At 56.1% G+C, this 115,343-nt stretch carries 95 protein-coding genes, 2 tRNA genes and 1 rRNA gene (1 of these 98 running past the window's edge); 40 read left to right on the top strand and 58 right to left on the bottom strand.

What is annotated here, in order from left to right; translation table 11 throughout:
• On the top strand, positions 1-857 hold the 3' portion of the coding sequence (locus H7F20_RS09595; protein WP_255444054.1) for a glycosyltransferase family 2 protein. Its footprint begins 103 nt before the window's first position; only the last 857 of its 960 coding nucleotides appear in the window; its start codon lies off the left edge, out of view; the stop codon is at positions 855-857.
• Here H7F20_RS09595 and pafA read toward each other — a convergent pair.
• Positions 849-2,534: an alkaline phosphatase PafA gene (gene pafA, locus H7F20_RS09590; protein ID WP_255444053.1), complete on the bottom strand. Its 1,686-nt coding sequence runs from the start codon at positions 2,532-2,534 to the stop codon at positions 849-851. The genes H7F20_RS09595 and pafA overlap by 9 nt on opposite strands.
• 112 nt (positions 2,535-2,646) lie before the next feature.
• Between pafA and H7F20_RS09585 the strand changes: the two genes are divergently transcribed.
• Both H7F20_RS09585 and H7F20_RS09580 read left to right on the top strand, forming a co-directional pair.
• Positions 2,647-3,384 (top strand): ABC transporter permease, encoded by a 738-nt coding sequence (locus H7F20_RS09585; RefSeq protein WP_185785969.1) that lies wholly within the window; start codon positions 2,647-2,649, stop codon positions 3,382-3,384.
• Positions 3,384-4,151, top strand: coding sequence for an ABC transporter ATP-binding protein (locus tag H7F20_RS09580; RefSeq protein WP_185785968.1), 768 nt, complete (start codon positions 3,384-3,386; stop codon positions 4,149-4,151). The genes H7F20_RS09585 and H7F20_RS09580 overlap by 1 nt, the downstream gene beginning before the upstream one ends.
• 17 nt (positions 4,152-4,168) lie before the next feature.
• Here H7F20_RS09580 and H7F20_RS09575 read toward each other — a convergent pair whose 3' ends face one another.
• From H7F20_RS09575 to H7F20_RS09565, 3 genes are read right to left on the bottom strand one after another with little or no spacing between them, the layout of a single operon-like run.
• Complete coding sequence (locus tag H7F20_RS09575) at positions 4,169-5,632, bottom strand: DUF389 domain-containing protein (RefSeq protein WP_185785967.1); 1,464 nt, start codon at positions 5,630-5,632, stop codon at positions 4,169-4,171.
• 5 nt (positions 5,633-5,637) lie between these two features.
• Positions 5,638-6,726 carry a mannose-1-phosphate guanylyltransferase gene (locus H7F20_RS09570; RefSeq protein WP_185785966.1) on the bottom strand — a complete coding sequence of 363 codons (1,089 nt, stop codon included), beginning with the start codon at positions 6,724-6,726 and terminating at the stop codon, positions 5,638-5,640.
• A complete protein-coding gene (locus tag H7F20_RS09565; protein ID WP_185785965.1) occupies positions 6,726-7,331 on the bottom strand; it encodes a SprT-like domain-containing protein in 606 nt (201 codons plus the stop codon). The genes H7F20_RS09570 and H7F20_RS09565 overlap by 1 nt, the downstream gene beginning before the upstream one ends.
• A gap of 96 nt (positions 7,332-7,427) precedes the next feature.
• Here H7F20_RS09565 and H7F20_RS09560 point away from each other — a divergent pair, with 96 nt between their 5' ends.
• Positions 7,428-7,841, top strand: a complete 414-nt coding sequence (locus H7F20_RS09560) for a hypothetical protein (RefSeq protein ID WP_185785964.1) — start codon at positions 7,428-7,430, stop codon at positions 7,839-7,841.
• Here H7F20_RS09560 and H7F20_RS09555 read toward each other — a convergent pair.
• From H7F20_RS09555 to porV, 6 genes are all read right to left on the bottom strand, one after another.
• A complete protein-coding gene (locus H7F20_RS09555) occupies positions 7,831-8,511 on the bottom strand; it encodes an SDR family oxidoreductase (protein ID WP_185785963.1) in 681 nt (226 codons plus the stop codon). The genes H7F20_RS09560 and H7F20_RS09555 overlap by 11 nt on opposite strands.
• 1 nt (position 8,512) lies before the next feature.
• Positions 8,513-9,550 (bottom strand): M20/M25/M40 family metallo-hydrolase, encoded by a 1,038-nt coding sequence (locus H7F20_RS09550; RefSeq protein WP_370588501.1) that lies wholly within the window; start codon positions 9,548-9,550, stop codon positions 8,513-8,515.
• A complete protein-coding gene (locus H7F20_RS09545; protein WP_185785962.1) occupies positions 9,547-11,223 on the bottom strand; it encodes a pyruvate dehydrogenase complex dihydrolipoamide acetyltransferase in 1,677 nt (558 codons plus the stop codon). Before H7F20_RS09545 ends, H7F20_RS09550 begins: the two co-directional genes overlap by 4 nt.
• Positions 11,224-11,233: 10 nt before the next feature.
• Complete coding sequence (gene pdhA / locus H7F20_RS09540) at positions 11,234-12,232, bottom strand: pyruvate dehydrogenase (acetyl-transferring) E1 component subunit alpha (protein ID WP_185785961.1); 999 nt, start codon at positions 12,230-12,232, stop codon at positions 11,234-11,236.
• Between the two features lie 146 nt (positions 12,233-12,378).
• Entirely contained in the window at positions 12,379-12,861 is a 483-nt protein-coding gene (locus tag H7F20_RS09535) for a cytidine deaminase (protein WP_185785960.1), read from the bottom strand.
• Between the two features lie 86 nt (positions 12,862-12,947).
• The gene (gene porV, locus H7F20_RS09530) at positions 12,948-14,093 is read right to left on the bottom strand and encodes a type IX secretion system outer membrane channel protein PorV (protein WP_185785959.1); all 1,146 of its coding nucleotides are present in this window, start codon (positions 14,091-14,093) and stop codon (positions 12,948-12,950) included.
• A 416-nt stretch (positions 14,094-14,509) separates the two neighbouring features.
• Between porV and gldJ the strand changes: the two genes are divergently transcribed.
• The 7 genes from gldJ to H7F20_RS09495 all read left to right on the top strand — a co-directional run bounded on the left by gldJ (position 14,510) and on the right by H7F20_RS09495 (position 22,583).
• A complete protein-coding gene (gene gldJ, locus H7F20_RS09525) occupies positions 14,510-16,171 on the top strand; it encodes a gliding motility lipoprotein GldJ (RefSeq protein ID WP_185785958.1) in 1,662 nt (553 codons plus the stop codon).
• A gap of 69 nt (positions 16,172-16,240) precedes the next feature.
• Entirely contained in the window at positions 16,241-17,515 is a 1,275-nt protein-coding gene (gene murF, locus H7F20_RS09520; RefSeq protein ID WP_185785957.1) for a UDP-N-acetylmuramoyl-tripeptide--D-alanyl-D-alanine ligase, read from the top strand.
• A gap of 97 nt (positions 17,516-17,612) precedes the next feature.
• Complete coding sequence (locus tag H7F20_RS09515; protein WP_185785956.1) at positions 17,613-18,122, top strand: hypothetical protein; 510 nt, start codon at positions 17,613-17,615, stop codon at positions 18,120-18,122.
• A 49-nt stretch (positions 18,123-18,171) separates the two neighbouring features.
• A tRNA-Val gene (locus H7F20_RS09510) sits at positions 18,172-18,246 on the top strand.
• A gap of 270 nt (positions 18,247-18,516) precedes the next feature.
• Complete coding sequence (locus H7F20_RS09505) at positions 18,517-18,981, top strand: Hsp20/alpha crystallin family protein (RefSeq protein WP_185785955.1); 465 nt, start codon at positions 18,517-18,519, stop codon at positions 18,979-18,981.
• A 214-nt stretch (positions 18,982-19,195) separates the two neighbouring features.
• Complete coding sequence (locus tag H7F20_RS09500; RefSeq protein WP_185785954.1) at positions 19,196-21,532, top strand: ATP-binding protein; 2,337 nt, start codon at positions 19,196-19,198, stop codon at positions 21,530-21,532.
• Positions 21,510-22,583 carry a response regulator gene (locus H7F20_RS09495; protein ID WP_185785953.1) on the top strand — a complete coding sequence of 358 codons (1,074 nt, stop codon included), beginning with the start codon at positions 21,510-21,512 and terminating at the stop codon, positions 22,581-22,583. Before H7F20_RS09500 ends, H7F20_RS09495 begins: the two co-directional genes overlap by 23 nt.
• Before the next feature lie 2 nt (positions 22,584-22,585).
• On the opposite strand, the gene H7F20_RS09490 is transcribed toward H7F20_RS09495, so the two are convergent.
• Genes H7F20_RS09490 through H7F20_RS09480 form a run of 3 tightly spaced genes read right to left on the bottom strand, consistent with a single transcriptional unit; the run spans position 22,586 to position 23,486 of the window.
• Positions 22,586-22,807 (bottom strand): hypothetical protein, encoded by a 222-nt coding sequence (locus H7F20_RS09490; RefSeq protein WP_185785952.1) that lies wholly within the window; start codon positions 22,805-22,807, stop codon positions 22,586-22,588.
• Positions 22,804-23,151: a phage holin family protein gene (locus H7F20_RS09485; RefSeq protein ID WP_185785951.1), complete on the bottom strand. Its 348-nt coding sequence runs from the start codon at positions 23,149-23,151 to the stop codon at positions 22,804-22,806. Before H7F20_RS09485 ends, H7F20_RS09490 begins: the two co-directional genes overlap by 4 nt.
• A 5-nt stretch (positions 23,152-23,156) precedes the next feature.
• Complete coding sequence (locus H7F20_RS09480; RefSeq protein WP_185785950.1) at positions 23,157-23,486, bottom strand: YtxH domain-containing protein; 330 nt, start codon at positions 23,484-23,486, stop codon at positions 23,157-23,159.
• Positions 23,487-23,679: 193 nt separating this feature from the next.
• Here H7F20_RS09480 and H7F20_RS09475 point away from each other — a divergent pair, with 193 nt between their 5' ends.
• Positions 23,680-24,447 carry an RNA polymerase sigma factor gene (locus tag H7F20_RS09475; RefSeq protein WP_185785949.1) on the top strand — a complete coding sequence of 256 codons (768 nt, stop codon included), beginning with the start codon at positions 23,680-23,682 and terminating at the stop codon, positions 24,445-24,447.
• Positions 24,448-24,460: 13 nt separating this feature from the next.
• Positions 24,461-24,868 carry a hypothetical protein gene (locus H7F20_RS09470; protein ID WP_185785948.1) on the top strand — a complete coding sequence of 136 codons (408 nt, stop codon included), beginning with the start codon at positions 24,461-24,463 and terminating at the stop codon, positions 24,866-24,868.
• 5 nt (positions 24,869-24,873) lie between these two features.
• Here H7F20_RS09470 and H7F20_RS09465 read toward each other — a convergent pair whose 3' ends face one another.
• Both H7F20_RS09465 and pta read right to left on the bottom strand, forming a co-directional pair.
• Positions 24,874-26,064: an acetate/propionate family kinase gene (locus H7F20_RS09465; RefSeq protein WP_185785947.1), complete on the bottom strand. Its 1,191-nt coding sequence runs from the start codon at positions 26,062-26,064 to the stop codon at positions 24,874-24,876.
• A gap of 15 nt (positions 26,065-26,079) precedes the next feature.
• The gene (gene pta, locus H7F20_RS09460) at positions 26,080-28,170 is read right to left on the bottom strand and encodes a phosphate acetyltransferase (protein ID WP_185785946.1); all 2,091 of its coding nucleotides are present in this window, start codon (positions 28,168-28,170) and stop codon (positions 26,080-26,082) included.
• 186 nt (positions 28,171-28,356) lie between these two features.
• On the opposite strand from pta, the gene H7F20_RS09455 reads away from it, so the two are divergent.
• Positions 28,357-29,217, top strand: a complete 861-nt coding sequence (locus H7F20_RS09455) for a universal stress protein (RefSeq protein ID WP_185785945.1) — start codon at positions 28,357-28,359, stop codon at positions 29,215-29,217.
• A 6-nt stretch (positions 29,218-29,223) separates the two neighbouring features.
• Here the strand turns inward: H7F20_RS09455 and H7F20_RS09450 are convergent, their stop codons facing one another.
• Positions 29,224-30,072: a universal stress protein gene (locus tag H7F20_RS09450; protein WP_185785944.1), complete on the bottom strand. Its 849-nt coding sequence runs from the start codon at positions 30,070-30,072 to the stop codon at positions 29,224-29,226.
• A gap of 9 nt (positions 30,073-30,081) precedes the next feature.
• Positions 30,082-30,939, bottom strand: coding sequence for a universal stress protein (locus H7F20_RS09445; protein WP_185785943.1), 858 nt, complete (start codon positions 30,937-30,939; stop codon positions 30,082-30,084).
• Positions 30,940-31,194: 255 nt separating this feature from the next.
• On the opposite strand from H7F20_RS09445, the gene H7F20_RS09440 reads away from it, so the two are divergent.
• On the top strand, positions 31,195-31,863 hold the full coding sequence (locus H7F20_RS09440) for a WG repeat-containing protein (RefSeq protein ID WP_185785942.1): 669 nt from the start codon (positions 31,195-31,197) through the stop codon (positions 31,861-31,863).
• Positions 31,864-31,941: 78 nt separating this feature from the next.
• Here the strand turns inward: H7F20_RS09440 and H7F20_RS09435 are convergent, their stop codons facing one another.
• The 3 genes from H7F20_RS09435 to H7F20_RS09425 are packed head-to-tail and all read right to left on the bottom strand — an operon-like array spanning position 31,942 to position 34,749.
• Entirely contained in the window at positions 31,942-32,964 is a 1,023-nt protein-coding gene (locus H7F20_RS09435) for a hypothetical protein (protein ID WP_185785941.1), read from the bottom strand.
• A 4-nt stretch (positions 32,965-32,968) separates the two neighbouring features.
• Positions 32,969-34,141: a M20 family metallopeptidase gene (locus H7F20_RS09430; RefSeq protein ID WP_185785940.1), complete on the bottom strand. Its 1,173-nt coding sequence runs from the start codon at positions 34,139-34,141 to the stop codon at positions 32,969-32,971.
• Positions 34,138-34,749, bottom strand: coding sequence for a flavin reductase (locus H7F20_RS09425; RefSeq protein ID WP_185785939.1), 612 nt, complete (start codon positions 34,747-34,749; stop codon positions 34,138-34,140). The genes H7F20_RS09430 and H7F20_RS09425 overlap by 4 nt, the downstream gene beginning before the upstream one ends.
• Before the next feature lie 184 nt (positions 34,750-34,933).
• Here H7F20_RS09425 and H7F20_RS09420 point away from each other — a divergent pair, with 184 nt between their 5' ends.
• Complete coding sequence (locus H7F20_RS09420) at positions 34,934-35,443, top strand: nicotinate-nucleotide adenylyltransferase (protein ID WP_185785938.1); 510 nt, start codon at positions 34,934-34,936, stop codon at positions 35,441-35,443.
• A gap of 95 nt (positions 35,444-35,538) precedes the next feature.
• Here H7F20_RS09420 and H7F20_RS09415 read toward each other — a convergent pair whose 3' ends face one another.
• From H7F20_RS09415 to H7F20_RS09395, 5 genes are all read right to left on the bottom strand, one after another.
• Entirely contained in the window at positions 35,539-36,510 is a 972-nt protein-coding gene (locus H7F20_RS09415) for an MlaD family protein (RefSeq protein ID WP_185785937.1), read from the bottom strand.
• 4 nt (positions 36,511-36,514) lie between these two features.
• Positions 36,515-37,300, bottom strand: a complete 786-nt coding sequence (locus H7F20_RS09410; protein ID WP_185785936.1) for an ABC transporter ATP-binding protein — start codon at positions 37,298-37,300, stop codon at positions 36,515-36,517.
• A gap of 3 nt (positions 37,301-37,303) precedes the next feature.
• Positions 37,304-38,086 (bottom strand): ABC transporter permease, encoded by a 783-nt coding sequence (locus H7F20_RS09405; RefSeq protein WP_185785935.1) that lies wholly within the window; start codon positions 38,084-38,086, stop codon positions 37,304-37,306.
• A 72-nt stretch (positions 38,087-38,158) separates the two neighbouring features.
• Positions 38,159-39,754 (bottom strand): glycoside hydrolase family 32 protein, encoded by a 1,596-nt coding sequence (locus tag H7F20_RS09400; RefSeq protein ID WP_185785934.1) that lies wholly within the window; start codon positions 39,752-39,754, stop codon positions 38,159-38,161.
• A gap of 134 nt (positions 39,755-39,888) precedes the next feature.
• A complete protein-coding gene (locus tag H7F20_RS09395) occupies positions 39,889-45,714 on the bottom strand; it encodes a S8 family peptidase (protein ID WP_185785933.1) in 5,826 nt (1,941 codons plus the stop codon).
• 539 nt (positions 45,715-46,253) lie between these two features.
• On the opposite strand from H7F20_RS09395, the gene H7F20_RS09390 reads away from it, so the two are divergent.
• Positions 46,254-46,901 (top strand): Pycsar system effector family protein, encoded by a 648-nt coding sequence (locus tag H7F20_RS09390; RefSeq protein WP_185785932.1) that lies wholly within the window; start codon positions 46,254-46,256, stop codon positions 46,899-46,901.
• Positions 46,902-46,910: 9 nt separating this feature from the next.
• Here the strand turns inward: H7F20_RS09390 and H7F20_RS09385 are convergent, their stop codons facing one another.
• Positions 46,911-47,525: an HD domain-containing protein gene (locus H7F20_RS09385; protein WP_185785931.1), complete on the bottom strand. Its 615-nt coding sequence runs from the start codon at positions 47,523-47,525 to the stop codon at positions 46,911-46,913.
• A gap of 166 nt (positions 47,526-47,691) precedes the next feature.
• Entirely contained in the window at positions 47,692-49,497 is a 1,806-nt protein-coding gene (locus tag H7F20_RS09380; protein WP_185785930.1) for an adenylate/guanylate cyclase domain-containing protein, read from the bottom strand.
• A 394-nt stretch (positions 49,498-49,891) separates the two neighbouring features.
• Between H7F20_RS09380 and H7F20_RS09375 the strand changes: the two genes are divergently transcribed.
• The 3 genes from H7F20_RS09375 (at position 49,892) to H7F20_RS09365 (ending at position 52,652) form a co-directional block, all read left to right on the top strand.
• Positions 49,892-50,308: a DUF3052 domain-containing protein gene (locus H7F20_RS09375; RefSeq protein WP_185785929.1), complete on the top strand. Its 417-nt coding sequence runs from the start codon at positions 49,892-49,894 to the stop codon at positions 50,306-50,308.
• Positions 50,309-50,783: 475 nt separating this feature from the next.
• Positions 50,784-51,671, top strand: a complete 888-nt coding sequence (locus H7F20_RS09370; protein ID WP_185785928.1) for a dienelactone hydrolase family protein — start codon at positions 50,784-50,786, stop codon at positions 51,669-51,671.
• An 18-nt stretch (positions 51,672-51,689) separates the two neighbouring features.
• Positions 51,690-52,652, top strand: a complete 963-nt coding sequence (locus tag H7F20_RS09365; protein ID WP_185785927.1) for an amidohydrolase family protein — start codon at positions 51,690-51,692, stop codon at positions 52,650-52,652.
• Positions 52,653-52,656: 4 nt separating this feature from the next.
• On the opposite strand, the gene H7F20_RS09360 is transcribed toward H7F20_RS09365, so the two are convergent.
• The 3 genes from H7F20_RS09360 to H7F20_RS09350 all read right to left on the bottom strand — a co-directional run bounded on the left by H7F20_RS09360 (position 52,657) and on the right by H7F20_RS09350 (position 57,204).
• A complete protein-coding gene (locus tag H7F20_RS09360) occupies positions 52,657-53,391 on the bottom strand; it encodes a slipin family protein (protein WP_185785926.1) in 735 nt (244 codons plus the stop codon).
• A 286-nt stretch (positions 53,392-53,677) separates the two neighbouring features.
• A complete protein-coding gene (locus H7F20_RS09355) occupies positions 53,678-56,404 on the bottom strand; it encodes a glycoside hydrolase family 2 protein (RefSeq protein WP_185785925.1) in 2,727 nt (908 codons plus the stop codon).
• 104 nt (positions 56,405-56,508) lie between these two features.
• Positions 56,509-57,204 (bottom strand): NUDIX domain-containing protein, encoded by a 696-nt coding sequence (locus tag H7F20_RS09350; protein ID WP_185785924.1) that lies wholly within the window; start codon positions 57,202-57,204, stop codon positions 56,509-56,511.
• A 304-nt stretch (positions 57,205-57,508) separates the two neighbouring features.
• On the opposite strand from H7F20_RS09350, the gene H7F20_RS09345 reads away from it, so the two are divergent.
• The 6 genes from H7F20_RS09345 to H7F20_RS09320 all read left to right on the top strand — a co-directional run bounded on the left by H7F20_RS09345 (position 57,509) and on the right by H7F20_RS09320 (position 65,921).
• Positions 57,509-59,050, top strand: a complete 1,542-nt coding sequence (locus tag H7F20_RS09345; protein WP_185785923.1) for an alpha-N-arabinofuranosidase — start codon at positions 57,509-57,511, stop codon at positions 59,048-59,050.
• A gap of 19 nt (positions 59,051-59,069) precedes the next feature.
• A complete protein-coding gene (locus tag H7F20_RS09340) occupies positions 59,070-60,743 on the top strand; it encodes a ribulokinase (protein ID WP_185785922.1) in 1,674 nt (557 codons plus the stop codon).
• Between the two features lies 1 nt (position 60,744).
• The gene (locus H7F20_RS09335) at positions 60,745-61,446 is read left to right on the top strand and encodes an L-ribulose-5-phosphate 4-epimerase (RefSeq protein WP_185785921.1); all 702 of its coding nucleotides are present in this window, start codon (positions 60,745-60,747) and stop codon (positions 61,444-61,446) included.
• Positions 61,447-61,463: 17 nt separating this feature from the next.
• Entirely contained in the window at positions 61,464-62,969 is a 1,506-nt protein-coding gene (gene araA, locus H7F20_RS09330) for an L-arabinose isomerase (protein WP_185785920.1), read from the top strand.
• 132 nt (positions 62,970-63,101) lie between these two features.
• Positions 63,102-64,289, top strand: coding sequence for an aldose epimerase family protein (locus H7F20_RS09325; RefSeq protein ID WP_370588499.1), 1,188 nt, complete (start codon positions 63,102-63,104; stop codon positions 64,287-64,289).
• Positions 64,290-64,301: 12 nt separating this feature from the next.
• Entirely contained in the window at positions 64,302-65,921 is a 1,620-nt protein-coding gene (locus H7F20_RS09320; RefSeq protein WP_185785919.1) for a sodium:solute symporter, read from the top strand.
• Positions 65,922-66,002: 81 nt separating this feature from the next.
• Here H7F20_RS09320 and H7F20_RS09315 read toward each other — a convergent pair whose 3' ends face one another.
• The 3 genes from H7F20_RS09315 to H7F20_RS09305 all read right to left on the bottom strand — a co-directional run bounded on the left by H7F20_RS09315 (position 66,003) and on the right by H7F20_RS09305 (position 69,051).
• Positions 66,003-66,719, bottom strand: coding sequence for a gluconate 2-dehydrogenase subunit 3 family protein (locus H7F20_RS09315; protein WP_185785918.1), 717 nt, complete (start codon positions 66,717-66,719; stop codon positions 66,003-66,005).
• 4 nt (positions 66,720-66,723) lie between these two features.
• Positions 66,724-68,445, bottom strand: coding sequence for a GMC family oxidoreductase (locus H7F20_RS09310; RefSeq protein ID WP_185785917.1), 1,722 nt, complete (start codon positions 68,443-68,445; stop codon positions 66,724-66,726).
• Between the two features lie 144 nt (positions 68,446-68,589).
• Positions 68,590-69,051 (bottom strand): RpiB/LacA/LacB family sugar-phosphate isomerase, encoded by a 462-nt coding sequence (locus H7F20_RS09305; protein ID WP_185785916.1) that lies wholly within the window; start codon positions 69,049-69,051, stop codon positions 68,590-68,592.
• A 220-nt stretch (positions 69,052-69,271) separates the two neighbouring features.
• Here H7F20_RS09305 and H7F20_RS09300 point away from each other — a divergent pair, with 220 nt between their 5' ends.
• Entirely contained in the window at positions 69,272-70,201 is a 930-nt protein-coding gene (locus tag H7F20_RS09300; protein WP_185785915.1) for an NAD-dependent epimerase/dehydratase family protein, read from the top strand.
• 13 nt (positions 70,202-70,214) lie between these two features.
• Here H7F20_RS09300 and H7F20_RS09295 read toward each other — a convergent pair whose 3' ends face one another.
• Positions 70,215-70,565, bottom strand: a complete 351-nt coding sequence (locus H7F20_RS09295; protein WP_185785914.1) for a ribose-5-phosphate isomerase — start codon at positions 70,563-70,565, stop codon at positions 70,215-70,217.
• A gap of 236 nt (positions 70,566-70,801) precedes the next feature.
• On the opposite strand from H7F20_RS09295, the gene katG reads away from it, so the two are divergent.
• Positions 70,802-73,060 carry a catalase/peroxidase HPI gene (gene katG, locus H7F20_RS09290; protein ID WP_185785913.1) on the top strand — a complete coding sequence of 753 codons (2,259 nt, stop codon included), beginning with the start codon at positions 70,802-70,804 and terminating at the stop codon, positions 73,058-73,060.
• 167 nt (positions 73,061-73,227) lie between these two features.
• Positions 73,228-73,605, top strand: coding sequence for a hypothetical protein (locus H7F20_RS09285; RefSeq protein WP_185785912.1), 378 nt, complete (start codon positions 73,228-73,230; stop codon positions 73,603-73,605).
• A 41-nt stretch (positions 73,606-73,646) separates the two neighbouring features.
• Here the strand turns inward: H7F20_RS09285 and H7F20_RS09280 are convergent, their stop codons facing one another.
• From H7F20_RS09280 to H7F20_RS09215, 14 genes are all read right to left on the bottom strand, one after another.
• A complete protein-coding gene (locus H7F20_RS09280) occupies positions 73,647-74,795 on the bottom strand; it encodes a VOC family protein (RefSeq protein ID WP_185785911.1) in 1,149 nt (382 codons plus the stop codon).
• Between the two features lie 161 nt (positions 74,796-74,956).
• A complete protein-coding gene (locus H7F20_RS09275) occupies positions 74,957-76,636 on the bottom strand; it encodes a sulfatase (protein WP_185785910.1) in 1,680 nt (559 codons plus the stop codon).
• Between the two features lie 51 nt (positions 76,637-76,687).
• Complete coding sequence (locus H7F20_RS09270; protein ID WP_185785909.1) at positions 76,688-78,436, bottom strand: hypothetical protein; 1,749 nt, start codon at positions 78,434-78,436, stop codon at positions 76,688-76,690.
• Positions 78,426-80,687, bottom strand: coding sequence for a DUF4175 family protein (locus H7F20_RS09265; RefSeq protein ID WP_185785908.1), 2,262 nt, complete (start codon positions 80,685-80,687; stop codon positions 78,426-78,428). The genes H7F20_RS09270 and H7F20_RS09265 overlap by 11 nt, the downstream gene beginning before the upstream one ends.
• Positions 80,684-82,009 carry a BatA domain-containing protein gene (locus tag H7F20_RS09260; protein ID WP_185785907.1) on the bottom strand — a complete coding sequence of 442 codons (1,326 nt, stop codon included), beginning with the start codon at positions 82,007-82,009 and terminating at the stop codon, positions 80,684-80,686. Before H7F20_RS09260 ends, H7F20_RS09265 begins: the two co-directional genes overlap by 4 nt.
• A gap of 1 nt (position 82,010) precedes the next feature.
• Positions 82,011-82,910, bottom strand: coding sequence for a DUF58 domain-containing protein (locus H7F20_RS09255; protein WP_185785906.1), 900 nt, complete (start codon positions 82,908-82,910; stop codon positions 82,011-82,013).
• Positions 82,910-83,914, bottom strand: a complete 1,005-nt coding sequence (locus tag H7F20_RS09250) for a MoxR family ATPase (protein ID WP_185785905.1) — start codon at positions 83,912-83,914, stop codon at positions 82,910-82,912. The genes H7F20_RS09255 and H7F20_RS09250 overlap by 1 nt, the downstream gene beginning before the upstream one ends.
• A gap of 9 nt (positions 83,915-83,923) precedes the next feature.
• Positions 83,924-84,544, bottom strand: coding sequence for a DUF4159 domain-containing protein (locus H7F20_RS09245; RefSeq protein ID WP_185785904.1), 621 nt, complete (start codon positions 84,542-84,544; stop codon positions 83,924-83,926).
• A gap of 97 nt (positions 84,545-84,641) precedes the next feature.
• Positions 84,642-85,958, bottom strand: coding sequence for a TldD/PmbA family protein (locus H7F20_RS09240; protein WP_185785903.1), 1,317 nt, complete (start codon positions 85,956-85,958; stop codon positions 84,642-84,644).
• A gap of 26 nt (positions 85,959-85,984) precedes the next feature.
• Positions 85,985-87,625 carry a TldD/PmbA family protein gene (locus H7F20_RS09235; protein WP_185785902.1) on the bottom strand — a complete coding sequence of 547 codons (1,641 nt, stop codon included), beginning with the start codon at positions 87,623-87,625 and terminating at the stop codon, positions 85,985-85,987.
• Positions 87,626-87,857: 232 nt separating this feature from the next.
• Positions 87,858-89,159: an erythromycin esterase family protein gene (locus tag H7F20_RS09230; RefSeq protein WP_185785901.1), complete on the bottom strand. Its 1,302-nt coding sequence runs from the start codon at positions 89,157-89,159 to the stop codon at positions 87,858-87,860.
• Between the two features lie 21 nt (positions 89,160-89,180).
• On the bottom strand, positions 89,181-89,822 hold the full coding sequence (locus H7F20_RS09225; RefSeq protein WP_185785900.1) for a phosphoribosyltransferase family protein: 642 nt from the start codon (positions 89,820-89,822) through the stop codon (positions 89,181-89,183).
• The gene (locus H7F20_RS09220) at positions 89,815-90,477 is read right to left on the bottom strand and encodes a dienelactone hydrolase family protein (RefSeq protein WP_185785899.1); all 663 of its coding nucleotides are present in this window, start codon (positions 90,475-90,477) and stop codon (positions 89,815-89,817) included. Before H7F20_RS09220 ends, H7F20_RS09225 begins: the two co-directional genes overlap by 8 nt.
• Before the next feature lie 89 nt (positions 90,478-90,566).
• A complete protein-coding gene (locus H7F20_RS09215; protein WP_185785898.1) occupies positions 90,567-90,836 on the bottom strand; it encodes a hypothetical protein in 270 nt (89 codons plus the stop codon).
• Between the two features lie 269 nt (positions 90,837-91,105).
• On the opposite strand from H7F20_RS09215, the gene H7F20_RS09210 reads away from it, so the two are divergent.
• From H7F20_RS09210 to H7F20_RS09200, 3 genes are all read left to right on the top strand, one after another.
• The gene (locus H7F20_RS09210) at positions 91,106-91,306 is read left to right on the top strand and encodes a DUF2892 domain-containing protein (protein ID WP_185785897.1); all 201 of its coding nucleotides are present in this window, start codon (positions 91,106-91,108) and stop codon (positions 91,304-91,306) included.
• Between the two features lie 105 nt (positions 91,307-91,411).
• Complete coding sequence (locus H7F20_RS15970; protein ID WP_255444052.1) at positions 91,412-93,022, top strand: helix-turn-helix transcriptional regulator; 1,611 nt, start codon at positions 91,412-91,414, stop codon at positions 93,020-93,022.
• Positions 93,023-93,200: 178 nt separating this feature from the next.
• Complete coding sequence (locus tag H7F20_RS09200; RefSeq protein WP_370588498.1) at positions 93,201-94,151, top strand: amidohydrolase family protein; 951 nt, start codon at positions 93,201-93,203, stop codon at positions 94,149-94,151.
• 286 nt (positions 94,152-94,437) lie between these two features.
• Here the strand turns inward: H7F20_RS09200 and speB are convergent, their stop codons facing one another.
• The 9 genes from speB to H7F20_RS09155 all read right to left on the bottom strand — a co-directional run bounded on the left by speB (position 94,438) and on the right by H7F20_RS09155 (position 103,370).
• On the bottom strand, positions 94,438-95,217 hold the full coding sequence (gene speB / locus H7F20_RS09195; RefSeq protein ID WP_185785895.1) for an agmatinase: 780 nt from the start codon (positions 95,215-95,217) through the stop codon (positions 94,438-94,440).
• Positions 95,218-95,568: 351 nt separating this feature from the next.
• Positions 95,569-95,643 (bottom strand) — tRNA-Val (locus H7F20_RS09190).
• A gap of 94 nt (positions 95,644-95,737) precedes the next feature.
• On the bottom strand, positions 95,738-97,297 hold the full coding sequence (locus tag H7F20_RS09185) for an arylsulfatase (RefSeq protein WP_185785894.1): 1,560 nt from the start codon (positions 97,295-97,297) through the stop codon (positions 95,738-95,740).
• Between the two features lie 172 nt (positions 97,298-97,469).
• Positions 97,470-98,690 (bottom strand): folylpolyglutamate synthase/dihydrofolate synthase family protein, encoded by a 1,221-nt coding sequence (locus H7F20_RS09180; protein ID WP_185785893.1) that lies wholly within the window; start codon positions 98,688-98,690, stop codon positions 97,470-97,472.
• On the bottom strand, positions 98,691-99,644 hold the full coding sequence (locus H7F20_RS09175) for an energy transducer TonB (RefSeq protein ID WP_185785892.1): 954 nt from the start codon (positions 99,642-99,644) through the stop codon (positions 98,691-98,693).
• Positions 99,644-100,030, bottom strand: a complete 387-nt coding sequence (locus H7F20_RS09170) for a biopolymer transporter ExbD (RefSeq protein WP_185785891.1) — start codon at positions 100,028-100,030, stop codon at positions 99,644-99,646. The genes H7F20_RS09175 and H7F20_RS09170 overlap by 1 nt, the downstream gene beginning before the upstream one ends.
• A gap of 9 nt (positions 100,031-100,039) precedes the next feature.
• Positions 100,040-100,726 (bottom strand): MotA/TolQ/ExbB proton channel family protein, encoded by a 687-nt coding sequence (locus tag H7F20_RS09165; protein ID WP_185785890.1) that lies wholly within the window; start codon positions 100,724-100,726, stop codon positions 100,040-100,042.
• A gap of 67 nt (positions 100,727-100,793) precedes the next feature.
• Positions 100,794-102,131 (bottom strand): sodium:proton antiporter NhaD, encoded by a 1,338-nt coding sequence (nhaD, locus tag H7F20_RS09160; protein WP_185785889.1) that lies wholly within the window; start codon positions 102,129-102,131, stop codon positions 100,794-100,796.
• A 12-nt stretch (positions 102,132-102,143) separates the two neighbouring features.
• The gene (locus tag H7F20_RS09155; protein ID WP_185787129.1) at positions 102,144-103,370 is read right to left on the bottom strand and encodes a Glu/Leu/Phe/Val dehydrogenase; all 1,227 of its coding nucleotides are present in this window, start codon (positions 103,368-103,370) and stop codon (positions 102,144-102,146) included.
• A 274-nt stretch (positions 103,371-103,644) separates the two neighbouring features.
• Between H7F20_RS09155 and H7F20_RS09150 the strand changes: the two genes are divergently transcribed.
• From H7F20_RS09150 to H7F20_RS09115, 8 genes are all read left to right on the top strand, one after another.
• Positions 103,645-104,787: an acyl-CoA dehydrogenase gene (locus tag H7F20_RS09150; protein WP_185785888.1), complete on the top strand. Its 1,143-nt coding sequence runs from the start codon at positions 103,645-103,647 to the stop codon at positions 104,785-104,787.
• Positions 104,788-104,941: 154 nt separating this feature from the next.
• Positions 104,942-106,438, top strand: a complete 1,497-nt coding sequence (locus tag H7F20_RS09145; RefSeq protein ID WP_370588497.1) for a sulfatase — start codon at positions 104,942-104,944, stop codon at positions 106,436-106,438.
• Positions 106,439-106,845: 407 nt separating this feature from the next.
• Positions 106,846-111,348, top strand: a complete 4,503-nt coding sequence (gene gltB / locus H7F20_RS09140; RefSeq protein WP_185785887.1) for a glutamate synthase large subunit — start codon at positions 106,846-106,848, stop codon at positions 111,346-111,348.
• 1 nt (position 111,349) lies between these two features.
• Positions 111,350-112,816, top strand: coding sequence for a glutamate synthase subunit beta (locus H7F20_RS09135; RefSeq protein WP_185785886.1), 1,467 nt, complete (start codon positions 111,350-111,352; stop codon positions 112,814-112,816).
• A 295-nt stretch (positions 112,817-113,111) separates the two neighbouring features.
• On the top strand, positions 113,112-113,558 hold the full coding sequence (locus tag H7F20_RS09130; RefSeq protein ID WP_255444049.1) for an outer membrane protein: 447 nt from the start codon (positions 113,112-113,114) through the stop codon (positions 113,556-113,558).
• A 44-nt stretch (positions 113,559-113,602) separates the two neighbouring features.
• Complete coding sequence (locus H7F20_RS09125) at positions 113,603-113,896, top strand: Bor family protein (RefSeq protein ID WP_185785884.1); 294 nt, start codon at positions 113,603-113,605, stop codon at positions 113,894-113,896.
• A gap of 55 nt (positions 113,897-113,951) precedes the next feature.
• Positions 113,952-114,146 (top strand): hypothetical protein, encoded by a 195-nt coding sequence (locus H7F20_RS09120; RefSeq protein ID WP_185785883.1) that lies wholly within the window; start codon positions 113,952-113,954, stop codon positions 114,144-114,146.
• Complete coding sequence (locus H7F20_RS09115; protein ID WP_255444048.1) at positions 114,143-115,108, top strand: hypothetical protein; 966 nt, start codon at positions 114,143-114,145, stop codon at positions 115,106-115,108. Before H7F20_RS09120 ends, H7F20_RS09115 begins: the two co-directional genes overlap by 4 nt.
• 148 nt (positions 115,109-115,256) lie before the next feature.
• On the opposite strand, the gene rrf is transcribed toward H7F20_RS09115, so the two are convergent.
• Positions 115,257-115,343, bottom strand: a 5S ribosomal RNA gene (gene rrf, locus H7F20_RS09110); the annotation flags it as partial.

Here is a 115,343-nt window from a genome sequence, read left to right as displayed (position 1 = left end):
CGGATAAACGGCTTACAGTAATCATGCCCGCCCACAATGAAGCGGGGCAACTCGGTGCGTGCCTGGAATCCTTTGCCGAGCAGGAACGCCCCCCGGATATGCTGCTCATCGTGGATGACAACAGTACGGACCGGACCGGGGACATCGCTGCGGACTTCGCCTCCCGGTATCCCTGGATTCAGGCAATAAGGCGGGAATCGCCGGAGCAGGGGCACCAGCCCGGGGCCAAGGTGGTGGAATGCTTCAACTTTGGCCTGGAACAATTGCGTGAGCCCTATGATTATATCGGCAAATTCGATGCCGACATCCTCCTTCCCCCGGATTATTTCGAAAAAGTCCTGGAGGCCTTCGAACAGAACCCCGGCCTGGGGATTTGCGGCGGGCACCTGTACGTGGAAAGGAATGGGAAAATGGTCTATGAACCTATCTCAGGGCCCGAGCACGTAAGGGGCCCCATCAAACTCTACAGCGCGCCCTGCTTTCGCACCATTGGCGGCCTGCGCCCTTCCATTGGCTGGGATACAGCCGATACGCTCCTTGCCCGCTTCCACGGATATGGCGTAAAAACCCTCCCGGGCCTGCGGGTAAGGCACCTGCGGCCCACGGGTTTTGCTTACTCCGCCCGGAATGCCCGCCTCCAGGGCGAATCGCTCTACCAATTGCGTTATGGCATAGGCATCAGCCTGTTGTCTTCCCTGAAGATGGCCTGGAAACGAAGGAAACCCCTGCTCCCCTTTTACCACCTTGCCGGATACCTCCGCGCGGTTTTTTCCGGCAAAGGCCGGATGCTCACCCGGCAGGAAGGCGCCTTTGCCCGGCAGTGGAGGTGGCGGGAAATCCGCAGGAAACTACTTTAAGACTTCCGCAATCGGTTCCCCGGTGGTCCCGCTTGGAAAGGCAATCCCGAGCATGGCAGCAAGGGTGGGGGCAATATCCGGGATCTCGGTCCTGCGATAGAGCTGTCCGCGCGGGATCCCCTTCCCGTAAAAAATCAGGGGTACGTGGGTATCGTAGTTGTGGACCGTACCGTGGGTGGACCCCGTTGGGCTGTACTGGGCAAACCCGGGATCGTATACGATCAGCACGTCCCCGGACCGTTTCTGGTTGAAACCGTTTTGGAGGATAGCCGGGATCCCCTGTTTGTAGGATGCCCCACGCATCTGGGTGCCGGTGTACACCTGGTAAATACCCTCATAGCCCAATAATTCAGCAGCGAGTTGCGCCTCCACTTCCGAAGGGTCCAGTTCCAGGTTCCGGATCACATCCCGATCCAGGAATAACTGGGAGTTTGATGAGGCTTTGATGATCTCGGTGGTCCCGTAGGTATACCGGAGAAATTCCCCGAATTGCTTCTGTATCAAGGCATTGTCCGGGTATCCGGCACGGACACCGGCATCTGCCAGGTAGGCAGGTACGGGCACGGCCCCGTGATCGGAAGTCAGGAAGACGGTGTACTCCCCCTCCCCAACGCGGTCATCCAGTTCGTCCAGCAGGCGGGCCAGGTCGCGGTCCAGTCGGATATAGGTGTCCTGTACTTCCTTGGAATCCACCCCGAATTTATGGCCCACATAATCGGTGCTTGAAAAACTGATCGCCAAAAAATCCGTGATCAGGTCCGCACCCAGCTCTTCTTCTTTCAGGGCCTCCAGGGCAAAGTCCAGGGTCAGGCTGTTGCCAAAGGGCGTTATCCGCAACAGGTCGAATGCCCCGTTCCCGTCCCAGAGCGCAGGTAGGTCGTATGGGAATACCGGGGCCTCCTGCCCGGCAAAGGGGCTTTCGTAGGGCACATTGTCCAGGTTGCTTTCCACATAGGTCCGCAGGGGTTCTGCAGGTTCCCAGACCCGTTTGTAGGCTCCGGCGGCACCGGACGCGTTGAATTTGCGCACCCAATCGGGAAGCGCCTCCATATAGTACGAACTACTGATCCAGTTCCCGTCCTGCCCCCCTTCGAACCAATAGGCCGCATTGGCGGTAAAACCCCCGGGAAGCACGGCACCCCGGTCCTTCAGGGAAACTGCGACCACCTTGGAACGCATCTGGTGGTGCAGCCGGAGCTCGTCGGTAATGGTAGTCACCAGCAACCTGTGGGGCGAATTCATGCCGGCCCCGGATTCAGTCCCGACCGATTGCACCTGGCTGTCGCCCGCGCAATAGACATCTTCACCGGTTTCCTTGTCGTACCAGTTGTTCCCGATGATGCCGTGCACAGCAGGGGTTGCCCCGGTATACACCGAAGCGTGTCCCGGGCCGGTGCTGGTCGGGGCGTAGTTGAAGTGGTGGTTCCTGCAGAGGAAGCCGTCCCCGGCCAACCGCCGGAAACCATCCTCCCCGTAATGGTTCCAGAAGCGGGAAAGGTAGTCGAACCGCATCTGGTCTACCACGATACCCACGATGAGCTTCGGGGGCTGGTCAAAAACTTCTTCCCGTTGCTCCCCCCTGCGTTCCCGTATGGTAACCTGGGCAGCGAGATGACCGGCTGTCAACAGCAGTGCCAGCAGCATGAATCCCCTGCCCTTTATATAAAATGACTCCATTTGATCTGGTTTTACCGCCAAAAATAGGGATTACCTCCCTTTCTATTCCCGATCCGGATTCAAATCAACGTGAATATTGTTATTTTTACGACTCCTAAGCCCAGCGCTACCTATGAACTACCTGGCATCTATAGGGAGTTACGCAATCATGATTGTCGAGACTTTCAAAAAGCCCACCAAGTGGCCAATCATGCGATCCCTGATCCTGAAGGAAATCGATGAGCTGATCTATGGTTCCATGGGGATTATCATCTTTATTTCCTTTTTTATAGGTGGGGTGGTAGCCATACAGACGGCCCTGAATATCAGCAACCCGCTGATACCGAAAAACCTGATCGGCTTTGCGACACGACAGTCCGTAATCCTGGAGTTTGCCCCGACCTTTACTTCCATCATCATGGCGGGCAAGGTCGGATCCTATATTACCTCGAGCATCGGCACCATGCGGGTGACCGAGCAGATCGACGCCCTGGAGGTCATGGGGGTCAATGCCCTGAACTACCTGGTTTTCCCAAAGATCATCGCCATGTTCCTCTACCCCTTCGTGGTGGCTATCGCCATGTATATCGGTATCCTCGGCGGTTGGATTGCGGGGGTCTTCGGCGGCTTCAGCTCCAGTGCGGATTTCATCGAAGGCCTGCAGCTGGATTTCATACCGTTCCACGTGGTGTACTCCTTTGTCAAATCGGTGGTGTTTGCGTTTATCATCGCAACGATCCCGTCCTTCCACGGTTTCTATATGAAAGGGGGCGCCCTGGAGGTGGGCAAGGCTTCCACCGTTTCCTTTGTCTGGACCAGTGTGGTCATCATCGTGATGAATTATATCTTAACCCAATTACTCCTCGGCTGATGATCGAAGTTGAAAACCTGCGCAAAACGTTCGGAGACACCGAGGTGCTCAAGGGGATATCCACCACCTTCGAAAAGGGGAAGACCAACCTGATCATCGGCCAGAGCGGATCCGGGAAGACGGTATTCATGAAGTGCCTCCTCGGGCTGCTTACGCCTACGGATGGCACCATCCGCTATGAGGGCAAGGCCTATTCGGAAATGGCCCCGGAAGTCCGGCGCGACCTGAGGCAGGAGATGGGGATGGTGTTCCAGGGCAGTGCGCTCTTCGATTCCATGACCGTGGAAGGCAATGTCATGTTCCCCCTGGATATGTTTACGAAGAAATCCCGGGCCGAAATGCAGGAACGGGTGGATTTTGTGCTCCACCGCGTCAACCTGGTGGATGCGCATAAAAAATACCCCGCCGAGATTTCAGGGGGGATGCAGAAACGGGTCGCTATTGCCCGCGCCATCGTCATGAACCCCAAATACCTTTTTTGCGACGAGCCGAATTCCGGGCTGGACCCGAAGACCGCCATGCTCATCGACAACCTGATTCAGGAGATTACCGAGGAATACAACATCACCACGGTGATCAATACCCACGACATGAATTCGGTGATGGAGATCGGGGAAAAGATCGTATTCCTTAAAAACGGGATCAAGGAATGGGAGGGCACCAAAAAAGAGATTTTCCGCACGGATAACGAGGCCGTAACCAATTTTGTCTATTCCTCCGAACTCTTCAAGAAGGTACGGCAGATGTACCTGGAAGGAAAGAACTGATCCAGCCTTTCGGCCGATCAGCCCCCTGCTTCCCGCACCTGGATTTTCGGGTTCTTCAGCCGCGTCTGCAACCAGTTGGACAGGCGTCGCTGGTCTTCCTGCCGGACGGCCTGGGGCACATTGTCTTTCCACCGGGCCTCGAACAGCGGGATCGTATCCGTCTTGCTGAAATCGGTCTGCAGCGTATAGGCAAAACCAAGGCCTTTCAGGTTTTCGTAGCTGGCACGCGCCTCCGCGGATATTTCCTCAAACGGAACCATGCCCTTTGCCAGGCTCTGCATATTGGTGAGTTGTTCTTCCAGCAGCCGGATGCGCTCGTCCTTATTGAGTACCTCGGCCTTCTTGGCCTCGTACAGCTCATTGACATACCGGAACTTTTCCTGGTCATCGCTCTGCCCCCCCTGTACGATCTTCAGCTCGGCCTCCGAGAGCTTGGAATAGGAATTTTTACGGGCGCGCCACGTCTGAATGACATTATCCGGGATGGGATCATCCCCCATACAGACCAGTTCAATGACCGAGCCGCCATCCTCCTTATAGGAGATCTGGGTGAGGTTTTCCATATACCGGCCATTTCCCGGGAACTGGTAGATACCAATCGTCTCGCTGATAAACTGCCGGGCCTGCCCTTTGAAGCGGGACTCCTGGAAGACTTTATAAAACGTATACCCGGCAGGCACCATCACCAGGACCGCCACCAGGGAGGCCATCCGTGCCACAAACCGCCGGCGCTTGGAATTGGCATAGCGCACCATGGGAAACCGCAGGATTTTCAAGATCAGGAAGGTGGCAAGTGCAATAAAGATGGTATTGATCGTAAAGAGGTACATGGCCCCGGCAGCATAATCCCAGTTTCCGATGGCCAGGCCAAAGCCGACGGTACAAAGCGGCGGCATCAGGGCGGTAGCAATGGCCACACCAAAGATCACGCTGGCAATGGTTCCCTTCTTGGCCCTGGCAATGACCAGGGCAAGGCCGCCGAAAAAGGCGATGAGCACGTCGCGGATATCCGGTTCGGTCCTCGCAAGCAGCTCGGAAGATTCATCCCTCAGCGGGAAAAACTCGAAAAAGAGGTAGGCCGTCAGGACGCTCAGGACCACCATGATGGCGAAATTCTTCAGGGAGCGCCTGAGCGTATCGATATCGTTGATCGCTATGGACATCCCGATACCGAGGATGGGGCCCATCAGGGGGGAGATCAACATGGCGCCGATGACTACGGCCGTGGAGTTGGCATTCAGGCCCACCGAAGCGATAAAAATCGAGCAAACGAGGATCCACGCGGTATGTCCTTTGAAGGGGATATCGGCGATGATGGCCTCCTTGGCCGCATCCTGGTCTGTATTACTCCGGATGTTGAGCAATTCGGACAGAAATTTCCGGATACTGCCAACAAGTCCCTGAAAGTCCTTCTTTACTTCGTCCCCGCTATCCGGGCTTTCGGTAGGGGTCAGGTTATCCTGGTTCAGTTTTTCTTCCATAGGTTTCAGATATATTCGTCCCCACAGGTCCTGCGGACCTCGGCGACCCATTGTTTGATTTCCTGTTCCCGCTCCCGCGGGATGATCATCAGGACATCGGGCTTGTCGATGACTATAAAGTCCCGCATTCCCTCGAGGACGGCAACCTTTCCCTCCGGCAGGCGGACCATGTTCCCGCTGCTGTCCTTCAGGAGTACGTTGCCCTGGGCAATGGCATTCTGCCCCTCGTCCTTGTCCATCTTATCGTACAGCGACCCCCAGGTCCCCAGGTCGTTCCAGTCAAAACTGGCCGGCAGTACCTTCACGGCATCGGAACGTTCCATGATGGCATAGTCGATGGACACGTTCTCGGCCGTGGGGTAGTGCTGGTCGATAAAGGCCGATTCCGCTTCGGTGTTGTAGGTATCCAGGCCTTTCAGAAACATCCCGTACATCCCGGGCTGGTACTGTTCAAAGGCCGAAACAATGCCGGCGGCGCTCCAGGCAAATATCCCGGCGTTCCAGAGGAAATTGCCCTGAGACAGGAATTGCCTGGCCGTTTGGTAATCGGGTTTTTCCCGGAATTGCCGGACGGTCCTGAGCCCGGAGCCGACTGTTTCCCCGGCGTCGTATTCTATATAGCCAAACCCCGTGTTGGGGAAGGTAGGCTGAATGCCGAGCGTACACAATGTCCGGTAGTCCGCACATTGCGCAAAGCAAGCCTCCACGTCACGCTCAAAGGCGGCTTCGTCCTCGATCCAATGGTCGCTCGGGGCCACCAGCATCAATGCTTCCGGATTCATCTTCCGGATCTTCAGGGCGGCGTAGAGGATACAGGGGGCGGTATTCCGCATGGCGGGTTCCCCGATGATCTGTTCCTTTGATACCCCTGGCAACTGCTCCAGTACCTGGTCGCTGTACCGGGCGTTGGTCAGGATCAGGATGTGTTCCTCCGGTATGAACCGGGCCAGGCGCGAAAAGGTCTTCTGCAACAGGGACTGACCGGTACCCAGCATATCGTGGAACTGCTTGGGAAAGCGCTGGGTGCTGACCGGCCAGAAGCGGGAGCCCACCCCGCCGGCCATCAGGACGGCGTAATAGTTCGTGTTTTTCATCAGTTTCGTGTCAATAGTTCAACTTCCGCGTGCGGCTGGAAAAGATACAATTTTCCGGTGGCTACCTCCAGGCATTGATAGCGCTTAATTTTACGGGGGCCTTTCCGGAAGATCCGGCCGTTGTACAGGCGGAAGGTGGCCCCTTCGGGCAGCTGGAAAACATACTGCTGCTCCCCTGCATCCGGGTCATAGGATTTGAGTGCGAGTGCCAGGGCAGTATCCGTGCTGCTGCTGGCTTTTGGATTCCTGAAATGCCGGGCCAGGTGGGGCAGCAGCCGCTCGGGAAAGATATCCGGCCGCAGCAGCGGCAGCATCAGGTCCCGGAAGGTATACTTCCATTCCCTGCCATGGGGTTTGATCTGACGGCCATAACGCTCAAAAGCCACAAGGTGCGCCAATTCGTGGATGAGGGTAATCAGGAAGCGGTACCTGTTGTGGGAGGCATTGACGGTAATGAGATGCCCGCCTCCGGGCAGCCGCCGGTAATCCCCATGGCGCGTCTGCCTGCTCTTGACGATTTTCAGGTGTACGCCACAGGTACGGATCAGTTCCAGGCAGGGTTCCACACTGCGTTCTGGGAGGTAGCGTTTCAAAACGTCATCCATAGGTGCAAATGTAAAAATTAATCCCTGCTGGCGGGATATGGGCAATTAATTCCCCGCCAGCAGCCAACCTCTGCCGGTTTCCCGTATCTTATAGGCATGAAAAAGATATTTGTGCTTTTCCTGGGGTGCCTCCTGCTGGGTTGCCAGGAGGACAACGATGACGTGGTCCTGGCCGATGAACTGGAAGGAACCTGGCTGCTGACCGAGGTGCTGTTTGACCCCGGGGATGGAAGCGGGGAATTCGCACCCAGCGATGCCGGTTTTGAAATCACCCTGAGGCAGGACAACACCTTCGAGGCCAACTTCCATGTTTGCCGGGTGTTCGAAGAAGGGAACCGCCAAACGGGCACCTTTACCCGGATCGGGGTAACGGAAATTCTGATCACCTGTGGAGACAGTTTCTCCAGGGGCATACAGGGGCGTTTGGAAAACGGGCAGCTGGTCTTCTATTATCCATGTATCGAACCCTGTGTCTACCGCTTTGAAAGGGTTTCCGGCGTCAGGGAGTAGAATTGCTCACCTGCAAAACCTTCCCGTTAAAGAGGGCGTGGCCCGTAAGGGCAAATTCTGCGACATAGGCTGCCATGTCTGATGCCGATACCGGTGCCTTGTACCCCGGGAAGGCAGCTTCCAGCATTTCCGTCTGCACGGCGCCGAGGGCAAGTGCGTTGAAGGATGGACCGGTTTCCGCATATTCTTCCGCCAGCAATTCGGTCAGGATAATCACCGCCCCCTTGCTTGAGCTGTATGCTGCCAGACCCGGGAATTTGGCGCTGCCCTGTATCCCGCCCATGGAGCTGATAACCAGCACGTGGCCCTCCTTCTCCATCAAAGGCAGCAGGGCACGCGTCAGCATGGCCACGCCGAATACATTGACCCGGTAGACCGCTTCAAAATCTTCCACCCCGGTATCCCGGAACGGCTTGTTTACCAGGCTGCCTGCATTGTGAACGAGGATATCCACCCCGCCCCAGTGTTCCTTTACCCATTCGGCGACCCGGTCCGAATCCGCCTGTTGGGTAATATCAAATGAGCGGGATGTTACTCCCGGGAGGCCGAGTCCGGCCACCGGGGATGCATTCCGGGAAAGGCCCAGGACCTGGTGCCCGGAAGCCGCCCATTTTTGGACCAGTTCAAAGCCAATGCCCCGGCTGGTTCCCGTAACTACGATTCGTGCCATATCAGTTGAGTTTTAAAGTCCCCGCCGGGGAATCCGCCACCCCGCGGACCGCCGGTATGAGCCGGTCCACCACCCGAGCCATATGCCCGTAATCCATTTCTGAGGCTTCATCGGCCACATCGTGGTAATAGGGATAATTGTTGAAATCAAAGGTTGAGAAGGTATGGGCAGGCACCTGGAATTCCCTGTAAAAGGAATAGTTGTCGGACCGCTGAAACAGGTTGTATTCACCGGCCGCGGGCAGGAATCCCACCAGGCCCTCGCCACCGAACTGGTTGCACAGGGCCGCCAGGTTGCTCTTTTCATACCCTGTCAGATACGTCAGGTACGTTTTGCCCTGCATGGGCACCCCGGTCATTTCAAAATTGAGCATGGCATAAAGCCTGGTATCGCGTTCCCTGAGCTTCCTCGCCAGGTGGGCAGACCCGAGCAAACCCCGTTCCTCTGCGCTGAAAAAAGCAAAGACCAGGCTCCGCGCCGGCGGCCGGACCTGGCTGAAGTACCTGGCTATTTCCAGGAGGGTTGCCGTACCGGACGCATTGTCATTGGCTCCATTGGCAATGGCATCCCCGTTTTTCATGTTGACAATGCCGATATGGTCGTAATGGGCTCCCAGGACCACCATTTCCCCCGAGAGGCCCGGATCGCTCCCTGGCAGGTAGCCCACAATGTTGAATGCGGTTTCCCGGGTATTGGAAAGGGTATCCCGGTAGGTCTCAAAATAGGGTTGGATGCCGAATGCCTCAAGCCGGGTTTGCAGGAAGTCCGCAGCCTTCTCCAGGCCTTCCGAGCCGGTATCCCGGCCCTTTAACGCATCGGATGCCAGGAGGTTCAGGCTGCCGAGCAATAACAGGGAATCCGCAAACACTACCGGAGCAGCGGACGCTTTGTTCCCCCCAACGGGATGGGTGTCGCCTGAAGGTTTGCTGACGCCTCCGGTCCTCCCTGCCCCGCAGGAGCTGAGCAAAAGGGCACAAGCTGCACCAAGGAGCAGTCCCAGCCCGGATTTCAGCCGTACCGGTAGCTGCAAAAACCTCACGCCAGCATGGTTACCGGGTATTCCAGATAGGACCGCAGCGTTTGCAGGAATTGCGCACCGGTGGCCCCGTCCACCGTGCGATGGTCACAAGCCAGGGTAATGGTCATCGTATTGCCCACTGCGATCTGCCCGTCCTTCACGACGGGTTTCTCCACAATGGCCCCGACAGACAGGATGGCAGAATTCGGCTGGTTGATGATGGATGTGAACTCGCGGATGCCGAACATCCCCAGGTTCGAAACCGTGAAAGTGCTTCCCTCCATTTCGGCGGGGGTCAGTTTCTTGTTGCGTGCGCGCCCGGCCAGGTCCTTGACGGCGGAACCAATGGTGGTCAGGCTCATCTGGTCGGTGAATTTCAGTACGGGTACGACCAGGCCATCCTCCACAGCCACTGCCACGCCTATATGAACGTGACCGTTATAGCGTGTGGTATCGCCATTCCATGAGGTGTTCACCTGGGGGTGCTTCCGCAAAGCCATGGCGCAGGCCTTCACGACCATATCGTTGAAGGAAACCTTGGTGTCCGGCAATTCGTTGATCCGTGCCCGTGAGGCCATGGCCTCGCTCATATCGACCTCAATGGTCAGGTAGTAGTGCGGGGCAGTGAACTTGGATTCGCTCAACCTTTTGGCGATCACCTTGCGCATCTGGGAATTCTTGACCTCTTCCGTGGACTCCTCACCGGCCGGAGCCATGATAGCGGCAGGCGCTGGTGCCGCTTGTCCGGCAGGTGCCTGGGCAACTACCGCCGGTTTGGCAGACGGGGTAAAGTTTTCGATATCCCGCTTCACGATCCTGCCGTTGTCCCCGGATCCGGAAACCTCTTTCAGGTCGATTCCCTTGTCTTCCGCCATTTTACGGGCCAGGGGCGATACAAAAATCCGCCCGTCTTCCGAAGCGCTGTCCCCTGAAGTTGTCTGGGGGGTCGCATCTCCTGCGCCGGGCTTGCTATCCGCAGCCGTGGAAGATGCTTCGACGGGGCCTGAATCTTCTGCCGGGCCCTCAGAGCCCGATCCGGAATCCGCTCCGCCACTCAAGACGGCATCCACATCGGTGCCTTCCGGGCCAATAACAGCCAGGACCGAATCCACCGGGGCCGATTCTCCTTCATCGATGCCGATGTACAAAAGGGTGCCCGAGTAGAAAGACTCAAATTCCATGGTGGCCTTGTCCGTTTCTATCTCGGCCAGGATATCCCCTTCTTCCACCTTGTCGCCCTTCTTCTTGATCCAGCTGGCGACCGTACCTTCCTCCATAGTGTCGCTCAGGCGCGGCATCCTTACGATCTCGACGCCTTCCGGGATTTCGCTTTTTTGGCCTTTCTTCGGTTCCGGCGCTTTCTCCCCGGCTCCGGATTTACTTTCGGGTTCCTTGTCGCCTTCAGTTTTCCCGGATCCGCCAGCACCTCCATCGAGAAGTGCAGAAATGTCTTCCCCCTCCTTGCCTACAATAGCCAACAACGCATCCACTGGGGCCCCGTCACCTTCCTCGATGCCGATATGGAGCAGCGTTCCTTCGTAGAAGGATTCAAATTCCATGGTCGCCTTGTCGGTTTCGATCTCCGCGAGGATATCGCCTTCTTCCACCTTGTCTCCGACTTTCTTCAGCCACTTGGCCACGGTTCCTTCTTCCATGGTATCGCTGAGCCGGGGCATTTTAATGATTTCTGCCATCTGCTGTATCTTATAATTTATGCGACAGGAACGGATAATCCTCCTGTTCGTAAACGGTCTCGTACAATTGTTCTACCGGCGGGAAATCCGACTTTTCCGCAAATTTCTCACATTCCTTGACCCGGTCTTTTACCCGCTTGTCGATAGCCGCGATTTCCTCGTCCGTGGCATATCTCTTGTCCTTGATCACATCGAGTACCTGGGTAATCGGATCGATTTTCTTGTATTCTTCAACCTCCTCTTTGGTCCGGTAATGTTGGGCATCCGACATGGAATGTCCCCTGTAGCGGTAAGTCTTCATCTCCAGGAAGGTAGGCCCCCCTCCGGTTCGCGCCCGATCCACCGCCTTGTAGACTTCTTCTGCCACCGTGACGGGGTCCATGCCGTCTACCGGGCCGCAGGGCATTTCGTAGCCCAGTCCGAGTTTCCAGATTTCAGTGGAATGGGAGGTCCGTGCCACAGAGGTACCCATCGCATATCCGTTGTTCTCACAAATAAAAACCACCGGCAACTGCCAGAGCATGGCCAGGTTGAAGGTTTCGTGGAGGCTTCCCTGGCGGACGGCGCCATCCCCCATGTAACAGAGCGTAACGGCGTCACGCTCAAAATATTTATCGGCAAAGGCGAGCCCCGCCCCAAGCGGGATCTGTCCCCCAACAATGCCGTGCCCGCCGTAGAAGCGGTGTTCCTTTGAAAAAATATGCATGGATCCACCCATTCCCTTGGAAGTGCCGGTCACCTTTCCGTACAACTCGGCCATTACCCTTTTCGGGTCTACCCCCAGCCCGATGGGCTGCACGTGGTTTCGGTAGGCCGTTATCATCCGGTCCTTCTCCATATCCATGGCGTGCAGGGAACCCGCGAGTACGGCCTCCTGGCCGTTGTACAGGTGCAGGAAGCCCCGGACTTTCTGCTGGATATATACGGCGGCGAGCTTATCCTCGAACTTACGCCAGAACAGCATATCCTCATACCATTGTAGATATACTTCTTTGGTGATTTTTTTCATTGAGTCTGTTTTTGAAGCCAGCACGCGGTGGCTCGGGAATGCCTGAATGCGGTGGATTCCCCCGGGCTAGGGAAGCAAAAATACATATTAAATCATTCACGGAAAAATGGATAATCCGATATGGTTTTCCCGCGCGCCCGATGGCTTCAGGAAAGGAATCCCGGATCGAATCCCAGGGGGAGCACCGCCCCTACCGACGGGCATTCATAGACCTCCCGGCCGGCATGCAACAAAATGCGGATAGGGGATTCCTGCCGGTGCTCGTATTCCAGTAGGGATTGCCGGCAATTGCCACAGGGGGCAGCGGGCGGGTGCGGTTTCCCGTCTGGGGCGCTCGCGTAGATGGCCAGCGCCAGTATTTCCGCACCGGGAAAACGAGCGCCAGCCTGGAAAACAGCCACCCGCTCTGCACAAAGGCCCGAAGGAAAAGAGGCGTTTTCCTGATTGCTGCCAATGACCGTTTCCCCCGTGGCCAGCCTCAGGGCGGCCCCTACCCGGAAACGGGAATACGGGGAATAGGACCCGGAGGTCGCCTCCCGGGCGGCCCGGAGCAGTTCCTGGTCTTCCTGCGGCAGCCCGGAAGGGTCCGCATATACGATCAGGTCAAAACCAATATGTCGTTTCTCCATAGTTGAAAGATACGTTTTTGGCCGGGCCGGTCATAAAAAAACCTGCCCGGTTCGGGCAGGTTCCAGTAAATTCGTTTGGTTCCGGGTCAGTCGTTGTAGAACTCTTCTCCCAGGTGGAAACTGAGGGAAAAGCGAAGTGTATTCTCCAGAGGGTTGCGCACCTGGGCAGTGGAAAACAGGTACGACAGGTCTATCTGAACATTGCTGTAGCGGAAGCCAGCACCCAGGCTGAAAAATTTCCGGAATCCCTTATCTTCCGATTCGTTGAAATACCCGCCCCGCAGCATGAACTGATCGCGGTATCTGTACTCGGCACCCAGCGCCCAGGTCATTTCCTTTAGCTCTTCCCCAAATCCGTCCGGGGCATCCCCAAGGGATTTAAACACCCCTTCGAAAAAGCCGATATTCTGGTATTCCTGGTTGTCCTCCGCATCCAGGTCGCCATCCCCGTCAAAATCCTGGGGGGTGGGCACCAGTAATTTGTTGATCTCCCCGGTCAGGGCAAGGACATTGTCCATATCGAAGATGAAATCGAACCCGCCGCCCAGGGCCAGGTTGGTAGGAAGAAAGTTTTCCTGCCCCCCGTCGTCGTATTTTATTTTACCGCCCAGGTTGGAAATATTGAACCCGCCACGCCAGCGCCCGTCAAAACTGTCATAGGCCTTCTCCGGCCCCCGGTAATACCCTGCAATATCCACGGCAAAGGTGCTTCCGGCCTGTACGGCATTATCCAGTTGCGGGATTTCCAGGTTGGAGTTGATAAACCGGCCTGCAACTGCCATGGAAAAAGTTTCGCTCAGCTTCAGTGCATAGGATCCGTCGATAGCCAGTTCGTTCGGCTTGACGGTAGTGCCGTTCTCCTGGAAGGTATTCCGCAATTCGATCTCCCCAAGCGTAAAATACCGGATGGAGACTGCGAAAGCACTACGTTCGTTGATTTTGTTGAAATAACTACCGTTGAGCAACGCGATATCCGTGATGATGCTCTCCAGGTAGGGCGTATAGCTGATCCCCACCCCCATTTTCCGGTCTGCAAAAGCAAACTTGGCAGGGTTCCATTGCTGGGAAAAGGCGTCCGTACTGGTGGCTACCCCCACATCGCCCATCCCCGAAGCCCGGGCGTCCGAGGCAATGGTCAGGAAAGGTACCGCAGTGGTAATAACGCGTTCTCCTTCCTGGGCCATGGTTTTAACCCCAATTGCCAGGAGGAGGAGTAAGCTGATTTTCTTCATGCTACCAAACATATAAACTATTTGCAAACTTCCTACAGAATTCTGAATAACTTAATTTTTCTCGATGTATTGTTCTAAAACGAGATAATCGACGAAATCTTGCCTGTCGGCACCAATTCCCGGTGTGACAAATTGGGCAGCTGAACCATCCGCACCTTACGGTTCAGGATTTGACTGGCCGGATGCAGCCCTCCAAAAAGTAATTTCCAAAGCATACTATAACCTGTATTTACCCGTTATCATTGGAAAGATAACCCCACCGGCGGGCCTCTGGCTTTCCGGTCGGTAAATTTTGGCAACTGGTAAAATATAATAGGCTTTTGCCCGTTGTATTAGCCGAGAAACCAATTTACAAATTGTCAGTAACCAGCAGACCGGCTTGTACGGTCTGACATGAACCTAAGTCCTAAATACAGATGAAACGAACACGAATCAGCGCATTACTGTCGGCAGCCGTTATCGCCGGTTCCCTGAGCCTGCAGAGTTGCAAGAACTCCGGAGGGGGAGGCAAGAATACCTCCCGGGCGACGGGCTGGAAGATCAACGCCAAGGAAGGCGGCTTCCAGTACAACACCGACTTTAAGGAGCAGGAAACGGCACCGGGCCTGGTATTCGTAGAAGGGGGAACCTTCACGAAAGGAAAGCTTCAGGACGACGTGATGCACGACTGGAACAACACCCCCACCACGCAGCACGTGCAGTCGTTCTATATGGACGAAACCGAGGTGACCAACGTCATGTACCTGGAATACCTCGATTACCTGAAAAGTGTTTATCCTCCTGAGAACCCTCAATACACGGCGATCTATGAAGGCGCCCTGCCCGATACCCTGGTATGGAGGAACCGCCTCGGGTTCAATGAAACGATGACCAACAATTACCTGCGCCACCCCGCCTATGCGGAATATCCGGTGGTGGGTGTCAACTGGGTGCAGGCCGTACAATTTGCCGAATGGCGTACCGACCGCGTGAACGAAGCCATGCTAGAGCGGGAAGGATACCTCGCCGAGGATGTTAAGTACCGGGCTATGAACGGGGAAATTGGGGGGACCTTCAGCACGGAGGCCTACCTGAACCGCCCCGGGTCCGTCTATGGCGGGCAGATCGATTCCCTTACCGGGAAGGCCCAAAAGGATTCCGTACCTGTTTTTGCCAAGCGGAGCACGGGCATCATCATGCCGGAATACCGCCTGCCAACGGAAACGGAATGGGAATACGCCGCCCAGGCGCTTCAGGGCTCCCGGGAGTACAACAACTACCGCGGGCGCAAGAAATATCCATGGGACGGGGATTATACCCGGAATGGCCAGCGTGTCGGACGGGGCGACCAGCTCGCCAACTTCAAACAAGGCAAGGGTGATTACGGCGGGATTGCCGGATGGTCAGACGACGGCGCGGATATTACCGCCGAGGTCAAGTCCTATAAACCCAACGACCTGGGCCTCTATGATATGGCCGGAAACGTGGCCGAATGGGTAGCGGATGTCTACCGGCCGATCGTGGATGACGAAATCAGCGACTTTAACTATTTCCGAGGCAACATCTTTATGAAAGCCGCGATCGGGGAAGACGGAAAAGTACAGGTACTGCGCGACAGCATTATCTACGATACGCTGCCCACAGGAAAAGTGGTAGCCGTCAACCTGCCCGGGGAGGTTAAAATGGTGGCTGTGGATGAGCAGGAAACCTACCTGCGGACCAATTTCTCCAAATCAGATAATCGCGGGTACCGCGACGGGGACCCGAGTTCCTCACGGTTCGCAGATTTCTATGGCGAAGACGAGGAGAAGCCAGCCATGTACAACTCTCCCAAACACTCTGTCGAACGGGATTCTGCCGGTAAGTTGGTCCGTCAGTACGACGAGAGCAACCACCGCACCAGCCTGATCAATGACGAGGTGCGTGTGTACAAGGGAGGTTCCTGGAGGGACCGGGCCTACTGGCTGGATCCGGCCCAGCGCCGCTACCTGCCGCAATATATGGCCACCGATTACATCGGCTTCCGCTGCGCCATGTCGCGGGTGGGATCCAAATCCAAAACCAAGAACAAAACCGTTCGCGGGAAAAAAGTCCGCTAGTACGTTCGGATACCATAAAAATTTAATAAAAGGCCCCGGCAATGTCCGGGGCTTTTTATATTTACCTCCATGACCACAGAAGCCCTCCACGCCCTGTTCCTGAAGCACCCAAAGGTGAGTACCGACAGCCGGAGCATCCCGGAAAACGGGATTTTTTTCGCCCTCAAAGGCCCTAATTTCAACGGAAACGATTTTGCCATCGAAGCCCTCGCCAAAGGGGCGGCTTTTTCCGTGGTGGATGAGGATTTTCCCGGGGAGCCGCGCTGCATCCGCGTGGCGGATACGCTTACGGCCCTGCAGCAACTGGCCACCCACCACAGGATGCACAGCAAGGCACGCATTATCGGGCTGACAGGCAGCAATGGGAAAACCACCACCAAGGAGCTGATTGCCGCCGTACTATCCAAAAAATTCAGGACGCTGGCCACCAGGGGCAACCTCAACAACCACATAGGCGTTCCCCTGACCCTGCTGCGCATTACCCGGGAAACGGAAATGGCGGTCATCGAGATGGGGGCCAACCACCAGGGGGAAATCGGATTCCTAAGCGAGATTGCCCGGCCGGATTACGGTTATATAACCAATTTTGGAAAGGCCCACCTGGAAGGCTTCGGGGGGGTCGAAGGGGTCGTAAAGGGCAAAACCGAACTGTACCGATTTTTAATGGAAAATGGTGGGACAGTCTTCATGAATGCCGATGATCCCATACAGGTCGAAAAGTTGGGCGAATACGGAAACCAGGCAGGGTTTTCCATTACGAATCCGGCATTCGAGGTCATCCGCAACCTAACGGGAGGTTCCACCGTAAGCCTAGAAGTAAGGGGAAGAGAGATTCATACCGGGCTCATCGGGAACTACAATTTCACCAACTGTGCAGCAGCTGCCTTTATCGGCACCTATTTCGGCGTACCCCTGGAGGGCATAGCCGAAGCCCTGGAGGCCTACCGCTCTGAAAACAACCGCTCCCAAATGCTGGAGCGGGGACAATTGCGCATTGTCCTTGATGCCTACAATGCAAACCCGACCAGTATGGCGGCTGCCCTGGAGCATTTTGCCGCCCTGGATGCCCCCAGGAAAATTATCATCCTTGGGGATATGTTCGAACTCGGTGCGGATGCGGCAACAGAGCATGAAAAGATCGCCCAATTGGCCCTTCAGCAAAGGCCCGACCAACTCTACCTGGTGGGCCGGAATTTTTATGAGACCGGGCTGCCGGTATCCCGGTATCCGGATTTTGAGTCCCTGGTTTCCGAATTGAAGGCCAGACCCATCGAAGCGCCTGCAACCCTGCTCATTAAAGGGTCCCGGGGGATGGCATTGGAACGTGTTCTGGAGGTCCTCTGAGTGCAGGGATCTTAAAATTTCGTTAAAACTGCCGCTTCCTTGCCCGGCTCATAACCAGTTTATTACCTTCCGCGTCCTCGTTGAAAAGCCCCGGATTATGATATGTACGCTCCCCCTCTCAACGGGTCTCCTGCTTCTGGCTTCCTTCCTTTCCACGGTCGGGCCCAGCCTCCTTATTGCCACATCCGGTGCCGCAGTGCTCACAGCCGGCATTTACCATTTCTTTGAAATCCCCCGCCAGCAACGCGTCAAACGCCAATGGCTTCGTTCGCATTCCGATGCCATCCGAAGCCACCTCATTGTTCAGTATTGCCTCAACCGCTGGAAGGAAGACCAGGGACATTGCAGCAAATGCGGGAGCCGTAACCTGGAACTCTGGGACCACCGGGACAACCTGCTGGTGCTCCGCTGTTCGGGATGCCGGATCAACTACACCCTTACCGAACACTCGGGGCCGATGATCGCCAAAATCCTGCAAAATATGCCCGCTGAATACGTGGTGGTATCCGGCCTGAGGGAAAACCGGTACGATTTGCTGGGACACCACCTGCGCAGGTCCTGCGGGCCCTGTACGACCTTTGTCGAAAACAAATTGTCGGATTCTTAACCGGGTACTTTACGCTCTGCGATATTTTTACGATCTTGCACCGCCTTCGGGGATATTAGCTCAGTTGGTTTAGAGCGCTGCCTTGACAGGGCAGAGGTCACCGGTTCGAATCCAGTATATCCCACATCAAGCAGAAATCCCGCGCCCAACGGCGCGGGTATTTTTTTTCATCCCTGTCAGGAGCTTGCTCCTGTAAAGGGGTGGAGAAAAAATACCCGGGAATCCGCCATGGGCGGATTCGGGATTTCTATTTGCAGGAGAGGGATTTATCTGGATCACGAGCAACGCGGGCAATTCATATCGCACACACTGACCTGGATCATTTTGCAGGCCGGATATTACTGGTACATTCAGGCGATCAATTCAATTACGTGTAACCTTAAATATGTGCCTTATGACCTTAGTAAAATTTAAAAGAAGGCCCTTTGGAGAATTGCTTTCCAAGGACTTCTTCAACATGGATGACTTTTTCGACAGCCGCACCTGGAATACCGGGTTGATGAACACCGATTTCTGGAATGGAAAAACCATGGAACCTGCCCTCAATATCAAAGAGACCGACGATCATTTTGAAATTGAACTGGCCGCCCCCGGCTTCTCCAAAAAAGACTTCGAAATCACCATCGAGGACGGATTCCTCAATGTCTCCGCGAAAAAGGAAATGACCAAAGAAGAAGAAGAGGAAAATTATTCACGTCGTGAATTCAATTACGCCTCTTTCGAACGCGCCCTTCAACTGCCCGATTCTGTAGTGGAAGAAGACATCAAAGCCAAATACACCGACGGCATCCTGAAGTTTAACCTCAAAAAAAGAGAAGAAGCTAAAAAAAGACCGCCGAAAGTGATTGAAGTTGGCTGAAAGTTTCAACCGCATCCCCTCCGGAAACCAATTGATTGGCTAAACACAAGAATCCGTTCCGGAGAGCGCGGTAACCTCTCCTCCCACCGGTAAACTCCGGCTGGGAGGAGATTTTTAGTTAACCCACCCCTCCCGCGGTATATCATGACAACTGTCATGGATTTCAGCCCTTCGGGTTCCTATCTTTAACAGAAGTCTTATAAATGGGCTGCGTATGGGCCCGAAGAGAAAATACCGCCTGGACCTGCCTGCAGAAATTCCTGCAGGGGGACTGCCATTGCCGTCCCCCCGGATACAGGTCCGACCCCGCAACACATATAAATACGAAGCCGCTCTGGGTAAAGGCCAACCCGGAGAGGAAGAAGCCCCGGAGGACTCACAGTTCAGCACTGCCCAAAAAACACTCAGCCTGCGAAACCGGGCACTGGAGGCAGCCGGCAACGGAATTGTCATCTCGGACGCCCTGCTACCCGATCGACCGGTCATCTACAGCAACCGTGCCTTTACCGAAATTACCGGATACTCGGCCCGGGAAATCCAGGGACGGAACTGCCGGTTATTACAGGGGGATGACAGGCAGCAGCCGGGCCTTGAACGAATCCGCAGGGCGCTCAATACAGGGGAGGCCTGCCGGGAACTTCTTCGCAACTACCGGAAAGATGGCACCCTTTTCTGGAATGACCTGTCAATCACCCCTATTGCCGATGACCAGGGTAAAATCACCCATTTTATCGGGGTGCTCAACGATGTCAGCGATCAGGTGGCAGCCGCCGATTACAAGGATGGCATCCGGAAAATCCTGGAGTCGATCGCCGCATACGCCCCCCTGTCCAAAACGGGGCAGGCGATTTGTGAATTGCTGGTGGCGCATACGGGATCCCGGGCCGCCCTTATTTCACTCAAGGCACAAGGAGGGGACGAACTCCGTGCACTGGCTTCTTTCCGCTTGCCCGAAGCCCTGAAAAAAGCCTTCGACAGGATTCCGCTTGGTGCAGCCACCAGCTGTCCCTGCAACCGGGCTGCCACGGAAAAACGCGAAATTATCACCCCTGACCTGTCCCGCGAGCCGCAGCGGAGCGAAAACGATATGCAGTTACTGCAATTCGGGTTCCGGGCCTCCTGGGCCTTCCCCATCCTCTCCCCAGATAGGCAATTGCTGGGGACCTGTACCCTGTATGGGGACCGGATGGGGAAACCGGACCCGGACACCCGGGGGATGATCCGGGAAGCACTTCAACTGGCAGCCCTGGCAGTGGAACGCCGCTGGAACCGGGACCAACTGGAAGCTGGCAAGAAACAGTTACAGCGGTATGCAAGGGAACTCGAGGAAAATGTGGAAGCCCGGACCCGGCAGGTGCTGGAAACCGTGGAGGAATTGAAGAAGACCAACCGAAGCCTGCAGCAGCAGTTCGAAAGCACCCGGGAGGCAGAGAACCTTGCATTCGCGAGCCAGGCATTATTTATGGCCATGGCCAAGAATTTTCCCAAAGGGGTGATTATGGTTTTTGACCAGGAACACCATTTCGTGCACCTCGAAGGGGAAGAACTCCGTGCAATGGACCTGCTTTCCTGGCAATACGCCAACCTGGGCATCGATGCGCTCCCCGGATTTGGCGAAGACCAAAAACGCCTGCTCTCAGAACGGGTCGCAGAAACCCTGCTGGGTTCACACGTGAGTTTTGAAATGGAACACGGGGCGAATACCTATGTGGTGAATTCCACCCCCCTGGAATTCGATAACGCCATCCGCTGGGCCCTGCTGGTTTTCAGCAACACCACGGAACAGAAAAAGGCAGAGCGCGACCTGCTGCGCGCACTCCACAGCGAACAGGAACTCAATGACCTGAAATCCCGCTTCATTTCCATGGCTTCCCATGAATTCCGGACACCCCTCAGTGCCATCCTCTCCTCGGCCATCCTGTTGGGCAGGATGAACGAACCCGGGAAGGAAGGCAAACGGGAACGGTACATCAAACAAATCAAAAACAACGTCCGGAATATGGTGGTCATCCTCAACGATTTCCTTTCCCTGGGTAAACTGGAGGAAGGGGACATCAGTTTCCAGGCATCCGATTTTGACTTTCTGGAACTTCTTCGTTCGGTCCTGGGGGAGCTCGAACCCAGCCTGAAGGTGGGACAGCATTTCGTGCAGGTTTGCGACAGGGCCGATTTCAATGTCCGCCTCGACCCCAAACTCACCCGTCACATCCTGGTGAACCTGCTGTCCAACGCCATAAAGTATTCACCTGAAAACAGTGCGATCCACCTGCGGGTAAGCCGGGAAGGCGATGAATTGATGCTCTCGGTCAGGGACCGGGGAATCGGTATCCCGGAGGATGAACAGCCCAACCTCTTCAACCGGTTCTTCAGAGCCAGGAATGCCATAAATATCCCCGGGACAGGGCTCGGGCTGCACATTGTAAAGCAATATACGGAACTGATGGGCGGACGCATACAGTTCACCAGTACAACGGGCCGCGGAAGCACCTTCCTGATCCATCTGCCCTGCACCTTAAAGACTGAAAAAAATGAAACGAATCCTGATCATTGAGGACAACGAAGATGTTCGCGAAAACACAGCGGACCTGCTGCAACTTGCCGGGTACGATACGGCTACATCTGCCGATGGGCACTCCGGTATCAGCCTGGCCCTCGAATACAAACCGCACCTGATCCTCTGCGACATCATGATGCCGGGTATGGATGGATACCAGGTGTTGGAACACCTGCAGTCCCATGCGCAGCTGGCCGGCACCCCTTTTGTGTTCCTGACCGCCAAATCCGAGAAATCGGATATCCGCAAAGGGATGAACCTGGGCGCCGACGACTACCTCACCAAACCCTTCGAGGAATCGGAGCTCCTGGGCGCAGTGGAATCGCGACTATACAAGCACGCCTTTTTGCAAAAAAAGTTCCATCCGGGTATGGAGGGAATGCAGCAGTTTATGAAGCAGGCTTCCTCCTACCTGAACCTGGACCACATTGAACGGACCTATTTCGCCCGGAAATACAACCCCAAAGAATATCTCTTTATGGAAGGGGATGGCGTCCACCACCTCTTTTATATCCGAAAGGGAACCATTAAGGCGCATAAATCCACCGAGGCCGGAAAGGAGCTGGTGACGGGGATATTCCGGGAGGGTCAATTCATAGGGCAACTCTCCATGCTCAACCCGGGAGGTACCTACCTGGAAACGGCAACAGTCGTGGACCCCGCGGAAGTATATCCCATCCCCAAATCGGACTTCATCCACCTGCTGGACAGCGACCGGGAGGTTGCCCATAAATTCATGGAGTTGATCTCCGGCGACCTGATTGACCTGCAGCGGCAGCTCCTGCAGATGGCCTACTGGCCTGTCAAACAGCGTGTTGCCAGGGCGCTGATCAAATTAAGGGAAGGGTTGCCCACAGATGCCAAAACAGACACCGGGATCGAAATATCCCGGGAAGACCTGGCGGGCATTGTCGGGACGGCGACGGAGACCACCATCCGGGCGCTGACCGAATTAAAAACCGAAGGCCTTATCCGGATGGGTAAGGCCCGCAGCATCATCATTTCCGACCCGGAAAACCTGAAAAAACTGGCCCGGGCAGGCTGTTGATATCATTCCTTCAGTAGTTTGCGCCTGATGGTTTTCAGGGCCCAGGAAAAGGCAAGCGCTTTCAGGGCTGGTTTTACTGCAATCGCCACGCCGTGCCTTACGGTTCCCGTAAGGGCGAGGGCAAGGTCGGATTTGATGGTCTCCAGGCAAATCTCCCGTTCCAGCGCCAGTATTTGCAGCCGGTTGTCAATCTCCTCAAAGGAATGGAACACAGGTCGTTTCATAGGTCGGAATATAAATCTGAATAATTTCTGAGCACCGGGGCATCCAGCCGGTCCCTGAACCGGTAGGCCAACCCGAATACCACCAGGTAGCCGGCGCCGACCAGCAGGAATCCCCAAATCATGCTGCCCATCCAAACACCGAGGGCCAGAGCGGTACCTACGGAAAGGAACAGCATTGCCAGTAGGGCAAACACGCCTACCAGCAGGGATTTTACCAGGGAGGTCACCAGCCGCATACTCAACCTGAAGGCTTGCAGCCGAATGGTTTCCCTGCTGCTATCCAGGTACTGCCGGGCTTCCCGGGCGGCATTTTGCAGTGCCTCCTTTGGAGCCGGGACGTTCATGGCACCTACTTCTGGAGTTGTGCATTCTTTTTGCGGAGTTCCTCGAGCTTGTGCTCCAGGCCCACGATAATATCGTCCGCCTTGTAGCTCATGTGGCTCAGCAGGTCCTCCAGCTTGTCCTCAAAGGCTACCCGCTTTTCCTCGGCAGTCCGGGTCAACTCATCTTTGGCATGTAAGATCCGGTCTGCCAGGTCATGTCGGGTTTCATCGACTTTCTCCCTGATTTTTTTCCGGGTATTGGAACCGGCATCCGGGGCGTACAGGATTCCTACCCCGGCACCTATCGCAGCCCCTGTCAGGAGGGCCAGCATGATGGCTCCGCTTTCATTTCTCATGGTAGTTAAATTTAAAGGTTCATAAATAACTACCGGTAAGATAGAGCGGAATCAGAGTGCCGCAAATGACCTGCGTCATGTGCGGTCCCGGTTCCCAAAAGCCCTGCCCTGGTTGTGGCTTAACTGATAAAAATCATTTTAATTGGGCGGTGTATTGCGGACCTTCCGGAGTAGAATCCTAAAGCGGAAGATCATGAAACCCACCCGAGTTTACGACAAAAGACTGGCCGAGTTCCAGCAGCAGGTAAGCAGTAGTTTTGAACACCTCAGGGATCTCCGCCAGGCCGATGAGCGAAAGGCCTTCAACGAGGAATTGATGAAGGTCCTCCCCGAGGTGCACCGGTATATCACCCGGGCACTGAGGCTGGCCCTTTCCAAGGGCGTGATATCCCACAACAAATACCGGCCCGACGATTTTTTCGACCAGTTGATCATCGAGATATGGGACCATTTCGATGACATCCCTTCCGGGGATATGTTCCGTTCCTGGCTGTTTGAACGGGCCGAAAAGATACTGGAGGATATGGAAGTGGAGGAAATATTCAGTTCCTGCTACAATGAAAATATCGACGACTACTCCCGGGCCGAACAGTCCGAAATGGAGGAGAACTACAGCACGGACGGGGACGGGGACCTGGTGATGCTCGAGGACCTGGACGACATTTCCTACAGGGACCACCACTACATCCTGAAGAACATTTTCCTGGACGATGCCCATGAAGACCTGATGGCCCTGATGGAGTCGGACGCCGGCAGGGATCAGGTAGAACAGCGCCTCGACGCCACCCTCTTCGGGATGCCGGCAGATGCCCGTTCCGTTTTTGAACTGGCCACCCTGCAACTGTTCAGCACCGAGGAAATCGCCCTGATCAAGAAACAGGACGAGGCCGAGATCGAGGCTTTGCTGGAGCGCGCGCGTTCCCTTTTGCGGGATACGCTGAGTGAACATTTACTGGATTGATAAAACACACGTGATGACATCAAAAAAATTAGTTGCCAGGTCCGATTACCTCCTGCCGCAGAGCCTTGAGGGACTGCATATACAGAGCAGGGAATGGCTCGACACCATTGCCTTCTGGAAAGACGAAACCCGTTTTTTCTCCCATTTGCTTCAAAAGCGGGAAGCGGAAATAAACGACCCGCTGAATTTCCCGAAAATTTTGGGCGACCTGGACACCCTCCACGAAACGCTCTTCGACTACCTGGCCGATGAGATCCGGGATCATGAAAGACTGCTCAGCCGCGTGGAAGGGGGGGCTCCGGGCCTGTCCGATTCGGATTACCGGGAACAACACCGGCAACTGGCCGGGAAAATGGAAGTGTTCAGTGCGGATTTCCGGGAATTCAAAAGGATGGTCTTCGGCTATGCCCGCAAGTGGTAGGCCAGTCAGGGGCTGAGCACCTGGTAGGTCTGGCGGGCTATTTCGAGTTCCTCATCGGTGGGCACCACCCATACTTTTACGCGGGAACCGGCTGCGTGTACTGCTTGTAAGCCCGCGCCCGGGTCCTGGTTGCGCGAGGGGTCCAGGCGGATCCCGAGATAGTCCATGTCCCGGCAGACCAGGTCCCGCATACGGGAGGAGTGTTCCCCGATCCCGGCCGTAAAGGCCAGGCCGTCCAGGCCGTTCAGGGCAGCCGCATAGGCGCCCACATATTTGCGTATGCGGTATGCGGTCATTTCCAGGGCGAGCCGGCAGGCGGCGTCCCCTTTCTCCGCGGCCTGTTCAATATCCCGCAGATCGGTTTTTCCCGTGAGGCCCTTCAGCCCGCTGTCCCTGCTCAGCATCTCCTTAACCTCTTCCAGGGAATACCCCAGGCTCTCCACCAGAAAAAAGATGATGCCGTGGTCGATATCCCCGCTCCGGGAACCCATGATCAGGCCATTGCTCGGGGTAAAGCCCAGGCTGTGGTCCATGCTGATGCCTCCCCGGATTGCCGAGGCACTGCAGCCGCTCCCCAGGTGCAGGCAGATCAGTTTGCCATCAGCGGGCAGGTGGGGCGCCAGTTGTCCGGCCACATATTTATGGCTCGTCCCGTGAAATCCGTATACCTGCACCCCGTGTTCCCGGTACAGCACCTCCGGGAGGGCATATTTCCGGGCCTTCAGGGGGATGGTCTGGTGGAAGGCCGTATCGAAAACAGCCACCTGCAATGCCCGGGGGAAGAATGATTCTGCCTGGAGGATGCCCTCCAGGTTGGCGGGATTGTGGAGGGGGGCCAGGCGGGCAAGTTCCAAAATGGCTTTCTTTACCTTTGAATCAACCACGGTGGTACTGCTGAACCGGGTCCCTCCGTGTACCACCCGGTGGCCTACTGCAGCCACGGACCCGGCATCCTCGAGGACCCCGGTTTCCGGATCGAGGAGTGCCGAGACGATTTCCCTCAACGCCCCCCGGTGATCCGATGCCTGCAGTTCCCGTTCGAAAGCTGCCCCGGAGGCCTGGTATTTCAACAGTGCATCCCCGGCGCCGATCCGTTCGACCATCCCCTGGCATATCCGGGTTTCCTCCGGCATCCGGAGCACCTGGAACTTCAGGGAGGAACTTCCGGAATTCAGTACGAGGATGATGCGGCTCATGGGGTGGTTCTGGGTTTAATGCTGCTGGGCCTGTATGGCCGTAATGACTACGGTGTTGAAGATATCGTCCTCCGTACACCCGCGGCTCAGGTCGTTTACCGGTTTATTGAGGCCCTGCAGTACCGGGCCGATTGCCAGGGCCCCCGTTTCCCGCTGTACTGCCTTGTAGGTATTGTTGCCCGTGTTCAGGTCGGGGAAGATAAACACGGTTGCCCGGCCTGCGACCTCCGAGTCGGGCAGTTTGCTCCGGCCCACCTTCAGGTCCACCGCTGCATCGTATTGAATGGGCCCTTCAACCTTCAGGTCGGGACGGCGTTCCCGGACCAGGCGGGTGGCTTCGCGGACCCGGTCCACATCGGCCCCCTGACCGGAAGTACCCGAAGAATAGGACAACATGGCCACCCGGGGTTCAATGCCGAAGGAAGCCGTGGTATCTGCAGAGGAAATGGCTATTTCAGCCAGGTCGGCAGCACTCGGGTTCGGGTTGATGGCGCAGTCCCCGAAAACCGTTACCCGGTTCGGGAGGCACATGAAAAAGACGGAGGAAACCAGGTTGACCCCGGGCCGCGTCTTGATGAACTGAAGGGCCGGGCGGATGGTATGCTGGGTGGTGTGGGCAGCGCCGGAAACCATGCCGTCCGCATCCCCTTTATAAACCATCATGGTGCCGAAGTAGGAAACGTCGGCCATCAGGTCCTGGGCCATGGTCAGTTCCATGTTCTTGTGTTTCCGCAATTCGTACAGGGTTTCTGCGTAGTCGGCAAACCGGGGGGCACTGCGGGGGTCCAGAAGTTGGATTTCCTCGGGCAGTTGCAGTTTTAACTGTTTGGCCTTCTCACGGATCTCCCCTACCGGCCCCAGGAGGGTAAGCCGGACTGCATGGTGGTTGATCAGTTCTACGGAGGCTCGGAGGACCCGTTCGTCCGTGCCCTCGGGCAGCACGATATGCCGGAGGTCGGACTGGGCTTTCCTGAGCAAATTATACTGGAACATCCTCGGGGTGATCCCGTCGGCCCGGAAAGTGACCAGGCGCTCTGCCAGGGCGTCTTCCGGCACAAAAGCCCGGAAATCCTTGAGGGACTGTTCAATCTTGAGCGTATTGCCCGAATAGATCTTGGGCTGGATGGAGCCGATCCGGTTGGTTACCGAAAACGTACCCCCCTGTACGGAGACAATGGGCACCACCTCCGACAGGCCTTCGATCAGGCGGTTGATGGTATCCTCGGGCAGCAGCCCCCCCGTAAGCACGATCCCGGAGACCGATGGGTAGTTGGTCGAAAGGTTCGCCTGCAGGGCGCCCAGGATGATGTCGGCCCGGTCCCCCGGGGTGATGACCAGGGTATCCTCTTCCAGATGGGTCAGGTAATTCCTCAGCTGCATGGCCCCCACGCCAAAGTGCGCCACCTGCTTGTCCAGGTGGTTTTCCCCGAACAGCACGACCCCCTCCAGGGCGTCCACAATTTCCCGCATACTGGGGTTGCCCAGGACCGGGTTCATCGGGATGGCTGCGGTCAATACCCGCTCCGGCAGGTCGGCCTGCAGTTGGTCAAGGACCAGTTGCCGGTTTTTGGCCTGGATCTTATTGGCTGCGACCATCAGGACCTCCACCCCCTGGTCGCGGAAAGAATCATAGGCCAGTACCAGGGAATTGACGAACTCCTCCAGGGTCTTCCCGACCCCACTGGAAAGGATCACCGTGGGGATGCCCAGGTTTTTGGCCAGGAGCACATTGAAGTCCCATTCGATGATAGCCCCTTCGCCCGTAAAATCGGTCCCCTCTACCAGGATAAAATCGAAGCGGCTTTCGAGGTTTTTGTATTTCTGGATAATGGTGTCCAGCACCTGATCTTCCTGGTTCCTGCTGCTTTTTTGGACCACCTGGCTGCGGGTACAGGCATAGGCCTCCCCGTAATCCAGGGGAATATTGAAATGAGAGAGGATGGTGGCGATGTGGTTGTCCTGTTTTCCATCGGGATAATCATCGATGATGGGGCGGAAATAGCCCACCCGGGCCATCTTGCCCAACAAAAGCCGCATCAACCCGAGGGATAGGATGGATTTACCGCTGTTGGCCTCGATGGTGGCAACGTAAATGCCTTTATTCATAGTCTGTGGGATCGTACTTGATACCTGCAAATTTAAGGGTTTACCCATGGCAATGAAAATCCCGTTGCCAATTCTTTTGCCACGGCCCAACTCCCCATGCCAGCGAACAAAAATGGCATGGCCATGACACAAATCATTTCAGCGAACACCCATGGAGTGTAATTTGGGGTATCAAAGCATACCCCTATGAAGTCAATTCTCTATGCAACCGATTATTCCGAGGCCTCCGTTGCAGCCCTCCATTGTGCGCAGGTCCTCAGCAGGAACCTGGACCTGCGCTTGGTACTCTGCCACGTTTACGATGTTCCGACCCTGCTCGGGACGCAGTTGGAAGGCCCTTTCCCGCATTTGCGCACCGATGCATATACCACCCAGCGCAAAAAACTAAAGGCTTTTTTCGAAAAAAACCGGGAGGATAACCATCCCGTCCGGGAGCTGCATGTGGAACCCGTCGAAAACATGTCCGTGCTTTCGGGTATCCTGTCTAAGGCATCCGAATGGCAAACACGACTGATCGTGGTGGGAATGAAGGGGGAATCCCTGGTCAGGGGGATGATCATGGGGAGCACCACCAAAAAACTGGTGGACAAAGCCCCCTGCCCCGTGCTGGCAGTCCCTGCCAAACACCACTTTACCGAAATCAAAAACCTGGTCTATGCAACGGACTTTGAAGTCGAGGATATCAAGGCGCTCGAGAAAGTGGTCATCCTTGCCCGCGCCTTCGGGGCCGCCGTCCATGTGGTACATGTAACGGAAGACACCCAATATTCCGGGCCGTCCAACCTGTCATGGTTCCGGCAAATGCTCGAAAGCCAGGTCAAGTACGAAAACCTGCATTTTGAGTTGCTGAAATCCGGTGACGTGGCCAACTCCCTGAAGGACTATACGGAGCACCAGGAGGCCAGCCTGATCGGCATGTTGGAGCGCTCCTCCAAACACAATACGAACAAGTGGTTCCGCCGCGACCTGGTCAAACAGATGGCCTCGAATAAAAGCATCCCGTTGCTGAGCTTTAACGAGCAAAACCTCAAAACGCTTTTTGTCTGAGAGGCCCTAGGACAATTCGGGAAGCACCAGCAGCGGCATGGTCGTTTCAAAGGCGAGTCGCTTTACCACCGGCTCCTTTACTACGGCTTCCAGGAGGGAGTGCCGGTGGCGGACCAGGGCAATCATCTCCGCCCCGATTTTATGTGCGTGTCCCAGCAACGCATCTTTCAGGTGGCCCTTTATCGGCACCTCTTCAAAGCGACAGTTAATCCCGGGCAGGCGGCTTTCCAGCAATTCCCTGTGGTCCTGCTGGGAGGGTTTCAGTTCAAACTCGGATGCCACGTATACAATATGCAGCGTGGCCCGCCACTGCAAAACAAGTTCTTTCAGCAGCTTCAGCTGGTAAGGTTCAAAAGCGTGCAGGTAATCGGTGGGGAACAGTACGTGCCGCAACCGCTGGAAGTCGAATCCGGCAGGGACGATCAGGGTGGGGCGTGTGCGGACCCGGCGCATGATGCGCACCGCGTTGCTGCCCATGAACAGCTGTTCTGCCCCGGTGGCGCCCTGTGTCCCGATGGCAATCAGGTCAACGGGTTCTGCCTCCAGCACGGCCTGGATGCAGGAAATTAGTTCGCCGGGGACGCACGTTCCCGATATGCGGTGTTTTGGATGCCGGTGTTCCCTTTCAAGGTAACCGAGCATCTGCTCCATTTCGTCCGTCGCCTCCCTTTTCCGGTTTTCCAGTACCTGCCAAAGCTTTTGTTGTTCCGGGTCTCCGGGGAGCTTTCCGGGGCTCATGGAATAGGCGTGGAGGAGAATGAAATGGCAGGCGGTTTTATCGAACAGTTTCAGGGTCGAAAAAACGGCATTCCAGGAATTTTCCGAAAAGTCTACCGGCAACAGGATGGTTTTCATGGCTGGGCGTTATTTAACGGGTTCGCTGTGGTCTGGCACCACCAGGAAGGGAATTTTTATGTGGAAGCCTATCTGGTCAATGTTCTGGCGGACGAGCAACCGTTCAAAAAACGTATGGCTGCGGTTTGTCATCACCAAAAGGTCTATCGGGTGTTCTTCAATGAACCGCAGGATTGCCTCGGGCAGGTTCCCGCCCTTCTCCTCGACAATCTCGTACTCTATTTCCTCCATGCATCGCTCCAGGTGTCGCTGGTTGTCTTTCTGGGCGTCTGTCAGCCCGCCGGCTTCCTCCTTCATATGGAAAATCAGCACGCGGGAGTCGTGGGCTCGGATGATATCGAGCATCGGTTGGAGGTCCTCCCTTTTGTAATAGCCCCTGTAATCGCTTGGGAAAAGCACCATCCGGGGCGGACGGTAGGTCGTTTCAGAGGGTACCGCCAGCAGCGGCCTGTGGGCTTTACGAATCGCCCACACGGTGTTCGATCCGAGGAACACCTGTTTGGCGCCGGTGGCCCCCTGGGTGCCCATCACGATCAGGTCGATCTGTTTCCGCTCCGAGATATCGCGGATCTCGTCCGTAAGCGTATTGAAGGACGATACGAGTTCAAAGCGGTAACGGGGATTCGGAAATTCCCGTTCGATATCTTCCAGGGTTTTTTCCAGGCCGCTCATGGAAATATCCACACCGACATCCGGGATCCCGCTGATCTCCGGCCCGCCGCTTAGGTAATCAATGCGATAGAATGCTGGCGTATACGTATGCAACAGGTAAAACGTACAGGTCTCATCCTTGAAGAAGAGCAGGGCATATTCAATCGCATGCCATGCATTTTTCGAAAAGTCGGTGGGTATCAGGATGTTTTTCATGATTCCGGTATTTGGTAGGCTTAAAGGTATTTCCTGCCCGCTCCATGGCCTATGATAAAGATCAGTCCTACCCAGGACTGATTCAGGTCATTTCCATTCCCGTAAAAAAGGGGGACCTTCTCCCAGTAAACCGGCGACAAAAAAGCCCCGTAACCACCCTCGGCCCTGCACCGGGTCGCGATACGATTGCCGTGGACCTCCTGCTGATTGCCCCCGAGGACCGGCCTGCAATTTGTCGCTCAAAAAAACAGGACCATGAAAAAGTTCGCAATTATTCTCATCCTCCTGGTGGCGTTACCCGCCTGGGCCAGCGCCCAGACCATCAAGGAAATCAACAAGCCCGCTATCGAGGGCCTGGATGAAGTCACGCCCTTCCATGAAGGGTACGCCGCAGTCCGGAAAGGCGACCAATGGGGCTTTATCAATACCGAGGGAGACCTGGTGATCCCATTCCGGGACGACCTGGTATGGCAAAGGGAACCGGACCCGGAGGCAAAAGGCATCCGCAGCATTGCCTACCCCCGGTTCAACAATGGGCGCTGCCCGTTCCGGTCCGCTGGTGAAGACGATATCCCGGTTTATGGTTTTATAGACCCCCAGGGGCGTATCGCGGTTCAACCCGAATTCCTCAATGTGACTGAATACACGCAGGGATACGCTATTGGCATCTACCATAAGAAGACCTTCAGGGGCAAAAACAATTTCCAGCTCAACATCTATGACTACTCCTTTACGGAAGTCATCCTGAATCCGGATGGGGAGATGGTCTGGCCCCTGGGAGAACGCCAGAATATCCTCATGGAGCCCCGGCGATACAAAATTCCGGACATTCATGCACGCATGCTGACCGAAAGCCTGATTGCCGTGGAAACCACACCTTCCCGATGGGAAATCCGCAGGATCGACCTGAAAAACAACTTCTAAACGGCACATACCACCTGCCCGCGGCAGTGTCTGAGGACCTGCCCGGGGCAGTGTTCGGGGAACTGCATTACCCTGGTGTTACACCGCCAGCCCGGTTGCCTTTCGGAGCATCCGCCGGAGCTCGGGCATGTTACTGGGGTTGATCAGGTTGATGGCCGGCACCGAGCAGAGGCGTTTTACCAGTTCAACTCCCGCAAGCGTATTCGAGGCAACCCCCGTAACCAGGTCCGGACGCCGGCCAAACGCGTGCATCAGGCCCCGGACAGCATAAGGGTCCGAAGCGCTCAGGATTGAAAAACGGATCTGCTCGCCCAGCAGCTTGATGGCGACTGACCCGTTGTAGGGCTCGAGCGGGGAGGCGCCAATCTCGACCACGGCGACATCCGCATCGACCGCGGCCATCCGATTCAGGAGACCCCGCAGCCGTTTGCAGTATTCGGCCACGGGGCAAATGGAGGATGGCAACCCCACATCCACAAAATCAAAAACGGCAACGGCGCCAACGTCTTTCATCGCAAGGATGTCCTTATAGCGACCTGCCCCCGCGAGCTTGCCCCCTATAACCCGGTAGCCGGCCGATTTGAATAAATGGGTTACGATCCTGGCGGATGTGGTTTTGCCGGCCGACATGGATGTGCCAAAAAAGAGGATAACCGGTAATTCAAAAGGCCTGTCCGGGACCTCCCCGACAAAATCCGACATGGTGAGCTTCCGTCCCTGTCGCATGGCGTGGCCACGGTAAACCCCCTGCATGAGGGGCGGTAAAAAAACCGACTTGGAAGTAAGTTTGCCAAATAGTCCCGCCCCTGTGAGCACATGCATCTTCAGGTCGTCGGAAATGGCATCCCACCGCCCGGTGGCCTCAAGGGTGGCATAGCGGATTCCGAAAGCACCTACGACCCACTCCCCTCCTATCACCCCCCGCATCCGCCCGTTGGATAACTCCAGCTGGAGGCTATTGCCCCCCGCATCCTCGATTTCGCAAACCACGTAGTCCCCGTTGGCCCATTGCTCCCTTGGGAGGATTTCAACCTCAAAGGGGCGGTGCGCGAGATCGGATATCCGGGTCAGGGAGGTAAATATGTCGACCTGCTTTTTCATTGCCTTAATTTTGTTTGAGCGGCCCCAGCAGGATGAGCAGCGTCAGCAAGGCCGTGCGCTCCTCCAGAAACCGGGTCCGGATATGTTCGTGACTGGCATGGGCGCCATCCCCGGGGATTCCCAGGCCATCAAGAGTTGCCGTAAACAAGCTGGTAGTGTTTGCATCCGACCCTCCCCCGGCGGCCGCCTGCCTCAATTCCAGTCCCAATTCCCTCCCCGTTGCATCGGCAAGTAACCAGAGCCTTCGGTTACGGGGGGTGCGCTCCATTGGAGGGCGGCCAAAACCTCCGTCGATTTCCAGCCCGATCTGATCGGATGAGGGCTGCAGGCCGTGGATGGCCTCCTCCACCTTCCTACCCGAAGCGAAGTCGGGAACACGCACATCAAGGACCACCCTGCTGGTAGGTGCCACCGTATTCGGGGAAATCCCGCCTTCTATAAGGCCCACATTCACGGTAATACCGCGTTCAAAATCATTCAGTTTGTAGACCTGCTGCACGAGGCTGGCCATTTCGACAATGGCGTTGACCCCTTTTTCGGGGTCGAGGCCGGCATGGGCGGCGCGTCCGTTCACGGTCAGGGTAAAACGTCCAAGGCCTTTCCTTGCGGTCTTCAGACGCCCATCCGGACCCAATGGCGGTTCCAGGACATAGGCCCTGTCCGCCAGGCGGGCCAGGCGACGGATCGCCGCCGTGGACTCCGGGCTGCCGATTTCTTCATCCGAATTGATGAAAACCACCGGGGTAACCGGCACCGGGATCGATAAGTCTTTCAGGCAGCGCAGGGCAAAGTATATCTGGGTAATCCCGGCCTTCATATCGTAGATCCCAGGGCCGCTGAGGCGGCCATCCTCCTGGCGGATGGGCATGCCGGGAAGCGTCCCCCCGGGCCAGACCGTATCGCAATGCCCGAGCAGCAACTGTAGGGGGTTCCCCCTTTTTCGATTGCGGGAACGGGCATAGAGGTAACCCCCGGTTCGGGCGCCGGGCACTTTCAGCACATACATCCCCAGTTCCTCAAATCGGCCTCCCACCCAATCCATCAGCCCTTGCTGTGCCCCGGGGTCCGAGGACGGGGTTTCCATGGCAGCCAGTTCCTTCAGAAAGGCGAGCATGTCCCCTTTCCGGGCAGAAAACCAGGGGAGCAGTTGTTTCTTTATGGACTGGTCTGACGTCATCTCTTAAATCCTTTGGGAAATGGAAAAGAATAGGTTTCGGCCACGCGTGCGAACCGGCCTTCAGCAACATAGGCAAGCAACGGGTGCTCCCTGAGCATCTGTTGTTCGTCCCTTTCGGACATCCGCAGGTAATCCCGGTCCACATAGGCGTTCCGGATCCTGCCGGTGATCAGGCTGTTCCGGCCAAAACCGTCCAGGGTCCGGAAGTGTTCGCAATCCAGCATCAGGTAGGAGCCTGAAAGGAATGGGATATCCGTTTCAGGCAAACGAACCGTCGGCAGGAACCTGAGTACCTGATCCGATTTGCACAGCGCTTCCTGACGGGGGGAGGCACTCAGGGCGGCAATCAGGGTCTGATCCGGTTTTGGGAAGCTCACTGAAAAGCCCCCTCCCTCCTGAATATTTTTGTAGGTCCCGTGCTCAGGGGAACACACAAAACCAAAATAATTGTCAAATCCCATCGGGGTAACCATGTGCTTCGGGGCCAGGTCATACCCCTCCCCCTCAAGGGTCCCGATGACCGCCAGGGGCGCGATCATGAAAAAGCGCTGCCAAACCGGCGCTTCCGTCGCAATGCGTTCTATGTGTTTTACATTCCCGTCCGACATCGCAGAGCCATTTTCCGATAAGGTACACTGGTGAAAACTGCCGGGCACTGACCCCGGTCATAAAGTGAAGGCGATCAGCGCGGAAACTGCCTGATTCAGGTCATTTCCACCACGGGGGGAAACTGCTACATTTCGCACACGGCAGCGCAAATACTGCCCATAGTAATAACTAAATCACATTGTCATGAAAAAGCTGCTACTAGGTCTTATTTTAATCGGGTTGACCAGCCCGGCCATTGCCCAAATCGTCAAGACGGAACAATTATCCGAAGTCACCGTTTACGCCACCAACTACAAATACCTCAACAACGTGGGCTCCATGGAACCCGCGGCCCTGCCGGTAGAAATGTTGGAGCGGAAGGTGGCTGCCTTTGACCTGGAAAATTCCGAGTACTACGTGGACGACTACGACCTGTACCAAATCCGGTTCTTTATCCCGGAAGGCAAGGTTTTGGCCGCCTATGACAAGGACGGAAAGATCCTGCGGACCATTGAGCGTTTTAAGGACATTGCGCTTCCCAGATCCGTCAGGGAGGCCGTGGCAGAACGCTTTCCCGGATGGACGGTCACCAAAGACGTGTACGTGGTTCATTACAACCAAAACAAGGGAGCCGAAAAAACCTACAAGCTCGTCCTTGAAAACGGCGACCAGAAAATCCGCGTAAAAATGGACGATAAAGGGCACTTCCTGTAAGATCTGTCCGCTTCGCCTTCGGGAAGCCCTTTGTCACAAAACCGGCGGGAGTAGATCCCGCCGGTTTTTAGTTGCCCAACCCCTGGTTTCCCCTCCTATTCCTTCTTCTCCTGCCGCTCGAGCTTGCGGAAATACCTTCGGGTCAGAAAGTTGTGTTTCATGGCTTCCATGTTCTGGTCGAATTTGATCATTGCGGAATCCAGGCTGATCAGGGTGCTTTGCAGGTGCCGGGCGGACACCGTGTCCTTCAGCAGGACGCCTGCAACCCCCTGGCCCTCCGCCGTTGCATCGGTCATGGAATTCAGGCGCCGGGCAAAGCGGTGCAATTCCTGCCCCGTACTGTCCAGGCGGGCAGCGGTTTGTTGCAGGCGCGCGGCAAAATCGGGGTTGTCGAATAAAAGCCCGGCAGCGCTTTCGTCCGTATCCCATCCGGCAATCAAATCCTCGAGGCGGGCAAACATTGCTGCAGAACGGGCCGTGGTCCGTTTCAGGTTGGCGAGGCTTTCGCGGAAATCCCCGGCCAGGATACTGTCGTTCAGCAGTTGCCCCAGGACGCCGGACCCGTTTTTAAGGGAATGGGTTACCGCAAGCAGGTCTGCCGTCAACTGGGCGGCATTTTCGTTGGTTACATTCAGGGTGGACAACATATCCTGGGTGGTGATCCGGCTGAAACTCGGGATTTCCATGCCTTCGGTAACCGGCGGCCCCTGGCCTTCCCCGGGCAGGATATTGACCAGCATGCTGCCCACCAGGCCGTCCGAGCCCACAAGGGCCACAGCATCCCCCTTGATATGCCGTTGCATCTCGGACTCGATCCGCATATAAACCCGGATGCTGGTATCGTTTTCCATACGGATTTCCCGAACTGTGCCCACATTGATGCCCGAATAGCGCACGTTATTCCCTTCCTGCAGCCCCCCGACATTCTTGAACACCGTACTGATTTCAAAGGTGCGGCTGAAGATCTTCTGCTCATTGCCGATCAGGTATGCGGCCAGGAGCAGCAGGGCGGTGCCGGCGATTACGAACAGCCCGAGGCGCACATTGTTTCCGGTAGCTTTTCCCATGGTCTTATTTTTTAAAAAATGCTTCAACTTTCGGATCGCTGCTTGCCGCCAACTCGGCATAGGTGCCCTCCGCATAATTCACCCCGTCCACCAGCAGGACAATCCGCTCCGATATCACCCGCGCGCAATCCACATCGTGGGTAATGATCAGGGAGGCCGTCCCGAATTTTTGCTGGATCCGCCGCATCAGCCCGATGATTTCCTTGGAGGTGATCGGGTCCAGTCCACTGGTAGGTTCGTCGTAGAGGATCACTTTGGGCTTCAGGATCAATGTCCTTGCCAGGGCCACGCGTCGCTTCATCCCTCCGGACAGGTCGGCCGGCATCATATCGATGGCATGGGCCAGCCCGACATTTTCGAGGGCTTCCAGCACCAGTTCCTCCGGGTCCGAATCCGGGCCCATCCGCTTCCGGTGCCTGCGGAGCGGAAATTCCAGGTTTTCCCGGACCGTCATGGAATCGTACAGGGCACTCCCCTGGAACAGGAAACCGATGTCGCCCCGGAGCCTGTCGAGTTCCTCCCGGCCCAGCGTCCCGACCTCCTCGCCCAGGACTTCCACATACCCGCTGTCCGGTGCCATCAGGCCCACCAGGCATTTGATCATGACCGATTTGCCCGAACCGGATTTACCCATCACCACCACATTCTCCCTTTCGAAAAGGGTGAGGTTGAAACCCCTTAGGACCGGATTGTCCCCAAAGGACTTTTTCAGGTCGGCAATGCGGATGACCGCCCGGTCGGCCGGGGCCTGGGGTTTTGTTGAATCCCTATGTGTTTTGGTTGCTTGCATGGGTCAGAGGTCATAAAAAATATCCGCGATGAAAACGGTCATGAAATCGACAAAAAACAACAACAGGGAGGCCAGTACAACCGCCGTGTTGGCCGCTTTGCCGACGCCGGCCGTACCTTTCTTGCAGTAATAGCCCTTGTAACAGCCCACCAGCCCGATGACAAACCCAAAAAAGAAGGACTTGACCGTGGCTGGCACCAAATCCCCGTAGGAAAGGGCATCGAATACCGTGTTGAAATACAGGCGGAAGCTCATGGCCCCTTTGATGTTCTCCACCAGCGCGGACCCGAAAAGGGCGATGGCGTCGGCAAACAGCACCAGCAGGGGCAGCATCAGGATGGTCGCCAGGATGCGGGTGGTAACCAGGAATTTGAAGGGGTTGGTGCCCGATACTTCCATGGCGTCGATCTGCTCGGTGACCCGCATGGACCCCAGCTCGGCCCCGATCCCGGAGGCAATACGACCGGCGCAGATCAGGGCGGTGATTACCGGGCCGATTTCACGGACAATCGAGATACCGACCATGTTGGGCATCCAGGAAAGGGCTCCAAATTCAATGAGGGTTGGACGGGATTGCAGGGTAAGGACCAGCCCGATGATAAAACCGGTGACCACCACCAATAGGAGCGACCGGTTGCCGATCTGGTAACACTGGCGGATGAATTCCCGGAATTCATAGGGCGGCTGGAATACCACACGGAAAAAACGGCCCGCAAAGGCGGCCATACCGCCAATTTCGTCCAGGAACTGGACTACCTGCACCCGGATAGAACCTATTGTACGCATCGCCTCTTAAAGGTAGGCGCAACGGGCTGCCCAGCCTATGACCAATGTCAGGTATTTGCCGGGTTGCCCCGCTCAGGGACGGGGCTCCCAGATGGATTCCATAGGGTAGACGGAACCGTCAAACAGGACCAGCTCCCCGCCTTCGGCCCAGAGCACCAAAGCCGAATACGGGCTTTCCGGGAAAAAGATATCGGTCAGGTTGGCCTTGCCCCTGTCGGCAAAAACCTCCACGGAGGCCACATCCAGCAGGATGCGCAGGTCCAGGCTTTCCTGTCCCATGTCGACGGGGGCACTGTGGGGGCCCTTGAAGAAGGCCTCCGAAAACCCCCTGGGCCCCGAACGGGTGCGGTCTACCGTCATCCGGTCCTGCTCCCGGTCGAAGCGGATGACCAGGCGGTCCCCTTCGGGGTTGCTCAGGGTACAGCCAAAGGCTGTGGCCGTGGTGTTTTCAAGGTCTACCAGGAGGGACAGGTCGCACTGGGAAGGGCTGAAATCCCCGGTGGCCTGCAGGCTGTCCCCGATCCGGACCGGCAGGGCCACCTCCTGCCCCCTCAGGCCGGTTACCGCAGGGACGGGCACAGAGCTGATCACATAGCCCCCTGCATCTTCCACGAGGCTGAGTACCCGGGGCACGGTCATGGCAGAACGCCAGGCTTGTGTGGGCACTTCCTGAGCGTACTGCCAGTTGGACATCCAGCCGATCCCCAGGCGGTTCCCCCAGCCGACCGGGGCGTTGTCCCACGTGACAAAGGCGTAATTATCGGCCCCGTAATCCAGCCATTTCTGGGAGGCGGGGTCGGCGGCAAAGGTGGTGCCGTCAAAGTCCCCCACAAAATAGGAGGTCCCGGTACCCCCGGCAGGGCCTTCCTGCTGGATGCTCACCAGCAATACCCATTTGGATTCCCGGCTGCCGGGTTGCCGCAGCCGGAACAGGTCCGGGCATTCCCAGAGGCGGGTATCCCCTTTGATGCCGAATTCGGAGAGGTACTCCCAGTTTTTCAGGTCGGGCGACCCATAGAGCATGACCCGGTCGTAAACCGCCAGGACCATGACCCACCGTTCGGTTTCCCGGTGCCAGAAAACCTTGGGGTCGCGGAAGTCCCGTACGCCCGTGTCGTTTCGGAGCACCGGGTTACCGGGATACTTGGTCCAGGTCCGGCCCTTATCCGTGCTGTAGGCAATGCCCTGGTACTGAAAATCATCCGCGCCCGCCTGTTCGCCCTGTGGATCGTGATAGGTGAATACGGCCACAACGGGAGGGTCCTCCCCGTTGCCGAAGCCGGAGGTATTTAATTCGTCCACCACAGCACTCCCTGAAAAGATATACCCCAGGGAATCCGGGTACAGGGCTATCGGCTGCTCCTCCCAGTGCAACAGGTCGGTGGAGACGGCATGCCCCCAGTGCATGGGGCCCCAAACAGTGCTGTCCGGGTAATACTGGTAACTCAGGTGGTATTCCCCTTCCAGGTAGAACATCCCGTTGGGGTCGTTCATCCAGGCCTCGGAGGGCGTGAAGTGGAACTGGGGCCGGTGGGGCTCGTCATAGCGCGTAGCACCGGCATCCCCTCCGGCAACCGACGAGGCAGATTTTCCGTTGTCGGGCCCCTCCCCGCAACTAGCAAGCAGGAGGGTCATCAAAAACAGCATGGGGCGTATCAAGTGGGTCATAAGATGAACAGTCTTCCCCTAAATGTACACTATTTTACAGAAGACGGCCGGCAGAAAATTCTGCCGGCCGTCCCGTATTGCTGCGCGAATATTGTTGTATTCGCCGTATTGATGTGCCTGCCGTTATCCCAGGGTTACTGTTTGATGATCTGGAATACGGAGTCTTCGGCATTCGTCCGGTCCATACTGATAAAGTAGGTTCCGGGGTTCAGGTTCACGATATCGAGTTCCACCTGGGTCATGCCTGAGAGAACATTGTAGTTGCGCTGCATGATCGCCCGGCCCACCTGGTCGTAAACGATAACGGTGAGCGGTCCTTCCATATCTCCCACGTACAGGTTCAGGTAATCGGAAACCGGGTTGGGCGATACCATCCCCAGGGGTTCCGGCTGCTCCGTTTCGGTGTCAAAGCTGTCCAGGTCGGTCGTAAAGGCCGTTGAACAGGGGTTCGCATTGGTTCCGGTTGGAGATTTGGCCGCACTGTTACAGCCTGTAGAAATTACCTCCCACTGAACGCCGTCCCCGGATGTAATGATGGAGAAGGTACCGGAAGAACCTGCCGGAAATACCGAAGGTGGTTCTTCACTTCCCTCCAGGAAGGCAATACTACCCTTGGTCTTAAACTTGTTCTGAGGGGAACCAAAGGGTATGTATAATGTATAAGGCGAAGGATTATCCCAAGTGAATTGCAACCTAACGACGCCTCCACCGAGATCCTCTTTGCAGATATCAGTAGGCGTTACCCGTTCACTACAACTCACAAGTCCGTTGACGTATAATTTGCCTTCGGTAATGGTCACCGGATCGTAGTTATCCAGTGGGATGGCGCCCTCAAGATTCGGAACAATGTCATAGACACCGGCAGGCAATACGGCCTCGCCGGACAGGTCAGTCAGCCGCTCCGTGTCAGCTTCGTTATAGAGGCTATACGATATTTGAGGTTCCGCATCAGCCAGTGCCAGACCTGTAATGGTCGTGGTAAAGTCTGTAGGCGTCGGATCTCCTGCTGTAATTACCGCATCATTAACCTGAACATCCAGTCCTATCGGTGTGATCGTATAAAGCGTCGTGTTGGTGAAGACCCTGTAATTCTGCGGACTAGGTGCGGTGGGATCACTCGGGAACAAAATGGCCGGAGGCACGATGGCATGTTCCCCGACATGCAATCCAGTGAGGACCGTAATCGCCTTTAGTTTAAGAGGTGCTCCTTCCACATTGCTCAAATAACTATCCACATCATTCAGCAGGAACAGGGGTTGGTCAATTGCTGTAGGACCATCCGATCCCGTTCCGGAGGATGGATCGCTGTTCACCAGGCTAAAGCCGTTGGTGGAACCATCCGCATTGACCAGGCTGAAGCCATTGACCAGGTTAAACCCATTGACCAGGTTAAAGCCGTTGACCAGGTTGAAGCCATTGACCAGGTTGAAGCCATTGACCAGATTGAAGCCGTTGACCAGGTTAAAGCCATTTGAAGTGCTCAAGAAATTGGTGGTATTCTCGGCATTCACCAAATTAAACCCATTGACCAGGTTGAAGCCATTTGAATCTACCGGATCCGTTGGTTCCCCATTCACCAGGCTGAAGCCATTGACCAGGTTAAAGCCGTTTACAAGCGAAAAGCCATTGATGATCTGATCATCGCCATTGACAAGACTGAAACCGTTCACCAGATTAAAGCCGTTGGACTGTGAATCCAGGGGTTCTGGGTTATAACTGTAAAAGTCATCTGTGCCAAAAGTTGAAATATCCGCATTATCAGCCGTTTCATCTGCTTCTACTTGTATAAACAAATTCGAAGAAATCGGGATTACCTTGACAGGGTCGTTATAGGTCGAGGATTCGCTGTTAACCAGGTTAAAGCCATTGACCAGGCTAAACCCATTTACCAGACTGAAGCCGTTGACCAGGTTAAAGCCATTGGTCAGCTCGGATTCAATGGCTGCGCTTTCTGTGGTTTCCGACACAAAGAAGGATCGGTTCACCAGTGAAAACCCATTAATGAAGGGTTCATTGTTGACCAGGTTAAAGCCGTTGACCAGGTTAAAGCCATTCACCAGGTTAAAGCCGTTCACCAGGCTGAACCCGTTGACCAGGTTGAATCCGTTGGTATGGCTGGCTGCAAATTCAGACTGGATCGAAGCTACCGGGTCATCATCATTGGTGGTCGCGTCCCCGTAGTTATAGACAAACTCGATATCCGGGATGGGATCACCGTATTGCAGCGTGGTTACCCCGCCCGCAAAGACTGCCTCAATGGTAACCGGCATGGGATTTATGAATATCGTTCCGCTCTGCAATTCAATATTGAACAATTCCGACAATCCGGGATCGATCGAATTAATCGTCAGGTTGACATTGTAATTCCCGACATTCGAAGTGGGCGTTGCCAACGTCGTGTAACTATAATCGAACAACGTTACATCAGCGAATAAATCAAGTATAGCTGTGTTGGTGATTTCGGCCCCGATCTCACCGCCTGTGCCGGGTTCATAAATGGTAAAAGTAAATTCCGGATTGTCCTGCCCGTAAAGGCGCGTAACCTGATCGGGTTTAATGATAATCGAGGTGGATGGAATATCCAGCAGGTTTTCAGTATCCGAAGTACCACCATCCGTACCATTGGTCAGGGCACCGGGAGGCGTATAAACGTATATGGCGGGGTCCCCGATAAAGGCGCCGAGATACAACAAGATGGTATTCTCGTCCAAAACCGTATAGGTATTTTCGTCATCCGAAGTCAAAGTAGTTATATCTACAGGTTCTCCCGTAGCGGGGTCCACCAGATTTGAGTTTGTATCAAGAACTTCACCCCTGTAAAAGACCTGGGTTGCATCCACGAAGTACTCCCCGTCAATAATCACATAGGAGGGCACGGAACCGTCCCCGGAGTAGGGAGTCGTCCCGTCCAAATCCTTAAAGGGTGCATCTGCCACAAAGGAAGGGATGGGGTTTGCAAAGGAGCCAATGGCGGCATTTACCGAAATAAACCCGCTCCCGTTTTTGAAGTCGTACCCCCCAAAATCATTTGTCATGGGAACCGTGTTCGATAACAACAGGTTTTTGGCATTGTATACATTCGGATCGATTCCTGGCAGGAAGGCACCGGAAGCGTCCTTCAAAAACTTATTAATGGCTTCTTCCACGAGAACCGCGGCTGCAGCCACGTGAGGGGCCGAAGCGGATGTCCCAAAAAAGTTAGGGAACCCGGATCCATCCGTATCCCCGACTCCCCCGAGATCCACAGAGGTATCCACGCCGGTAGGCGCCATCAGGTCCGGTTTGTTCCGCACCCCATCATTTGTCCAGGTACCTCCCAGGGAAGATGATTGCTGGGGGATGGGTAATCCGCCTGCAACCCCGAAATTGGGGGTGAAATCATAACGTACGGCCCCAACGGTAATGGCGTCTGTCGCATTGGCATGCCCTACGATTGTTGAAGCATTCATTGCGGGCACCGTATTGATCTGGAGCTGGCCTCCCGCCCGGAAAAAGATAAATTTCATCTTGGTGCCGGCCGGTACGGGCGTACTACCGGGGGCATATTCAATCATGAGGTGCGTATCCGCCCCAGCTGTGTTCACATTAAAATACAGGACCTCGATGGGATCGACCCCGGTATTCACCACGTTGTCGCCGTCCTGCTTATTGCCGACGGCATCCGTCAGGTACATATCCACGTCATACAGGGCCCCGCCTTCCCCCAGGGAGTAATAGTTATCATCCCATTGCAGGACGACTGCATAAAATCCAACCGGGAGGTCATTGAGGTCCATCAGGAAATCATCGTCGAACTGGTGCCTGTTTTCATTCGGGCTGGGGGCAGCCGTAAATTCGAATTCGTACGAGCGATCCCCAAAATTTCCCGCGGATACCACATATTTCTTGCCTGCTGCCACAGCCGCATCCGCTGCCAGTGCTATATAACCGTCACTGAAAAAGGGTTCCTTGAGATACGTCAGGTCATCGACGATCCAGTCCACATCCGGGTCGGCTGCGAACAGATCGATATTCGCCGCAAAATTATATTCCCCCAAAAAGCCGGTCCTGAAAAAGAGCTCGGCACCGGGGGCCACGTCATGGGCGATTTGCGCCATGGCCCTCCCTTCGTCGCTTCCGCCGCCGGGGAATTCCAAATCGACGGAAACAGGCGTGGTAAGTCCATTCGGGTTGCCAGCGCCGGGCAGGTCGCCATTCGCAACATCATTGGCTGCGGCAAAGAGGTTGTTGTAACTATCGGATATCACAGCAATACCGAAACCGTTACCAAACAGATCCCAACCGAGACGAGCTGCAAACGATCCCTGTGCAAAATCCCCCTGGGTATCCGCCGCACTTATAAAATCAGCTCCCCTTAGAGCCACTACCTCACTTACGCGATTTATGGAAGGCTCGATATCAAAAGCGGGAAGGTCACTGATCCTTACCAATCCGGAGGCCGTTAATTGAAGGCCAGCAGGGTCATATACAATATTCAAATCGCCTATCGGATTAGGGCTTGGCAGGGTTCCCAGAAAAGCAATGAAGGCAGTGTAATCATTTATGGTAATGTCTACCTGAATTTTATCATCTGCAGTTATCACCAGCACCTCCGGCACCACATAACCCGCGGCACCATAGGAATCCGACAGTTCCCTGAGGATCATGGTCAGGTTTTCGAATGTTTTCAGGCGGTCATCGCTTGAATCCGTGATATCGCAATTGTCCACGATTACCGTGCCACTGCCCTCACCGCTGGGGGCAGCCCCGGCCGTGAAAGCAAAGTTATCCGTGACTGTTACCGTATACTCGGTGTTGATATCCGGGCTTACCGTAATGCTCTGGGTCTCGGCTCCACCGGGACTCCATAAATAACTATAGTTTCCATTTCCGCCACTCGGGGTAGCCGTAAGAGTCGCAGTCTGTTCCCGGCCCACGCAAAGGGCTTCATTGTCGTTTTCAGTCGGGTATACAATGGACACCGCAACAGTTATGGTCGGGTCCACGGTGACGGTTGCCGTGCCCTGCGCACTGCACTCGGCACCCGGGGTGGTAATATAACCATCGGTAACGGTTACTGTATATTCCGTGGTTGTTTCGGGAGTCACGTCAATGCTCTGTGTGGTGGCTCCGCCGGGGCTCCAGGAGTAACTATAATTCCCATCGCCCCCCTCTGGAACTGCTGTGAGGGTAACGGTTTGGCCCTCATAGATGGATTCGCTGTTCACAGAAACGGTAATTGCGGAATTTACCGAAACGGTCACTGAGGCCGGCGGGCTCGCGCAATTGTTCGCCGAGTCATAAAAGAAGGCGTAGTACGTCCCCGCACCGGGCACCAGAGAAGTCAGGTCGGTAATGTGGTCGCCGGTGGCCAGGAGATCCGGGTTTGCGCTCCATACAAGGGCAGTGCCCGTAGGTGCGGAATCCGAACTAAATGAAGAAAAGGCCGGTAAGGTGTCATCCGCGCAAAATGCCGTGGGGGCATCCGCAATGAGGCTGGGCGCTGTCTGCCCGACGTTGCTAAGCGCACAGGCGCAGGTTTCATCCACTTCTGCCGCCGTGCTAGGAGGGAAAGTAAGGCCGCTGCTGTTGTTGGCATAAAAGTAGAGCACACTCTCTTCCCAGACACTAAAGTTATTAATGTTCCCGGCTAGTACCTTAATACCTCCACTCCCCGTGAGAGGGGCATTGTTGACGAAATTGCCGGTGGTTAAGGTAAAGCAGGCATTCGATAACGCAATTCCCACATTATTATTGACATTGCCGTCCTTGGTGATAACGGAATTGGTCGCTGAGAAGGCTCCATCCACATTAAGCACCCCCGGACCAATTTCAACAATGGCGCCGGATGCCTGGAAGGTACCCCCAGACTGTACATTAAGGTTGCTGCTGTTATTGAAGGTGGCACCCGTGATGATCAGAGAACCATTATTCCGGATATTGATCGGCGGGTTTCCCAAATAATTTATGGTATGCCTCATGTTAATGGTGCCCCGGATATCCGTATTTGGGAAGTTCCGGTTGCCGCAGTTGCCCGAAAGGCATCTCCAGGCAGCGGCACTTTCCCAATTATCGGAGGCCCCGGTAGTTTCCCAATCTTGGGCAGAAATAGTCTGAAAACCTGTCAGCAGTAATGCAAATAGAAACAGACAGAATTTGATGTTCGGGTAGAAATTTTTCATAGAATCACAGAATTGGTTGACGCATCCTCTTTAAGAGGCTGTAGGTTAATTCTTGCGATTCGGGGAGAATGCTTTGAATTATGTCGTAAAAACCTGTTTTTCAATGGTTAATAACAGGTAAATCTAAACGAAGATATGGCAAAGTTTACTGATTTTGGTCAATTATTTACAAATGGTTAATAAAACAGGATAATCGGTAAGTTTTGAGGTATGATTAACCAGATCAGCCTGATGAATGACAACGGGATAGCCATGAAATCTGCCGTTAAACCTACAATCCGGTGTCCCTGTCAAACATTTATTGTTAACTTTAGCCGGGCAGAGATCATTCCCAACAAATGAAGGAAACAACCAAGCAACATTCCGGCGATACTGCCGATAGCCGATCGGACGCAGAGGGGCCATCCAAGAAAGCGGCCGCAATGGAGGAACCGGTCGAAAAGAAACGGGAGGGTGATATCCTATCTGCTGAGGATAAAATTGATGTTTACTGGAATACCATTGAGTATATTGTGGGGCTGAACCGGACCTCAGAGGTCAAGGCCGGTCTTATCATTTCTTTTTACGGGCTGTTGTTCGGGGTATTCCTGGAAGTGGGGACCTCCCCCTTCGAGGCGATGCTGGAAGTCAGCAATTTCGTGGTCGCCGTTATAGTGATATTCATCTTCTTCGTGGCAAGGTCCATCTACTTCAGCTTCAAGTGCTTCCTGCCCCAGATTGAGACGAAATTCGACAAGAATATGTTCTTTTTCCACGATGTGGTCACCGCCTATGGGGATAGCCGTTCCTTCGCCAAGAAATTTGCCGATTTGCTGAATGACGATGAATCGCTATATGGGCAACTGGGCCAGCAGATCTACGTGAATTCGCTGATCGCCACCAAGAAATTCAGCACCGTGAATAAATCCGTCCGGAACCTGGTATACAGCTTCATACCCATGTCGCTCGGCGTAATCCTGATAATCGTCGAAAATGTTATTCTGTAGTATGGCGGGTTAAGAGGCCTTTGAGGAGGCAGTACCTGCCTTGTTCTTGAGCATTTCCAGAACTTGCAGTTTGCTGGCTTTGCGATTTCTTATTGCCCAGTCCGTATGGTACCTGTGATTGTCAAGGAACCGGATCTGCACGTCCAACCAGTCACACTCGTTTTTCACAACCCCAAAATGCATAAATTCCTTGTACAGACCGGTACTTAATGTATCGTAGTCCGAACGGCCCAGGTAATCCAGGTCGGCATCGGCCATAATCTCTTCATATATATTCTTGGGCTCCTGGGGCACCTTGGTTGCCCGGATCATCCCCGATATCAGGAAAATCTCACGCTCCGAACAGGAATCCTTGAGCTGTGGCACAATTTCCTTTATACTGCGTTCTTCATGCTCCTTGGGGCTATATATATAGCCATAATCATGGGACACTGCCGCAATGCGAATGAGCCGTGCAATGCGTTTGGAAATCATGTAATACTCAATGTAATGTTCGCACACATTGGCTACATCGATCGTATGATCGAGGCAATGGTACGTCAGGTAACCTGGAAGTTTCTTGTCCAGTTCGTCCAGGATGCGGTGGCAGATATCGGGATATAAACTACGATTAACCAGCTCCATAGGTAGGTTTAACGTCGGAACAGAATTCCGCTATATTATAACTTTTTGAAGTGTTTTTTATTGCACGCTTCGGTTGAATCTCACTATGGCGGTTTTCAAAACCTGCTGGAAAATCCATTTAATTCGGAGTCAATATAGAAATTTTTGTCAGAAATACCATCATAATTTAAACATTTGCGGGTTCCGCCTCCTGCTCCAGATCTGCGAAGTACATACGCAGGAACATGCCGTTTTTAACTTCAATTTCACCCCGGTACGAAAAGCGGTGTGAATCCTTTAGCTTCTGGTAGGTGTTTTCGGAAACGTTAATCCGACCTACCTCCGAGCTCGATTCCATGCGCGAAGCGATATTCACCGTATTCCCCCAAATGTCATAGGCAAACTTTTTGGTCCCTACCACCCCGGCCACGACAGGCCCCGTATTCAACCCAACGCGGATCTCGAAGGGATAGATACCCTTGGGCGGGTTCCACTCGGTTTCATTGGTGAATGCGACAATTTCCCGGGCTGCATTGAAGGCGTCCTCGGCGTTGGTGGTATTAGGCGTGGGAATGCCGCCTGCACACATATAGGCATCCCCGATGGTCTTGATCTTTTCGATGCCGTATTTATCCATGATGGCATCGAAATTCTTGAAGTAATAATCCACGCTTTTCACCAGCATCTCCGCTGAAACCCGCTCCGCAATGACCGAGAATGCCCTGAAATCGGTAAACAGCACCGTTATTTCTTCAAATTCCTTGGTACGCACATGGCCTTTTTCCTTGAGTTCCGCGGCCGCCTCCTCAGGGAGGATGTTCAGGAGAATCTCATCCGAACGGTTGCGTTCAATGGCGAGGCGGCGGTTAGTCCTCTTAATGTAGAAATACTGGAAAATAAAACCGGCAATGATCGCCAGGAAGAGCCCCAGGATAATGAGCAGTAAATTCTTGGCACGGGTTTCCTCCTCGATCTGCACTTCGTAAAGCTTGTTTTGGGTATTGAGGAGTTCATTCTCCTGCTCCCTGCGCTCCAGGTCAAAAACGGTCCGGAGTTGAGACATCTCTTCCGCATATTTACTGTTGCGGAGGGAATCCTCGGCCTCATTGTGCTTTTGCTGCATCTCATAGGCATTCCCGTAATCGTTCTGCAGCGCATAAGCTCTTGAGAGCCCCAAATAGGCGTCACTGATTTCCCGGAGCAGTTGCGCATCCTGAGCGATTTCCAGCCCACTGTTAAAACTACTGACCGCAAGAGCAGGGTTTTGTCGTTGCAAAGCGACGTTTCCGATGCCGAGATATGCCTTGGCCTCTTCCAGTTTTGTCTCTTTTTCAACAGAAGATGCCAGCGCCTGCCTGTAAAAATCCTCTGCATTGGCAAAGTCCTCCATTTTGAGGTAGGCGGCACCAATGAGGTTCAGGGGGGTCGCCGGGTCGAAGCCAACTTCCCTGAAGCGCTCCAGGGCATCATTCAGGTAAGGCAGGGCGGATTCAGGGTCTTCCTGAGCCAGAAAAAGTTCCCCGATATTTACATAGGCTGAAGCCAGCCCCCGGCCATAATTAATTCCTTCAAAGTAGCGTATGGACTTATCGAAATTTTCAATCGCCTGGTCATAGGTCAAATCGTCATTCTTGTAAACCGTGCCAATATTCACATAGGCCGTCCCGATGCGCAGTGAGTCATTGACGATTTCTGCATTCCTGAGGGATTCCATGAATAATTTAAGCGCATTAGGATCATCCCCGGTAGTTTGATAGACCGACCCGATATTGCTTTGGATATTGCTGATCCCCAGGGTATCATTCTCCTTTTCGTAGACCAGCAGGGAACGGTTGAAATAATCCAGCGCTTCGCTGAAATTACTCCTGTAATAGTTCACGACCCCTATGCTTTTAAACCCTTTTGCCTTGCCGATCTCATAATCGATGACATTTGACAAGTCAAGGGCCCGGATGGCCAGGGTAATGGATGAGTCGGGATTCGTTAACCACAAATCCTGGGCTTGGTTCAGCAGGGAATCTACTTCGGCAGTACTTGTTCGTTCCTGCCCCTGCAGTGGATCCGAACCTATCTTATTAATCTGGTCCTGTGAAGCGCAAACCAGGGGGAAGAGTGTGCAACACAGCAACAGACAGATGGACCACCTGATCCCAATTTGGCGTGCTCTGTTGGCTTTCATGGTTTTAAAATTAGGAATAAATCTCAAGTTCCTAAACTGTCCGGGGTAAAAGTGTCAAAAATCTCTGTGGGGCATGCAGGACACCCGGGATAACCTACAGGGAAAATCCCGATATCCCAATAGGGCTGGCAACAGGTAAATTGCCCTATTTTAGCTGGACGTCTGTTGCATTAATCGGACGTTTGTATAATTCATCGAATAGATGTACATGGCGCTCGACAAATCAGGCTATTCTGGCACGCCGCTGGCCCGAAAACTGGGGCTGAAGGATGGGATGCGCATCCTGGTACTGAACCCGCCCGGGCCCTACCATTCATTTTTTCGCGAACTGCCGGACCTCAGGATTTCCACATCCCCCGGCCCGGGGAAAATTGATTTCATCCATCTGTTCGCCCAGACCTTTGCAGGGCTGGAAAGCGGGCTTGAGGTATCCGTACCGGTGCTGGAAAAAAGCGGCATGCTGTGGATCAGCTGGCCCAAAAAGGCTTCCGGGCTGGCATCCGAAATCGATAAGTTCGATGTGTTGCGGGCCGGGCAGGCAGCCGGGCTGGTGGATGTGAAGGTGGCATCGGTCGATGCGATATGGAGCGGGCACAAATTTGTGATCCCCATTAAAAACAGGTGACGGGGCCAGGTCAGAAGGAAGAATCCGGCAGGAACTGGCAGCGGGCCCCGAGACTGGTCGTATGCCCAATAAACGGGTCGTAGATAATCAGGGAAGGCCGCGGACAAACCGTCCCCGCCATGAATAAAAAAATCCAAGGGTACCGCGTTGCATCTAGAATATTCGCGGACTTGCCTGGTAACCCGGCCCGGGCACCCTGGTCATTCCCTGGATTTCGGTTCCACAAGGGTAAACAGAATCCCTTGCCGCATTTTGCTTTTTCGGACGAAAGAGGTGCCTGTTTGCTTTTGGGGTAAATGGCTTCAACAAAATAAGGGTCAGGGATTTAGCCTGTAAAATCGGGGTTGTGGATGTTTTGGGTGACCGACCCGTCCCATCCCCTGCCAAAATCCCCTTCGGCTACCCATCCCGGCCCCGGGAAACCCGTTTTTTTGTACTATCTTTTGGAAATCAATACCCTAATAACCAGGAACACATGAAAAAATTACGCAAAGAAGACATCAGCCAGGAAGTCTTTGACCTCTATGACGCCTATGCCCACAACCAACTCAGCCGCCGCCAGTTTATGGACAAACTCTCCACCTATGCGGTCGGGGGGATTACAGTGATGTCCCTGCTGAGCTTTATCATGCCGGATTACAAGAACAAACTACAGGTTTCCCAGGACGACCCCCGGTTGAAAACCGAATATATCACCTACCAGTCCCCCGAGGGGGGCGGCACCATCAAAGGCCTGCTGGCCATGCCGGCCGAAGTCAACGCCAATCTCCCGGGGATCGTGGTGGTCCATGAGAACCGGGGGCTCAACCCCTATATCGAGGATGTTTGCAGGCGGGCAGCTCTCGAAGGCTATATCGCCCTGGCCCCGGATGCCCTCACCCCTTTGGGTGGCTACCCGGGCAACGACGATGACGGGCGTGCCCTGCAGCGGGAACGGGACCGGTATAAAATGCTGGAAGACTTTATCATGGGGTTCAGGTACCTGAAATCCCACGAACTTTGTACCGGCAAGGTCGGGGTCGTCGGCTTTTGCTTCGGGGGTTGGATCTCGAACATGATGGCAGTCCGCCTCCCGGACCTGGGGGCTGCCGTACCGTTTTACGGGGGCCAGCCGGATGCCGAGCTGGTACCGGAAATCCAGGCGCCCCTCTTGCTGCAGTACGCGGGGCTGGATGAGCGGGTCAATTCCGGCTGGCCAGCCTACGAGGCGGCCCTCCAGGCCAGCGAGAAGCAATATGCCGTCCATTTCTACCCGAATGTAAACCACGGCTTCCACAACGACACGACCCCCCGGTACGACGAAGAAGCGGCCAAGCTCGCGTGGCAGCGGACGGTCAACTTTTTCAACCAGCACCTGAAATAAGCTCATGCCGCAAATCCCATGGAGATTTTACGAAGCCTTTTAAATAAGTTTCCCGATGCCCTGGGGTATCTCCTGGTTGCCTGTATGGCCCCCTGCATGCTATCGGCCCAAAGCGCACCTTACGACGGCCCGGTCATCGATATGCATGTCCACGCCTACCAGGAGCCCCAGCCGCTCTTCGGGCTATCGTTCACAAACCCACTCACCGGCCTGCAATACCAGACACCGGCAGGCCTGGAGGCCCACAAGGAATGGACTTTTGAAAAAATGCGCGAACACCGGATCGTCAAGGCAATGGTCAATTACAATCCAGACTGGCAGGCCGAAGACCCGGACCGAATCCTGGGCGGGCTCGGCACCGGCGACCCGGAAGACCTGCGCCGGCTTGCCAGGGAGGGGAAGCTGCAGGTAATGGCCGAAATGTCCCAGTATTACGGGCAGCAACTGGCGGACGACCCGGCCCTGGACCCCTACTTTGAGCTGGCGGAAACCCTGGACATCCCGGTGGGCTACCACATTTACCCGGGCGGCCCCCCGGGAGGGCTGTACTCGGGCGCTTATCCGGGTATCCGGGCCGCCAACGCCAACCCCATGCAAATCGAAAACGCGTTGCTCGCACATCCCGGACTCCGCATCTATATCATGCATGCGGGATGGCCCTACCTGGAGGACATGAAGGCATTGCTCTACGTACACCCGCAACTCTATGTGGATATCGGGGTGATCAGCTGGGCCCTGCCCCGGGCTGAATTCCACGCCTACCTGCAGGGCCTGGTGGATGCCGGGTTCGGGAATCGCATCATGTACGGCACTGACCAGATGGTTTTCATGGGGACTTTTGACCAGGCCATGGAAAACGTCAACAGTGCCCCCTTCCTGAGTGCGGAGCAAAAGGCGGATATCTTTTACAACAACGCGGCTGCATTCCTGAACCTGACCCCCGAGGAAATCGCCCTTCACAAGGAACTGACCCGGGAATGATGGTTTATTTCGCGCTCCGGTGGATCGCCTCTTCCGGGAACGGGAACAGGATGGTAGAGTTCTTTTCCGCCGCGATATTTGAAAGCGTCTGGTAGAGGCGCAGCTTGATGGCGGACGGGGAATCATCGATCATCTTCCCGGCCCTCAAGAGCGCGCCGGCTGCCTGTTCCTCTGCCTGGGCAAGTATGACCCGGGCCCTGCGGGACCGTTCTGCCTCGGCCTGGTTGGCCATCATCCGGCGCATGTTCTCCGGCAGCTGGATATCCTTGATCTTGACATCGATGATATCAATCCCCCAACCGGAGGTTTCCTTTTCCACGGTTATCTTGATGTTGTTCCCCATCTCCTCCCGTTTGGAAAGGATGGTATCCAGTTCGACCTTCCCGCAGACATCCCGCAGGGCGGCCTGGGACAACTGGGTGATGGCGAAGTTGTACTCCTCCACTTCCAGTACGGCCTTTTCGGGGTCGTTGATCCGGAAGAAGACCACCCCGTCGATGCTGCAGGGCACGTTGTCTTCGGTCATTACTTCCTGGGATACAATATTGATGGTAATTACCCGGATGTCCACCTTCTGGATGGTTTCCACCAGGGGGATGATCCAGCGGAGGCCGGGGTTGAGGGTCTTAACGTACTTCCCGAACCGGAATTTCAGGGCGCGCTTGTATTCATAGACAATGCGGATCCCGGAAAGGATAAAAACCAGCAGCAGGACTGCAAAAAAGAATAAAGGGTTCATAGCTTCTTGTTTTAAGGGGTTATGCAGGAGAAAATGGAATAGAATTACGATACCGGGGGCTCCCGGAAAACGCGGGTCCCGGCCTTGAAGATCCAGTACTCCCTAATTTACGCCGAAGTTGCCGGATGCCGAAATGCAAGCCCAATCCGGTTCGTTAAATTTTTGGTGCCAGCAGCCGCGTCAAACTGGCCTGATGCCAAAAGCCTGGCCCACTGGCCTGGTCAAACGAGCCAGGCGCCAGCAGAGCGGTCCCGCCAGGTCGCAGGCAAAATCCCTAAAGGACCTGCTAATCCGCAATCACCAGGGTCGGATCCAGCGGATAGCGGCCAAAGCCCGCGCCGTAAACGGCAATTCCCCCCTCCCCTTCGGTCTGCAGGGTGATCCGGACCTTCCGGTCGGTTGCCCTGGCCCTGCGCAGCGCCTCTGCCGGGATGGGCACCTGTACCAGGAAGCCGTAAGAGCCGGCCTCCCGGAGTTTTCCGTCCCGAAGCTGGTAGTGCCAGGACAGCACCCCCCGGTGGTCGGCCGGGTCGTCCGGCAGCGTCAGGGTGTCGACGGCTTCCCCGTTTACTTCCACGCGAATGCGGGAGGGGAACAACACCTCATCGGTCATGGGGTAGGAATTCGGGTTGCTGCTCGGCGCCACCCGGGAGCCCTTCATAAAATCCTGGTCGGCCTCATAATTCTCCCGGTCCTTCACAAAGAATTCCTTAGCCGAAAGCTCCGCCAGGAAGTAGGCGGAATCCCCCGCAGCCGGACCGGCAGGCAACTCAAAAGTATATTCAAAATACCCCGAACCGGCGCCGTTGGCCTTCCGGCCCTCCAGCACCTCCCAGACCTTCCCGCTCCAGTCCGCGGCGGTCCAGGCACCGGGCTTTTGGGTGATCCTCCGGACACCCGCCGGTTCGGTCCCGCCTTCTACGATCAGGTGCATGAAATTCCGGCTGAGTACAGTGCCATCCGGGCCCGCCACCTCAAAGGCCAGCAGCCCGAGGCCATTTTCCCCGGGCACCTGTATCCCGAGGGGGTCCAGGGATGCCTGCATCCAGGGTGTATGCGCCACTTCCAGGCTGCCGGACAGGGCTTCCCGGTTTTGCCCCAGCGGATTGGTCATGGTAAGGGTATACCTAAGGGTCAATGGCCCCCCTAAATCCCGGCCGGACATATCGGATAGGAAAAGGGGGACCTCCACCTGCGAGCCGGCTGTGACTTCCCGGCTGATCTCCTGCCCGGTGGAGAGGTAAATGCCTGCATGCAGGTCCCGGAGGCCCATTCCCGGCACCAGCTCGCCCATGCCCGTTTCCTTCTCACTCCGGTCAAACCGCCAGTAGCCATTCCATTCGTTGACCACGTCGTGGTGCTCCGTATAGAGCCAGCCGGCCACCTTCGGATAAGTGCGGAAGGCGTTCATCATCTTGTGGTAGTCCCAGCTCCAGTCCACATCGCCCGTGCTGCCGTCATAGCCCCATACATTGCCGCATTCGGAATTCAAAAGGGGCTGATTCCCCTGCCGGAAGCCGTCTTCAAAATGGTACGGGCTCCCCGGATAAGTGTTTTCGGTGATTTCCCGCAGGTGTTCGTCCCATTTGTATCCTGGCAGGTACTGGTGCCAGGAATTGATATCGGTTTCCGTATGCCCGTAGCCACAGCATATGGAATTGTCCTCGGCCAGGCGGGTGGTGTCCAGGGACTTCGCCAGGTAGTACATTGAGGCTACCCAGTTCTGGGTATCCCGGGTATATTTCCCGTCCCGGGTCAGGCCCCAGGTCTCGTTGAAAACAATCCAGGAGAAAATGGCCGGGTGATTGAAGTCCCGGTCGATCATCCGCCGTAGCGTATATTCGGATTCCGCCTGCATGGCCGCATCCGGGCTGCCCCAGCTGTTGGGAAGGTCTGCCATGACCAGCAGGCCCAGCTTATCCGCCCAATAGAGCTTTCGGGGCACCTCCACCTTGATATGGATGCGGATCCCGTTCAGGCCGATCGCCTTGGACCGCTCGATTTCCTCCCGCATGAACGCATCGCTCGGGAAGGTGTAGAACCCTTCCGGGTGGTAGGACTGGTCGAGCGCCAACTGCAGGTAGACGGGTTTGCCGTTCAGGGCAATGTAAGGGTATTCCGTCCCCGGCAGGTTGGCCACGGAGATCTTCCGCATCCCGAAATAAGTGCCTACCCGGTCGTCCCCCAGGGTCGCCGCCACCTCGTAGAGATAGGGGTCGTCCAGGGTCCAGAGGCGGGCATCCGGCATATCGATGCGCAGGGATTGACGGGATTCCCCTGCGGGGATGGTAATTGTGGCCTGCAGGGGTCCCTGGGGGGTAGCTATCACCAGGGCGACCTCGGTGGTATCTGTTGCAGGGGCCGGCAGGACCGCGGTGGCTGCCACCTGGGACCGGTCGATGTCCGGCTCGAGCCGCAGGGCCTCCAGGTACTGCCCGCCCCGGGCCTCCAGGTAGACCGTTTGCCAGATCCCCCGGGCATTTCCGTACCCCTGTTTCCCGTAAAGCGTAAAATCCCGACGGGTATCATCGGCGCGGATGACCAGTTGCTGGGCCTCCCCGGGCTTCAGGTGCCGGGTCAGTTCGAGTTCGATGGGGACATACCCGCCCTGGTGGGAACCAACGCGCTTGCCATCCAGCCAGACCGTGGTCTCCCAGTCGCTCGCCCCGATGATCAGGTAAACCCGCCGGTTTTTCCAGGTGGGGTCTACCCGGATGGTCCTCCGGTACCAGCCGATATCCGCAGCATCCTCCACTCCGGACAAAGCCGAGCCCCAGGGAAAGGGCACGGTAATTTCCCGGTCAAAGCCTGTGTTCCCGGAAGCCCATCCGGCCTCCATGCCCTTGTTTTTGGGGTCAAAGGTAAATTCCCAGGTCCCGTTCAGGTTCACCCAGTCCGGCCGGTGCCAGTCCGGACGCGGGTGTTCGGGGAGCGGGATTTCCCCGGTTTGGGAATGGGCAGGGACCACGGACAGGGCCAGGATCAGGATGGGCAGGTACAACTTTAGCTTCATGGAAGGAAATATGGCTAGGTTCACTTTTCGATAATCGCTTTAAAATTTATAGATAAAATACCGGACCAGACAGCCTTCGTCCGTTTATTGCGGACCAGGCGTCATCAGATTTTAAAATTAAAACCTTCCTCGGCCACTTTGCGGTCGTACTTCTCTTTATCGAACGTGTAGAGGTAGGCGCCCTTTCGCGCCACCGTCATGTCTTTTTCGTCCAGTTTGATGAGCACGTCCAGGGAATTGATCTTGTTCACAAAATTCCGCTTGTCCAGTTTTTTGTCCAGGATGGACTCGTAGAGGGTTTGGAGCTGGCGCATGGTAAATTTCTCGGGCAGCAACTCAAAGCCGATGGGCCTTTTCAGTGCGCGCCTCCTCAGGCGTGCCACTGCTTTCTCGACCATGTCGTTGTGGTCAAAGATCAGGTCTGGCGCTTCGGAGAGCTTAAACCACTGGGCCGTTTCCAGGCGCGGACCGTCAAACTGGTGCGAATCCACATCGATCAGTGCATAATAGGCCACGGAAATGGTGCGCTCCCCGGGGTCCCGGTCCACCTTGCTATAGGCCTGCAATTGCTCCATGTAAATATCCCGGAGTCCGGTAAGGGCCTCGAGCACGCGGACCGCCGCCTGGTCGAGGTCCTCCTCCCGTTTCATGAAGCCACCGATCAGCGACCATTTCCCTGATTCCGGTTCAAAATTCCGCTTGATCAGCAGGATCCTCAGGTGGTGTTTGTCGAAACCAAAAATGATACAGTCAACAGCCAGCAGGACCTTGTCCTCTTCCCTATAGTGATTTAAATCCATTCCCGATCCGATAAGGCCCGTGACCAGGCCGAAAATTTCTTTGTTGATTCCACGGAAAAAGTACCATTTTTTTTCCCATTTGTTAAAAAATGTATTTTAAAATCTTTTTTTGAATAATTCGGGAGAATTACTATCTTAGAAATGTACAAAAAACACTTATGTGTTCCCGGGTCCTCAAATCCCGGTGCTGTTTGAATTAGTTTTGAGTTTTAGTTAATTGATAAGGGCCGTGTCTGCACCACGGCCTTTATTGTCTTTAATACACGTTCACCTTAATACACGTTCAACTTCAAAACACCTAATCATGTTCCGATTCAAGATTTTTTTGATGCTGCTGGTATTGGGGCCCGCCGCCATAGGACAGCAGGCAACCCCGGTCAGCATTGCCCAACCCGAAAACCCGGAAACCATCAGCAGGCACATCTACGGCCACTTCGCCGAACACCTGGGCCGCTGTATCTATGAGGGATTCTACGTGGGCGAAGGCAGCCCGATCCCCAATACGGACGGGATCCGCAGCGATATCGTCGCGGCCCTGCGCGAATTGTCCATCCCAAACCTCCGCTGGCCCGGCGGCTGTTTTGCCGACACCTACCACTGGAAGGACGGCATTGGCCCGAAGGAGGAGCGGCCCACCATCGTCAATACCTGGTGGGGCGGGGTTACCGAGGACAACAGTTTTGGCACCCACGACTTCCTGAACCTCTGCGAGCTCCTGGACACAGACCCCTATATTACGGGCAATGTGGGCAGCGGGACCGTACAGGAACTGGCAGATTGGGTACAGTACACCAACTTTGACGGCAAAAGCCCCATGTCGGACCTCCGGCGCCAGAACGGCAGGGATGAACCCTGGAAGGTAAAATACTGGGGGATTGGCAATGAAGCCTGGGGCTGCGGAGGCAACATGCGCCCGGAATACTATGCGGATGAATACCGCAAATACGCCACCTTCCTTTCCAACAGCGGCATTGAGGGCGGGGTCTACAAAATTGCCTCCGGGGCCAGCGACGACGATTACAACTGGACGGAGGTGCTGATGAAAAATGTACCGGCCCGCCTGCTGCAGGGGGTTGCCCTGCACCATTACTCGGTGATTGACTGGAATGCCAAGAGTTCGTCGGTGGATTTTACGGAGGAGCAGTATTTCCAGACCATGGAACGCTCCTGGCGGATGCAGGAACTCATCGAAAAGCATGTGGCCATCATGGACAAATACGACCCGGAAGGCCGGGTGGACCTGGTGGTGGACGAGTGGGGCGGCTGGTATGACGTGATCGACGGCACCAACCCCGGCTTCCTCTACCAGCAAAACACCATGCGCGATGCAATGATTGCCGGCCTGGTGCTCAACATCTTCAACAACAATGCCCGCAGGGTGAAAATGGCCAACCTGGCCCAGACCGTCAACGTGCTGCAGGCCGTCATCCTCACCGAAGGCGAAAAAATGCTCCTGACCCCCACCTACCATGTGATGCATATGTACAAGGTGCACCAGGACGCGGCCCTGTTGCCGGTAACTCTGGATTCGCCGGAGTACGAAGTAGCCGGGGAAAAATTACCGGCCCTGTCCGTGTCGGCCTCCCGGGACCCCGCGGGCAAGGTGCATATTTCCCTGGTGAATATCGACGCCGGCCAATCCCACCCGGTATCCATAGACCTGAAAGGCGTGTCATCCGGCAACCTTACGGGTAAGATCCTGCAATCGGGCAACCTGCAGGACCACAACACCTTTGACAATCCCGACAAGGTCCGGCCGTCGGATTTCAGCGACTTCCGGGTACGCAACGGGATGCTGACCATGGAACTCCCCCCGTTTTCGGTAGTGGTGCTTTCTGAGGATTAAGGTTACTTAAACGGATAAGATGGAGCAGTATGTCATCGGCCTGGATTACGGAACGGACTCGGTCCGCGCCGTCCTGATCGATACGGCCGACGGGTCTGAAAAGGCTTCTGCCGTCTTTGCCTACCCGCGTTGGGCAGCCGGAAAGTATTGCGACCCGGCAGCCAACCGATTCCGGCAACATCCCCTGGACCATATCGAGGGGCTGGAATCCACTATCCGGGAGGTGTTGGAAAAAAGCAATGTGGACCCTGCCGCCATCCGGGGCATCTGTATCGATACCACGGGCTCCTCCCCGGTGCCTGTTACTCGGGAGGGGAACCCGCTGGCGCTGGAACCGGGGTTTGAGGAAAACCCCAATGCCATGATGGTCCTATGGAAGGACCACACGGCCATTTCGGAAGCAGAGGAAATCAATGTGCTGGCGCGCAGCGGCAATGGTCCGGACTACACCCGGTATGTGGGCGGCATCTATTCCTCGGAATGGTTCTGGGCCAAGATCCTGCATGTCGCCCGGGAAGATACCGGGGTCCGGAAAGCGGCGTGGTCCTGGATGGAGCACTGCGATCTGATGACCCACCTGCTGACCGGGGGCACCGATCTGATGGCTTTTAAGAGAAGCCGGTGTGCGGCCGGGCACAAGGCCATGTGGCACCCGTCCTGGGGGGGACTGCCCCCCGCCGGGTTCCTTTCACGCCTCCACCCCTACCTGGGGGAGCTCCGGGGGCGGTTGTATTCGGGAACCTTTACCTCCGACCAGCCGGCCGGCCGACTCAGCGCGACATGGGCCCGGAGGCTGGGTCTGACCACGGATACAGTGGTAGCCGTCGGCACATTCGACGCCCATGCAGGAGCCGTGGGCGCCCGGATAGACGACCACACGCTGGTCCGGGTCATGGGCACCTCCACCTGCGACATCCTGGTTTCCCAAAACAAGGAACTGGGCGAACAAACGGTCCGCGGGATTTGCGGGCAGGTGGATGGCTCGGTCATCCCGGGCAGGACCGGTCTGGAGGCGGGACAATCCGCCTTCGGTGACCTTTTGGCCTGGTTCCGCGATGTACTCAACTGGCCATTGGAAAACCTGGTGTACAATTCCCCCGAACTCGACGCCTCGAAACGGGACGCCCTGAGGGCCGACATCGAAAGCCGCCTGATCCCGGAACTCACGGCAGCCGCCGCAAGCATCCCCTGGTCCGAAAGCCTGCCGGTGGCCCTGGACTGGATCAACGGGCGCAGGACCCCGGATGCCAACCAGGAACTGAAAAGCGCCCTGGCCAACCTTTCCCTTGGCACAAAAGCCCCGCATATCTTCAAAGCCCTGGTTCTTGCCATTTGTTTCGGGTCCAAAAAAATCGTGGACCGCTTTGAGGAAGAGGGCGTTGCCATCCGTTCGGTAATCGGCATTGGCGGGGTGGCGCGCAAATCCCATTTTGTCATGCAAACGCTGGCCGATGTACTCGGCAGGCCCGTGGCCGTTGCCGCATCCGACCAGGCCCCGGCCCTGGGAGCAGCTATTTACGCGGCTGTGGCGGCGGGGATCTATCCGGATGTCCCTGCAGCAGCCGCCAAAATGGGTAGTCCCATCGAAAAGGAATACCACCCCAGGCCCGGGGAATCCGAAGCCCTCCAACCGTACATGGAACAATATGACCGGCTGGGTGCATTCGCCGCAACCTTAACAAAATCCGATTGAAATGGCATCTGCATATACCGCTTTAAAAGAAGCATGTTACCAGGCCAACATGGAACTCAACGCCCTGGGCCTGGTCATCCAAACCTTCGGCAACGTCAGTGCGGCCGACCGGCAGCAAGGGGTTTTCGCCATCAAACCCAGCGGGGTCCCCTATAGCGAATTGCGGGCGGAGGATATGGTAGTCCTTGATTTTGAAAACCAGGTGGTGGAAGGAAAGCTCCGCCCCTCCTCCGATACCCGGACCCACTCCTACCTCTACAGGCAATGGGAGGGGATCGGGGGCATCGCCCATACCCACGCCCTCTACTCGGTAGCCTGGGCACAGGCACAGCGGGACATCCCCCTGCTGGGGACCACGCATGCGGACCACCTGACCCATGACATTCCCTGCGCACCCCCCATGGCCGACTCCCTCATCGAGGGGGACTACGAACACAATACGGGGATACAGATACGGGATTGCTTCGAATCCCGGAAGCTTTCTCCCGAAGAAGTCCAGATGGTCCTGGTCGGGAACCACGGGCCTTTTTGCTGGGGAAAAGATGCAGCGCAGGCCGTTTACAACAGCAGGGTGCTTGAAACCGTGGCACAAATGGCCTACCTGACCCTGCAGATCAACCCGGGGGCAGATCGGATGAAAGACACCCTGATCGCAAAACACTATAACCGGAAACACGGTAAGGACGCCTATTACGGCCAATAAAACAGAATGGATTGAACATGGAGATACAGCACAAAGAAATTTGGTTCCTCACCGGAAGCCAGCACCTGTACGGGCCGCAAACGCTTAAACAGGTAGCTGCGGATGCGGAGGCGATCGTGGCCGGCCTGAATAGCTCAGGGAACCTGCCCGTCAACCTGGTTTATAAACCGATACTTACCACGGAAGGGGAGATCACCAGCCTGTGCCGGCAGGTCAATTCCAACCCGGCGTGCATCGGGGTCATTCCCTGGATGCATACGTTTTCGCCGGCCAAAATGTGGATCAGGGGACTGGGCGAACTGGGCAAGCCCGTTTGCCACCTACACACCCAGTACCGTGCCGGGATCCCCTGGGACAGTATTGACATGGACTATATGAACCTGCACCAGTCCGCACACGGGGACCGGGAATTCGGGTATATGATGACCCGGATGCGAAAGGCGCGCAAGGTAGTGGCAGGCCACTGGCAATCCGCAAGGGTTCAGGAAAAGCTCAGCGTCTGGGCCCGGGTGGCACTCGGGGCAGATGCGCTTCGCAATATGAAAGTGGCGCGCTTTGGGGACAACATGCGGGAGGTAGCCGTCACCGAAGGAGACAAGGTGGAAGCCCAGATGCGTTTCGGCATTTCGGTCAACGGCTACGATTCCTCGGATATCACCGGCCGCCTGGCATCCATCGCAACAACCGATATCGACCGCCTCCTGGAAGAATATGAAGCCGGATACGACCTGGCTCCCGCCCTCCGGAAAAACGGGGCGCAAAGGGCCTCCCTGGTGGAGGCGGCCCGAATAGAACTGGGGATGCGGGCTTTCCTGGAGGAAGGCGGGTTTGACGCCTTTACCGATACCTTTGAAAACCTGGGCGCGCTCCGGCAGTTGCCGGGCATTGCCGTTCAGCGGCTGATGGCAGACGGTTACGGTTTTGGGGCCGAGGGCGACTGGAAGACCGCTGCCCTTGTCGCAGCCTGCAAAATCATGGCCAAAGGCCTCAAAGGGGGCACGTCATTTATGGAGGATTACACCTACCATTTCGGCGAAAACAAAAGCCTGGTGCTCGGATCCCATATGCTGGAGATCTGCCCGTCCATTGCATCCGGCAGGCCCAGTTGCGAAGTCCACCCCCTGGGGATCGGCGGGAAGGAAGACCCGGTCCGCCTGGTATTCAACTCCCCGGCCGGGCCCGGCATCAATGCCTCCCTGATAGATATGGGCAACCGGTTCCGGCTGGTTGTCAACGAAGTGGAAGCCGTGTCCACCCCGGCGGAACTCCCGAAACTGCCCGTGGCCCGGGTCTTCTGGGACGCGAAACCCAATCTGGAGGCGGCGGCCACTGCCTGGATCCTGGCCGGGGGTGCCCACCACACCGTGTATTCCCAGGCCCTGACCACTGCGTATATGGAGGATTTTGCCGATATTTTCGGTATTGAACTGTTGGTCATCGATGCAGAAACGCGGATCAGGGAGTTCAAGGACCGGATCCGTGCCAACGAGGTGTATTACCAGCATTTTCGCCATGGCATGTAGGCAGGCGGATTGGCCTTCCGGCAGGATGGGGAACCGCTGCCGCGGATGAGCCCTCTTGCGGTTCTCCCCGGTCACGCGTTACAAATGCAAGCAAACACACGAATACAACCAAACACACAAACAAACTGAAAAATGATGGATCGGACTTTCAAACAGGCAATTCGGATTTCCCTGTGTTCCCTCTTGCTGCTCGCGGCAGGCTGCGGCGGACCCAAAAAGGATGCAGACGCTGCAGGCGGTATTGAACAGGCCCCCGACACTATGGCCATTGGCCAACAATCCTTCGGCACCCTTCCCGACGGGCGTGAGGTTACCCGGTATTCCCTGCGGAATACCTCCGGGATGGAAATCGGGGTTATCAACCTCGGTGGGATCATCACGGACTGGACAGCCCCCGATGCCTCAGGGAACTATGAGGATATCGTCCTGGGCTTCGACAACCTGGAGCCCTACCTGGATGGCAACCCCTATTTCGGGGCGCTGATTGGCCGGTACGGGAACCGGATTGCGGGCGGATCCTTTTCCCTGGACGGTCAGGCTTATACACTGGCCAAAAACAATGGCGAAAACCACTTGCACGGCGGGGTCAAGGGATTTGACAAAGTCCTGTGGCAGGCCGAGCCGCGCCAATCCGACGCGGGCAATACCCTGGAACTTACCTACCGCAGCCCGGACGGGGAAGAGGGGTACCCCGGGAACCTGGATGTCAAAGTCACCTATACGCTTTCCGAAGCCGGCGAGCTGGATATCCTGTACGAGGCAAAGACCGACAAGCCCACCGTGGTCAACCTCACCCAGCACAGTTATTTCAACCTGTCGGGGGATTTCTCCCGGCCCATAACCGACCACATGTTAACCCTGCAGGCCGATGCCTATCTGCCTGTGGATGCCGGCCTGATCCCAACCGGGGAGATCCGCCCTGTCGCGGGTACGCCCTTCGACTTTACGCAGCCCAAAACCATTGGGGCCGAAATCGATGCCGATAACCCGCAAATTTCCCTGGGGGGCGGTTATGACCATTGCTGGATCCTAAACGGGCCCGATGCCGGCTTCCGCAAGGTGGCCACGGTGACCCATCCCCCAAGTGGCCGCAGGCTGGAGGTATTTACCGATGAGCCGGGGGTGCAATTCTATACGGGGAATTTCCTGGACGGTACGCTTCCCGCCAAGGGGGGAGGTACGTATGCCCGGCGGAGCGGCTTTTGCCTGGAAACCCAGCACTACCCGGATTCCCCCAACCAGGAAGCTTTCCCGTCCGTCAGGCTCGACCCGGGGGAAACCTATTCTTCTCATACGAAATTCAAACTCACAACCAACTAAACCCTTCAAGCCATGCAAATGCTCGATTCCCTGGACTGGGTAACCATTTCCATCTATTTCCTGATCCTGCTCGGAATTGCCGTATGGGTGATCCTGAGAAAAAAAGAAAATACGGAAGACTACTTTCTGGCCGGCCGCAACATTGGCTGGTTCGTGGTGGGGGCCTCCATCTTTGCCTCGAACATCGGGTCCGAACACGTAGTGGGGCTGGCCGGGACGGGGGCCAGCAACAAGCTGCCCCTGCTGATCTATGAAATCCACGCCTGGATCGTGCTGGCCCTCGGGTGGATTTTTCTCCCGTTTTATGCGCGGGCCGGGGTGTTCACCATGCCGGAATTCCTGGAAAAGCGCTTCGATGCGCGTTCCCGGTGGATTCTGTCCATTTTTTCGATTGTCGCCTATGTGCTGACCAAGATTTCCGTGACCATCTATGCGGGTGGCGTGGTGGTCTCTGCCTTGCTGGGTATCGACTTCTGGACCGGGGCCATTGCCACCGTGGTGCTCACCGGCATCTATACAGTCCTTGGGGGAATGCGCGCCGTGGTGTACACGGAAACCTTGCAGGCGATCATCCTGGTCCTGGGGGCCGCTGCCCTGACCTTTATCGGGCTGGACCGCGTGGGCGGGTGGGAAAGCATGCGGGAAACCGTTACCCCGGAGTACCTGAATATGTGGCGCTCCGCTACAGACCCGGATTTCCCATGGCCCTGGCTGGTGATTACCAGTACCATCGTCGGGATCTGGTACTGGTGTACGGACCAGTATATCGTGCAGCGGGCACTGACCGCCAGAAATATCAAGGAGGGCCGCCGGGGGACCATTTTCGGGGCCCTGCTCAAACTTATGCCCGTATTCCTGTTCCTGATACCCGGGGTTATTGCCCTCACCCTCAAGATGCGGGGCGAACTCCACTGGGACAGCCCGGACGAAGCCTTCCCCGTGCTGATGAGCAACCTGTTGCCTTCCGGTCTCCGGGGCCTGGTTGCGGCTGGATTGCTGGCAGCCCTGATGAGTTCACTGGCTTCCGTCTTCAATTCCTGTTCCACCCTGTTTACGGTGGATATCTACAAAAAGCTCAAACCGAAAACCCCGGAGAAAAAACTGGTGCGCACCGGGCAGATCGCCACAACCATCGTGGTGATCATCGGCATTATCTGGATACCGATCATGGCGAATATCTCCGGCGTGCTCTACGAATACCTGCAAAGCGTGCAATCCTACATCGCCCCGCCGATCACGGCGGTATTCCTTCTGGGGATCTTTTACAAACGGATCAATGCACAGGGGGCTTTCATTACGCTGGTAACCGGGTTTGTGGTGGGCGCGCTCCGTATCGTACTGGAACTTTCCAAGGGTTCCCTGGAACCCGGAACCTTCCTGCACACCCTCGGGGCGATGAACTTCCTGGTTTTTGCGGCCTGGTTCTTCCTGTTTTGCATGGCGCTGCTGGTCGTGGTCAGCCTCCTCACCCCGGCACCTGCCGCGGAAAAAGTGGAAAACCTGACCTATGCCACCATCACCGCCGAAGAAAAACAACGCAACAAAGCCAGTTACAACTGGAAAGACATCCTGGTGTCGGTGATCATCGTGGGCATCGTGATCGGGATCATGGTCTGGTTTAACGGGAAATAAAAAACCGGCAGCCCCATGGCTGCCGGCCTGTCTTATCGATCGGCCATCACATTGTTGTAACGGGTGGCTGCCTCTGGGAAATCAGGTAATTAGGTTGCCTGCATCGTCCCATTCGGCCTGGATATTCCGCTTTTCCTGGTCCACGCACTTGGCAATCCATTCCGGGTCGTAGGCCACCCCGTGCTGGGCGAGGACTTCCTCGGGGACGCCGTCCCACACGTTCGGGGAATTGCCTTTGTACCCCAGTTCCTCGATGCCGATTTTCGAGGTGTAAAAACCGGTGAGCGTCAGGTTCCGGACCAGGGAAAAGAAATTCACTGCCGGGTCCCTTTCCAATTGGGGTACTTCCGGATCGTAATAGGCTATGGGGTCGATCAGTTCTTTTTGTTCCGCCTCCGTGGTATCCACAAAGGATTTTCCAAACTGGGTGTTGGACTTGTGGTCCAGGTCCAGCAAGCCGCCGCGAAGGGGGGTCTGCAGGTCGGGCAGGTCCTTTGCCATGAATTCGATGAACCCGGCCACATCCGCATCGGAGGCCCCCTTAAATTGCTCGCCCGGGGGCAGGATCACATCGCATAATACGGTGAGCAATTGCCGCTCATGCTCCGTCAGGAGGGTTTCCTCCATCAATTCCTCATCCCTCTCGAGCTCTTCCGGGGTACGGCCGTAGTAATCGCTGGCCTTCTGGTCAATGGCGGCTGCCAGTTCCTGCTCTTCGCCGGGTTTGCACCCCTGTAGTACCAGGCCCCCGGCCAGGGAACCGAGCACAATGGATTTTAGGCTTTCTCTTCTGTCCATCTGATCAGATATTTTGTTGTTTCAATTCATTGACGATATATTCCGAAGCCCGCATCGAGAGGGCCAGGATGGTCCAGGTACAGTTCTTGTCGGCCTGGGATACAAAGGGGCCCGCATCCACCACAAAGACATTGTCCGCATCGTGGAGTTGGTTGTAACGGTTGGTCACCGAGGTCTTCGGGTCGTCCCCCATCCGGGTAGTCCCCACTTCGTGGATGATCATCCCCGGGGCCAGCAACCCGTAGTCCCTGTCTTTTCCGGGTTTGTCCCCCAGGGGTTCCCCGCCCATGTTCACAATGATCTCCTCAAAGGTGTCCTGCATATGGCGCGCCTGGTTCCGTTCCAGGTCGGACCATTTGTAATGGAACCTGAGTACCGGGATACCCCACTGGTCGCGGACGTTGGGGTCGATTTCGCAGTAGTTCTCCTTCCGGGCAATGGATTCCCCGCGGCCGCTGAGGCCGACCACCGCACCGTAATATTTTTTGACATCGCTCCGAAGCACGTCCCCATAGCCGCCCACTTTGGTCCCGAAGAACTTATTGAACTCATTGGCATTGAAACCGAAGCCATAGGAGGGCATTCCCATCCCGCCCCATATCTCGATATGGTAGCCCCGTGGGAAATCCAGCTTCGAATTGTCGCCCCACCAGGGGGAGTACACATGCATGCCCCCTACCCCGTCTTCGTTGTAGGATACGCTGCGGTTCATCAGGTCCGGAATGAATCCGGCCCGGCTGGCGCCCGTGGAATCGTGGAGATATTTCCCCACCAGGTCGCTGCTGTTCCCCAGGCCATTCGGGTGCTGCGGGCTCTTTGAATTCAGCAGGATCCGGGCACTGCTGCAGGCAGACGCCCCGAGGATCACCACTTTGCCTTTTAATTTGTATTCCTTGCGGTCCTCCTTGTTGATATAGGACACGCCGGTGGCCCTGCCGTTTTCATCCGTGGTCACTTCCCGTACCACGCAGTTCACAAACAGGTCTACCTGTCCCCGGCTTTTCTGGGCCGGGAATATCAGGCAGGTGCCGGCGGAAAAATCCGCATATACCTGGCAGGCGCGGCTGCACTGCCCGCAGTAAAAGCATACCCCCCGGTCCGGGTTGATCCGCTTGGTAAGCATTGACATACGCGACGGGTATACCGGCACCTTGGTCTTCTGGGCCCCGCGGATATAGAACAATTCGTGCAGGCGCGGTTTGGGGGGCGGCAGGAAAAAGCCGTCCGGGTCGTTGGGGAGGCCTTCGTTGGTGCCGAAAACCCCGATCATCTTGTCCACCCGGTCGTAATAGGGCTTGACATCCTCATACCCGATGGGCCAGTTGTCGCCGTATCCGTCGATATCCTTGTGCTTGAAATCCTGGGGGCCGAATCGCAGGGAAATCCGCCCCCAGTGGTTGGTCCGCCCGCCCAGCATATGGGAGCGGAACCAGTGGAATTCCGTGTTGTCTTTGTGGGTATAGGGCTCGCCCTCGATTTCCCAACCGCCATAGGCAGCGTCAAAATCCCCGAATGCCCGGGTGGTTGAGGCTCCCCGCCTGGGGCTTTCGTAGGGCCATTTCATCTGGGTCCGCTGCTTTTCATCGGCCGGGTCAAAGAAGGGCCCCGCTTCCACAACGGCCACGTTCAGCCCGGCATCCGCCAGGACCTTGGTAGCCATGCCGCCGCCGGCACCCGACCCGACGACAATCGCATCGTATACCTTGGAATCTTCAATAATCTGCATAGTAATGGGTTTGCTTAGTTTATTCTGGAAGTTCAGTCTGATTCGTAAAGGAAGTCAGTACACATAGGCTTAAAGATACACAAATCATCAAATGTGCAGGGGGCATTTGCCGCTCGTTTTGCGCAGTGTCCCCTGATTTTTCCCTTACCCCCTGGAATGCCGTTCCTCGTACTCCCTGAGCTTCAATAACCTGCGTTCGTGCCGCAGATCCCCGCTGAAACTTGTTTCCAGCCAGAGCCCGATCACCTCAACGGCTTCCGATTCCGAGATGAACCGGGCCCCAAGGGAAAGGACATTGGCATTGTTGTGCGTCCGCGAAAGGGAGATGATCTCCCTGGGCCCCCCGTAATACAGTGCGGCACGGACCCCCCTGACCTTGTTGGCCGCCAGGGCCTCGCCCTGGCCGGACCCGCCGATGACCACCCCCAGGCTTCCTGGGTCGGCGGCAACCGCTTCGGCAGCAGGCAGTATATAATCCGGGTAGTCGTCTTCCGGGTCATACGTTTCAGGGCCCATGTCCCGGACCTCACGCCCGGAATCCCGAAGGAACCGGACCAATGCCGTTTTCAGGTCAAAACCGGCGTGATCGGATGCGATGTAAATCATAGCTGCGGATGCGTAGGCCGGCTTCCCTTCGGCTGCCGGCATTGTTGTTAAAGATACAAACACCGGGGAAAGCGGGAATGAATCCTGGGCGGATGCTTGCGTTTTGCGGCCTGGGAGGCGATATTGAAATCGGGTGGGTGGGGCCCCGTCCTAAAAAAACGCATCATGCCCCATTGCCACCTGATCCAAAAAAGCGTAACTTTTTGCAAATCAATACACCATGCAAACGATCCTGGGTTCCGGGGGTGCCATCGGCAAAGCCCTCGCCAACGACTTAAGAGCATATACTTCGGATATCCGCCTGGTTAGCCGAAATCCGGAAAAAGCGGGTTCCGAAACTGAAATTTTCGCGGCGGACCTTACAGATGCGGACCAGACACGCAATGCCGTGGCCGGTTCCGAGGTCGCTTACCTGACCGTAGGCTTACCCTATTCGCATAAAACCTGGGCAGCTGCCTGGCCCCGGATCATGGAAAACGCAATCGAAGCCTGTTCCCACCACGGGACCCGACTGGTTTTCTTTGACAATGTATACATGTACTCCAAAGCCCGCCTCGACCCGATGACCGAAAACCACCCCGTGGATCCCCCCAGCAAAAAAGGACAGGTGCGTGCCCGCATTGCACAGATGTTGATGGATGCCACCAAGGAAGGGCGGTTGGAAGCCCTGATTGCACGCTCAGCGGATTTTTACGGGCCTGCTGTGAAAAACGTCAGCATCCTTGCCGAAACCGTCATCAAGCCGCTCAGCCAGGGCAAAAAGGCCAATTGGCTGGGGCGGGCGGACAAAAAGCATTCGTTTACCTATGTGCCGGATGCCTCCAGGGCAACCGCCCTGTTGGGTAACAGCCCCGGGGCATATGGGGAAGTATGGCACCTGCCCACAGCGCCGGATCCCTATACCGGCAAAGAGTGGGTGGAATATATTGCGAAGGCGCTGGGAACTGAACCGGCCTACCGGGAGGTAGGAAAGTATATGCTGCAGATTCTCGGGCTGTTTATGCCTGTTATGCGCGAAACGGTTGAGATGATCTACCAGTACGACCGGGATTATGTATTTGACAGCTCCAAGTTTGAAAGCCGCTTTTCGTTGACCCCCACCCCCTATGCGGAAGGAATCAGGCAGGTTGTTGCCTCCGATTTCAGTTAATCCGTCCCCATGGTCAATTGAACCAGACGGCATACCCCTTTCGCCTCAGTTCCAGGGCAAGGGTTTCCTCCATCCGGAGCGCTTCGGCCCGGGTTTTCAATGGTTGGATATGGTTGTAAAGGCTGGGGCGAAGGTACATGCCGTATTTGCGCACGATGGAGGAAGAGAGGTTATGGCCCTTCTGGTTCCGGTAACCCGTACGGTGCTGTTCAAACCGGATCCGGGGCGTTTTGCTGGTCATCCCGACATAGAGGCATTGCAACACCCCGTTGAATTGGGGGTTCGCTTCGCGAAAGCGCCTGTTTTCTGAAAAAACGCGGCGCGATAATTCAATGACGTATATGGTATATGCAGTTGCGGGCATGGCCAATCTTGAACGTTTCCTGTCACTGGGGTGGGCTACCCATTTCAACAGAGAAAAACCAGGTTAAAGACGCTTTTTTATGGCTGGAAAAAATCGTAAATTAAGGGGTTCCGGATCCGGCGCGACCCCGATAGGTTTTGTCGAATTCACATAAGTTTTAACTATTGAGAATCCATCCCCATAAGTTTGGATTATCGTAAATTTATAGCTGAAAATCATTTAAATCAAAGATACACATGGGAAAAGATATTCACGCCAGCACCTCCCAAAACGGGAAGGCATGGGACGTAAACGAATCCAGCGCGTCAAACTGCCCCTTTCTGAACGGGGAATTGCATCAGGCGGCCGGAGGGGGTACCACCAATCGCGACTGGTGGCCCAACTCCCTGAACCTGAACATCCTTCGCCAGCATTCCGAAAAGGTCAACCCGATGGACGAAGGGTACGATTACAAGGAGGCCTTTAAAAACCTCGACCTGAAAGCGGTCAAAAAAGACCTCAGGGAACTGATGACCGACAGCCAGGAATGGTGGCCGGCCGATTACGGACATTACGGTCCCTTCTTTATCCGTATGGCCTGGCACGCCGCCGGGACCTACCGCATAGCCGACGGCCGGGGAGGCGGCGGAACGGGCGCCCAGCGCTTCGCACCCCTGAACAGCTGGCCCGATAACGCCAACCTGGACAAAGCCCGGGTGCTCCTTTGGCCCGTCAAGAAAAAATACGGCAAGAAAATCTCCTGGGCGGACCTGCTGATCCTCGCCGGGAATGTGGCCCACGAATCCATGGGGTTGCCCATGTACGGTTTTGCCGGGGGCCGCGAGGACATCTACCAGCCAGAGGAAGACATTTACTGGGGTTCCGAAACCGAGTGGCTCGGCAACAAGGAACGCTACAATGAAGACGGGGAACTGGAGCGCACCATGGGGGCAGCCCACATGGGACTCATCTATGTAAACCCGGAAGGACCTAACGGGAAGCCCGACCCGGTTGCGGCAGCACACGACATCCGGGAAACCTTCGGGCGGATGGCGATGAACGATTATGAAACCGTCGCCCTCATCGCCGGGGGGCATACCTTCGGGAAAACCCACGGGGCTGCCAAGGATACGGAATATCTGGAGGCGGAACCCGCCGGGGCTTCCATCGAAATGCAGGGTCTTGGCTGGAAGAACAATTTCGGTTCCGGGGTTGGCTCGGATACCATCACCAGTGGCCTGGAAGGTGCCTGGACCGACACGCCCATACAGTGGAGCCATAAATACCTGGAAAACCTTTTCAACTATGAGTGGGAACTGACCAAAAGCCCTGCAGGTGCCTGGCAGTTCAAGCCCAAGGACGGGGCCGGCGCAGGAACTGTCCCGGATGCCCACGACCCGAACAAGAAGAATGATCCCTTTATGCTCGTAACGGACCTGTCCCTGAAAATGGATCCGGCCTACGAGAAGATATCAAGGCATTTTCTCGAAAACCCGCAGGAATTCAAGGAAGCCTACCAAAAAGCCTGGTTTAAGCTGACCCACCGGGACATGGGGCCAAAATCCCGTTACCTTGGTGAAGAAGTCCCGAAGGAAGACCTCATCTGGCAGGATCCGATCCCCGCTGTGGACTATGACCTGGTCGATGACAAGGATATCAGGTCCTTAAAAACCACCATCCTGGATTCCGGCCTGACCGTTTCCGAACTGGTTGGTGCCGCCTGGGCTTCGGCATCTACTTTCCGCGGTTCCGACAACCGGGGCGGTGCCAATGGCGGCCGCATCCGCCTGGAGCCCCAGGTGCAATGGGAAGCCAATAACCCGGTCCAACTGGGGAAAGTTCTGGATGTGCTGACGGAGATCCAGAAGGACTTCAACGCCTCCCAAAAAGGCAACAAACAGATATCCATGGCCGACCTGATCGTACTCGGTGGCTGCGCAGCCGTGGAAAAGGCAGCAAAAGATGCCGGGCACGACATTGACGTGCCTTTTACCGCCGGGCGGGCAGACGCCACCCAGGAGATGACCGATACGGAGTCCTTTGAACACCTGGAGCCGATCGCAGACGGATTCAGGAATTACCTGAAACAGCATTACTCCGTCAGGACAGAGGAGTTACTGGTCGACAAGGCCCAGCTCCTGACCCTGACTGCACCGGAAATGACGGTGCTCGTAGGTGGGATGCGTGCCCTGAATGCCAATTACAATGGCTCCAAGCATGGTATTTTCACCAGCCGGCCCGGGGTGCTGACCAACGATTTCTTTGTCAACCTGCTGGACATGCAGACCAGCTGGAAAGCGGTTTCGGAAGATGAAGAGTTCTTTGAAGGCAAAGACCGGAAGACCGGCAAGGTGAAATGGACGGCTACCCGCACAGACCTGATCTTCGGATCCAATTCCGAGCTCCGGGCACTTGCGGAAGTGTATGCCTGTGACGATGCCCGGGAGAAATTTGTTGCAGACTTCGTCAAGGCCTGGGACAAGGTGATGAACCTGGACCGGTTTGACCTGGCATAGACGTTTAAAAACAGGCAGAAATGCCTGTTGACACGTGTTAAAAGTGGCCCCATTGCGGGCCACTTTTTTTGCATGACGCCAGGGATCAGTTACAAAATTAACTGATAAATGCCTATATTATAGAAGTTTAACTGCCAAATACTTTAGACAACCAATACACCATTATCATGAAAATCAATAAAGAAAACATCCCGGTTACCATGGAGGCCCCGGGAACCGTGATGCGCGCCCTTCCCGGATTCGGTGGGATGACCGTGGCTTTCCATGAATTGCCCAAGGGGACGGATTTTACCCCCCTGTTAAAAGGGCTTAAAAATGACAGTTGCCACTGCCCGCACTGGGGGTATATCCTGGAAGGGGCCATGCGGGCGATATACGATGACGGGAAAGAGGAACTTTTAGAGTCCGGAGACCTGTTTTACCTGCCGGCAGGCCATACCGCTATTGTGGAGAAAGACCTTAAAATAATGGATTTCAGCCCTACAAAGGAACTGGACGAAGTAATGAGTCATATCGGCAAGGTCATGGAACAGGCGGGGGGATAAAAACCCGCCTTTATAAGATCCGCGTAATAGATTAAACTCGCCTACCTCTCCGAAAGTGTGCCGTCTATTTGATAACGGTAATTTTCGGGACCTGTCCATCTCCTGTCCCGGTACCCGTATTGCGTCCAGGATTTCCGGGCATGGCTGTCAAAAGCGTCGATGTCCGAAAGGCCCCATTCGATCTCCACGGCCTTGGAGTCGGCGTAGTCCAGCATCCCACGCCGCTCATCCACCAGGCCGATAAATCCGCTGCCGGAGGTCCGGAAAATCTTGGTCCAACCCTGGTCGGCCACCAGGGAAAAGCCAAAGACTTCTTCATAGTAACGCTGCATCCCGAGCAGGCCCCGGTGATAGGTCCAGGTTATGGAACCGTAAAACCCCAGGGAATCGATTTTAGTGGGAACCGCCCCAGCCGGGTTCAGGACAGCCATGAGCCGCTCGTTTTCGGGATGTTGCTTAAACAGTTCAAATTCCAACAGGTAGCCTCCCGGGTCCACCGCCACAAAGCCGTCATGAGGCCCGCCGTCCCGGGGCTTGTAGGTATATTTTATAGGGACATGCTGCTGTTGCAGGTGGGCATACCAGTCGGGCAATTGATCGGTCAGCAGGGCAATGGCTGTGGATTTTGGCAATCCAACCGGATGGGATGCATCCGGCGGGTGTACCTCCAGGTAGGTATCCGAACTGATCCTGAAACGCGTTGAATCGGCACGTTCCAAACCAAGAACATCCGAGTAAAACGCTACCGCCTCCCCCGGGTTGGCATAGTACAAATGGGTGACTTGCCGGGTGATGCCTGCCGAAGCCAGGTCGCGGTAATCGGAATTGGCGCGCAGGAGGCGATTGATCCCTTCCGGGCTGTATCCGAGCAACCTCCCCAGGCGCCTGGCCAGTTCGCGGTCGGAAAAGGCCTCCCCGGAACCCCTGCCCCGGACATCGGCCCTCCACTGCTGGTACTGAATAAGGCGATCCGGCTCCCTGTAGATAACAAGCAGGGATTTCCCGCTTGTCAGGGCAGATGGGAATAGCCGGGTTTCCGGAAATGCATCTTCCCGGTAAAGCTCCACTCCATACGCGCCCGCGATCCTGAGGAAATCGGACCAGCTCGCATCCAGTTCTTCCGGTGGCATGGGATGGCTAAGGGCGATGGGTTTGGCGCCATTTTCCACGAGTTCACAAAAAACGCCCAAGGCGGTCAACCCTGATTTTTCCGGTGGGGTGACGCAGGAAACGGGCCAAAGCAAAAGCAACCCTGCCATGGCCGGTAACAGTCCGCGCATCCCTTCAGGAAATAGCATCCTACGCAACCGATTTTTCATACGCCTTCCGGATCCATCCTTTGAGTTGTTCATCAATTGTCCCCGGCCCGTTTTTTCAGGATCTCCCCAAGCTTCTCCTGGTTGACCCCGAAGATCCCGTCCTTTTCGATGTCATCCAAAAAGGTGTTGATATACCTGCGGCTCAGCGAATCGCTGTCCCCGTATTTCTCCCGGATCGCCTCGAGCTCCCCGTGCAGCCGGTCCCGAACCTCCGTATAGGCCGGGTCGTCGTACACATTGTGCAATTCCTTCGGGTCCTTTTTCCGGTCGATCAGTTCCCAGTAGTCAAGGTCAAAATAGTAGTGGATCAGCTTGTAGTCCTTGGTGACGATGGCGTAGTGCCTGTTTACCATGTGTTCGGCCGGGTATTCGTAGTAGTGGTAATACACGGCTTCCCGGTCCCAGTCCTCCATCCGGCCGGTAAGGATAGGGAGCAGGCTTTCCCCCTGCATATCCCCCGGCTGCTCCACCCCTGCCGCATCCAGGAAGGTCTGGGCAAAATCCAGGTTCTGCACCATCTCGTCCGACCGGGTACCCGCTGCTACTTTTCCGGGCCAGGCTACCAGCAAAGGGGTCTTGAAGGATTCGTCATAGACAAACCGCTTGTCGAACCACCCGTGTTCCCCAAGGTAGAAGCCCTGGTCCGAGGTATAGACGATAATCGTGTTGTCCATCATATCGTTCGCTTCCAGGTAATCCAGTAACCGCCCTACATTTTCGTCCACCGCCCGGATCGTCCCCAGGTAATCCTGCATGTAGCGCTGGTACCGCCATTTCATCAATTCCTGCTGGTCCATCTGTGGATACGCCTTCCGGAAAGCCTCGTTAACCGGGCCGTAATACTTTTTGAACGTTGCCAACTGGGCGGAATCGAGCTGGTTGGTGCCAAAGGGGAGACGGCGCCTGTCGATGCCGATCTCCTGCAGGCCCAACGCTTCCATGACTTCCTGGTATACCTTCGAATCCCCGGACCAGCTCATGTGTTTCAGGATACTCATTTCCGCCTCGGCAGCTGCCGGACGGCCCTCGTAGCCATCAAAAAGCGTTTCGGGTTCCGGGAAGGTCCGGTTGGTGAATTCCTCCAAATGGCGCCCGGCCATTTGCCAGGACCGGTGGGGGGCCTTGTGCAGGTACATGAGCAGATAGGGTTTGGTGGTATCCCGTTGGGTTTCCAGCCAGTCAAGCGTCATGTCAGTGACAATATCCGTGACATACCCCCTGACCTGTATGGTGCCTTCGTCCTTTGTAATGAACTCCGGGTTGTAATAAGCCCCCTGGCCGGGGAGGATCTTGAACTGGTCAAATCCCTTCGGGCTGTTGCCAAAATGCAGCTTCCCGAACATGGCGGTCTGGTAACCCGCCTCCTGCAGCAACTGGGGGAACGTTACATTGGTGGTGTCGAAGGGGAAGTGGTTGTCCACCTTCCCGTTGATGTGCGAATGCTTCCCCGTAAGGATGGTGGCACGGGAAGGGGCGCAGATGGAATTGGTGACGCTCGCATTGGTGAACAGCATCCCCATCCGGGCAATCCGGTCGATGTTGGGGGTCTCGATGAGCCGGTTGTCGTAGGCCGAAATGGCCTGGTAGGCATGGTCGTCCGACATGATGAAAATGATATTCGGCGGCCGATGCGGCGCCTTTTCGACGGGGCTGCAACTGGGCACGAGCAGCACGGCCCCCAGCAAGAGGGTGGCGACAACGTATTTTTTCATGGACCAGGTTGTTCTTGAAGAAGTAATTTAAGGAAAATGGGGGACCTGTGCTTATCCGCCGGGTAAAATCCGGGGCGCCAGCCAGAGCCAGCCCATCCCAAGCAGGAAGGCTGCAAAAAACCAGATGGGCGGGACCGGCTCCTTTTGTTTTACCAAAGGGGAAACGTCTTCGGCATCGGAAAAAGCACGCCGGTTAGCTTGAAGCAACTGGTGGGCCTCCACAGATTCCCACGCCTTTTCATCATATACAAAATACGTATGGGTGGGAAGGCTGTCGGGCCCCGCACGTAAACGGTTCCAGCCGGTTTCACGCGGATAATCCCTGCCCTGCCAGTTCCCCGGGAGCAAAACCTCCCGGATAAGGGGTATCCTGGCTTCCCGCGAATTGCGAACCTCAGGATCTGTAATACCGGTGCGAACCCGGAATTCAAAGGGTTCGTCTACCCGGGGTATTCCGGTAAGCGCCTCCCATTCCAGGGCTTCCCCTTTAGCGGTTACCACGGCGTCCAGGAGCGTGGTCCAGATTTGGGCGTAGGCGGCTTCCTTTCCGTCCAGCACGAGCGGATAGGTCTCCCGGAGCCAGGTAGTCGCTACCCGACCTGCTCCCAAAGGGCGGACCACCCCGATGGGTCCGCTCCCGGGATTTTGAACTTCCCGGGCAGTGAATGGCCCGGACAGGAAATAGGGATATCGTTCCAATTCCCCATCCTCCCCCGGGTTGGCAGATTCTCCGGGTCCCGCTGAAAATTCAAAATAGGCCCTTCCCGGATTCTGACGGAAATAATCTTCATCGGGCTGTATGAACAACCCGAGACCGGATTCTGCCACGCGCTTTTCAATGGCCCTCAGGGAGGCCGGGTCCAGGTTTTGCAGGGAAGGCCAGTCGGCAATCACCGCGTCAAAATCGGACAGGATTTTGTCGGAAAACCTGTATACAGGGGTAGCCTCCCGGTTGAAGTACTCGAATTTATAGCGGCCCCGGGTGAGCTGGCTGCGCACCAGCAAGGCATTGCCCCTGCCCGCCAGGAAATTCTTCAGGTATTTTGTTTCGAAGGTCGGATAGGTGTTCAGGATCAGGAGGCGCAGCGGGTTCCCGGTCCGGATACGCACGGGCAGGGGCTCAGCGGACAGGACCTCCCCGCGGGGATCCCTGGCTTCAAGGGTGAACACGTAGTCCCCGGCAGCCTTCGGCACCCCCCTGAGCTGAAATTCCGACACGCCTTCCCCTGCCAGCAGGACGGAATCTGCCGGGTTCCCGCCCGGGTCCAGCAGCAGGAGGCGGGTGCTGTCCGGGGCATTCGAGTAAAGGCCGCGCACCGATAAGTCGCCCCCCAGCCCAAGCGTTTTCCTGTACTGGATGCCCATAATGCCCGCTGGTGGGGAAGCCCCCAGGAAATGGCAGCGATGTCCGGCGAATTGCCAGTGGTCATATCCCTGGGGCCCATACCCCAGGATATAAAGGGTCTTAACCTCCCCGGGGACCTGCAATGGCTGTCCCGCTTTGTAGTCGAAGGTGCGTATACCGGGGTGAGCCTTTTTCAGGCTATCTGCCTGCCCTTGCCGGAACCCCTCGGTAAGCAGGATGCCCAGCCTTCCTTCCCGCTCCGTTTCCATCACTGGTTCCAGGGCGATCAGCACCAGGGAGGCGACGCTGATACCCGCTGCCAGGATCCGGCTCCAGAGGGCGCCCAAATCCCGGTCCGCCCACTCCTTGATCAGTAACAGGGCCAGCAGTGCCGCCCCGCCTATCAGCGCAGGCAGGATCATCCCCGGGTTGCCGATGCCAAAACTACTTATCATAAATCCGGAGTTCCTTTAGCAACAGCGCATTGACGGGATCAGGGAAGCTGGGAGATGCCGTTGGGGTTTTTTCAGGTTCGGGGAGGATACCCAGAAGACCCTTGCGGAGGGAGCGGTAATTTTCCGGGGCCCTCCCGGATACGCGTTCAAGGCCCTTCAGGCTGCGCAGCAGCCCGAGGTACCTCCCCGGTTCGGCCACGGCCTTTTCGGCCAGTTCATTGCCGGCCTCTTTAAAAAGTGGGAGGTCGCCTTCCCCAAATGGCGGGCCACCCCCCAGGAGTTCCTCCAGGCGGCGCACGGCCTCCCGGACAGCAGCAAGCTGGGGCTCGTACCGCACCGATTCCTTTTTCCGGTAATCTGCGATTTCCGATATATCACCTGAAAGGCGTCTGTCTTCCTTGATAGGGGGCGGGTCAAACCCGATCCGGTGGACATAGACGCGCGCGCTGTTCTTGATCTCCTGTATCAGTTTCAGGGCCGCGTATTGATAAGGAAGGGATTTTTCGGGCTGGTACAAACGGAGTTGCAACTCCGCATCCCACATAATGTTAAGGGCTTTCCTGAGTTTGGTTTTCAGCGATTCCTCGAATAGGGTGGATTCCTCCGGGTCGGCGTGGTTGTGCAGGTACTCGTGCAGGGGGTCCGCTTCCTCCCCTTCCGCATCCCCGGCTTCTTCGGACACAAGTTGGTGTTCGTTGTCCCCGTCGTGGTCGTGGGTATATGCGTCCAGCGGATCTTCACTACCTGTCCCGTCTTCCGCGCCGGCAGTCACTTCCTCCCCGTCGGCTTCCACCCCGGCGGACTGTCCCCCGGGGGCCGGGGCCATTTCCATCTCGGCCTCATCGCCCATAAACTGCCCGTATTTGAGCCGCAGGGATTTCTGGTCAAAGCCCAGCTCGTTGCTCCTGAATTTGAATTCCTTTTCGGGAATCCCGGGTTTTTCGGCTATCAGGCGTTCGGTATCGATAATGAGCTGCCGTTGGGACCTGAAATATGCGGGCATCTGGTCTACCCCGAGGCTGCCCTCCACGGCAAAGCTATCCGTAACCGTATCCCGGATTACCGCGAAAAAGGTCTCACTCCGTGCCACGTTCGGCTCCGGCACCCGGAGGTCGGAAGCCTCTATATAAAAATAGAGCTCATCCCCGGGTTCCATCCGAAGGCTGTCCAGGAAAATGGTTTTGGGCAATTGCAGCTCACGGGCGCCACGCCTGAAACCCCCGTCAAAGGCGAGCCGTTCCTCCCGGAACTTCACGGATTCCCCGCTCCCTTTGCTCACGGTAGCCACGATCGCCGCCTCCCCGATCCCGTAGTCGTCCGAAATCCGGCCCGTAAAGGCGAATTGCCGCGGGTCGTCCCCTTCAAAATAGGTATACTGGGGCACTCCTTCGATGGCGATTTCCGGCTCCCGGTCCGGGACGGCTTCTATGGAAAACAGGTCGGAAACATAGGAGCGGCCCAGGGTATCCCGGTACCGGAAGTTGTAAAAACCGGAGGCTCGAAGCGGCCGTTCCAAACCGTATTCCTGCCCGTTTTTCCGAAGCGCATGCTCCGCCCCCATCGACTCCATCCACACGCTGTCCACCGGACCCGTAAATTGCAGTTGCCAACGGATAACGGAACCCGCCAGCGCCCGGATATTCGGGTTTTCAGAGGAGACGGCTGGCTGCCCCGTGTACCCAGGAAACGAAATGGTGATACGCTGCCCGTCTAGTTCGGGGACCGCCTTCCCATTTCCAGTGGAATCCACGGGTGCAAAACGGATGCTTTCGGGGGTGGCGTCCCGCGGGCCGGTAAAGAGGTCCCAGCGGTTTGGCAGGTTCAACTGCCGGCCGGCAAGGCCCGCAATTAACAGGAGAACAAGCCAGGATATGGCTGTTTTTATCCCGGTGGGCGGGTGGAGTTTCCGGGAAACCCGGGGCAGGTGTTCCGCAACCCGGTACTTCTGCAGCCTGGATAATCCCGTCAGCTGATTGTCGGGGACTGCCAACAACCCACTGCTATAGGCGGCCTCTTCCAGGTGGGCATCGATATACCTGCTGCTCCGTTCCAGGGTCCGGGTCCAGGGTCGGGACACCCCGATTGCGGCCAGCAGGACCAGCAGGAAGACCCCTGGGCCTGCCCATGGGTACGGCATCAGCAACCCGGCACAAAGCCCCGCCCCCAGGGCATAGCACAGACTGCGGAGATACAGCAGGCGTTGCCATCGGTCCCTGAATGCATGCAGGAAGGTGTTGCCGGTTGCCTTCATTGCCTGCGGTATTTGGTGAATGCCCTTTCCACGAGTAGCAGGACCAGCAAAACGGCCCACCACCAGTTACTTGTCCCGGCACGGACCATGCGGGTGGGCCCAACAGCCCCGGGACTTCGCCCAGGCCTGATCTCCCCCCCATCCAGCTGGCGTTTATCGTAGGGTTCCAATACTTCCCGGAACCCGTTTAGGGGGACCAGGATTTCCAGCAGTTGTTCCGCATAGTGACCGGCAACCACATTTTCCGCGTTTAACGGGCCGGTCAGGTGAAAACAGTCCCGGCAGTCCCCCAGGGCAATCGGCCGGTTGGCCAGCATTTCGGCCCGGTAGGACAATAACCGACCTTCCCAGGCGGGCGGGGGACCGGTATCCAGCCAAACCAAAAGGTCCGTATCGGGCGGGATGGCCTCCGAGGGGGACCGCAGGGTTTCAACCTGAATCTCCCATTCCAGGAAAGCCGAAAGGGCAGCAAGGGCAGCGGCCGTATACCGGCTTTCATCCACCAGGCTGTCCGAATGGTACATGGCAACCCGGAGCGTATCCCGGGAAAACAGCGGCAGGGTATTGCCTGCAAAAGGACCGGCTTCGAGTTTCAGGCTGTCCGGGTTGCCGGGCGTGCGGACTGCAGCTCCCCCCTGCATGCCTCCCCCAATTTCCACGGGTTCCAAGGGTGTCCAGGCATAAGCGGTATAACCCGGGGCGCTGCGGGCCGTAAGCACCTCATATCCGCCCCCTTTTTCCATGGCCAGTGCGGGGCGGGGTCCGGTGGGCTCGTCGTCCATCACCACCCAGTGAACGGAATGTGCGGATTGGGGGCGGCGGGATCGCACCCCCGTGAGGTAAGCCCGGGTAAATACCACCACGCTGTCGGCCTGCAGGGAATCGAGTTCGGGCAACAGCTGCCAGTAGTTGGGCGGTTGGGCGGGTGCCGGACCAGGGACCTCCCCTTCCCATTCGGGAAGTCCCTTTTTCAATAACCGCACCGGGGTCTCCGTAGCCACGCTGTCAAGGAACTCCTTCATGGAGCCCCGTTCCAGCAGGGAAGCCTCCACCACGTAGACCAGGGGGGTGTTCGCCTCCCTGGAAATCCACTGGGGACGGGCCAGTATCAGAGACAGGGCAGCCACAACCAACATGCGCAAAGCCAGCAATCGCTTTTCATTCAACCTCAGGCTTTGGGATTGGCGGGAATCGCTTTCGGTCAGGAGTTCGATACTGCCGATTTTAATGGTCCTTGCCTCCCGCTTGCTCCACAGGTGGATACCCAGGGGGACCAGTAAGCCCAGCAGGGTCCAGAGGTATATGGGGGCTGCAAAGGTCATATCAGTTCAATCGGTTGCGTTGTCCGAGGTAATACCTCAGGGCCTCCCCCAGCGGTTCGCCGGTTTGGAACAGGTGGTGGTAAATGCCCTGGGACAGGAGTTGCTGCCGGATTTCTTCCATGCGCGCTTCCATTTTTTGGAGGTAAGCCGCCCGGGCCTTCCGTGCATCGACCTTCACCCGGGCCCCGGTTTCCAGGTCCTCAAAGGTCAGCATCTTGCCATAGTCAAACTGCATTTCGGAGGGACCTGCGATCTGGAATACAACCACTTCGTTCCTGGGGGATTTCAGTTCCCGGATAAATGAAGTCAGTTCGGCCTTGCGCTCGTACATGTCGGTCAGGAAAAAGACGAGCTCGCGGGATCCTTTGTTGGGGATCCTCCCGGAGGCAACCCCCGGGTCCGGCCACTGGCCGCTACCGGTTATTTTAAGCAATTCCAACAGCAACCGGTTGTAGTGTTTCTTCCCGGCCCGGGAAAACAGACTGACAAAATCCTTCTCATTCAAAGCAAACAGGCTTACGGAATCGCCCTGCTTATAAGCCAGGTAGGCCAGGGCTGCAACCAGCAGGCGGGCATATTCCAATTTGGACAGGTTCCCTTCCCGGTGCAGCATGGACGCGCTCGCATCCACGATGAATTTGACGCTGACCAGGCTGTCGATCTCCGATTGCTTGATGTAGTACCGTCCGCTCCGGGCCAGCATTTTCCAGTCCAGCAGCCTGAGGTCGTCCCCCGGCTCATAGCCCCGGTACTGGCTAAATTCCTGCCCGTGCCCGACACTGATGCTCCTATTCAGCCCGGAGGTATACCCCTCTACGGCAATGCGAGATACCAGGGACAACCCGGAGACGGTATTGACCACCTCCGGCCTGAGCAGGTCCTGATAGCCCTGCCTGCCCATCAGGAGTCCTTTGGTTTGACGGAATCCAGGATTTTATGGGTGACCGTGTCGGCGGTGATCCCCTCGGCTTCCGCCCGGAAGTTTACGATGACCCGGTGGCGCAGGACGGGCAGGACCACTGACCGGATATCTTCCGGCGTCACCGCCAGCCGACCGGCCAGCAGTGCATGCGCCTTGGCAGTCAGGATCATGGCCTGGCCGGCCCGGGGTCCCGCCCCCCAGTCGACCCAGTCCCTGACGTAATCCATAGTGGTGGTCGCCGGCCGCGTGGCCCGTACCAGGTCGCTGACGTATGCGATAAGCCCGTCGCTAATGGAAATCTCACGGACGAGTTCCTGCAGCCTCAGGATCTCCTTCCCGCTGATGACTTTCCCAACTTTTGGCTTTGCGGTACCCGTGGTGGCCTTGAGGATGCTGGTTTCCTCGGCCCCGGAAGGATAGCCGATCTTGATGTACAGCAGGAAGCGGTCCTGCTGGGCCTCTGGCAACTGGAACGTGCCGGATTGTTCTATAGGGTTCTGGGTGGCCAGGATAAAGAAAGGCCGGTCCAGTTTATAGGTCTTGTCCCCATAGGTCACCTCGAATTCCTGCATGGCTTCCAGCAGGGCCGCCTGGGTTTTGGGCGGGGTCCGGTTGATCTCGTCGGCCAGGATGATGTTCGAGAAGATGGGGCCCTTGTTGAATTTGAAAAACTTCCGGCCGGTGCTGTGGTCTTCTTCCAGGATCTCGGTCCCCAGGATATCGGAGGGCATCAGGTCGGGGGTGAACTGTATGCGCTTGAAGGAAAGGTCAATGGCATCCGCCAGGGTCCGGATCATCAGGGTCTTGGCCAGCCCGGGCACCCCTTCCAGCAAGGCATGCCCCCCGGAAAGGAAGGTGATGAGCAGTTGGGAAACGATTTCCTCCTGCCCGATGATCACTTTGGCAATCTCCGACTTGAGCTGCTGCAGCCTGGCGGAAAGCGCTTCCACCTCATCGGCTGCCTGTTTTAATTCTGAATCCATGTACAATTGTTATGAGGTTAGGGCATACAGGACAATGTTTACCGCGAAACGCGTATTGTCGATCTTATACCATCGTTTGTTCCGGAAATCATAGTCCCACTCGCACCCGTAATCCTTGTTGCTGTAAAGCACCCCGATCCGCCCGTCAATCCGGATGGCCTTCAGGTAATCATGAACCAGGTCGTCCCCCCAGCCGTTCAATTCCTGGGAGGTCGTGGGCGGCCCGTCCTCAAAATTGAAGAAGATGGAATAGATTTCATGGTCGTTCGGGATCTTTGCCAACTGCCCGGGGCCAAATATTTCCTCCATCTGCCGCTCAAAGGACTTGGCGAACAACCCGTCGATATCGTGGTTGCAATCGTCTGCAAAAACGAAGCCGCCATTGCGGACGTATTTCTCGAAGTTTTCCCGTTCCTTTTGGGTAAACTGCACCAGTTTATGGCCGGAGAGGTAACAGAACGGGCTCTTGAAAATTTCCTCGCTCTCCAGGGAAATGATGCGCTCCCGGGTGTCCACCTGCAGGGTCGTATACTCCACCAGCGAATTCAGCAGGTTGGAGGGCATGCGCTGGTCCACGTCCCAGTCGCCGGATTCGTACTGCAGTCTCGTGAAAAAAAATTCGTTGCTCAATGCGCTTCTTACTTCATTTGATCGTTGCTCCGCCGGGCCTTAAAAAAAACTGGCTGCCCGCGGGGACGGGCAACCAGCTCTCAGGTCTTAACCATGCCTATACCGCATCGGACAGACTGGTAAAGGTAAAGTCGCGGATTTTCATATAGGGGATCAGGTTTCCGTCGATGCGGACCTGCTGCCCCAGGGTTTCCAGGTTGTTCAGCATGATGATCGGGCTTTCGTTGAACCGGAAGTTTTTTACCGGGTGCTTGATCTTCCCGTTTTCGATATAAAAGGTCCCGTCACGGGTAAGCCCGGTGTACAGCAGGGTCTGCGGATCCACACTGCGGATGTACCACAGGCGGGTCACCAGGATCCCCTTGCTGGTGCTTTCAATCAGGTCCTGCAGGCTGGCATCGCCCCCGGCCATGATGGCGTTGGACGGGAAAGGCACGGGCTCCACGCCTTTCTGCTCGGCCCAGTACCGGTCGTAGGCCAGGTTCTTGACAACCCCGTTCTCGATCCACATGGTTTTCTTCAGCGGCTGGCCCGCCCCGTTCCAGGTGGCGGTGGGCACATCGGGATGCTGGGGGTCCGACCAGAGGGTCACCCGCTCATCCACGATTTTCTGCCCGAGCTTGTTGCCGCCGTCCGGGGTGGACATGAAGTTCCGGCCCTCATCGGCCGAGCGGGCACTGAATGAAGAAAACATGTTACTCAACAGGTCGTTGGAGGCCGCGGGTTCCAGGATCACCGTGTATTTCCCGGGTTCGATCGCACGGGCTTCCCGGGACATGACCGCCTTGTCGATGGCGATTTTGGAAGCTGCTGCCGCATCGAATTTTGTGACGTCGTTATAGTCGCGGCTCACCCAACCCGAACCGGTTCCGTCATTGGTTCGCATGGTTACGGTAAAATCCATCCCGGTTGCCTGGTTGTAGGCAAACAGGCCGTTCGAATTGATCATGGCGCTGAAACTCTCGGAGTCGTTAAAAAATCCCGCAGCAGTCACATCCTGTGCCGCGGCAGGATCGATGCTGCTGCTGGCCACTTTGGCCCGGTACTCCGGGGTAATATTTGCGGTAGACTCCCGGTAGGTGCGGGAATCCGCATACTCCTGAGGGCCCAGGGGCTCCATAAACTCAGGGTTTTCCGGGGAGAGCTGTGCCAGTTCCTCAGCCCTGCGGACCACTTTTTCGAGGGAGGCATCATCGAATTCGTCAATGGTGGCCGTCCCGGATTTCTTGCCAAAACTGGATTGCACCACCAGGGTCTGGTTGGAGCTGTGCCCGGAGGTGGAAACCGTGTTCCGCGCATAGCGGATATTGCCGCTGTTGCTGCCGTTGAGGTTGATTTCACAGGCATCGGCCTTCGAAAAACTCAATGCCTTTTCGAGAATGGTTCTCGCTTCGTCTTTTGTATATATAGCCATTGTCTAATTTTTTAGGAAAACCAATGTCAAATGGTCCTGCCTGTGTTGATCACGTTTACATCGTTGAACCTGGAGGTGGAGCTGCCGTGGGATACGGCACTGATCTGGGAGGGTTGCCCCTTGCCGTCAAAGAAGGAGCCAAAGAGGCGGTAATCGCTTTCATCACAGATCTTGACACAGGAATTCCAGAATTCCTGGGTGTTGGACTGGTAGGCCACATCGTCGAGCATCCCGACGACCTCCCCGTTCCTGATCTCATAGAATACGGTTCCCCCGAACTGGAAGTTATACCGCTGCTGGTCGATGGAATACGACCCGCGGCCGGCAATGTAGATTCCCTTCTCCACGTCCCTGATCATATCGGCAATGCCGTATTTCTCAGTCCCGGGCTCCAGGGAGACATTGGGCATGCGTTGAAACTGCACGTCGTCCCAGCTCTGGGCATAGCAACAACCGTGGGATTCGTTCTGGTCGATCATATGTACCTGGTCCCGGATGGCCTGGTAGTTCGTAAGGATGCCGTTGCGCACCAGGTCCCATTTTTTGGTTTTGACCCCCTCGTCGTCGTACCCCACGGCACCGAGGGATCCCGGCTGTGTCTTGTCTGCGACCAGGTTGACAATGTCGCTTCCGTATTTGAAGTCGCCTGATTTCCATTTGTCCAGGGTCGCAAAACTCGTCCCCGCGTAATTCGCCTCATAGCCGAGCACGCGGTCCAGTTCCAGCGGGTGGCCCACCGATTCGTGGATGGTCAGCCCCAGGTGGTTCGGCTCCAGTACCAGGTCGTACTTCCCGGCCTCCACCGATTTCGCAGTCAGCATCTGCTGGGCCTGCTGGGCTGCAAGGACCGCATCTTCCACGATGTCGTAACTGTTGCGATAGAGTTTGATCCCTGCCGGGCCTTCCAGCTTTTCGGAATCCAGCCCGTCCATATATTCAAATCCCATGCCCATTGGGGCGCTCATGGCCTGGCGGCTCTTGAATTTGCCGGCCTGCCGGTCTATGGCAGTCACGCCGAAAGTAGGCCAGATCCGGTGGACATCCTGGTCGATGTAGTTGCCGTCTGTGGATGCAAAATACTTTTGTTCATTGACCATGAAAAGCGCGGAGTTCACAAAGCTCGCACCGTTCTCCATGGCTGCCGCATTGGCCGACAACAGGAGGTCTACCTTGTCGGAAACGGGCACTTCCCGGAAGTCCTTGGTGATGGGCGTTTTCCAGGATACCTCTCCATGGGTTTGCACAGGGGCGAGTACCACGGGTTCCTTCTGAATGCCGGAATTGGCCTTGGCGATGGCGACTGCCTGTTCGGTGGCCTTCTTTATCCCGTCCTCGGTTACCGAGTTAGTGGAGGAAAAACCCCAGGTGCCGTTGGCGATCACGCGGATGCCGATACCGAAAGATTCGGTATTCACCACATTCTGAACTTTATCCTCCCGGGTAAATACGTATTGGTTCAGGTACCGGCCGATACGGGCATCGGCATACGTGGCCCCAAGCGATTTAGCGGTGTTCAGGGCAACATCCGCCAGTCTCTTTTTGACGGCGTTATCCATACCGGGATGCAGCAGGGCTTCCTGTGGGATTTCGCGGCCCATCAGCAGGGAGGGCATCAGGAGTGCACCGGTGCCTAATCCCGCGTACTGGACAAAATTTCTTCTTTTCATAAAATGTGGTTTAATAAGGTTTAGCTCATCGACAAATGCCGGTGGTAAGAAGCGTTGTGTACGCTTCCATCGATTTATTCCCGGCCCGGGAATCCGAAAGCCCCTAAAAATAAAAAGGCAGGCAGAAGTATTATGTTAATCTTACCTTAATATGTTAAAATCCGGGGGTTTTTTAACACGCTCCGGGGGATATCCGGATATATATCCAAGAATTACCCTAAAATAACCGATCTCAAAAGGCCCAGGGATAGGTTTCGGGTATCTGGTCCGTGTCGACAAAGAGGTACATCGGATGGACGGCTTCGGAACGATCAATATGGATGAAGGCATCGTATCGCTCCGGCAGTATGGAAGGCACATAATTCCCGATCCGTTCATGTTCCGGGTGGTATACCACCCCTATGGCCCGGTGCGGAATGGGATCCCGGAATATTGTAAAGGGCCGGATGTCTTTCATTAGCAGTAATTGGTCTCCTTTGGCAGTGTTATGCAGCAAATGTTCCCAGGAGTCTTCCCGGGCCTCCGGCACACGCATCTTCCGCATGGGAGCACCCCATTCCGCCCCGGCTATCACCGTACCGGAGTGTGATCCAAATCCGACGATAAATGGTTTCATTTCCGGTAGGCGCTCCCGCACCAACTGCCCGATATTGAGGGTTCCGCTTCTGGCCATGTCCGTTGCCCTGGCATCCCCTACATGGGTATTGTGCTCCCAGACGATGCCTTTGGCGTCCGGGCCGTAAAAACTGAGGAGTCGCTCCAACGCTTCCATCATATGCCTGTCCCGGATGTTCCAGGAATTGTCGTTGAGGTGCACCATCGAACGGTAGTACATCTCGGCATTCCTTGCTACCGCAGCATTCTGTTCCATGTTGAGGGATGCTTCCGGGTCGGTATTGAAAGAGGCCATTCGATGGCGGATTCCCGTCAAAAGCTCCACCAGTTCATCCTCGCAGGTTTTTGGCAGATAGCCGCGCAACGACCGGGCATAGGCAAGCCCCACTTCGCTACCTGCATTTCCGAAGCACGCCAAAGCCTTTTTGGCATTATCCAACAGGGTTTTGTCGCGGGTCTTCAGGTAGTCGAAAATCGCCTCCATGGATTCCCACAGGCTATAGACGTCCAGACCATAGATACCAGCGCTTTCCCCTGCACTTTTGTCCTTGTTGAAGGCATGCAGCCAGTTGACCAGGGCCTCGGTTTCCCAGTTGGCCCACATCCAGGTGGGCCAGCGGTTAAATGCAGTAAGGGTCTCATAGGCAGACGAGGCACTGCTTTGGTAATGTTTCACATACCGGTTGACCCGGTAAAAGTCCGGCCAGTCCCCTTCGACCGCGATAAAACGAAAACCGTAATCGGAGAGCAACCTCTTACTGATTGCAGTTCGCCAGGTGTAGTATTCATGGGTACCGTGGGAAGCCTCCCCGAGGAGCACCAGGCGGGATCGGGACATTGCTTCCAACAAGGGTTCGAGGTCGCCGTGGTCTTCCAGTTTCCGGCTGCTTCTTTGCAATATGTCGATTCTGGGATCCATTGTTTTTGAAAATAAGGTCCTTCAGGCCGTCCACTCCTGGTTTGACCGGTCGAGCAACTCAATGGCTTCCTCGTCCGTCACCTGTTCGAAGGAGTCGTAAAACTGGCCCACTGCCTGGAAATACCGCGGGGTGGAAAGACATACGACTTCATCGATATATTCCGAGTTTTGGAGCTTCTGAAGGGCCGTTGGGGATGCTACCGGAATGGCCACCACCGTTTTTAAAGGATTTTGCCCATACACCAGTCGGGCGGTTGCCAGAATGGTATTCCCAGTCGCGATCCCATCGTCGACAATCACGACAATTTTCCCTGTCAGATCCACAGGCGGCCTTCCGTGGCGGTACCTTATCGCATCGGCCGCCAGCTTTTTGCGGATGCGGCTTATTTCGGACTCGATATACTCCCGGCTGGCGGCACCTTCATCCGTTAAAATGAAGCTTTCTGGGCTCACGGCCCCGATGGCGAATTCCCGGTTCCGTGGATGCCCTAGTTTTTTGGACAGGACCACATCAAGGGGCGCGCCAAGAGACCTGGCGATAATCTTCCCAATGGGAAGCCCTCCCCTTGGGATGGCCAGCACCACCAGGTTTTCACTCTGGTCCCTGTAGCGCAACAATTGGTTGGCAAGGTGTTTTCCGGCATCTTTGCGATCTCTAAACACGATTCAAATTTTTTTGGAACCACCGTACAAACCATGCTGTCGATTCCCTGGCTACCATTTCCAGTTTACCAGGTTCTTCAAAAAGGTGGGACGCCCCGGGAACTATCTTAAGTTCCTTTGTACAATGCAGTTCATCATATGCTTTTTTATTCAGTTCCAGTACCGCAGGATCCATCTCACCGACCAGAAACAGTGTGGGTGATGCCACATCGGATAGCCAGGCCATGGCCAGGTCCGGCCGTCCTCCCCGGGAAACAACCGCCCGGACAGCCGGCCCGAAGCGGGCTGCAGCCCGAAGGGCAGAAGCTGCTCCGGTGCTGGCCCCGAAATAGCCCAGCTGGAGGGAAGAGAGTTGCTCCTGCTGTTTAACCCAGTTTGTCGTCCCGATTAGCCGTTGCGTGAGCAGGTCGATATTGAAACGGTTATCGTATTCGACATCTTCCAGCTCGGTCAAAAGGTCAAAGAGAAGGGTGCCCACATTTCTCTGCTGCAGTTCGCCTGCCACGTAATTGTTCCTCGGGCTCAACCGACTGCTCCCGCTCCCGTGCGAAAAAAGCACCAGGCCCAGGGCATTGTCGGGGACATGGAGATTCCCTTTCAAAACTGCCCCCTGCAACCTTATTGAAACGTTTCCGTGTAGTTCCTTTACTTTCATGACCCGCGGTTTTCAGGCTTAGGAACATAAAGAAACAGCAATCCGACAGCTCCCGAAATGATCTGGATCAGACCCCGATCGAAACAGGATTACCAGAAGAAGCTCCCCAGGCACAACAGGTTGCCCAGTAGCAACACCAGGGTACCTGCAAGGACTTCCCTTTCCCGGAATTTTCGGTACCGGATGATCCCCAGCACCAGCAGGACCAATTGGGCGCCCAGTGCCGGCAGGGTCAGGAGTTCCCTCAAAAACCCCAGTCCGGGCCATTGGGTTCCCAGCATCCCGCTCAGGTATACCAGCAACAGAAAGCCCGATACCGCCAGGGCAGCGAGCAGGAAAATTTCCTTTCTGGCTTTCATGTATGCAAAGTATTATTGGTTTCCTCATTTAAATTTAACAGAAAATCCCTCTTGTCCGGTTCGGGCCCTGCATATCTTAAACCCGGAAGATGACATAAGTCACTAAATCATTGGATTATCCGGGTTAACTTTCGAAAAGAATGCGCAAGAATAGAACAAACGACAGACGCGGAAAGGCCTTCAAACTGCTTTTGGTGTGCCTGCTGTGCATCGCCATTATCGCGTCGGTCGTCTGGCTTGTGGAAGTTGTAACCAAATAAACTTGCATCATGAAGAAAAACATGGGGTCTGCGGACCGAATCATCCGATTTATCATCGCCGCCCTGATCGGCGTGCTGTATTACACAGGGATCATCAGCGGTACCTGGGGTATCGTGCTGCTGGTACTGGCAGCCGTATTCGTGCTTACCAGTTTTATCAGCTTCTGCCCGCTGTATGCGCCTTTTGGCATCCGGACTTGTAAGGAGTAAGCTCGCACAGCAATAAATCATCTTCCTGAAATTTCTTACATTATACAGGAAGTTGAACCCACCAACCCGGGCCGGACGACCCTATCCCGATTTTAAGGCCAAGGAATGCAGAAAAACGAAACCTGGACGGACATTTATACGCGGCTTTCGAAAGCCGAACCCGCCTCGTTGGGTCCTGAATCCCATGTAGACCTGGCCCTGGCAGCTTACCTGACTGGCAGGGATGATGAGAGTTTTGGCTTTATGGAACGCGCACATCGGTGTTATCTGGAATCAGGCCAGAGCAAATACGCCGTGCGCTGTTGCTTCTGGCTGGGCCTCATGTTGATGAATAATGGAGAAATGGCCAGGAGCAACGGGTGGATGACCCGGGGACAACGACTCATGGACACGGGGGCGGAACAGGATCAACCCGAACGAGGATTGTTCATTATTCCAAAGGCCCTTGGAAGTCTGGCCAACGGACATTCGGAAGAGGCAAGGAAACTTTTTGAACAGGCCGCCGTAATCGGCGAAAATTTCTGCGATCCGGATCTGCTCGTGCTCAGCCACCTCGGACAGGGTCAGGCACTCATCCAGGTAGGAGAAGTGCAATCGGGTATTGAATTGCTGGACGAATCGATGGTTGCCATAAATACGGATGAAATTTTTCCCGTGGTCAAAGGGATCGTTTATTGTGCCGTTATAGAAACGTGTAGCAAGGTCTGGGATATCAGCCGGGCCCAGGAGTGGACGGCTGCGCTTACCAAATGGTGTAATTCGCAACCGGACCTGGTCCCATTCAAGGGCCAGTGCCTGGCGCGTCGGGGTGAGATCATGCAGTTTCAGGGCGATTGGCACAGGGCTTTGCGTGAAATCGGCGATGCCTGTAAGTTGCTGTCCAGGTATCGGAGCGCGGCGGCGGGCGAGGCCTTTTATCGCAAAGCCGAACTGCACCGGCTGCTGGGCGCTTATAAGGATGCTGAGGCTTGTTATAACGAATCCGCAAACTGGGGCAGGAAACCCCAACCGGGCCTGGCTCTGCTACGGCTCGCCCAGGGCGATGAGCAAGGTGCCATAAGAGCTGTACGGACCGCCTTAAAAGAGAGCGGAGATCCTGTCCAGCGCATGCAATTATTACCAGCTGTGATACAGATTATGGTGGCCGGCGGCGCCCTTGAAGAAGCCTTCGGGGTACTTGAGGAGCTATGTGAGATCGCCAACAGGACAAACGTACCTTTCCTCCAGGCAAAAGCAGCTTATTCCAGCGGCTTGGTCCGATATGCGGAAAAAAATTATACCCGGTCCATCGAACATTCCCGGGAAGCGATGAAACATTTGAACAGGTTGTACATACCCTACCATTACGCCCGCATCAGGGAATTGAAAGGACAGGCTTACCGGGAACTGGACGATGGTGAAAATGCCGCCCTGGAATTATCGGCTGCCAAATGGCTTTTTGAGCAACTCAAAGCCAAACCCGATCTCGAACGAATAGCGCCTATGTTACGCTCAGCCCGCGTTCACCATACCCAGGGCCTTACACTTCGCGAACTGCAGGTCCTGCGCCTTGTTGCTTCCGGTAAAACCAATAAATCGGTTGCCCGCGAGTTGTTCATAAGCGAACGGACGGTAGACCGCCATGTCAGTAATATTTTTGATAAACTGGGGGTGTCCTCGCGCGTTTCCGCCACGGTCCTGGCAATTAAGAATAAATTGATAGATGCGCCGGTTTAACTGTTTTTCCATCGCGCTACTGACCATTGCCTTCGAACCCTGCTGCCAGGTCCTGCCTCTTTAAGCTATTAATAGGTAGAATTACCCATATCACTTAAAATTTTTTGGGTAATACTGCCGATGCGACCAAAGCGCTTTCCAAGGTATTTTGCACCTGTACCTGCAAAGTCTTTAAACCATGAAAAAGTATAGTCTAGTTCTCGCCCTGTTTTGGTTAGGCCTGCTGGCTTTTCCCCAGGATAAGCCTGGTCAGAGGGGGCTGCAACCCATAATCGATATGCATATGCATACGGGCCTTCCCGATGAAATCCCCGCCGGGACCCCGGCGCTTTGCAGGCCCGATCCCTGTGAAGGCGACGGAGGTGCAACCGTGGATGACACCCGGTTGATGGAAAAAACCCTGGAGGCCATGGATCGATACAATATAAAAAAAGGGTTTCTGAGCGGGATCGATATATCGACCGTCCAGGCATGGTCCGAAGCGGCCCCGGGACGCTTTATCGCATCGCCTTTCATCCTTGACCCCAATAGCACAACTCCCGGTCGACTCCGTGAAGCATACCGAACCGGCGAGCTCCAGGGCATGGGTGAAATCGGAACCCAACTCATGGGGTTGTCCCCCACCGATCCCGCACTCGAGCCTTATTTTGCGCTGGCCGAGGAATTGAATGTGCCGGTTTTGATCCATACCCTGGGCATAGGGCCGTACATGCCACATTTCCGGTCTGCATCAGGAAGTCCGCTCTTGCTGGAAAATATCCTGGCGCGCCACCCGAAGCTCAGGCTTTATGTGGAGAATGCCGGATTCCCTTTCCGGGATGAAATGATTGCTGTGATGTACCAGTATCCACAACTCTATGTCGATGTATCAACCATTACCTGGGTAATCCCAAGAACTGCATTCTATGACTATCTCGAAGCCCTGATACGCGCCGGACTCGGTAAACGCATCATGTTTGGATCCGACCAAATGGTTTGGCCGGAAAAAATCAGCGAGGCGGTTGAGGCAATTCAACAGGCGCCCTTCTTGACCGAGGCGCAAAAACGGGATATTTTTTACAACAATGCCGTGCGTTTTCTGGGTATTGACGGGGAATCAGCCTCCCAAGTAACATCCGTCCATGATTGAATGGTCGACAGTCATTTTTACACGCAAACCCGGGTTGTATCACTGATTAACTACAGCATATAATCCTATGGTTCCCTTTCCTTCTTTTTCTTTTTTCTATTGAATAGAATAGTGACATCCGTAGTGCCATTCATTATTATTTGTGAAGATCAGGAAGACATACAAACGATGAAATCCCTAGTGTTTACTGAGGGTTTCGTGATGTGGGCCCTGCTGGATTACGTTCTGCCCGGGGGTTCCGAACCGCAACAGGGCAAACCGGTAGTCCGGGCCTGTCGGCACCGGTTCACTGCAGCATGCGGGCCAGGAGTTCCTTGGCCAGCTTGGCAGCGAGGTAGGCCGTCATCTGCTGGAAGTCGCGGTTGGGGTTGTACTCGACGATATCTGCCCCCACTACCCGGGCATCGAGACCCCGGATCAGGTCGATTACCTGTCGGGAGGTCAGCCCCCCGGGTTCATGGTGGGAAACCCCGGGCGCGTAGGCCGGGTCCAGTCCATCAAGGTCCAGGGATATGTATAGGGGATTGCTGAATTTTGGGATTTTATCGAGATTCAATTTCGACATGGGGTGCATTTCTACCCCAAATTTCTGTGCCTGTTCCGCCTGGTGCGGGTTGAGTGTCCGGATACCTACCTGGACCAGGCGCTCGGCCAGTCCGTTCTCCATGATACGTGCAAAAGGGCACGCATGGGAATGGGGATCCCCTTCGTACTGGTCATATAAATCCGCATGGGCATCGATATGCAGGATGTCCAGTTTCGGGAACTTTTCATGGAAGGCTCTCAGGATCGGATAGGTAATGGAATGGTCACCGCCAAGGGTCAATACCCGGGCTCCCTGCTCGAGGTGCTTTTTCGTAATGGTTTCAATGTCGAAATATTCGGCAACCTCGAAATCCCCCCGGTCGGTAACCCGGTCGCTGCCTGTGTCGGTCTGGTCCTCGGAAAATCGATTGGAAGACCCGCTTTGCAAGGCTTCACGGATGAGCGGGGGCGCCAGGGCAGGCCCCTTTTGGTAGGAGGATTTTTCATCGTAAAGGATGCCCTGTAGAATAATATCGCTCATTACACTCCCTTTTGTTGCGTTATGATTTGGCTGTGCAGGCAGATGGCAAAAACCCCGCCCCCGGACTGGCCCCTGGGTTATACGTGGATGCAAATTAGGAAAAAGAAAAATTCCATGAATCCGGAAGATAGATAATACGCAGGGAAGGGAAGGTTGGAGTACTCGCTTCGCCTGCCTGCCAGCAGGCAAGCTCGTGATCCAAAATGGGAAACCGCGACTGCAAATAGAAAACCTACGCTTCGCTGACGCGAATCGAGGCATTTTTTTCGTCCCTGCCTTACAAAAGCAAGCTTTTGACGGCAAGTCCAAAAAAAACCCCGCAACTTGCGTTGCGGGGTTTTCTGCTTGATGTGGGCCCTGTTGGATTCGAACCAACGACCCCCTGCTTGTAAGGCAGGTGCTCTGAACCAACTGAGCTAAGAGCCCGAAAGGGAGTGCAAATATAGAATAGTTTTTTCCTCCCCAAAAGAAAAAAAACAAAAAAATGATTGCCTGCTTTTGGCAGGTTGGGCCCAGAAGATCAGGGGGTTTCAAAGGCCGTGGTATCCGATCTGATACGCCTGTATTCCACCATCAGGGAATCGCGGATTTCCGGGAAATCCCCGGCCAGGTTCCGGGTCTGGCCCGGGTCGGAATCCAGGTGGTAGAGCCGGGTTTCCGGAGCATTGCCAGATTCGATATTCACGGTGGTGAAAACGGAGGACCCGTCATAGGGCGGGATCAGGGCCCAGGCTCCCCTGCGGAACGCCGTCCGGCCAAGGGCTTCGAGCACCAGGGATTCCCTGCCCGCCTCGGACTGGCCGCTCAGGGCAGCCCACAGGTTCCGGCTGTCCGTTGCCGGGTCGGGGGCACCGACCAGGTGGGCCAGGGAAGCCATCAGGTCCATCTGGCTGACCAGCGCATCGCTGACCCCCGGCTCAATGGTGCCGGGCCAGGAGACGATGAAGGGGACCCGGGTACCGGCTTCGAACAGGCTGTACTTGCCGCCCCTGAACGGGCCCCAGGGCGAATGATCCCCGTTTAATTCAACGGCCTGGTCCCTGTAGCCGTCATTCAGTACCGGGCCGTTATCACTGGAAAAGATGACGAGCGTATGCTTTGACAGGCCTTCCTCCTCCAGGGCCTTCATGATTTGCCCCACGCACCAGTCGGCCTCAAAAATGGCATCTCCCCTGGGGCCCAGGCCGGTGGCCCCGACAAAACGCGGATGGGGAGTCCTGGGTACATGGGGTTGCTGGAGCGCATAATACAGGAAAAAGGGCTGGTCCGGATTCCGGTTCCCTATAAACAGCCGCGCTTCCTCCAGGAAGGTGTCGGCCATGTCCTCGTCTACCCAGCGGGCAGCTTCCCCGCCCTTCATAAAGCCGATGCGCGGGATCCCGTTGACGATGCTGTTATTGTGTCCGTGGTCCCAATCCATCCGGAGCATTTCCGGGTGGTCCAGGGCAGTGGGTTCCCCGGGGAAATTCTCCTCATAGCTCACCTCGATGGGGTCATCGGGGTCCAGGCCCACCACCTCCCCGTTCCGGATATAGACCGTCGGGACCCGGTCCTGGGTGGCTGCCAGGATATAGCTCTCGTCAAAGCCAACGTCATTGGGGCCCGGCCGGATGTTCCGGTTCCAGTCGATGGCACCGGAACCCAGGCCCAGGTGCCACTTGCCCACGATCCCGGTCCGGTAGCCCTGTCGCCTCAGCATACCCGGGAGCGTCAACCGGGCCGTGTCGATCAGCAGGGGGGCATTCCCCGGCAGGATCCGCGCCTGCTCCTTGCGCCAGGGATAGCGGCCCGTCAGCAACGCATACCGGCTGGGGGTACAGGTGGCCGAGCTGGCATAGGCACGGGTGAACCTCAGCCCGCCCGCCGCCAGGGCATCGATGTTGGGAGTTTGGATTTGCGTTGCCCCGTACGCCCCGGTATCCCCGTAACCCAGGTCATCGGCATAGATGATCAGGATGTTGGGCCTGCCGGCAACCCCGGACACATCGGGTACGGCATCTTCCCTTTCTCCTTTGCAGGCGGCAAAAAGGCAAAAAAGCAGCAGTATCAGGGGGTATCTCAGTAAGGCAGGTGGGCGCATAAGGAATGGCTGGTTAGGGGCCGGGTTGCACTCCGGCAATTCCCTAAGGTAATAAAATGCAGGATTTTTGTTGGATTATGGACAGTTGTCAGAACGGCACAGTCGAGGCTCCCGGAAATCCGCGTGGATGCATGCCAGTATACCTGTCTGGTCAGAGGACGCCGGCCACTGTTCAGAGGACTTCAGCTACCGTGAAATTGCTGCCCCCTATGAAGATGAGGTCTTCCGGGTCGGCAGCGGCCATGGCGGCCTGGTAGGCTTCGGCAATGCTCTGGAACGCCTGGGCATCCAGTCCCATGCGTTCCACTGCGGCTGCCAGGGTTTCAACGGGCATCCCCCTCGGGATATTGGGACGGGAGAGGTAGTAGCGCGCCTCCCGGGGGAAGAGCGGCAGGATGCCGTCCAGGTCTTTTTCCTTTACAAAACCAAGGACAAAATGGAGGGTCCGGTAGGATTGTCGGGCGAGTTGTTCCAGTACCAGTTCGAGCCCCTCCCGGTTGTGGGCCGTATCGCAAAGTACCCGCGGGTGCTCCCGGAGGATTTGCCATCGGCCCATGAGCCCGGTATTCTCCGAAACGCTGGCCAGGCCCTTGCGGATGGCTTTTTCGTTTACCCGGAACGAACCTGCAACGTTCAGGGTATCCAGGGTGGCCAGCACGCCCCTGAGGTTCCGCTGCTGGTAACTCCCCAGCAGGGAGACGGGGTAGTCAGGCCATTCCTGCTGGTCGGCGAACCGGATCGGGGCCTCCCGCATTTGGGCCGTGGCGGTGAATACATCGGCGATATCCGGCTGGGTTTCGCTGATGACCACCGGTACGCCCGGTTTGATGATGCCCGCCTTCTCCCCGGCAATCTGCCGGGGTTCCTTCCCGAGGAATTCGGTATGGTCCAGCCCGATGTTGGTGATCAGGCTGACCTCCGGGGTAATGATGTTGGTGGCATCCAGGCGCCCGCCCAGGCCCACCTCCACCACGGCGATATCTACTTCCCGGGAGGCGAAATAGGCAAAGGCCATGCCCACGGTCAGTTCAAAAAAGGAAAGCCCGGCCTTTTCGAGGTAGGGTTTGTGCTGTGCGATAAATTCGATGACATAGGCTTCCGGCACCGGTTTCCCGTTGACCCGGATGCGTTCCCGGAAGTCTTTCAGATGGGGGGAGGTATACAGGCCCACATTGTATCCTGCCTCCTGCAGGACGGAGGCCAGCATATGGCTGCTGGAGCCTTTGCCGTTGGTCCCGGCTACGTGGATGCTCCTGAATGCGCTTTCCGGGTGGCCCAGGCGGGCGGCAAAGTCCCGGATGGGTTCCAGCTTTCCCTGATAGGCGGTGGCGCCTTGCTGCTGGTACATGGGCAGACGGGCAAACATCCAGTCCAGCGTCTGGCGGTAGGTCATCTATTCCCCCAGTTTGAAATTCACCACCACAAAACCGATTTGCTGGTTCGGGGCGTTGGGGTCGGGGTTCCACCGGTGCATGAAAGCCGTTTTCCGGGCGGGTTCGAGCAGGCAGGGATCGTTGTTGGTCGTACCCCGCACCCCCGGTTGGGCGGCCACGACCTTCCCGCTGCGGTCCACAGTGATCTGGACTACCACACGTCCGGCCTGGTTGCATTGCTGTTCCACCTGGCCCTTGCTGGCCAGCGTGCGCCCGCCCAGGCCATACCCCCCTGTGCCGCTACCGCTGCCGGGGCCCCCGTAATACGTGGTGGCATACGGATCGCCCCCTGGCTGGCCCTTGTCCCCTGCCTGGTTGTCGTCCCCTTCACTTCCCTCGGCGGTGCCGCTGGAGGTGTTCAGGCCGCCCATCATGGCGTCGAGTTCCCGTTTCTTGGCTTCCTGTTCCTGGCGGGCCCGTTCGGCGGCCGCCTGGCGCTCCCGTTCCTGCCGTTCGGCTTCCGCCTGGGCCTCGGCCTTGATGCGGGCTTCCTCGGCTGCCTTTTTGCGGGCCGCTTCCTCGGCCTTCTTACGGGCTTCCTCCCGCTGGCGGATCCGGATGGACTCCTCGTTTTCCTGGGTGAGTACTTTTTCGGTGGGGGATTCGGCCTGGGTGGATTCCTCCGGGACTTCCGGCTCGGTGGCCGGTTCGGTGGCCGGCTCGGATACCGCTACTTCTTCCGGTACATCTTCCACCAGTTCTTCGGGTTCGGGTTGCTGCCGGCGGACGGGCTCCAGGGGTTGCTGGTTGCCCATGCCGAATTCCATGGTGCCGAAGTTTACGGTAATGCCATTCTCCTCGGGCGGGTCCATATAGGTCAGGCCGATGTAAAACAGCAAAAGGACCAGCAGGCTCAGCAGCAAGGTGGTGAGCGTGAAGGATTTTTTCTTGTGTCTCGTATCGAGTAGTGACATTAATTCGGACGCACGGCAAGGATCACTTTATAGTTGTTCCTGTTGGCGATATCCATCACGTTGACGGCCTCTTTGATCGCTACGCTCTCTTCGGCCCGGAGGATAATCGTCGGGTTCTCCTGTCCCTGCAGTGCTTTTTTTAATTCAATTTCAATGTATTCTCCGTTGATCTGCTGGTTGTTCACAAAATAGTCGAGGTTCCGGTTGATGGTCACCGAGACATTCTGCGTATTGGTGGACTTCCCCTTGGCCTTGGGCAGCAAAAGGTCCAGGGCATTCGGGGAGTTCGCCGTCAGCATAAAAAAGATAAGCAGCAGAAATACGATGTCCGTCATGGAGGACATGCTGAACTCCGGGCTCACCTTGTTCCTTCCCTTCAGTTTCATAGGCGGTGCTTAAATTGGTTCGCTCAGCAAGTCCAGGAACTCCACTGCATTGGCTTCCATCTTGTGGATCACCTTGTCGGTGCGGTTCACCAGGTGGTTGTACCCCACATAGGCAATGATACCCACGACCAGCCCGGCCACGGTCGTGGTCATGGCGGTGTAGATACCCGAGGCCAGGGCTCCCATTTCGGCCTGTCCGCCGCTGGTGGCCATCTGGTGGAAGGCCAGGATCATCCCGATCACGGTCCCGAGGAACCCGATCATCGGGGCGGCACCGGCAACGGTTGCCAGTACGCTTACGTTCTTCTCCAGCTTGTAGACTTCCAGGGTCCCGGCATTTTCAATGGCCGTGTTGATATCATCCAGGGGCTTGCCGACCCGGGAAATCCCCTTTTCGGTCAGGCGCGCCACCGGGCTGTCCGTCTGGGCGCAGAGGATCTTGGCCGCTTCCAGCTTGCCGGACATCACATGGTCCCGGATCTGGTTCATGAAATTCTTGTCGATCTTGGACGCTGCCTTGATGGCGAGCAACCGTTCGAAATAAATATACATGGCTACCGCCAGCATCACGAAAAGCACCGAGATGATCACGATGCTTCCTGTCCCTCCGTTGAAGATCAGGTCGATGACGGAAAGGGTCTTCTCTTCGGATGCAATCTCGCCCAGCTGGGCATCGGCGTCCTGAAACATTATCATAATAGCTCTCTTATTAGGTTGCTTCTAATAACGGGGTTTTGCCATTTTAAGTATTCCAGCCGAAAAATTATACCGGGTTGAGCACCAGGTCGCGCAACAGGATAAAGGTCAATGCCCCGGCCAGGAAGCCCGCAAGGGCCAACCAGGCGATCTTGCGCAGGTACCAGAAGAAGTCGATTTTTTCCATCCCCATGGCAACCACACCGGCTGCCGAGCCGATGATCAGCATGCTGCCGCCGGTTCCCGCCGAATAGGCTATAAAATGCCATAAGGGGGCGTCCAGGCCAGGGGAGAACATCCCCATACTGGCGGCTACCAGGGGCACGTTGTCGATAACGGCCGACCCGACGCCGAGGAGCAACACCACAATATCCGTATTGGGTATGGCTTCATTCAGGGCCTCCGCATAGGTAAACAGGTATCCCAGGGACTCCAGGGCGGCTACCGCCAGCAGGATTCCCAGGAAGAAGAGGATGCTGGGCAGCTCAATCTTCCCAAGGGAGGCATGGACAGGGCTGTGGGTGGCATGCTCGTCACTCTCCCTGTCCACGTTGCTGATGCTGAATTTGGTCTGGCTGTAGATCTCGGCAAAAGTTGCCACCACGGCCAGGGAAAGCATCATGCCCACATAGGGAGGCAGGTGGGTAATGGTTTTGAAAAACGGCACGAAGACGATGGATCCGAGCCCGAGATACAGCATGGTGGGCCCGAATTTTGATGTTGCCTCGGTATCCTCACCGACCTCTGCGTCTATATTCCCCCTGAAAACCTTAAACCGGCTGGCGATAAGGGTAGGTACCACGGTACACATAATGGATGGCAGGAGCACGTGCTCGATGAGCTGGAGGGCAGACACCTTGTCGGCGATCCAGAGCATGGTCGTGGTCACGTCTCCGATTGGCGACCAGGCCCCACCGGCATTGGCGTTGATAATTATCATCCCCGCAAACCACAACCGGGTATTCCGGTCCTTGATCACTTTTTGCAGGATGGTCACCAGTACAATGGTGGCCGTCAGGTTGTCGATGATGGCAGACAGTATAAAGGCCAGCATGGAAAATAGCCAGAGCAGTTTGGTTTTGCTGCGCGTCCGGATATACCCTTTGATAGTGGCAAAACCGTTGAAGTAGTCGATGATCTCCACAATGGTCATCGCCCCCAACAGGAATACCAGTATCTCCGCGGTTTTCCCCAAATGGTGCAGGAGGATTTCGTCCAGGTGCGAGGGTTCCAGCTCCTTGAGTTCGGCATTCACCTCAAAGACCGGCATGTGCGCCAGGGCGATGATCGCCCAAAGGAGCGCCATCATGGCCAGGGCGGGTATCAGTTTGTCGATCTTTAGGTTGTGTTCAAGGGTGATGGCAAGGTAGCCGACCAGAAAAACGATGATAATTATGGTTTCCATAGGTTGGTTTGTTTAAACAAGTTGTTTCAGCGCGATCTCGAATGCAGTCCGGCTGAGGTTCCTTCGGGTTGGATTTTGGTTAAATATATTCAAAATTGCCTTTCTAATCGTTTCCGAGGTGTCATTAAAAATGTCTGCGTCCTCCATGGACACCCGTCCTTCCATAAAATAGGCAAAAACCCGGGCCATGCCACAATTGGAAACGAAATCCGGAATCAGGCTGACCCGCTGGTCCGTATATTCCATGATGGGACCGAAGAAAATCTCCCTGTCCGCAAAGGGCACGTTGGCCCCGCAGGAAATCACTTCCAGGCCCGTTTCGATGAGCGTGCCGATCTGTTCTTGGGTGACCAGACGGGATGCCGCGCAGGGCGCGAAGATTTCGCACGGCAGGCTCCAGATCCGCCTGTCGAGTTCGTCCGATGGGATCAGGTCCTCGGCGATCAGCGCGTTGCCCTTCTTTTTGCCGAAGAGCTCGCGGATTTCCTCGAAGCTGAAGCCATCTTCATTGATGACCCCGCCGGCCCGGTCAATAATGCCGACGATCCGGGCGCCCATCTTGGACAGGTAGAAGGCCGCGGCCCCCCCCACATTGCCAAAACCCTGGACCACGGCCCGCTTCCCGGAGACGCTTTCCCCGTGGATATCGTAGAAATGCCGCACCGCCTCGGCCACGCCAAAACCCGTGATCATGTCCGCCACGGTGTATTTCCTGCGGGGGTCCGGGGAATAGGTGTCGGTTTCCAGTACCTTGATCACCCCAATCCGGAGCTGGCCGATCCGGTTGATCTTATCGGCTTCCGTGGGGCGGAAATGGCCGTTGAAAACGCCTTCCTGCGGATGCCACACCCCTGCGTCCTCGGTAATGGGGATGACCTCGTGGATTTCGTCCACATTCAGGTCGCCCCCCGTGCCGTAATAGCTCTTGAGTAAAGGGGAAACCGCCTGGTACCAGCGCTGCAGAACCCCCTTTTTCCGCGGGTCGTCCGGATTGAAATTGATCCCGGATTTGGCCCCGCCGATCGGCGGGCCGGAAACGGTGAATTTAACCTCCATGGTCTTTGCCAGGGACAGCACTTCGTTCTGGTCGAGGCCCTCGCGCATCCGGGTTCCCCCGCCGGCCGCCCCGCCGCGCAGGGAGTTGATCACCGCCCAACCCTCTGCCTCCGTCTCCGGGTCCTTCCATTGAAAAACAATTTCGGGGGGCTTGTTTTCATAGCGCTCCAGGAGCTCCTTCATCAACATAATACCATTTTTGGTTTGGTTCGCAGCAGCTAAGGCCCGTGGCCCGGGCCAGGTCAGCTGCCGGCTGGTTTCTTCGGGCGGCCGCCGGATGGGGCGACCCCGACAAATATAAAAATAAAGACCTGCTTTTTGTGGGATTTCCGGAAGGGATCGCGGAAAAAGACCCGGATGCGCCATTTTTGGATTCGCAATAATGAGCCTGCTCTGTTGAATATCATTTAGCCAGAGCGTATATTTGCACTGCTTCATTGAGAAAAATACAAATCAAATGGATTTCAGTTTCACCGAAGAACAACAGATGGTGCGCCAGGCTGCCCGCGATTTTGCACAGAACGAATTGCTGCCAGGCGTCATTGAGCGGGACGAAAAACAGGAGTTCCCGGCCCGCCAGGTCAGGCAAATGGGGGAGCTGGGATTCATGGGGATGATGGTATCCCCGGAATACGGGGGCAGTGGCCTGGATACGCTTTCCTATGTACTGGTCATGGAGGAACTTTCCAAGGTGGATGCCTCGGCCTCGGTGATCGTATCGGTGAACAATTCCCTGGTGTGCTGGGGGCTCGAAGCCTACGGCACGGAGGAGCAGAAGAAAAAGTACCTGCCGGCCCTTGCCGCCGGCGAGAAAATCGGGGCCTTCTGCCTTTCGGAACCCGAGGCAGGAAGCGACGCCACCTCACAGAAAACCACTGCGCGGGAAGTTGGGGACCATTACATCCTCAACGGCACCAAAAACTGGATTACCAACGGGAGTTCGGCGGATATCTACCTGGTCATCGCCCAGACCTACCCGGAAAAAGGGCACAAGGGGATCAACGCCCTGATCGTGGAGAAAGGGATGGATGGGTTTGAGATCGGCCCGAAAGAACAAAAAATGGGGATCCGGGGCAGCGATACGCACTCGCTGATCTTCAACGATGTAAAAGTCCCGAAGGAAAACCGGATCGGGGCAGACGGCTTCGGCTTCAAATTTGCGATGAAAACGCTCTCGGGCGGCCGGATAGGCATTGCTGCCCAGGCCCTGGGGATTGCCGCGGGCGCCTATGAGCTCTCCCTGAAATACTCCAGGGAGCGGAAGGCATTCGGCACCGAAATTGCCAACCACCAGGCCATCGCCTTCAAACTGGCCGATATGCATACCCAGATTGAAGCCGCCCGCATGCTCGTCTATCGTGCAGCGATAGACAAGGACACCGGTAAAGACTATGACCTCTCCAGCGCCATGGCCAAACTCTACGCCTCCCAGGTGGCCATGGATACGGCCGTGGAGGCCGTGCAGATCCACGGGGGTAACGGATATGTGAAGGAATACCATGTGGAGCGAATGATGCGGGATGCCAAAATCACGCAGATTTACGAAGGCACCTCCGAAATCCAAAAAATCGTAATTTCAAGGAGTATCCTAAGGGACTGATTCCCTGCGGGAACCCCTAATTGAAAAACTCGTGAAAACCCGTATCCCGGCTTTCTATCCGGCTTTAGCAGCAGCCGGGCTCCTGTTATTGACTTGTCTGAACTCCTGTAGCCGCGGGGATTCCACCCGGATATCCATTCCATCCAGACCAAATGTGCTTTTTATTCTGGTCGATGACCTGGGATATTCCGACCTGGGGGTGTACGGCAGTTCCTTTTATGAAACTCCGAATACAGACCGGCTCGCCGCATCCGGCAGCCTCTTTACCCAGGGGTATGCGACCAGCCGGGTTTGCAGCCCTTCGCGTGCCAGCCTGCTGACCGGGCGTTTCACCACGCGCCACGGGATTACCGACTGGATCGGGGCGGCTTCCGGGGAAAACTGGCGCGAGGTTGGCCGGCATTCGAGAGTATTGCCCGCTGCCTATGCAGAGGCGCTCCCGAAGGCAGACACAACGCTCGCAGAAGCGTTCCGGGAAGCTGGCTACCGGACCTTCTTTGCCGGTAAGTGGCACTTGGGCGGTGCAGGTTCCCTGCCTACCGATCACGGCTTTGATGTCAATGTCGGCGGATGGGAAAAAGGCAGTCCGATGGGCGGATATTTTTCCCCCTGGGAGAACCCGTTCCTGCCAAATACAAGGCCCGGGGAAAACCTGCCGATACGGCTGGCAAGGGAGACGTCCTCCTTTATAGCTTCGAGCCGGGATACCCCTTTCCTTGCGTACCTTTCCTTTTACGCTGTCCACGGACCCATTCAAACCACCCGGGAGCGCTGGCATAAATTCCGGGATAAAGCCGATTCAATGGGAATCGCCGCCAGCGGATTCCGGATGGGGAGGTACCTTCCCATCCGACAGGTTCAGGATAACCCAGTCTATGCGGGGCTCGTCGAAAATATGGATGAAGCGGTCGGGCTTGTACTGGACACCCTGGATTCGCTGGGCCTGGCCCGGAATACAATCGTCGTATTCACCTCCGACAATGGAGGGGTAGTCGCTGGTGATTCCTATTCCACTTCCCTGCACCCGTTGCGGGGCGGGAAGGGCTACCCCTTTGAAGGGGGGATCCGGGTTCCCCTTATCCTGCGGGTTCCCTGGCTGGACGCAATGCCGGCCACACATACCCAGCCGGTAACGGGGGCAGACTTATACCCCACCCTGCTGGAACTTGCCGGCCTGCCTAAAAAGCCCCTCCAGCACCTGGATGGAAAAAGCCTGGCACCCCTGTTGGAAGGGGCTGGAAGTAGCGACTGGGACCAAAGGCCCCTGATCTGGCATTATCCCCATTATGGAAACCAGGGGGGCGAACCTTCGTCGGTGATCCGGCAGGGACCCTGGAAACTGATTCACTATTACGAGGACGGGCGGGACGAACTCTACAACCTGGAAACGGATCTGGCCGAATCCCGCGACCTGGCCGGCACACACCCCGGTAAGGCGGCAGAATTGTACGGCATGTTAAGTAATTTCCTTTCTGCGACCCATGCTAAATATCCCCGAATGGACCCACAGTACAATGCGTTGCGGGAAGCTGCGTATTTAAGGGAAGTGGTCCGCAGGGAATTGCCTGCGAGGGAAGCCGGGAGGATGCGGCTGCTCAGCGAGGATTTTGACCCCGGAAATAACTGGTGGGGGAGTGATACCCCGGAATAACTTGGTGGATTGCTATCAGCATGGTCCTGACGCACCCCTGTTAATCGTTACAATTCCAGCAGAATTTCATCAAATGACTACCCACCCCCGTATTTTTTAAGGGGTGACCCCCGATCAATCAAAAATTCCACCGGCCGACCCCTCCCTCGGGCCGACCCGGGGCATTCCCGCTTCGTGGTTTTAGCAAATCCACAATATGATTTACCCTCTGTTCCTAATTTGGGATTTTTTTAATGTTTAATTACAAACGTTGAATTTTTTGCATATTATCACAAAATACCATGAATTAATGGTATGCATATCGCTAATTTTGAGATAATCGTGCAATCGGAATATGCCGGCACGGCCCTAGGTCACAGGCCTTATTGACGCGGGCAACGGCTGCGATAACACAGATCGAGACGACTATGAAAAAACAAGGATTATACCTACCCGAATTTGAACACGACAACTGCGGTGCGGGCTTTATCTGCAGCCTGAAGGGCCGCAAGTCCAATGACATCATCCACAAGGCACTTGAGATCCTGGAAAAACTGGAGCACCGCGGGGCCGTTAGTGCCGATGGGAAAACAGGGGATGGCGCCGGAATCCTGATTGATATCCCCCACGAATTCTTTACCGAGGTCTGTTCCTTTGGCCTTCCCGCTCCGGGCAACTATGCCGTGGGCAACGTGTTTCTGCCCCAGCGGGAAAACCAGCGGGATTTCTGCACCCAGTTATTCGGGGAAAACCTGGAACAACAAGGCCTCAAGTTGCTGGGATGGCGGGATGTGCCGGTTAACCGGCGGGTCCCCGGGCGTATTGCTGCGGAAACCGAACCCTTTGTAAAACAGGTTTTTGTCGGGAAAAACTCGGACGAACAGGGGGATTTTGAATTTGAACGCAAGCTTTTCATAGCCCGGAAAAAAACGGAACGCGCCGTGATCGATTCCAAATTGTCGGAGCGTGGGTTCTTCTACCTGCCCAGCCTCTCCACGCGGATCATCATCTTCAAGGGGCTGCTGATGCCCATCGACATCAAGCTGTATTACAAAGACCTGATGGACCCCCGGGTCGTTACCAGGCTGGCGCTGGTACACCAGCGGTTTTCAACCAACACCTTCCCTACCTGGGACCTGGCACAGCCCTTCCGCTATATGTGCCACAACGGCGAAATCAATACGCTCCGGGGGAATGTCTCCCGCATGCACTCCCGGGAAAACCTTTTCAAGAGTGACCTTTTCGGGGACGAGATCAAGGATATCCTGCCGACCATCCTGCCGGGCAAGTCGGATTCGGCTACCATGGACATGGTGGTGGAACTCCTGCTGATGACCGGCCGCTCCCTGCCGGAAGTAATGATGATGCTGGTCCCTGAGGCCTGGGAGAAAAACCCGGACATGTCAGAATCCAAACGGGCCTTTTACGAATTCAACTCCTGCCTGATGGAACCCTGGGACGGCCCGGCATCCATCCCCTTTACCGATGGGAACTACATTGGCGCGGTCCTGGACCGGAACGGCCTGAGGCCCTCCCGGTACTCGGTGACCAAGGACGGATACGTGGTGATGTCCTCGGAAACCGGGGTGCTGGACCTGGAACCGGAAAACATCGCCTTCCACGGCCGGTTGGAACCCGGCAAGATGTTCCTGGTGAATATGGAGGAAGGCCGCATCGTCAACGACGAGGAGATCAAGGAAGCCATAGCGGGGCAACACCCCTATCGCGAATGGCTCAAAAAGAACCTGGTGCACCTGCGGGACATCCCCTACAACGACTGCCCGCTGTTCCTGGGGGAAGCATCCCTGGAAAAGCGGAAGGCAGCCTACGGATATACCCTGGAGGACATCAACACCATCATCCTGCCCATGGCCAAAGCGGCCAAGGAGCCGATCGGGTCCATGGGGTCCGACACACCCATCGCCGTCCTTTCCGAACGGCCGCAGCTGATCTACAACTATTTTAAACAGCTGTTCGCCCAGGTGACCAACCCGCCCCTGGACGGGATCCGGGAAGAACTGATCTGCGACATCAGCCTCACCCTGGGGGCAGACCACAACCTGTTCGATATTTCCGAGCTGCAGTGCCGCAAACTGAAGATCCAGAACCCGGTCATCTCCAAGGAAGACCTTGACAAAATCAAGAATTACGACAGCAGCCCCCATTACAAGGTGGTTTCCATCCCCATCCTCTACGAGATCGAAAAGGGGCTCAACGGGTTGGAAAATGCGCTGGAAAGTGTCCTGGCCCAGGCCTCCCAGGCCATCGACGAGGGCGGGAACATCATCATCCTCTCGGACCGGAACGTCAGCCAGGAACTGGCCCCAATCCCGGCCCTGCTGGCCTGTTCCTATGTGAACAGCGGCCTCCACCGGGTGGGCAGGCGTTCCAAGCTCAGCATTATCATCGAATCGGCCGAACCCCGGGAAGTCCACCACTTTGCGCTCCTCTTCGGTTTTGGCGCCAGTGCGATCAACCCCTACCTGGTCAATGAAATCATCGCCGAGCAGATCGAGGAACACGACATACAGGATGTCAGCCTGGAAGAGGCCATCCAGAATTACAATAAGGCCATCGGAAAGGGCATCCTGAAGGTGATGAACAAGATCGGGATCTCCACCCTGAACTCCTACAGGGGGTCTCAACTTTTCGAATGCATCGGCCTCAACTCGAAAATGGTGGAAAAATACTTCCCCAACACCCCTACCCGGATCGAGGGGATCGGGCTGTACGAGATGGAAAAAGAAATTGCCCTGAGGCACCACAAGGCCTTCGACCGCAAGGAAGTGGCCGCCACGCTGGAGCTGGAAATCGGGGGCGAGTACCGCTGGAGGCGGGATGGCGAAAAGCACATGTTCAACCCGTTGTCCATTGCAAAGCTCCAGAAGGCCGTGCGCCTGAACGAGCCCCAAACCTATAAGGAATACGCCGCCCTGGTCAACGAGCAGACCAAAAACCTGATGACCATCCGGGGGCTGTTTGAATTTTCGAATTACGACCCCATCCCCCTCGATGAGGTGGAACCCTGGACCGAAATCGTCAAACGCTTCAAGACCGGGGCCATGTCCTATGGCTCCATCAGCAAGGAAGCCCACGAAAACCTGGCTATTGCCATGAACCGGATCGGGGGCAAAAGCAATTCGGGCGAAGGCGGGGAGGATGCCGACCGGTTCTACCGGAGCCAGACCGGCGACTGGCGGAACAGCGCCATCAAGCAGGTGGCTTCCGGCCGGTTCGGGGTGACCTCGAATTACCTGACCAACGCCCGGGAGATCCAGATAAAAATGGCCCAGGGCGCCAAGCCAGGGGAAGGCGGCCAGTTACCCGGGCCCAAGGTGAATCCGGCCATTGCAAAAACCCGGAATTCCACCCCGTATGTGGGCCTGATCTCGCCCCCGCCCCACCACGATATCTATTCGATTGAGGATTTGTCCCAGCTGATCTACGACCTGAAATCGGCCAACCGGAATGCCCGGATCAATGTCAAGCTGGTTTCGGAAGTTGGCGTGGGAACCGTGGCCGCCGGGGTATCCAAGGCCAAAGCCGACGTCATCCTGATATCCGGGCACGACGGCGGGACGGGTGCCTCCCCCCTCACCTCCCTGAAACACGCCGGGCTGCCCTGGGAACTCGGGATCTCCGAAGCCCAGCAAACCCTGGTGATGAACGACCTGCGCAACCGGGTGGCACTCGAATGCGACGGCCAGTTGAAAACCGGCCGGGACGTGGCTGTGGCCTGCCTGTTGGGGGCCGAGGAGTTCGGGTTTGCGACCGCACCCCTGGTGGCTTCGGGCTGTATCATGATGCGTGTCTGCCACCTGAATACCTGCCCGGTGGGGATCGCCACCCAGAACCCGGAATTGCGGAAGAAGTTCGAGGGCAAGCCGGAACACGTGGTCAACTATATGTATTTCGTGGCCGAGGAGCTGCGGGAGATCATGGCCAAACTCGGCTTCCGGACCATCGACGAGATGGTCGGCCAGGTACAGAAACTCGACCGCCGCAAGGCAATCGACCACTACAAGGCCCGGGGCATCGACCTGAGCCCCATCCTGTACCAGGTACCTGTCCCAATAGGCACCAAGTTGTACAATACCACAAAGCAAAACCACAACATCGAGCGGTCCATCGAGTTCGAAATCATCGAGAAGGCGCATCTCGCCCTGTTCCGGAAGGAGAAAACAAGCCTGGACTTCCCCATCCACAACACGGACCGTGCCGTGGGAGCCATCATCAGCAATGAGATCTCCAAGATTTACGGGGCCGAAGGCTTACCGGACAATACGCTCCGCCTGAATTTTACGGGCTCGGCGGGCCAGAGTTTCGGCGCGTTTGCCACCAAGGGGCTGACGATGATCGTAAACGGCAACACAAACGACTACCTGGGCAAGGGGCTTTCCGGTGCCCGGCTGATCATCAAGGTACCCGGCGGCTCCACCATCCGCCCGGAGGAAAACATCATCACGGGAAATGTATGCCTGTATGGAGCCACCTCGGGGGAGGCCTATATCAACGGGAAGGCCGGGGAGCGCTTCTGCGTCCGGAATTCCGGTGCCCGTGCCGTTGTGGAGGGGATCGGCGACCACGGTTGCGAATACATGACCGGGGGCGTGGCCGTGATCCTGGGCGGGGTCGGCCGCAATTTCGGGGCCGGTATGAGCGGCGGGATCGCCTATGTCCTGGACCGGGACAAGACCTTTGAACGAAACTGCAACAAGGAGGCGCTCAACCTGCTCAAGGTAGAGGAGGACCAGGATATTGCAGAACTCAAGGCGATGATCGAAAACCATTACAATGCCACCTTCAGCCCGCTGGCACAGGAAATCCTGGAGAAGTGGGAGACCTTCCTGCCCCAGTTTATCAAGGTATTCCCGGAAGAATACCGGCAGGCGCTGATCCGTTTGGAAAATGAAAAGCTAGAGACGATTTAAAATGGGAAAGATTACAGGATTTATGGAATACGAGCGCAAGGTAGAGCCCTATGCGCCCGTGGAGGAACGTCTGAAGAACTACAGGGAATTCACCAAGCCCCTGCCCGAAAAGGCCTTGAAGGAACAGGGCGCCCGGTGCATGGACTGCGGGATCCCCTTTTGCCACAGCGGCTGCCCGCTGGGCAACCTGATCCCCGATTTCAACGATGCCGTATACCGGGGCAAATGGGACAAGGCGGCCGAGATATTGCACGCCACCAACAACTTCCCGGAGTTTACCGGCCGGTTGTGTCCGGCCCCCTGTGAGGAAGCCTGTGTGCTCGGGATCAATGAAGACCCTGTCAGCATAGAGAATATTGAGAAAAGCATTGCCGAAACAGCATTTGAAAAGGGTTGGGTGCAGGCCCTCCCGCCGGCTGAACGCACGGGTAAAAAAGTTGCCGTGGTCGGCTCCGGGCCCGCAGGCCTTGCGGCAGCCCAGCAACTCAACCGCGCCGGGCACCTGGTCACCGTTTTCGAGCGGGACGAGAAACCGGGGGGCCTCCTGCGGTTTGGCATCCCGGACTTCAAAATGGAGAAGCACGTCATCGACCGAAGGCTCGAAATCCTGGAGGCAGAAGGGATCGAATTCCGGTGCGGGGTACACGTTGGCAAAGACATCAAAGCCCCCCAACTCCGGGAGGAATTCGATGCCATCGTACTGTGCGGCGGGGCAACGGTGCGCCGGCCGCTCCCTATCCCCGGTGCCGACCTCAAGGGGGTCGTGCAGGCGATGGACTTCCTTGCGCAGAACAACCGCCGGGTAGCCGGCAGTTCCTTCGAAGGGGAAGCCATCAGCGCAAAAAACAAGAAGGTCGTTGTAATTGGCGGGGGAGACACCGGTTCGGACTGCATCGGTACCTCTTTCCGGCAAGGGGCTGAATCCGTGGCGAATTTTGAGATCCTCAGCAAGCCGCCGGGAAGCCGGCCCGAGGACCAGCCCTGGCCCTTCTGGCCCATGCGGCTAAGGACCAGCTCGTCCCACAAGGAAGGGGCCGAGCGCTACTTCAGCATATCCACCAAGGAATTCAAGGGCGATGAAAAGGGCAACCTGAAGAGCCTGGTTACCGTGGAGGTGGAATGGGAAAACATTCCCGGACAGCGGCCAAAACTGGTTGAGCTCAAGGGCACGGAGAAGGAATGGCCCTGTGACCTGGCACTGCTGGCACTGGGCTTCACCGGGTCCGAGTCCACCCTGGCCGACCAGCTGGGTCTGGAAATGGACCCGAGGACGAATATCAAAGCGCCTGTTTCCGACTACCAAACGAATGTCCCCGGTGTCTTTGCCGCGGGGGACCAGCGCCGGGGCCAGTCCCTGATCGTCTGGGCCATTTCGGAAGGCAGGCAGGCAGCGCATTATGTGGATACCTATCTTATGGGAAGTTCTGAATTGCCCCTAAAGGGCGAGGGGGACCTTCCCAGGGTTTGAGAATTAGCTATAGGTTTCTGATGGAAAGCCGCGGGAAACCGCGGCTTTTTCCTTTTAAAATGGTCAGACAGCCCGTCCTTTGGGCTGTTTATACATTTGTTTCATCATTTGATACATCTGTTCGATGCGTTCTCGCGCATTCCCAATACTTTCAGTTTGCAGTTATCCCCGCACGGGGCATGCCTGAATGAGGCATCCCTTCCGACTGCAGCACAAATCCGGAAATTATTAATAAAAACCCATCTATATGAAACGCGCAGTATGTATACTGTTTTGCCTTATCACAGCAAATGTTATGACAGCCCAGGAGGATACCCGGATCGGCGGATTCCTCGCCTATGGCACCGAAATCGAGAACCTGGGTATCGGAGCGAATGCAGAATTCCCCATAGCGACAAGCCTGACGATTTCCCCATCCCTCATTTACTACTTCCCCAGGGAAGAGGGAGGCGTGGATTTCAACTGGTTTGAAGTCAACGGAAATGCCAATTATTATTTCCTGGATACGGACGGGGCAGGCGTTTACGGTCTGGCCGGCCTGAATTACTCCCGCGTCAAAGTTTCCGGGGATACCGGTTTCGGGGGTACGGTCTCCGCTTCGGACGGTCGGTTCGGTCTGAACCTCGGGGCCGGGGCCAACTTTGACATCGGGGGGGCCATCATCCCCTTTGCCGAAGTCAAATACGTGATCATCGACCAGGGGCAGCTCGTGGTTCTGGGCGGGGTCAGATTCCCCATTTAAACGAAAACACATCTATATTCTCATTATTAAATCCAACTGAAATCATGAAAAATTCAATGAAATTAATGGCTTCCCTTTTTGCAATGTGCCTGCTGCTGAGCTCCTGCTATTCCTACACCAGTGTGGTGGGCAGTGGCGCCCAGGGGAATCAGCAGGTTACCAAATGGAACCACTATGTAGTCTATGGACTGGCCCCGGTTGGGGTTTCCGACTCCAAGGAAATGGCGGACGGAGCCGAAAATTACACGGTCCACACCAGGCATTCCTTTATTAACGGTCTGGTGGCGTCCCTCACCTTCGGGATTTATACACCCACAACGACCACTGTAACAAAATAAACCTGTTCATAAAGGGGTAAACCGGATCCGGTTTACCCCTTTTTTATTTACCTGTATGAAAAAGGCAATCTTTTACGCCTCTGCCCTGATCGCCGCCCTCCTGCTGATCCATATCATCTCCATCGTTTCGACGGACCTGGACAGGCTAACGGAGTACGGGTACGGCTTCCTGGCGGGAAAAGTGATCTTATTGGTCCTCTTCCTTGCAATTGCCTGGTTTACCAGAAACAAAATCCTTTCCAAAAAATGAAACTAAAACATCTTTTAAAGCACGTTTCCCCGTTGGCGGGGATGCTGGCCGTCCTGATTGCGACGGGTTGCAAATCGGACAATAAAAAATCCGGGGAACCCCTTGCGGAGGAGCCCGCGGCACCCCCTGTGGTGGAGGTAGTGACCAAATCGATGGAATTTTTTGCACCGGACACCATCCCCTCGGGGTGGAATACCTTCGTGTATAAAAACCAGTCCACCGAACCCCATTTTATCCTGCTGGACAATTACCCGGAAGGAAAAACCATTGCCGACACCAAGAAGGAGGTCATACCTCCCTTTGATGCGGGGATGGAACTGATTATGGAAGGCAGGAACGATGAGGCCATGGAGGCCTTTGGAAAGTTGCCGGAATGGTTCTCACAAATCGTGTTTTCCGGCGGCACCGGCATTATTTCCGCAGGTGAAACCGCTATCAGCACCGTTAAGCTGAAACCGGGTTATTACGTGATGGAATGCTATGTAAAGATGCCCGATGGCAAGTTCCACGCTTCCATGGGTATGGCCAAACCACTGATAGTTACCGAAGCCGACAGCGGGCTGGAGGCCCCGGAGGCAGACGTGTCCATCACCCTTTCGAGCGAAGAAGGCATTGTATTTCCCGCTGAGATCCCGCCAGGGGAAAGCATCTTTTCAGTTACCCATGCCGATCAGATCGTCCATGAAAATTTCATGGGGCACGATCTCAGCCTCGTACGCCTGGACGAAGGTGCCGACCTCGAAGCACTGGAAGCCTGGATGAACTGGGCAACCCCCGATGGCCTGATGAGTTCGACCCTCCCCGATGGTGTGACCTTCATGGGGGGCATCAATGATGCGCCAGCAGGTACCACCCAGTATTTTGAGGCCGTGCTGACGCCCGGTTCCTATGCCTTTATCTCCGAAGTGCCGAATGCCTCGGAAAAAGGGATGCTCAAACCGTTTGAGGTAGTGATAGAATAGGGGTCACAGGTTTTTCCGGATTCCCGATGTTTGTTTTTCCCCTGCAGTCCGACGGTTGCAGGGGATTTTCTTTCCCCGTATGGCATGCTCAACTTGTTTCACGTACGCGCATAAAAAAAGCCCCCCACATTACTGTGAGGGGCTTTAAAGGAGGCGGCGACCTACTCTCCCACCTTGTGAGGCAGTACCATCGGCGCTGACGGGCTTAACTTCCCTGTTCGGAATGGTAAGGGGT

This window comes from Robiginitalea sp. SC105, from assembly GCF_014243345.1.
GTDB lineage: Bacteria > Bacteroidota > Bacteroidia > Flavobacteriales > Flavobacteriaceae > Robiginitalea.
The sequence above is the reverse complement of the archived record's forward strand: the minus strand, read 5'-3'. Positions and strand labels throughout refer to the sequence as shown.

Excerpts from the sequence above, each read along its gene's own strand:
- pafA (WP_255444053.1), bottom strand. The coding sequence starts at position 2,534 with ATGGAGTCATTTTATATAAAGGGCAGGGGATTCATGCTGCTGGCACTG.
- H7F20_RS09585 (WP_185785969.1), top strand. The coding sequence starts at position 2,647 with ATGAACTACCTGGCATCTATAGGGAGTTACGCAATCATGATTGTCGAG.
- H7F20_RS09580 (WP_185785968.1), top strand. The coding sequence starts at position 3,384 with ATGATCGAAGTTGAAAACCTGCGCAAAACGTTCGGAGACACCGAGGTG.
- H7F20_RS09575 (WP_185785967.1), bottom strand. The coding sequence starts at position 5,632 with ATGGAAGAAAAACTGAACCAGGATAACCTGACCCCTACCGAAAGCCCG.
- H7F20_RS09570 (WP_185785966.1), bottom strand. The coding sequence starts at position 6,726 with ATGAAAAACACGAACTATTACGCCGTCCTGATGGCCGGCGGGGTGGGC.
- H7F20_RS09565 (WP_185785965.1), bottom strand. The coding sequence starts at position 7,331 with ATGGATGACGTTTTGAAACGCTACCTCCCAGAACGCAGTGTGGAACCC.
- H7F20_RS09560 (WP_185785964.1), top strand. The coding sequence starts at position 7,428 with ATGAAAAAGATATTTGTGCTTTTCCTGGGGTGCCTCCTGCTGGGTTGC.
- H7F20_RS09555 (WP_185785963.1), bottom strand. The coding sequence starts at position 8,511 with ATGGCACGAATCGTAGTTACGGGAACCAGCCGGGGCATTGGCTTTGAA.
- H7F20_RS09545 (WP_185785962.1), bottom strand. The coding sequence starts at position 11,223 with ATGGCAGAAATCATTAAAATGCCCCGGCTCAGCGATACCATGGAAGAA.
- pdhA (WP_185785961.1), bottom strand. The coding sequence starts at position 12,232 with ATGAAAAAAATCACCAAAGAAGTATATCTACAATGGTATGAGGATATG.
- H7F20_RS09535 (WP_185785960.1), bottom strand. The coding sequence starts at position 12,861 with ATGGAGAAACGACATATTGGTTTTGACCTGATCGTATATGCGGACCCT.
- porV (WP_185785959.1), bottom strand. The coding sequence starts at position 14,093 with ATGAAGAAAATCAGCTTACTCCTCCTCCTGGCAATTGGGGTTAAAACC.
- gldJ (WP_185785958.1), top strand. The coding sequence starts at position 14,510 with ATGAAACGAACACGAATCAGCGCATTACTGTCGGCAGCCGTTATCGCC.
- murF (WP_185785957.1), top strand. The coding sequence starts at position 16,241 with ATGACCACAGAAGCCCTCCACGCCCTGTTCCTGAAGCACCCAAAGGTG.
- H7F20_RS09515 (WP_185785956.1), top strand. The coding sequence starts at position 17,613 with ATGATATGTACGCTCCCCCTCTCAACGGGTCTCCTGCTTCTGGCTTCC.
- H7F20_RS09505 (WP_185785955.1), top strand. The coding sequence starts at position 18,517 with ATGACCTTAGTAAAATTTAAAAGAAGGCCCTTTGGAGAATTGCTTTCC.
- H7F20_RS09500 (WP_185785954.1), top strand. The coding sequence starts at position 19,196 with ATGGGCCCGAAGAGAAAATACCGCCTGGACCTGCCTGCAGAAATTCCT.
- H7F20_RS09495 (WP_185785953.1), top strand. The coding sequence starts at position 21,510 with ATGAAACGAATCCTGATCATTGAGGACAACGAAGATGTTCGCGAAAAC.
- H7F20_RS09490 (WP_185785952.1), bottom strand. The coding sequence starts at position 22,807 with ATGAAACGACCTGTGTTCCATTCCTTTGAGGAGATTGACAACCGGCTG.
- H7F20_RS09485 (WP_185785951.1), bottom strand. The coding sequence starts at position 23,151 with ATGAACGTCCCGGCTCCAAAGGAGGCACTGCAAAATGCCGCCCGGGAA.
- H7F20_RS09480 (WP_185785950.1), bottom strand. The coding sequence starts at position 23,486 with ATGAGAAATGAAAGCGGAGCCATCATGCTGGCCCTCCTGACAGGGGCT.
- H7F20_RS09475 (WP_185785949.1), top strand. The coding sequence starts at position 23,680 with ATGAAACCCACCCGAGTTTACGACAAAAGACTGGCCGAGTTCCAGCAG.
- H7F20_RS09470 (WP_185785948.1), top strand. The coding sequence starts at position 24,461 with ATGACATCAAAAAAATTAGTTGCCAGGTCCGATTACCTCCTGCCGCAG.
- H7F20_RS09465 (WP_185785947.1), bottom strand. The coding sequence starts at position 26,064 with ATGAGCCGCATCATCCTCGTACTGAATTCCGGAAGTTCCTCCCTGAAG.
- pta (WP_185785946.1), bottom strand. The coding sequence starts at position 28,170 with ATGAATAAAGGCATTTACGTTGCCACCATCGAGGCCAACAGCGGTAAA.
- H7F20_RS09455 (WP_185785945.1), top strand. The coding sequence starts at position 28,357 with ATGAAGTCAATTCTCTATGCAACCGATTATTCCGAGGCCTCCGTTGCA.
- H7F20_RS09450 (WP_185785944.1), bottom strand. The coding sequence starts at position 30,072 with ATGAAAACCATCCTGTTGCCGGTAGACTTTTCGGAAAATTCCTGGAAT.
- H7F20_RS09445 (WP_185785943.1), bottom strand. The coding sequence starts at position 30,939 with ATGAAAAACATCCTGATACCCACCGACTTTTCGAAAAATGCATGGCAT.
- H7F20_RS09440 (WP_185785942.1), top strand. The coding sequence starts at position 31,195 with ATGAAAAAGTTCGCAATTATTCTCATCCTCCTGGTGGCGTTACCCGCC.
- H7F20_RS09435 (WP_185785941.1), bottom strand. The coding sequence starts at position 32,964 with ATGAAAAAGCAGGTCGACATATTTACCTCCCTGACCCGGATATCCGAT.
- H7F20_RS09430 (WP_185785940.1), bottom strand. The coding sequence starts at position 34,141 with ATGACGTCAGACCAGTCCATAAAGAAACAACTGCTCCCCTGGTTTTCT.
- H7F20_RS09425 (WP_185785939.1), bottom strand. The coding sequence starts at position 34,749 with ATGTCGGACGGGAATGTAAAACACATAGAACGCATTGCGACGGAAGCG.
- H7F20_RS09420 (WP_185785938.1), top strand. The coding sequence starts at position 34,934 with ATGAAAAAGCTGCTACTAGGTCTTATTTTAATCGGGTTGACCAGCCCG.
- H7F20_RS09415 (WP_185785937.1), bottom strand. The coding sequence starts at position 36,510 with ATGGGAAAAGCTACCGGAAACAATGTGCGCCTCGGGCTGTTCGTAATC.
- H7F20_RS09410 (WP_185785936.1), bottom strand. The coding sequence starts at position 37,300 with ATGCAAGCAACCAAAACACATAGGGATTCAACAAAACCCCAGGCCCCG.
- H7F20_RS09405 (WP_185785935.1), bottom strand. The coding sequence starts at position 38,086 with ATGCGTACAATAGGTTCTATCCGGGTGCAGGTAGTCCAGTTCCTGGAC.
- H7F20_RS09400 (WP_185785934.1), bottom strand. The coding sequence starts at position 39,754 with ATGACCCACTTGATACGCCCCATGCTGTTTTTGATGACCCTCCTGCTT.
- H7F20_RS09395 (WP_185785933.1), bottom strand. The coding sequence starts at position 45,714 with ATGAGGCATACCATAAATTATTTGGGAAACCCGCCGATCAATATCCGG.
- H7F20_RS09390 (WP_185785932.1), top strand. The coding sequence starts at position 46,254 with ATGAAGGAAACAACCAAGCAACATTCCGGCGATACTGCCGATAGCCGA.
- H7F20_RS09385 (WP_185785931.1), bottom strand. The coding sequence starts at position 47,525 with ATGGAGCTGGTTAATCGTAGTTTATATCCCGATATCTGCCACCGCATC.
- H7F20_RS09375 (WP_185785929.1), top strand. The coding sequence starts at position 49,892 with ATGGCGCTCGACAAATCAGGCTATTCTGGCACGCCGCTGGCCCGAAAA.
- H7F20_RS09370 (WP_185785928.1), top strand. The coding sequence starts at position 50,784 with ATGAAAAAATTACGCAAAGAAGACATCAGCCAGGAAGTCTTTGACCTC.
- H7F20_RS09365 (WP_185785927.1), top strand. The coding sequence starts at position 51,690 with ATGGAGATTTTACGAAGCCTTTTAAATAAGTTTCCCGATGCCCTGGGG.
- H7F20_RS09360 (WP_185785926.1), bottom strand. The coding sequence starts at position 53,391 with ATGAACCCTTTATTCTTTTTTGCAGTCCTGCTGCTGGTTTTTATCCTT.
- H7F20_RS09355 (WP_185785925.1), bottom strand. The coding sequence starts at position 56,404 with ATGAAGCTAAAGTTGTACCTGCCCATCCTGATCCTGGCCCTGTCCGTG.
- H7F20_RS09350 (WP_185785924.1), bottom strand. The coding sequence starts at position 57,204 with ATGGATTTAAATCACTATAGGGAAGAGGACAAGGTCCTGCTGGCTGTT.
- H7F20_RS09345 (WP_185785923.1), top strand. The coding sequence starts at position 57,509 with ATGTTCCGATTCAAGATTTTTTTGATGCTGCTGGTATTGGGGCCCGCC.
- H7F20_RS09340 (WP_185785922.1), top strand. The coding sequence starts at position 59,070 with ATGGAGCAGTATGTCATCGGCCTGGATTACGGAACGGACTCGGTCCGC.
- H7F20_RS09335 (WP_185785921.1), top strand. The coding sequence starts at position 60,745 with ATGGCATCTGCATATACCGCTTTAAAAGAAGCATGTTACCAGGCCAAC.
- araA (WP_185785920.1), top strand. The coding sequence starts at position 61,464 with ATGGAGATACAGCACAAAGAAATTTGGTTCCTCACCGGAAGCCAGCAC.
- H7F20_RS09325 (WP_370588499.1), top strand. The coding sequence starts at position 63,102 with ATGATGGATCGGACTTTCAAACAGGCAATTCGGATTTCCCTGTGTTCC.
- H7F20_RS09320 (WP_185785919.1), top strand. The coding sequence starts at position 64,302 with ATGCAAATGCTCGATTCCCTGGACTGGGTAACCATTTCCATCTATTTC.
- H7F20_RS09315 (WP_185785918.1), bottom strand. The coding sequence starts at position 66,719 with ATGGACAGAAGAGAAAGCCTAAAATCCATTGTGCTCGGTTCCCTGGCC.
- H7F20_RS09310 (WP_185785917.1), bottom strand. The coding sequence starts at position 68,445 with ATGCAGATTATTGAAGATTCCAAGGTATACGATGCGATTGTCGTCGGG.
- H7F20_RS09305 (WP_185785916.1), bottom strand. The coding sequence starts at position 69,051 with ATGATTTACATCGCATCCGATCACGCCGGTTTTGACCTGAAAACGGCA.
- H7F20_RS09300 (WP_185785915.1), top strand. The coding sequence starts at position 69,272 with ATGCAAACGATCCTGGGTTCCGGGGGTGCCATCGGCAAAGCCCTCGCC.
- H7F20_RS09295 (WP_185785914.1), bottom strand. The coding sequence starts at position 70,565 with ATGCCCGCAACTGCATATACCATATACGTCATTGAATTATCGCGCCGC.
- katG (WP_185785913.1), top strand. The coding sequence starts at position 70,802 with ATGGGAAAAGATATTCACGCCAGCACCTCCCAAAACGGGAAGGCATGG.
- H7F20_RS09285 (WP_185785912.1), top strand. The coding sequence starts at position 73,228 with ATGAAAATCAATAAAGAAAACATCCCGGTTACCATGGAGGCCCCGGGA.
- H7F20_RS09275 (WP_185785910.1), bottom strand. The coding sequence starts at position 76,636 with ATGAAAAAATACGTTGTCGCCACCCTCTTGCTGGGGGCCGTGCTGCTC.
- H7F20_RS09270 (WP_185785909.1), bottom strand. The coding sequence starts at position 78,436 with ATGATAAGTAGTTTTGGCATCGGCAACCCGGGGATGATCCTGCCTGCG.
- H7F20_RS09265 (WP_185785908.1), bottom strand. The coding sequence starts at position 80,687 with ATGAAGGCAACCGGCAACACCTTCCTGCATGCATTCAGGGACCGATGG.
- H7F20_RS09260 (WP_185785907.1), bottom strand. The coding sequence starts at position 82,009 with ATGACCTTTGCAGCCCCCATATACCTCTGGACCCTGCTGGGCTTACTG.
- H7F20_RS09255 (WP_185785906.1), bottom strand. The coding sequence starts at position 82,910 with ATGGGCAGGCAGGGCTATCAGGACCTGCTCAGGCCGGAGGTGGTCAAT.
- H7F20_RS09250 (WP_185785905.1), bottom strand. The coding sequence starts at position 83,914 with ATGGATTCAGAATTAAAACAGGCAGCCGATGAGGTGGAAGCGCTTTCC.
- H7F20_RS09240 (WP_185785903.1), bottom strand. The coding sequence starts at position 85,958 with ATGGCTATATATACAAAAGACGAAGCGAGAACCATTCTCGAAAAGGCA.
- H7F20_RS09235 (WP_185785902.1), bottom strand. The coding sequence starts at position 87,625 with ATGAAAAGAAGAAATTTTGTCCAGTACGCGGGATTAGGCACCGGTGCA.
- H7F20_RS09230 (WP_185785901.1), bottom strand. The coding sequence starts at position 89,159 with ATGGATCCCAGAATCGACATATTGCAAAGAAGCAGCCGGAAACTGGAA.
- H7F20_RS09220 (WP_185785899.1), bottom strand. The coding sequence starts at position 90,477 with ATGAAAGTAAAGGAACTACACGGAAACGTTTCAATAAGGTTGCAGGGG.
- H7F20_RS09215 (WP_185785898.1), bottom strand. The coding sequence starts at position 90,836 with ATGAAAGCCAGAAAGGAAATTTTCCTGCTCGCTGCCCTGGCGGTATCG.
- H7F20_RS09210 (WP_185785897.1), top strand. The coding sequence starts at position 91,106 with ATGAAGAAAAACATGGGGTCTGCGGACCGAATCATCCGATTTATCATC.
- H7F20_RS15970 (WP_255444052.1), top strand. The coding sequence starts at position 91,412 with ATGCAGAAAAACGAAACCTGGACGGACATTTATACGCGGCTTTCGAAA.
- H7F20_RS09200 (WP_370588498.1), top strand. The coding sequence starts at position 93,201 with ATGAAAAAGTATAGTCTAGTTCTCGCCCTGTTTTGGTTAGGCCTGCTG.
- speB (WP_185785895.1), bottom strand. The coding sequence starts at position 95,217 with ATGAGCGATATTATTCTACAGGGCATCCTTTACGATGAAAAATCCTCC.
- H7F20_RS09185 (WP_185785894.1), bottom strand. The coding sequence starts at position 97,297 with ATGCGCCCACCTGCCTTACTGAGATACCCCCTGATACTGCTGCTTTTT.
- H7F20_RS09180 (WP_185785893.1), bottom strand. The coding sequence starts at position 98,690 with ATGACCTACCGCCAGACGCTGGACTGGATGTTTGCCCGTCTGCCCATG.
- H7F20_RS09175 (WP_185785892.1), bottom strand. The coding sequence starts at position 99,644 with ATGTCACTACTCGATACGAGACACAAGAAAAAATCCTTCACGCTCACC.
- H7F20_RS09170 (WP_185785891.1), bottom strand. The coding sequence starts at position 100,030 with ATGAAACTGAAGGGAAGGAACAAGGTGAGCCCGGAGTTCAGCATGTCC.
- H7F20_RS09165 (WP_185785890.1), bottom strand. The coding sequence starts at position 100,726 with ATGATAATGTTTCAGGACGCCGATGCCCAGCTGGGCGAGATTGCATCC.
- nhaD (WP_185785889.1), bottom strand. The coding sequence starts at position 102,131 with ATGGAAACCATAATTATCATCGTTTTTCTGGTCGGCTACCTTGCCATC.
- H7F20_RS09155 (WP_185787129.1), bottom strand. The coding sequence starts at position 103,370 with ATGAAGGAGCTCCTGGAGCGCTATGAAAACAAGCCCCCCGAAATTGTT.
- H7F20_RS09150 (WP_185785888.1), top strand. The coding sequence starts at position 103,645 with ATGGATTTCAGTTTCACCGAAGAACAACAGATGGTGCGCCAGGCTGCC.
- gltB (WP_185785887.1), top strand. The coding sequence starts at position 106,846 with ATGAAAAAACAAGGATTATACCTACCCGAATTTGAACACGACAACTGC.
- H7F20_RS09135 (WP_185785886.1), top strand. The coding sequence starts at position 111,350 with ATGGGAAAGATTACAGGATTTATGGAATACGAGCGCAAGGTAGAGCCC.
- H7F20_RS09130 (WP_255444049.1), top strand. The coding sequence starts at position 113,112 with ATGACAGCCCAGGAGGATACCCGGATCGGCGGATTCCTCGCCTATGGC.
- H7F20_RS09125 (WP_185785884.1), top strand. The coding sequence starts at position 113,603 with ATGAAAAATTCAATGAAATTAATGGCTTCCCTTTTTGCAATGTGCCTG.
- H7F20_RS09120 (WP_185785883.1), top strand. The coding sequence starts at position 113,952 with ATGAAAAAGGCAATCTTTTACGCCTCTGCCCTGATCGCCGCCCTCCTG.
- H7F20_RS09115 (WP_255444048.1), top strand. The coding sequence starts at position 114,143 with ATGAAACTAAAACATCTTTTAAAGCACGTTTCCCCGTTGGCGGGGATG.